This window comes from Flavobacterium sp. H122 (assembly GCF_004959765.1).
Taxonomy (GTDB): Bacteria; Bacteroidota; Bacteroidia; order Flavobacteriales; family Flavobacteriaceae; genus Flavobacterium.
The window spans coordinates 1-115,343 of sequence record NZ_SJZD01000006.1 but is presented as its reverse complement, the minus strand read 5'-3'; the positions used below and the strand labels follow the sequence as shown (position 1 = coordinate 115,343).

98 protein-coding genes and 4 tRNA genes (1 of these 102 running past the window's edge) are annotated in these 115,343 nt (G+C 35.3%); 58 read left to right on the top strand and 44 right to left on the bottom strand.

Annotation, left to right across the window (positions count from 1 at the left end; translation table 11 throughout):
• On the bottom strand, positions 1 to 466 hold the 5' portion of the coding sequence (locus tag EZM65_RS10580; protein WP_136668531.1) for an alpha/beta fold hydrolase. Its footprint begins 302 nt before the window's first position; only the first 466 of its 768 coding nucleotides appear in the window; the start codon lies at positions 464 to 466; its stop codon lies off the left edge, out of view.
• A gap of 249 nt (positions 467 to 715) precedes the next feature.
• Here EZM65_RS10580 and mraZ point away from each other — a divergent pair, with 249 nt between their 5' ends.
• The 19 genes from mraZ to EZM65_RS10485 all read left to right on the top strand — a co-directional run bounded on the left by mraZ (position 716) and on the right by EZM65_RS10485 (position 23,914).
• Positions 716 to 1,189 (top strand): division/cell wall cluster transcriptional repressor MraZ, encoded by a 474-nt coding sequence (gene mraZ / locus EZM65_RS10575; RefSeq protein WP_136668530.1) that lies wholly within the window; start codon positions 716 to 718, stop codon positions 1,187 to 1,189.
• The gene (gene rsmH, locus EZM65_RS10570; RefSeq protein WP_211196213.1) at positions 1,164 to 2,072 is read left to right on the top strand and encodes a 16S rRNA (cytosine(1402)-N(4))-methyltransferase RsmH; all 909 of its coding nucleotides are present in this window, start codon (positions 1,164 to 1,166) and stop codon (positions 2,070 to 2,072) included. Before mraZ ends, rsmH begins: the two co-directional genes overlap by 26 nt.
• Positions 2,073 to 2,118: 46 nt before the next feature.
• Complete coding sequence (locus tag EZM65_RS10565; protein ID WP_136668528.1) at positions 2,119 to 2,460, top strand: FtsL-like putative cell division protein; 342 nt, start codon at positions 2,119 to 2,121, stop codon at positions 2,458 to 2,460.
• Positions 2,451 to 4,451 (top strand): penicillin-binding protein, encoded by a 2,001-nt coding sequence (locus tag EZM65_RS10560; protein WP_136668527.1) that lies wholly within the window; start codon positions 2,451 to 2,453, stop codon positions 4,449 to 4,451. The genes EZM65_RS10565 and EZM65_RS10560 overlap by 10 nt, the downstream gene beginning before the upstream one ends.
• Positions 4,452 to 5,912 carry a UDP-N-acetylmuramoyl-L-alanyl-D-glutamate--2,6-diaminopimelate ligase gene (locus EZM65_RS10555; protein WP_136668526.1) on the top strand — a complete coding sequence of 487 codons (1,461 nt, stop codon included), beginning with the start codon at positions 4,452 to 4,454 and terminating at the stop codon, positions 5,910 to 5,912.
• Between the two features lie 11 nt (positions 5,913 to 5,923).
• Entirely contained in the window at positions 5,924 to 7,153 is a 1,230-nt protein-coding gene (mraY, locus tag EZM65_RS10550; protein ID WP_136668525.1) for a phospho-N-acetylmuramoyl-pentapeptide-transferase, read from the top strand.
• Positions 7,154 to 7,156: 3 nt separating this feature from the next.
• Positions 7,157 to 8,488 carry a UDP-N-acetylmuramoyl-L-alanine--D-glutamate ligase gene (murD, locus tag EZM65_RS10545; protein ID WP_136668524.1) on the top strand — a complete coding sequence of 444 codons (1,332 nt, stop codon included), beginning with the start codon at positions 7,157 to 7,159 and terminating at the stop codon, positions 8,486 to 8,488.
• Between the two features lie 83 nt (positions 8,489 to 8,571).
• Positions 8,572 to 9,867, top strand: coding sequence for an FtsW/RodA/SpoVE family cell cycle protein (locus tag EZM65_RS10540; RefSeq protein ID WP_136668523.1), 1,296 nt, complete (start codon positions 8,572 to 8,574; stop codon positions 9,865 to 9,867).
• Between the two features lie 2 nt (positions 9,868 to 9,869).
• The gene (murG, locus tag EZM65_RS10535; RefSeq protein WP_136668522.1) at positions 9,870 to 10,967 is read left to right on the top strand and encodes an undecaprenyldiphospho-muramoylpentapeptide beta-N-acetylglucosaminyltransferase; all 1,098 of its coding nucleotides are present in this window, start codon (positions 9,870 to 9,872) and stop codon (positions 10,965 to 10,967) included.
• 106 nt (positions 10,968 to 11,073) lie between these two features.
• A complete protein-coding gene (gene murC / locus EZM65_RS10530; RefSeq protein ID WP_136668521.1) occupies positions 11,074 to 12,414 on the top strand; it encodes a UDP-N-acetylmuramate--L-alanine ligase in 1,341 nt (446 codons plus the stop codon).
• On the top strand, positions 12,407 to 13,129 hold the full coding sequence (locus EZM65_RS10525) for a cell division protein FtsQ/DivIB (RefSeq protein ID WP_136668520.1): 723 nt from the start codon (positions 12,407 to 12,409) through the stop codon (positions 13,127 to 13,129). Before murC ends, EZM65_RS10525 begins: the two co-directional genes overlap by 8 nt.
• A gap of 6 nt (positions 13,130 to 13,135) precedes the next feature.
• A complete protein-coding gene (gene ftsA / locus EZM65_RS10520; RefSeq protein ID WP_169051697.1) occupies positions 13,136 to 14,512 on the top strand; it encodes a cell division protein FtsA in 1,377 nt (458 codons plus the stop codon).
• A gap of 48 nt (positions 14,513 to 14,560) precedes the next feature.
• Complete coding sequence (ftsZ, locus tag EZM65_RS10515) at positions 14,561 to 16,558, top strand: cell division protein FtsZ (protein WP_136668518.1); 1,998 nt, start codon at positions 14,561 to 14,563, stop codon at positions 16,556 to 16,558.
• 153 nt (positions 16,559 to 16,711) lie between these two features.
• The gene (locus EZM65_RS10510) at positions 16,712 to 17,161 is read left to right on the top strand and encodes a GatB/YqeY domain-containing protein (protein WP_136668517.1); all 450 of its coding nucleotides are present in this window, start codon (positions 16,712 to 16,714) and stop codon (positions 17,159 to 17,161) included.
• Between the two features lie 70 nt (positions 17,162 to 17,231).
• Positions 17,232 to 17,304: transfer RNA gene (locus tag EZM65_RS10505), tRNA-Arg, on the top strand.
• Positions 17,305 to 17,514: 210 nt separating this feature from the next.
• On the top strand, positions 17,515 to 18,333 hold the full coding sequence (locus tag EZM65_RS10500; RefSeq protein WP_136668516.1) for a zinc-dependent peptidase: 819 nt from the start codon (positions 17,515 to 17,517) through the stop codon (positions 18,331 to 18,333).
• 110 nt (positions 18,334 to 18,443) lie between these two features.
• Positions 18,444 to 19,511, top strand: coding sequence for an efflux RND transporter periplasmic adaptor subunit (locus tag EZM65_RS10495; protein ID WP_136668515.1), 1,068 nt, complete (start codon positions 18,444 to 18,446; stop codon positions 19,509 to 19,511).
• 7 nt (positions 19,512 to 19,518) lie between these two features.
• Positions 19,519 to 22,608, top strand: coding sequence for an efflux RND transporter permease subunit (locus tag EZM65_RS10490; protein WP_136668514.1), 3,090 nt, complete (start codon positions 19,519 to 19,521; stop codon positions 22,606 to 22,608).
• 4 nt (positions 22,609 to 22,612) lie between these two features.
• Positions 22,613 to 23,914: a TolC family protein gene (locus EZM65_RS10485; RefSeq protein WP_136668513.1), complete on the top strand. Its 1,302-nt coding sequence runs from the start codon at positions 22,613 to 22,615 to the stop codon at positions 23,912 to 23,914.
• A gap of 36 nt (positions 23,915 to 23,950) precedes the next feature.
• On the opposite strand, the gene rpe is transcribed toward EZM65_RS10485, so the two are convergent.
• From rpe to EZM65_RS10425, 12 genes are all read right to left on the bottom strand, one after another.
• Positions 23,951 to 24,613: a ribulose-phosphate 3-epimerase gene (rpe, locus tag EZM65_RS10480; protein WP_136668512.1), complete on the bottom strand. Its 663-nt coding sequence runs from the start codon at positions 24,611 to 24,613 to the stop codon at positions 23,951 to 23,953.
• 415 nt (positions 24,614 to 25,028) lie between these two features.
• On the bottom strand, positions 25,029 to 25,892 hold the full coding sequence (locus tag EZM65_RS10475; protein WP_136668511.1) for an RNA polymerase sigma factor RpoD/SigA: 864 nt from the start codon (positions 25,890 to 25,892) through the stop codon (positions 25,029 to 25,031).
• A gap of 73 nt (positions 25,893 to 25,965) precedes the next feature.
• Entirely contained in the window at positions 25,966 to 27,708 is a 1,743-nt protein-coding gene (locus EZM65_RS10470; RefSeq protein WP_136668510.1) for a hypothetical protein, read from the bottom strand.
• Positions 27,696 to 28,796 carry a DUF4249 domain-containing protein gene (locus tag EZM65_RS10465; protein WP_248574854.1) on the bottom strand — a complete coding sequence of 367 codons (1,101 nt, stop codon included), beginning with the start codon at positions 28,794 to 28,796 and terminating at the stop codon, positions 27,696 to 27,698. The genes EZM65_RS10470 and EZM65_RS10465 overlap by 13 nt, the downstream gene beginning before the upstream one ends.
• Positions 28,797 to 28,871: 75 nt before the next feature.
• The gene (locus tag EZM65_RS10460) at positions 28,872 to 31,637 is read right to left on the bottom strand and encodes a carboxypeptidase-like regulatory domain-containing protein (protein WP_136668508.1); all 2,766 of its coding nucleotides are present in this window, start codon (positions 31,635 to 31,637) and stop codon (positions 28,872 to 28,874) included.
• A 4-nt stretch (positions 31,638 to 31,641) separates the two neighbouring features.
• The gene (locus tag EZM65_RS10455) at positions 31,642 to 32,379 is read right to left on the bottom strand and encodes a hypothetical protein (RefSeq protein ID WP_136668507.1); all 738 of its coding nucleotides are present in this window, start codon (positions 32,377 to 32,379) and stop codon (positions 31,642 to 31,644) included.
• 150 nt (positions 32,380 to 32,529) lie between these two features.
• Positions 32,530 to 34,242 carry a PorT family protein gene (locus tag EZM65_RS10450; protein ID WP_136668506.1) on the bottom strand — a complete coding sequence of 571 codons (1,713 nt, stop codon included), beginning with the start codon at positions 34,240 to 34,242 and terminating at the stop codon, positions 32,530 to 32,532.
• Positions 34,232 to 34,786 carry an RNA polymerase sigma factor gene (locus EZM65_RS10445; protein WP_136668505.1) on the bottom strand — a complete coding sequence of 185 codons (555 nt, stop codon included), beginning with the start codon at positions 34,784 to 34,786 and terminating at the stop codon, positions 34,232 to 34,234. The genes EZM65_RS10450 and EZM65_RS10445 overlap by 11 nt, the downstream gene beginning before the upstream one ends.
• A gap of 17 nt (positions 34,787 to 34,803) precedes the next feature.
• Positions 34,804 to 36,099 carry a DUF1566 domain-containing protein gene (locus EZM65_RS10440; RefSeq protein WP_136668504.1) on the bottom strand — a complete coding sequence of 432 codons (1,296 nt, stop codon included), beginning with the start codon at positions 36,097 to 36,099 and terminating at the stop codon, positions 34,804 to 34,806.
• 116 nt (positions 36,100 to 36,215) lie between these two features.
• Positions 36,216 to 38,384 carry a polyribonucleotide nucleotidyltransferase gene (locus EZM65_RS10435; protein ID WP_136668503.1) on the bottom strand — a complete coding sequence of 723 codons (2,169 nt, stop codon included), beginning with the start codon at positions 38,382 to 38,384 and terminating at the stop codon, positions 36,216 to 36,218.
• Positions 38,385 to 38,542: 158 nt separating this feature from the next.
• A complete protein-coding gene (rpsO, locus tag EZM65_RS10430; protein ID WP_136668502.1) occupies positions 38,543 to 38,812 on the bottom strand; it encodes a 30S ribosomal protein S15 in 270 nt (89 codons plus the stop codon).
• Positions 38,813 to 38,911: 99 nt separating this feature from the next.
• Positions 38,912 to 39,367 carry a GAF domain-containing protein gene (locus tag EZM65_RS10425; RefSeq protein ID WP_136668501.1) on the bottom strand — a complete coding sequence of 152 codons (456 nt, stop codon included), beginning with the start codon at positions 39,365 to 39,367 and terminating at the stop codon, positions 38,912 to 38,914.
• A gap of 73 nt (positions 39,368 to 39,440) precedes the next feature.
• Here EZM65_RS10425 and xrtF point away from each other — a divergent pair, with 73 nt between their 5' ends.
• The 13 genes from xrtF to EZM65_RS10360 all read left to right on the top strand — a co-directional run bounded on the left by xrtF (position 39,441) and on the right by EZM65_RS10360 (position 50,520).
• Positions 39,441 to 39,971 (top strand): exosortase family protein XrtF, encoded by a 531-nt coding sequence (xrtF, locus tag EZM65_RS10420; protein WP_136668500.1) that lies wholly within the window; start codon positions 39,441 to 39,443, stop codon positions 39,969 to 39,971.
• Positions 39,910 to 40,404, top strand: coding sequence for an exosortase F system-associated protein (locus EZM65_RS10415; RefSeq protein WP_371683001.1), 495 nt, complete (start codon positions 39,910 to 39,912; stop codon positions 40,402 to 40,404). Before xrtF ends, EZM65_RS10415 begins: the two co-directional genes overlap by 62 nt.
• A 38-nt stretch (positions 40,405 to 40,442) precedes the next feature.
• Positions 40,443 to 41,267, top strand: a complete 825-nt coding sequence (locus EZM65_RS10410; RefSeq protein ID WP_136668498.1) for a restriction endonuclease — start codon at positions 40,443 to 40,445, stop codon at positions 41,265 to 41,267.
• An 11-nt stretch (positions 41,268 to 41,278) separates the two neighbouring features.
• Positions 41,279 to 42,637 (top strand): MBL fold metallo-hydrolase RNA specificity domain-containing protein, encoded by a 1,359-nt coding sequence (locus EZM65_RS10405; protein WP_136668497.1) that lies wholly within the window; start codon positions 41,279 to 41,281, stop codon positions 42,635 to 42,637.
• A 46-nt stretch (positions 42,638 to 42,683) separates the two neighbouring features.
• Positions 42,684 to 43,130 carry a hypothetical protein gene (locus EZM65_RS10400; protein WP_136668496.1) on the top strand — a complete coding sequence of 149 codons (447 nt, stop codon included), beginning with the start codon at positions 42,684 to 42,686 and terminating at the stop codon, positions 43,128 to 43,130.
• Between the two features lie 122 nt (positions 43,131 to 43,252).
• A complete protein-coding gene (locus EZM65_RS10395) occupies positions 43,253 to 45,205 on the top strand; it encodes a TonB-dependent siderophore receptor (RefSeq protein WP_248574856.1) in 1,953 nt (650 codons plus the stop codon).
• Between the two features lie 34 nt (positions 45,206 to 45,239).
• A complete protein-coding gene (locus EZM65_RS10390) occupies positions 45,240 to 45,581 on the top strand; it encodes a heavy-metal-associated domain-containing protein (RefSeq protein WP_136668495.1) in 342 nt (113 codons plus the stop codon).
• A gap of 90 nt (positions 45,582 to 45,671) precedes the next feature.
• A complete protein-coding gene (locus EZM65_RS10385) occupies positions 45,672 to 45,962 on the top strand; it encodes a hypothetical protein (RefSeq protein ID WP_136668494.1) in 291 nt (96 codons plus the stop codon).
• A gap of 61 nt (positions 45,963 to 46,023) precedes the next feature.
• Positions 46,024 to 47,625, top strand: a complete 1,602-nt coding sequence (locus tag EZM65_RS10380) for a SulP family inorganic anion transporter (protein WP_136668493.1) — start codon at positions 46,024 to 46,026, stop codon at positions 47,623 to 47,625.
• 7 nt (positions 47,626 to 47,632) lie between these two features.
• Entirely contained in the window at positions 47,633 to 48,316 is a 684-nt protein-coding gene (locus EZM65_RS10375; RefSeq protein WP_136668492.1) for a carbonic anhydrase family protein, read from the top strand.
• 26 nt (positions 48,317 to 48,342) lie between these two features.
• On the top strand, positions 48,343 to 48,978 hold the full coding sequence (gene can, locus EZM65_RS10370) for a carbonate dehydratase (protein ID WP_136668491.1): 636 nt from the start codon (positions 48,343 to 48,345) through the stop codon (positions 48,976 to 48,978).
• Between the two features lie 85 nt (positions 48,979 to 49,063).
• Positions 49,064 to 49,741, top strand: a complete 678-nt coding sequence (locus tag EZM65_RS10365) for a DedA family protein (RefSeq protein ID WP_136668490.1) — start codon at positions 49,064 to 49,066, stop codon at positions 49,739 to 49,741.
• A 17-nt stretch (positions 49,742 to 49,758) separates the two neighbouring features.
• Complete coding sequence (locus tag EZM65_RS10360; protein ID WP_136668489.1) at positions 49,759 to 50,520, top strand: DUF2490 domain-containing protein; 762 nt, start codon at positions 49,759 to 49,761, stop codon at positions 50,518 to 50,520.
• Positions 50,521 to 50,613: 93 nt separating this feature from the next.
• Here EZM65_RS10360 and EZM65_RS10355 read toward each other — a convergent pair whose 3' ends face one another.
• The 13 genes from EZM65_RS10355 to EZM65_RS10295 form a co-directional block, all read right to left on the bottom strand.
• On the bottom strand, positions 50,614 to 52,986 hold the full coding sequence (locus EZM65_RS10355; RefSeq protein WP_136668488.1) for a nuclear transport factor 2 family protein: 2,373 nt from the start codon (positions 52,984 to 52,986) through the stop codon (positions 50,614 to 50,616).
• An 84-nt stretch (positions 52,987 to 53,070) separates the two neighbouring features.
• Positions 53,071 to 53,838 (bottom strand): AraC family transcriptional regulator, encoded by a 768-nt coding sequence (locus EZM65_RS10350; RefSeq protein ID WP_169051695.1) that lies wholly within the window; start codon positions 53,836 to 53,838, stop codon positions 53,071 to 53,073.
• A 498-nt stretch (positions 53,839 to 54,336) separates the two neighbouring features.
• Positions 54,337 to 55,131 carry a peptidase MA family metallohydrolase gene (locus tag EZM65_RS10345; protein ID WP_136668486.1) on the bottom strand — a complete coding sequence of 265 codons (795 nt, stop codon included), beginning with the start codon at positions 55,129 to 55,131 and terminating at the stop codon, positions 54,337 to 54,339.
• A 68-nt stretch (positions 55,132 to 55,199) separates the two neighbouring features.
• Complete coding sequence (locus EZM65_RS10340) at positions 55,200 to 55,649, bottom strand: nuclear transport factor 2 family protein (RefSeq protein ID WP_136668485.1); 450 nt, start codon at positions 55,647 to 55,649, stop codon at positions 55,200 to 55,202.
• Between the two features lie 151 nt (positions 55,650 to 55,800).
• Positions 55,801 to 57,426: a chaperonin GroEL gene (gene groL, locus EZM65_RS10335; RefSeq protein WP_136668484.1), complete on the bottom strand. Its 1,626-nt coding sequence runs from the start codon at positions 57,424 to 57,426 to the stop codon at positions 55,801 to 55,803.
• Between the two features lie 40 nt (positions 57,427 to 57,466).
• Positions 57,467 to 57,742 (bottom strand): co-chaperone GroES, encoded by a 276-nt coding sequence (groES, locus tag EZM65_RS10330; RefSeq protein WP_073310092.1) that lies wholly within the window; start codon positions 57,740 to 57,742, stop codon positions 57,467 to 57,469.
• Positions 57,743 to 57,885: 143 nt separating this feature from the next.
• A complete protein-coding gene (gene secG / locus EZM65_RS10325; RefSeq protein WP_136668483.1) occupies positions 57,886 to 58,278 on the bottom strand; it encodes a preprotein translocase subunit SecG in 393 nt (130 codons plus the stop codon).
• Positions 58,279 to 58,281: 3 nt separating this feature from the next.
• A complete protein-coding gene (locus tag EZM65_RS10320; RefSeq protein WP_136668482.1) occupies positions 58,282 to 59,304 on the bottom strand; it encodes a tetratricopeptide repeat protein in 1,023 nt (340 codons plus the stop codon).
• 1 nt (position 59,305) lies between these two features.
• The gene (gene lptE / locus EZM65_RS10315) at positions 59,306 to 59,809 is read right to left on the bottom strand and encodes an LPS assembly lipoprotein LptE (RefSeq protein ID WP_136668481.1); all 504 of its coding nucleotides are present in this window, start codon (positions 59,807 to 59,809) and stop codon (positions 59,306 to 59,308) included.
• Between the two features lie 67 nt (positions 59,810 to 59,876).
• Positions 59,877 to 61,142, bottom strand: a complete 1,266-nt coding sequence (locus EZM65_RS10310; RefSeq protein ID WP_136668480.1) for a sigma-54-dependent Fis family transcriptional regulator — start codon at positions 61,140 to 61,142, stop codon at positions 59,877 to 59,879.
• 40 nt (positions 61,143 to 61,182) lie between these two features.
• Positions 61,183 to 61,554, bottom strand: a complete 372-nt coding sequence (locus EZM65_RS10305) for a GxxExxY protein (protein WP_136668479.1) — start codon at positions 61,552 to 61,554, stop codon at positions 61,183 to 61,185.
• 36 nt (positions 61,555 to 61,590) lie between these two features.
• A complete protein-coding gene (gene miaB / locus EZM65_RS10300) occupies positions 61,591 to 63,039 on the bottom strand; it encodes a tRNA (N6-isopentenyl adenosine(37)-C2)-methylthiotransferase MiaB (protein WP_136668478.1) in 1,449 nt (482 codons plus the stop codon).
• A gap of 121 nt (positions 63,040 to 63,160) precedes the next feature.
• Complete coding sequence (locus tag EZM65_RS10295; protein ID WP_136668477.1) at positions 63,161 to 68,050, bottom strand: S8 family serine peptidase; 4,890 nt, start codon at positions 68,048 to 68,050, stop codon at positions 63,161 to 63,163.
• A 134-nt stretch (positions 68,051 to 68,184) separates the two neighbouring features.
• On the opposite strand from EZM65_RS10295, the gene topA reads away from it, so the two are divergent.
• The 7 genes from topA to EZM65_RS10260 all read left to right on the top strand — a co-directional run bounded on the left by topA (position 68,185) and on the right by EZM65_RS10260 (position 77,801).
• Positions 68,185 to 70,686 (top strand): type I DNA topoisomerase, encoded by a 2,502-nt coding sequence (topA, locus tag EZM65_RS10290; protein WP_136668476.1) that lies wholly within the window; start codon positions 68,185 to 68,187, stop codon positions 70,684 to 70,686.
• Positions 70,687 to 70,688: 2 nt separating this feature from the next.
• Entirely contained in the window at positions 70,689 to 71,834 is a 1,146-nt protein-coding gene (locus tag EZM65_RS10285) for a formimidoylglutamase (RefSeq protein WP_136668475.1), read from the top strand.
• Positions 71,835 to 71,937: 103 nt separating this feature from the next.
• A complete protein-coding gene (gldK, locus tag EZM65_RS10280; protein ID WP_136668474.1) occupies positions 71,938 to 73,335 on the top strand; it encodes a gliding motility lipoprotein GldK in 1,398 nt (465 codons plus the stop codon).
• Between the two features lie 72 nt (positions 73,336 to 73,407).
• Positions 73,408 to 74,055 carry a gliding motility protein GldL gene (gene gldL / locus EZM65_RS10275; protein WP_136668473.1) on the top strand — a complete coding sequence of 216 codons (648 nt, stop codon included), beginning with the start codon at positions 73,408 to 73,410 and terminating at the stop codon, positions 74,053 to 74,055.
• Between the two features lie 48 nt (positions 74,056 to 74,103).
• Positions 74,104 to 75,633, top strand: a complete 1,530-nt coding sequence (gldM, locus tag EZM65_RS10270) for a gliding motility protein GldM (RefSeq protein ID WP_136668472.1) — start codon at positions 74,104 to 74,106, stop codon at positions 75,631 to 75,633.
• Between the two features lie 48 nt (positions 75,634 to 75,681).
• A complete protein-coding gene (gene gldN / locus EZM65_RS10265) occupies positions 75,682 to 76,677 on the top strand; it encodes a gliding motility protein GldN (RefSeq protein WP_136668471.1) in 996 nt (331 codons plus the stop codon).
• A 65-nt stretch (positions 76,678 to 76,742) separates the two neighbouring features.
• Positions 76,743 to 77,801: an FAD-binding oxidoreductase gene (locus EZM65_RS10260; protein WP_136668470.1), complete on the top strand. Its 1,059-nt coding sequence runs from the start codon at positions 76,743 to 76,745 to the stop codon at positions 77,799 to 77,801.
• Between the two features lie 14 nt (positions 77,802 to 77,815).
• Here EZM65_RS10260 and EZM65_RS10255 read toward each other — a convergent pair whose 3' ends face one another.
• Positions 77,816 to 78,208: a DUF983 domain-containing protein gene (locus EZM65_RS10255; protein WP_136668469.1), complete on the bottom strand. Its 393-nt coding sequence runs from the start codon at positions 78,206 to 78,208 to the stop codon at positions 77,816 to 77,818.
• 64 nt (positions 78,209 to 78,272) lie between these two features.
• Here EZM65_RS10255 and EZM65_RS10250 point away from each other — a divergent pair, with 64 nt between their 5' ends.
• Entirely contained in the window at positions 78,273 to 80,186 is a 1,914-nt protein-coding gene (locus EZM65_RS10250; protein ID WP_136668468.1) for an ABC-F family ATP-binding cassette domain-containing protein, read from the top strand.
• 77 nt (positions 80,187 to 80,263) lie between these two features.
• On the opposite strand, the gene EZM65_RS10245 is transcribed toward EZM65_RS10250, so the two are convergent.
• From EZM65_RS10245 to EZM65_RS10235, 3 genes are all read right to left on the bottom strand, one after another.
• The gene (locus tag EZM65_RS10245) at positions 80,264 to 81,409 is read right to left on the bottom strand and encodes an 8-amino-7-oxononanoate synthase (protein ID WP_136668467.1); all 1,146 of its coding nucleotides are present in this window, start codon (positions 81,407 to 81,409) and stop codon (positions 80,264 to 80,266) included.
• A 58-nt stretch (positions 81,410 to 81,467) separates the two neighbouring features.
• On the bottom strand, positions 81,468 to 81,950 hold the full coding sequence (locus EZM65_RS10240) for a DUF1761 domain-containing protein (protein ID WP_136668466.1): 483 nt from the start codon (positions 81,948 to 81,950) through the stop codon (positions 81,468 to 81,470).
• 73 nt (positions 81,951 to 82,023) lie between these two features.
• Complete coding sequence (locus tag EZM65_RS10235; RefSeq protein ID WP_136668465.1) at positions 82,024 to 82,497, bottom strand: Lrp/AsnC family transcriptional regulator; 474 nt, start codon at positions 82,495 to 82,497, stop codon at positions 82,024 to 82,026.
• Between the two features lie 219 nt (positions 82,498 to 82,716).
• On the opposite strand from EZM65_RS10235, the gene EZM65_RS10230 reads away from it, so the two are divergent.
• The 11 genes from EZM65_RS10230 to EZM65_RS10180 all read left to right on the top strand — a co-directional run bounded on the left by EZM65_RS10230 (position 82,717) and on the right by EZM65_RS10180 (position 94,144).
• The gene (locus EZM65_RS10230; protein WP_136668464.1) at positions 82,717 to 83,535 is read left to right on the top strand and encodes a DUF1338 domain-containing protein; all 819 of its coding nucleotides are present in this window, start codon (positions 82,717 to 82,719) and stop codon (positions 83,533 to 83,535) included.
• Between the two features lie 105 nt (positions 83,536 to 83,640).
• Positions 83,641 to 85,539, top strand: coding sequence for a phosphoglycerate dehydrogenase (gene serA, locus EZM65_RS10225; RefSeq protein ID WP_136668463.1), 1,899 nt, complete (start codon positions 83,641 to 83,643; stop codon positions 85,537 to 85,539).
• A gap of 26 nt (positions 85,540 to 85,565) precedes the next feature.
• A complete protein-coding gene (locus EZM65_RS10220) occupies positions 85,566 to 88,484 on the top strand; it encodes an FAD-binding and (Fe-S)-binding domain-containing protein (protein ID WP_136668620.1) in 2,919 nt (972 codons plus the stop codon).
• Between the two features lie 176 nt (positions 88,485 to 88,660).
• A complete protein-coding gene (locus EZM65_RS10215; RefSeq protein WP_136668462.1) occupies positions 88,661 to 89,776 on the top strand; it encodes a histidine decarboxylase in 1,116 nt (371 codons plus the stop codon).
• A gap of 88 nt (positions 89,777 to 89,864) precedes the next feature.
• Positions 89,865 to 89,937: transfer RNA gene (locus EZM65_RS10210), tRNA-Met, on the top strand.
• Positions 89,938 to 90,136: 199 nt separating this feature from the next.
• Positions 90,137 to 90,209 (top strand) — tRNA-Met (locus EZM65_RS10205).
• Positions 90,210 to 90,243: 34 nt separating this feature from the next.
• Positions 90,244 to 90,316 (top strand) — tRNA-Met (locus EZM65_RS10200).
• Between the two features lie 133 nt (positions 90,317 to 90,449).
• Positions 90,450 to 90,896: a KTSC domain-containing protein gene (locus tag EZM65_RS10195; RefSeq protein WP_136668461.1), complete on the top strand. Its 447-nt coding sequence runs from the start codon at positions 90,450 to 90,452 to the stop codon at positions 90,894 to 90,896.
• Between the two features lie 79 nt (positions 90,897 to 90,975).
• Positions 90,976 to 91,860: a GTPase Era gene (era, locus tag EZM65_RS10190; RefSeq protein ID WP_136668460.1), complete on the top strand. Its 885-nt coding sequence runs from the start codon at positions 90,976 to 90,978 to the stop codon at positions 91,858 to 91,860.
• Between the two features lie 105 nt (positions 91,861 to 91,965).
• Complete coding sequence (gene der / locus EZM65_RS10185) at positions 91,966 to 93,276, top strand: ribosome biogenesis GTPase Der (RefSeq protein ID WP_136668459.1); 1,311 nt, start codon at positions 91,966 to 91,968, stop codon at positions 93,274 to 93,276.
• Between the two features lie 82 nt (positions 93,277 to 93,358).
• Positions 93,359 to 94,144, top strand: a complete 786-nt coding sequence (locus tag EZM65_RS10180; protein WP_136668458.1) for an SDR family oxidoreductase — start codon at positions 93,359 to 93,361, stop codon at positions 94,142 to 94,144.
• A 37-nt stretch (positions 94,145 to 94,181) separates the two neighbouring features.
• On the opposite strand, the gene EZM65_RS10175 is transcribed toward EZM65_RS10180, so the two are convergent.
• The 6 genes from EZM65_RS10175 to EZM65_RS10150 all read right to left on the bottom strand — a co-directional run bounded on the left by EZM65_RS10175 (position 94,182) and on the right by EZM65_RS10150 (position 97,878).
• Entirely contained in the window at positions 94,182 to 94,394 is a 213-nt protein-coding gene (locus EZM65_RS10175; RefSeq protein WP_136668457.1) for a hypothetical protein, read from the bottom strand.
• A gap of 131 nt (positions 94,395 to 94,525) precedes the next feature.
• On the bottom strand, positions 94,526 to 95,341 hold the full coding sequence (locus EZM65_RS10170) for a YgcG family protein (protein WP_136668456.1): 816 nt from the start codon (positions 95,339 to 95,341) through the stop codon (positions 94,526 to 94,528).
• Positions 95,342 to 95,345: 4 nt separating this feature from the next.
• On the bottom strand, positions 95,346 to 95,783 hold the full coding sequence (locus tag EZM65_RS10165; RefSeq protein WP_136668455.1) for a TPM domain-containing protein: 438 nt from the start codon (positions 95,781 to 95,783) through the stop codon (positions 95,346 to 95,348).
• A complete protein-coding gene (locus EZM65_RS10160; RefSeq protein ID WP_136668454.1) occupies positions 95,783 to 96,400 on the bottom strand; it encodes a LemA family protein in 618 nt (205 codons plus the stop codon). The genes EZM65_RS10165 and EZM65_RS10160 overlap by 1 nt, the downstream gene beginning before the upstream one ends.
• Before the next feature lie 89 nt (positions 96,401 to 96,489).
• Entirely contained in the window at positions 96,490 to 96,822 is a 333-nt protein-coding gene (locus EZM65_RS10155) for a MerR family transcriptional regulator (protein WP_136668453.1), read from the bottom strand.
• Positions 96,823 to 96,897: 75 nt separating this feature from the next.
• Positions 96,898 to 97,878: a M23 family metallopeptidase gene (locus tag EZM65_RS10150; protein ID WP_136668452.1), complete on the bottom strand. Its 981-nt coding sequence runs from the start codon at positions 97,876 to 97,878 to the stop codon at positions 96,898 to 96,900.
• Between the two features lie 323 nt (positions 97,879 to 98,201).
• Here EZM65_RS10150 and alaS point away from each other — a divergent pair, with 323 nt between their 5' ends.
• Positions 98,202 to 100,838: an alanine--tRNA ligase gene (alaS, locus tag EZM65_RS10145; protein WP_136668451.1), complete on the top strand. Its 2,637-nt coding sequence runs from the start codon at positions 98,202 to 98,204 to the stop codon at positions 100,836 to 100,838.
• A gap of 46 nt (positions 100,839 to 100,884) precedes the next feature.
• Complete coding sequence (locus tag EZM65_RS10140) at positions 100,885 to 101,460, top strand: hypothetical protein (protein ID WP_136668450.1); 576 nt, start codon at positions 100,885 to 100,887, stop codon at positions 101,458 to 101,460.
• 61 nt (positions 101,461 to 101,521) lie between these two features.
• On the opposite strand, the gene EZM65_RS10135 is transcribed toward EZM65_RS10140, so the two are convergent.
• Positions 101,522 to 103,282: an ABC transporter ATP-binding protein gene (locus EZM65_RS10135; RefSeq protein WP_136668449.1), complete on the bottom strand. Its 1,761-nt coding sequence runs from the start codon at positions 103,280 to 103,282 to the stop codon at positions 101,522 to 101,524.
• A gap of 204 nt (positions 103,283 to 103,486) precedes the next feature.
• Between EZM65_RS10135 and EZM65_RS10130 the strand changes: the two genes are divergently transcribed.
• The 3 genes from EZM65_RS10130 to EZM65_RS10120 are packed head-to-tail and all read left to right on the top strand — an operon-like array spanning position 103,487 to position 108,199.
• On the top strand, positions 103,487 to 105,964 hold the full coding sequence (locus EZM65_RS10130) for an XrtN system VIT domain-containing protein (RefSeq protein ID WP_136668448.1): 2,478 nt from the start codon (positions 103,487 to 103,489) through the stop codon (positions 105,962 to 105,964).
• A complete protein-coding gene (gene xrtN / locus EZM65_RS10125; protein ID WP_136668447.1) occupies positions 105,965 to 107,194 on the top strand; it encodes an exosortase N in 1,230 nt (409 codons plus the stop codon).
• 42 nt (positions 107,195 to 107,236) lie between these two features.
• On the top strand, positions 107,237 to 108,199 hold the full coding sequence (locus EZM65_RS10120; RefSeq protein WP_136668446.1) for a GSCFA domain-containing protein: 963 nt from the start codon (positions 107,237 to 107,239) through the stop codon (positions 108,197 to 108,199).
• On the opposite strand, the gene EZM65_RS10115 is transcribed toward EZM65_RS10120, so the two are convergent.
• Entirely contained in the window at positions 108,188 to 108,586 is a 399-nt protein-coding gene (locus EZM65_RS10115; RefSeq protein ID WP_136668445.1) for a hypothetical protein, read from the bottom strand. The two genes, EZM65_RS10120 and EZM65_RS10115, sit on opposite strands and share 12 nt — an antisense overlap.
• A 61-nt stretch (positions 108,587 to 108,647) precedes the next feature.
• On the opposite strand from EZM65_RS10115, the gene EZM65_RS10110 reads away from it, so the two are divergent.
• Positions 108,648 to 109,259 carry a DUF4230 domain-containing protein gene (locus tag EZM65_RS10110; protein WP_136668444.1) on the top strand — a complete coding sequence of 204 codons (612 nt, stop codon included), beginning with the start codon at positions 108,648 to 108,650 and terminating at the stop codon, positions 109,257 to 109,259.
• A gap of 46 nt (positions 109,260 to 109,305) precedes the next feature.
• Here EZM65_RS10110 and EZM65_RS10105 read toward each other — a convergent pair whose 3' ends face one another.
• The 6 genes from EZM65_RS10105 to EZM65_RS10080 all read right to left on the bottom strand — a co-directional run bounded on the left by EZM65_RS10105 (position 109,306) and on the right by EZM65_RS10080 (position 114,892).
• On the bottom strand, positions 109,306 to 109,614 hold the full coding sequence (locus EZM65_RS10105) for a rhodanese-like domain-containing protein (RefSeq protein ID WP_136668443.1): 309 nt from the start codon (positions 109,612 to 109,614) through the stop codon (positions 109,306 to 109,308).
• Between the two features lie 60 nt (positions 109,615 to 109,674).
• Positions 109,675 to 111,432 carry an aromatic amino acid hydroxylase gene (locus EZM65_RS10100; RefSeq protein ID WP_136668442.1) on the bottom strand — a complete coding sequence of 586 codons (1,758 nt, stop codon included), beginning with the start codon at positions 111,430 to 111,432 and terminating at the stop codon, positions 109,675 to 109,677.
• A 64-nt stretch (positions 111,433 to 111,496) separates the two neighbouring features.
• Positions 111,497 to 111,883 carry a group III truncated hemoglobin gene (locus EZM65_RS10095; protein WP_136668441.1) on the bottom strand — a complete coding sequence of 129 codons (387 nt, stop codon included), beginning with the start codon at positions 111,881 to 111,883 and terminating at the stop codon, positions 111,497 to 111,499.
• 93 nt (positions 111,884 to 111,976) lie between these two features.
• The gene (locus EZM65_RS10090; protein ID WP_136668440.1) at positions 111,977 to 112,498 is read right to left on the bottom strand and encodes a DUF4136 domain-containing protein; all 522 of its coding nucleotides are present in this window, start codon (positions 112,496 to 112,498) and stop codon (positions 111,977 to 111,979) included.
• A gap of 80 nt (positions 112,499 to 112,578) precedes the next feature.
• Positions 112,579 to 114,564 carry a urocanate hydratase gene (locus EZM65_RS10085; protein ID WP_136668439.1) on the bottom strand — a complete coding sequence of 662 codons (1,986 nt, stop codon included), beginning with the start codon at positions 114,562 to 114,564 and terminating at the stop codon, positions 112,579 to 112,581.
• Between the two features lie 148 nt (positions 114,565 to 114,712).
• Positions 114,713 to 114,892, bottom strand: coding sequence for a DUF5522 domain-containing protein (locus tag EZM65_RS10080; protein WP_136668438.1), 180 nt, complete (start codon positions 114,890 to 114,892; stop codon positions 114,713 to 114,715).
• Positions 114,893 to 114,920: 28 nt separating this feature from the next.
• Between EZM65_RS10080 and EZM65_RS10075 the strand changes: the two genes are divergently transcribed.
• Complete coding sequence (locus EZM65_RS10075) at positions 114,921 to 115,247, top strand: hypothetical protein (RefSeq protein ID WP_136668437.1); 327 nt, start codon at positions 114,921 to 114,923, stop codon at positions 115,245 to 115,247.
• Positions 115,248 to 115,343: the final 96 nt, after the last annotated feature.

The following is a 115,343-nucleotide window of genomic DNA, read 5'->3' as shown; positions in this document are numbered from 1 at the left end:
CAACAATTTCTTTGGTCGCTATGGCAGGATTGTAAAATACGTCTTCGGCTTTTTTCTTGATATATTCATAATCACCACGTTTTGGGTAGCTTTCTCCCATTGCGCTTTCGTACAATCCTGAACTTCCTGTAATTACTAATCCGCAAACTTTTTCAGGGTATAATTTTGTGAAATATAAAGCAATATGGCCGCCCAATGAATTTCCAACTAAAACAACTCTGTCGTAGCCTTTGTAATTAATGAAATTCTTTAAATATACAGCAAACGACTTTACATTGGTTTTTAAAATGTTTTGTGTGTATAAAGGCAATTCAGGAATTACCACCTTGTATCCTTTTTTTGGGAAATAATCAGCAACTCCGTCAAAATTGCTTAATCCGCCCATTAATCCGTGTAAAATTACAATTGGAGTTCCTTCTCCTGCTTCAAAATATTTGTATTTACCGTCTTGTATTAAATTCTCCACGCTTTAATGTTAGTGTTTGTTTTATTTCACAAATATAATAGATAAATACGAAAAATGAATTTTTTGCTCTTTATAAGGGTGTTTTTTGTTGTTGAAAACCCGTCATCTTTTGGAATCACCTTAAAACGCACTTGTTTTCAAAGATTAGGGTTTTAAAAAGTTAAAACTTATCAACAAAGTGGTAGTTTGTGGTAAAATGTGGTAAAATTATTTCTATATTTGTCTTTAATCAGTGTAAAGTGTAACTCATTGAATACCATAGTAGGAACATACGAATGTAAGGCAGATTCTAAAGGCAGGTTGATGTTACCGGTGGCTTTAAAGAATCAATTGGCTGCATCGCTGCAGGATGGGTTTGTGTTAAAGCGATCTGTTTTTCAGCAATGTTTGGAATTGTATCCTATGTCTGAATGGAATTTAATGATGCAGAAAATCAATAAACTGAATCGTTTTGTTAAAAAGAACAATGATTTTATCCGTCGATTCACTGCAGGTGTTCGGGTAATTGAGATTGATGCGACTGGAAGATTGTTGATTCCGAAAGATCTGGCTGTTTTTGCTTCAGTGACAAGTAATGTGGTGTTGTCTTCGGCAGTAAATATTATAGAAATCTGGGATAAGGATTTGTATGAAAAGGCAATTGATGATTCGGTTGGTGATTTTGCTGATTTAGCTGAAGAAGTAATGGGTGATTTTAATTTTGATGACAATGGAATATCATAATCCGGTTTTATTAAAAGAAACGGTTGATGGTTTGAATATCAAGCCGGATGGAGTGTATGTGGATGTGACGTTTGGTGGTGGAGGACATTCCAGAGAGATTTTGTCCCGCTTGGGGCCAAATGGAAAGTTATTTGCTTTTGATCAGGATGAGGATGCCTGGGCAAATGCCATAGATGATCCTAGATTTACTTTAATCAAAGAAAATTTCAGGTATATAAGAAATTTTCTCCGCTTCAACGGAATTCGGAAAGTAGATGGAATTCTGGCGGATTTAGGGGTTTCCTCTCACCAGTTTGATGTGCCGGAAAGAGGATTTTCGACGCGGTTCGAAGGCGAGTTGGATATGCGGATGAGTAAAAGAAACGAATTAAGTGCATATACAATAGTTAACGAGTACGACGATAAGGAATTACGTCGTATTTTTTTAGAATATGGTGAGCTTAAAAATGCTTCGGCTTTAGCAAGAACAATTGTTGAGGCCAGAGAAAAAGAACGAATTGTAAATACAGAGGATTTAAAACAGGTTCTGTCAAGATATTTACCGGCTCATAAAGCAAATAAGATTTTGGCGCAAATCTATCAGGCTATCCGTATTGAGGTTAATCAGGAGATGGAGGTTTTAAAAGAATTTTTAGAGCAATCTCTTGAGGTTTTAAATGCAGGGGGTAGATTGAGTGTGATATCGTATCATTCTTTAGAAGATAGATTGGTGAAACGCTATATGCGAAACGGTATGTTTGAAGGAGAGCCTGAACGCGACATGTTTGGTCGATTTGAGGTGCCTTTTAAAATTATTGAAAAGCTAATCGTTCCTACAGAAGAAGAAATTAAAGTAAATAACAGAGCGCGCAGTGCAAAGCTGCGTGTAGCTGAAAAAATATAGTGATCAATTTGCTTAAGGCTTCTTGATCAATGCGGATAATTATAATATGAAAAACAAAATATTCAACATATTAAAAGCGAGATTTCTTCTGAATGAAGATGCATCAAAGAATTGGGTATTTATTCTTTTTTTATTGGTATTGGCAATTATAATGATTGCAAATACGCATAGTTATGAAAAGAAAGTTTTCCGCATAGCCGAATTGAATAATGAAGTGAAAGAATTGCGTTCTGAATTTGTAGACAGACGTTCGGAATTGATGAAAATAAAAATGGAATCGACTGTTGCCGAAAAAATGGCTGAAAAGGAAATTGTTCCTTCATCGGTTCCACCAAAAAAAATTAAGGTAGCAAAAGAAAAATCAGCTTGGGAAAAGCTATGGCAGTAGAAAATCGTAACATATTAAAACGTGTTTATGTAATTGCATTATTAATTTTAATAATGTCAACTGCTGTGGCTGTTAAGTTAAGTAATATTCAATGGGTTGAGGGTGATTACTATCGTAAATTGGCAAAGGAACGTACTATTAAAAACTTTGTAATTCCGGCTAATAGAGGAAATGTATACTCATCTGATGGTAGTTTGCTGGCAACTTCAATTCCGGAATATACGATCCGTTTTGATGCATTGGCACCATCACAGGAAAACTTTGATAAATATGCTGAATCATTGGCTGATTCACTTTCATTGATGTTAAAAAAGTCAAGTGGATCAATCTTGAATGAATTAAGAAAAGCGAGAGCCAATAAGAACAGATACATGTTGGTTGCCCGTAAATTGAGTTATACACAGCATGCTGCAATAAAAGGTTTTCCCTTGTTCAACTTGGGAGCTTATAAAGGAGGGATTATCATTGAACAAGAAACAGTGCGTGAGCATCCAATAGGTAAAATAGCGGCACGTACTATTGGCTATGAAAGATTTGATGAAAATGGCAAACTATTGCCTGTAGGTATAGAAGGTGCTTTTGGTAAATATTTAAACGGTAAAAATGGAAAAATATTAAAACAAAAAATTGCTAAGGGACAATGGAAACCTATCCGTGATAACAATGAGGTTGAGCCAATTGATGGTTTTGATGTTGTTTCTACAATTGATGTATATATCCAGGATATTGCACATCATGCTTTGTTAAAGCAATTGGAAGAATATGAAGCGGATCATGGTTGTGTTGTGGTAATGGAAACTAAAACCGGAAATGTAAAAGCTATTTCAAATCTGGGGAGAAGTAAAGAAGGTACTTATTATGAAACCATAAACTATGCGGTTGGTGAATCTCATGAACCTGGTTCTACTTTTAAATTAGTCGATTTAATAGCACTTCTTGATGATAAAAAAGTTGATACTAGTGAAGTTTACAATACCTACGGCGGAGTAGTAGTATATAAAGGAAAAAAAGTCCGTGATTCACATGAAGGAGGTTATGGAAAAATTTCACTAGGACGTGGATTTGAGGTTTCTTCAAATACAGTGTTGGTACAGGCGGTTTATGAAAATTATAAAGACAACCCAAAACAGTTTGTAAACCATATCAATAGTATGGGATTAAACAAGCCATTAGGTTTGCCGTTTAAAGGAGAGGGTATTCCTAGAATACCACAACCCGGTCAGAATGGCTGGAGCGGAATCTCTCTTCCTTGGATGGCATTTGGTTATGGAGTTTCTGTGACGCCATTACAAACGCTGACATTATACAATGCTATTGCTAATAATGGAGTAATGGTGAAACCAAAATTCGTTCAGGAAGTAAAAGAATGGAATAAGACCATCAAAAAGTTTGATACCGAAATTATAAATCCTAAAATCTGTTCTGAAGAGACTTTGAATAAAGTAAAAGCGGTTTTGAAGAATGTGGTAAAAAAAGGAACGGCTTCAAAATTATATTCGAAAGATTTTTCAATGGCAGGTAAAACAGGTACAGCTCAGGTTGACTATCACAAAGGAGATGTGGAGATGTATTATGCTTCCTCTTTTACAGGATATTTTCCAGCTGAAAATCCTAAATATTCTTGTATTGTAGTGGTACATAAACCGAATACATCAAAGAATAACTATTATGGCGCAGATGTGGCTGGTCCTGTTTTTAAAAGAATTGCCCAAAAGGTTTTTACAGATGTTCCTTCAACGGATCAAGTGAAGAATTTGAAAAAGAAAATTTCAAATCAGGAAAAAAGTTATGTGACCTACAACGAAAAGTTAAATAAAAAACCTTCGGTTATTCCTAATTTAAAAGGAATGCCGGGTATGGATGCTGTTGCTTTACTTGAGAATCTTGGGATGAAGGTAAAAGCTGTAGGTTTTGGAAAAGTAAAGAAGCAATCTATTCAGGCCGGACAGCCTATCATTAAAAATAATGTAATTGTTTTAGAATTATCATAAATGGATTTAAAAGAAATACTATATAAAGTTGCTATTGATGCAGTTCATGGTTCTACAGATGTGGAAGTGAACAACATTCATTTTGATTCTCGAAAAATTGAGAACAATGATGTGTTTGTTGCGATCAAGGGAACCGTTTCAGATGGTCATGCATTTATTGATAAAGCAATAAGTTTAGGTGCTTCGGTAATTGTTTGTGAGCATTTGCCGGAAATTATTTTGTCTCAGGTTACTTATGTAAAAGTGAATGATGCTAATGAAGCCCTGGCACATTTGGCTACCAACTTTTATGATAATCCTTCGCAAAAGCTAAAATTGGTTGGCGTGACAGGAACAAATGGGAAAACAACCATTGCTTCTCTTTTGTACCAAATGTTCAAAAAAGCAGGTTTCAAAGTTGGTTTGTTGTCTACAGTTAAAATTATGGTGGATAATGTTGAGCATAAAGCTACGCATACGACGCCGGATTCTTTGACGATAAATAATTATATGAGCCAAATGGTTGAGGCTGGTTGTGAGTATTGTTTTATGGAGGTCAGTTCTCACGGAATCCATCAAAAACGTACCGAAGGGTTACAGTTTGCAGGTGGTGTTTTCACGAATCTGTCGCACGATCATTTGGATTATCATGCTTCGTTTGCTGAATACCGTGATGTCAAAAAATCATTTTTCGATCATTTGCCAAAATCAGCTTTTGCACTAACAAATATAGACGATAAAAATGGAGCAGTAATGCTTCAAAATACGCAGGCAAAAAAATTAACCTATGCGTTAAAAACGTATGCCGATTATAAAGCAGTAATCCTGGAAAATCAATTAGCAGGCTTGCAGTTGAAAATTAATGATCAGGAAGTTTGGACACGATTGATAGGTACTTTCAATGCTTATAATTTATTGGCTATTTACGGTGTGGCAGTTGAGTTAGGAATTGAAAAAATTGAAGCGCTTCGATTGCTTTCTGAATTGGAAAGTGTTTCGGGTCGATTCCAATTTATTGTTTCAAAAGAAAAAATTACGGCTATTGTAGATTATGCACATACACCTGACGCTTTAGAAAATGTTCTGAATACTATTAATGATATCCGTACTAAAAATGAACAATTAATTACTATTGTAGGTTGCGGTGGTGACAGGGATAAAACGAAACGCCCTATTATGGCACAAATTGCAACTGAAATGAGTTCAAAAGTAATTCTGACCTCTGATAATCCAAGAACAGAAGATCCTGTGGTTATTATCGAAGAAATGGAAGCGGGAATTTCTGCAGAGAATTTTAAAAAATATACTTCTATTCTGGACAGAAAACAGGCTATCAAAATGGCTTGTCAAATGGCTGAAAAAGGGGATATCATTTTAATTGCAGGTAAAGGTCATGAAACTTATCAGGAAGTAAACGGAGTACGTCATGATTTTGACGATATGAAAATTGTAAAAGAAATTTTAGAAAAATTAAACAAATAACCAAATAAACTATGTTGTATTATTTATTTGAATACTTAGACAAAGTACTTGATGTTCCCGGAACAGGAGTATTTCAATACATTACGTTCCGTTCGGCAATAGCGATTATTATGTCGTTGCTCTTATCAACCATTTATGGTAAAAGGGTGATAGGTTATTTGCGTCGCCAGCAAATTGGAGAAACCGTTCGTGAATTAGGTCTTGAAGGACAGACTCAAAAAGCGGGAACGCCAACAATGGGGGGTGTTATCATTATATTTTCAACATTAATTCCTGTATTGTTGTTGGCAAGATTGGATAATATTTATGTGATTTTGCTTATTATATCAATGATTTGGATGGGGTTAATCGGGTTTTTGGACGATTATATTAAAGTATTCAAAAAAGATAAAGAAGGGTTAAAGGGGATTTTTAAGGTAATAGGCCAGATTGGACTTGGAGTTTTTGTTGGAGCTACATTATACTTTCATCCTCAGGTAACTATTCGCAATAGTGCGCCACAAACTAAAATTGAGATTAACGATACTCAAAATACAATCAGACCGATAATGATTGAAGAAAAATCTACAGCGACTACCATTCCATTCTTCAAAAACAACGAATTTGATTATGCGGAATTATTGTCGTGGACGGGGGATGATTATCGTGATTATGCATGGTTGATTTTTATTCCGGTGGTTATCTTTATTATTACTGCTGTTTCTAACGGAGCTAATCTTACAGATGGAATTGACGGACTTGCTGCAGGAACTTCAGCAATTTCAGTTGTCGCCCTTGGTGTATTCACATTTGTTTCGGGGAATATTATATTCTCCAATTATTTGAACATTATGTTTATTCCTCATTCAGGGGAAATGACCGTTTTTATAGCTGCATTTGTAGGGTCTTTGGTTGGTTTTTTATGGTACAACAGTTATCCGGCAGCTGTATTTATGGGAGATACGGGAAGTTTGACAATTGGCGGGGTGATTGCTGTATTGGCTATTGCGGTGCGTAAGGAAATGCTGATACCGGTAATCTGCGGCATCTTCCTGGCAGAGAATTTATCGGTTGTATTACAAGTAGCTTATTTTAAATATACTAAAAAGAAATACGGTGAAGGACGCCGCATCTTTTTAATGTCTCCTTTGCATCATCATTATCAGAAAAAAGGATACCACGAGAGTAAAATTGTAACGCGTTTCTGGATTGTGGGAATTTTACTGGCTATTGTTTCAATTGTAACCCTGAAATTAAGATAATCTATGCGACTAGTAGTTTTAGGAGGTGGAGAAAGCGGTGTAGGTACTGCTATCCTAGGGAAGAAAAAAGGATACGAAGTTTTTGTGTCTGATTTTGGAAAAATAAAAGATACATATAAGGAAGTTTTACTGCTTCATAAAATCAAATTCGAAGATGAAAAGCATACCGAAGATTTGATTTTAAATGCAGATGTGGTGATGAAGAGCCCGGGGATTCCTGAGAAGGCTCCCATAGTGAAAAAGCTGCTGGAAAAAAACGTTCCTATACTTTCTGAAATCGAATTTACAAATCAGTTTACTGATGCTGTAACTGTAGGGATTACCGGGAGTAATGGTAAAACGACCACTACAATGCTGACTTACCATTTGCTGAAACAAGCAGGATTGAATGTGGGTCTGGCCGGTAATATAGGTAAGAGCTATGCATGGCAGGTTTCTGAAGGGAAATATGATACTTATGTTTTGGAATTGAGCAGCTTTCAGCTGGATGGAGTGGAAACTTACAAGCCGCACATAGCTGTAATTACGAATATAAGTCCGGATCATTTAGACCGATACGAATATAAATACGAAAATTATATCGCTTCAAAGTTCAGAATAACAATGAATCAAACAGAAGAAGACTATTTGATTTATGATGCCGATGATGAAGCGATTAACAACTGGTTGAAAAATAATACAACCAAAGCAAAACTGGTTCCGTTTTCAATTTCACAAAAATTAGAATACGGAGCATATTTAGAAAACGATACAATAAAATTCAAAATAACAAACGAATCATTTGATATGCCAACAAATCAATTATCATTAGAAGGAAAACACAATGTTAAAAACGCCATGGCAGCAGCAACTGTTGCGCAATTATTAAAAATCAGAAAAGATACTATTCGAGAAAGTTTATCTGATTTTCAAGGGGTGGAACACCGTTTGGAAAAGGTGTTGAAAATTAACAATGTGCAGTATATCAATGATTCAAAAGCGACTAATGTCAATGCAACTTTCTTTGCTTTAGACAGTATGATTACACCAACTGTTTGGATTGTGGGAGGTGTTGATAAAGGAAATGATTATGCTGAATTGCTGCCGTTGGTTAATGAAAAAGTAAAAGCGATTATCTGTCTGGGAATTGATAATAAAAAAATCATTGACACATTTGGCGGGATAGTGGATGAGGTGGTTGAAGCAACTTCAATGAATGATGCTGTAAAATTTGCTTACCGCATGGCTGAAAAAGGAGATACTGTTTTGTTGTCACCGGCTTGCGCAAGTTTTGATTTGTTTGAAAGCTACGAAGACAGAGGCCGTCAATTTAAAGTTGCGGTTCAAAATTTGTAAAAGTTATATGCAGTAGGCAATAAGCCTTAAGCAGTGTTTAAATCGGTCTAAAGCTTATTGCTTAAGGCTTAAAGCGGAGAAAAATGAAACAATTACTACATAACTTAAAAGGAGATAAAGTCATTTGGACCTTCGTGTCCCTTTTGGCGTTGTTTTCGTTTATGCCGGTGTACAGTGCAAGTAGTAATTTGGCATATTTGGGAAGAGGGACAGGGAATACCTTAGTGTATCTGCTAAAGCATTTTCTGCATTTATTACTGGGTTTCTCAATAATGTATGGAGCGCATAAAATTCCGTATCATTATTTCAGAAGTTTATCCAGAATCTTGTTGCCGTTAACATGGGTGCTGTTGTTGTATACCCTGTTTAAGGGTACAGTTATAGAAGGAGCCAATGCGAGCCGCTGGATTCAGTTGCCGTTAGGGATTTCATTCCAGCCATCTGCATTTGCAGCCATGACATTGTATATCTATGTTGCCCGTTATTTATCAAAAACAGAAATCGAAGAAATGACTTTTCAAAAATCGTTTGTGTCATTATGGATTCCTGTTTTTGTTACTGTAGGATTAATATTTCCAGCCAACTTTTCCACAGCCGCACTAATATTCTCCATGGTGATGATACTGACGTTTATTGGCCGGTATCCTATAATAAACAGCGCGATAATTTTGGGAATGGGACTTGGAGCGGCTTTGTTTTTTATTGTATTGGTAAAAGCTTTTCCTGACGCCTTTCCTAACCGTGTAGATACCTGGATGAGCCGTATCGATAATTTCATGTCGGATAAGTCGGATCCTGACGAGGATTACCAAATTGAAAAGGCAAAAACAGCTATAGCAACCGGTGGTATATATGGTCTGGGGCCGGGAAAGAGCGTACAGCGTAACTTTCTTCCCCAGTCGTCATCCGATTTTATTTTTGCCATTATTATTGAAGAGTTTGGTCTGGCAGGAGGTTTTGCTATTATTTTCCTGTATCTGATGCTGTTTATACGGTTTATAATTGCGTCCTACAAAGCGCCAACACTCTTTGGGAAATTAGTGGTCGCCGGTTTGGGTTTTCCAATCATTTTTCAGGCATTTATAAACATGGGTGTAGCAGTCGAATTGCTGCCTACAACAGGGCAGACATTACCATTAATAAGTAGTGGAGGTACTTCCATTTGGATGACTTGTGCAGCCATTGGAATTATTTTGAATGTAACTAAAAAAGAAGAGGAAATTGCGCAGGAAAATGAAGAAAAGCTAAAAAGAGAAGAGGCTCTGCAACGATTGATAGATAAAGAATTGGCTGAAGAAAATAAAACCGAAGCCGAAATCAATGAAGATTATTCCATTGAAGAATTGAATAATCCTATGAATGCAGTTTTAAATAAATAAGCATGAAAGAAAATCCAAAATTCATAATCAGCGGAGGAGGAACCGGCGGACATATTTATCCGGCGATTGCGATTGCTAACGAAATTAAATCCCGTTACTCTCAGTCTGAAATACTTTTTGTAGGTGCGAATGATAAAATGGAAATGCAGAAAGTACCTCAGGCAGGCTATCCTATTAAGGGTCTGTGGATTGCGGGTATTCAAAGAAAATTAACATTGCAGAATGCTATGTTTCCATTGAAACTGGCATCGAGTTTGATGAAATCATTTGGAATTATCAAGGGTTTTAAACCGGATGTGGTAATTGGAACCGGAGGTTTTGCAAGTGGTGCGGTTTTAAAAGTTGCTTCAATGTTGGGAATTCCAACGGTTATTCAGGAGCAGAATTCGTATCCGGGAATTACAAATAAGTTGCTGAGTAAAAAAGCCAATAAGATTTGTGTGGCGTATGAAAATCTGGAACGTTTTTTTCCGAAAGAGAATTTGATATTGACAGGAAACCCTGTTCGTCAGGATTTACTTTCTGTAAATGATAAAAGAGATGAAGCCTTAACTTATTTCAAGTTGGACGTTTCTAAAAAAACACTTTTGGTGTTAGGAGGAAGCTTAGGTGCAAGACGTGTCAACCAATTAATAGCTAAAGAATTAGATTGGTTGTTATCGCAGGGTATTCAGATTATATGGCAATGCGGGAAACTGTATTTTGAGGAATACAAACATTTTAATGATAAAGAAAATGTTCAGGTGCTTGCATTTATTGATAGAATGGATTTGGTGTATGCAGCAGCAGATGTTGTGATATCCCGTTCAGGGGCTTCATCAGTATCCGAATTGTGTCTGGTAGGAAAACCGGTGGTTTTTATTCCGTCACCTAATGTGGCCGAAGATCACCAAACTAAAAATGCCCAGGCTATAGTAGATAAACACGGCGCCATTTTATTAAAAGAAAATGAATTGGATGAACAGTTTGAAGTTGTATTTGAAACTTTATTGAATGATAAAGGTAAGCAGGAAAGCTTAAGCGAAAATATAAAAGCTTTAGCCTTGCCAAATGCGACTAAGCAAATTGTAGATGAAATAATGAAATTAGTTAACAAATAAATAGCAATGACAATAAACAATTGCAATAACAATTTGTAAAGACAATAATATTTGAAATTGACATTGAAATTTGATATTGCCATTGAAATTGAAATTTGAAATTAAAATGAATCTAAACCAAATACAGAACGTTTATTTTATCGGTATCGGAGGTATCGGAATGAGTGCATTGGCTCGTTATTTTAAATTTATTGGTAAAGAAGTAATGGGTTATGATAAAACACCTACTATGCTTACTGATGATTTGATTGCGGGTGGTATTGCTATTCATTTTGAAGATGATGTTAAATATATTCCGGAAGATTGTAAGGTGGAAAATACATTGGTAGTATACACGCCGGCGATAAAACAGCTTTCAGAATGGGATTATTTTAAAGAAAATGGATTCACGATAAAAAAACGTGCTGAAGTTTTAGGGATTATTACTAAAGATACGTTCTGTTTTGCAGTGGCTGGAACACATGGTAAAACTACGACTTCCAGTATTTTAGGTCATGTTTTGTATGAAAGTGGTTTGGATGTTACTGCTTTTCTGGGAGGTATTGTTGAAAATTACAATTCAAATTTAATTGGTACCGGTAAAACAATTACTGTCGTAGAAGCCGATGAATTTGATAGATCTTTTTTACATTTGCACCCCAATATTGCCTGCGTGACTTCAATGGATGCTGATCATCTCGATATCTACGGTGATGATGCTTCTATAAAAGCTTCTTTCAAAGAATTCGCTGCTAAAGTTGAGGATAAGAATAATTTATTTGTAATCAATGGTTTACCTCTTGATGGGATTGCTGTGGGGGTAAATGATGATTCAAAATTTGTTGCGCATAATATTAGGATTATTGACGGATGGTATGTTTTTGATGTAACAACACCTTCGGAAGAAATAAAAGATATAAAATTTGGATTACCGGGAAAACATAACCTGACAAACGCGTTGCTTGCTTTGGCTATGGCTCGAACATACGGAACCCCAACCGATTCCATAGTCAAGGCGTTAGCAACCTTTAAAGGTGTAAAACGTCGTTTCTCATTCCAGATAAGAAAACCGGATTTTGTGTATATCGATGATTATGCACATCATCCAACAGAGATAAACGCGGTGCATCAAGCGGTTCGTGAGCTGTATCCCGGAAAAAAAGTGTTGGCTGTTTTTCAGCCGCATTTGTTTAGCAGAACAAAAGATTTTGCCGATGATTTTGCAAAAAGTCTGTCGCAGTTTGATGAAGTTTTGCTGATGGAGATTTATCCTGCACGCGAGTTGCCTATGCCGGGAGTTACCTCGCAGTGGTTGCTGGATAAAATGGATAATCCAAATAAAAAATTGGTTCAGAAAGAAGAATTGATATCATTGTTAAAAGCATCAGATGCTCCGGTTATTGTAACAGTTGGAGCGGGAGATGTGGGTGAAATGGTACCGGAAATAAAAAAAGCATTGGATGCGTAAAAATTGGTTGATAAATATTCAGTTGATTGCCATTTTCGGAGTGGTGGTTTTCTTGTATTCGTTTACTTCAAAAAGAAACGGAGACAGGAAAATTGCAAAACCTACTGTGGAAATTTTGGATGCAGACAACCCTTTTATCACACCGGAAATGGTTAATAACTTGTTGATAGAAAATTTTGGTGGCTCTTCCACGATTGCTAAAGTTGGGCTAGATTTGAATAAGGTTGAGGAAACTATCAACAAACACAGTCTGATAGACCGCTCTGAGGTATATCTGAGTGTTGATGGTAGGTTAAAAACCGTAGTCACCCAAAAGACCCCTATCGCTCGAGTTTTTAACAATGCAGCTTCTTTTTATATTGATTATAAGGGAAGTAAGATGCCTTTGTCGGACAATTTTAGTGCGCGAGTTCCGCTTGTTTATGGAGATATCAATAACTCATATAACAAGGATTTTGTGGCACTTTTGAAGCTTATACATGAGGATGATTTTTTGAAAAAAAACATCATCGGAATGGAAATTAAGACGGATGGAAGCATTATTATGAAGAATAGAAATTATAGTTATGATATAATTTTCGGAAGAACCATTAACATGGAGAGAAAGTTTGACAACTATAAGGCGTTTTTTCAAAAAGCAGTGCAGGACACTTTGTTGGGTTCGTATAAATCGATTAATCTGAAATATACAACACAAGTGGTCTGTGCCAAATAACTGAGTATGGAAAGAGAGAAAATTGCAGTAGGTCTTGACATAGGAACGACAAAAATCGTTGCTATGATCGGGAAGAAAAATGAGTACGGAAAACTCGAAATTTTAGGTGTCGGCAAAGCTAAGAGTCTTGGTGTGGCCCGTGGTGTGGTAAATAATATAACCCAAACCATACAGTCAATCCAAGAGGCGGTAGAGCTTGCAGAGGAAGATTCTGGTTATAAAATTAAAGACGTAGTGGTGGGTATTGCCGGACAGCACATCCGTAGTATTCAGCACAGCGATTATATTTCCCGTCCTAATGCTGAGGAGGTAATCAGCGAGAAGGATATTGATATTTTAATAGGTCAGGTACAAAAATTGCCTATGCTTCCCGGTGAGGAAATTATTCATGTTTTGCCGCAGGAATTTAAAATTGACGGTCAGGGCGGAATAAAAGAACCTATTGGAATGTATGGCGGACGTTTAGAAGCAAGTTTTCACATAGTTGTGGGACAGGCTTCTTCTATTCGTAATGTAGGAAGATGTATAAAAAGCGCTGGTTTGGATTTGTCCGGGCTTACATTAGAACCATTGGCTTCAGCTGATGCGGTTTTAAGCCAGGAGGAAAAAGAAGCTGGTGTTGCTTTGATAGATATAGGTGGTGGAACAACAGATTTAGCGATTTTCAAAGATGGGATTATTCGTCATACGGCGGTGGTTCCTTTTGGGGGAAATGTAATTTCTGAAGATATTAAAGAAGGTTGTTCAATCATCGAAAAACAGGCAGAATTACTGAAAGTAAAATTTGGTTCTGCCTGGCCGGGTGAAAACAGAGATAATGAAATTGTTTCTATTCCTGGTTTACGTGGTCGTGAACCAAAAGAAATTTCGCTTAAAAACTTGTCAAAAATTATCCATGCCCGTGTAGTGGAAATTATTGAGCAGGTTTATGCCGAAATTAAGACTTATGGACATGAAGATCCGCGTAAAAAATTAATCGCAGGTATTGTTTTGACAGGAGGAGGTTCTCAGTTAAAACATATCAAACAGTTGGTAGAATACATTACAGGTATGGATACGCGTATAGGGTATCCTAACGAGCATTTGGCGGGTAATTCAAATGAAGAAATTTCGAGTCCGTTATATGCTACTGCTGTGGGATTGTTAATGAACAGTGTCCGTAACAATACCATAAGTGCTGTTCCTAGAGAAGATTTTATTCCTGAACCGGTTTTAGTTCAAAAACCATCGGTTGAAGAACAAAAAGTTATTCAGGAGCAGGCTGAAAAAGTTTTGGAAGAAGCAAAAATAGAAGACTCCAGAACTACAGAAAAAACGATCCGCAGATCGTTTATAGATAAATATATTGATAAGATTAAAGATTTTTTAGACAACGCCGAGTAATCGATTGTTGTTAATAGTAATACAAGCAAAACTAAAAAACCAAATAGTATGGAAAGCAACTCAGAATTTGGAAGTATTTCATTCGATTTACCAAAAAATCAATCGAATGTGATCAAAGTTATTGGCGTAGGTGGCGGTGGTAGTAATGCCATCAACCACATGTTTAAGCAGGGGATTAAAGGGGTTGATTTTATTGTTTGTAACACTGATTCTCAGGCGTTGCAAAACAGTTCAGTGCCTAATAAAATCCAATTGGGGGTTAACTTGACAGAAGGATTAGGAGCAGGGGCAAACCCTGACGTAGGACATCAGGCGGCATTGGAAAGTATCGAGGATATTGAAAAAATGCTTGATGTAAATACTAAAATGGTATTTATTACTGCCGGTATGGGTGGTGGTACAGGTACTGGAGCAGCACCTGTTATTGCACAACTGGCTAAAGAAAGAGATATTTTAACGGTAGGTATTGTTACTATCCCATTTCAGTTCGAAGGAAAAATCCGTTCTGAGCAAGCTTTATTGGGGGTAGAAAAACTTCGCCGTCAGGTTGATTCGTTAATCGTTATAAACAATAATAAGTTAAGAGAAGTTTACGGAAACTTAGGTTTTAAAGCCGGTTTCTCAAAAGCCGATGAAGTGTTGGCAACAGCTTCCCGCGGTATTGCAGAGGTTATTACACACCACTACACTCAAAATATCGACTTAAAAGATGCTAAAACAGTACTTTCTAATAGCGGTACGGCTATTATGGGGTCTGCAATGGCTGATGGAGAGTACAGAGCAAAAGATGCTATCGTGGCCGCTTTGGATTCTCCGTTGTTAAACGATAATAAAATCACTGGTGCTAAAAACGTTTTGTTGCTTATCGTTTCCGGTACTAATGAAATTACTATTGACGAGATTGGAGAAATCAACGATCATATTCAAACAGAAGCAGGTTACAACGCAAATATCATTATGGGGGTTGGTGAAGACGAAACCCTTGGTGATAGAATTGCGGTAACGATTATTGCAACTGGATTTTGTGTGGAGCAACAGGCAGAAATTGTTAATACAGAACCTAGAAAAATCATTCACGCTTTAGAGGATGAACAAAAACTGGTTCACAATTTAACGCAGAAATTCGAGGCTAAAGGATTTGATTTTTCATCAAAAGTGGCTCCGGCACAGCCTGTGGCTGAAATTCCTTCAACCCTGGCAGTAGAAGAGAAAATCGTATTTTCTTTAGAAGAAGAGACACCGGCTAAACCAGTTGTTCCAACTATGGATTTAGTGCCTACATCAGAGTTTATCAAAAATATTGATGTGACTTTTGAGATTGTTTCGGCTAACCAAATAAAAAATAATGATTTCTATTTTACAGCACCTGAAGTAAAAGAAATTGAAGTGGTAGATCCGCAGTTTGTTGTTGGTACACCGGATCAAATGGCATTTACATTTGATTTACCGCTTGCTAAGAAAGAGGAAACGGTAAATGCTGACAGAATGTTTTTTGATTTAACTAATGAAATCAAAGATATCAAGGTTAATGAAGCGGTTCAGTTTGTTCCTGTGACAGAAGTTTCTCAAAATGGTGTGATTAAGCATTCATTAGAGGAGTACATGGAGGTTGAAAATCAGTTTGTTCAATCAAGAAAACCTGAACCTGTTGTAGAAAAGATTCCAGAGGAATTGAATATTACTATAAAACAGGCAGAGCAGGTACAATCTTTTGTCGCTGAGCCTGTAAAAGAGCCGGTGGTAAGAGAACCACAATTCCAGCAAACGGTTAATGAGGTATCTCCGGTTGAAATGTCAATTGAAGAGTCATTACGTTTAAGAGCAGAAGAGCGTCGCCGTAAAATGAAGGATTTCAATTATAAGTTTCACAACAATGCAGCTCGTGTTGATGAGTATGAAAAAGTTCCGGCTTATAAAAGAATGGGGATTGATGTAACGAATAATCCTATTCAAAACAATCAATCTAGAATGTCATTAGGATTTGATAGTAATGATGATATCCAATTGCGTTCTAACAATTCTTTCCTGCATGATAATGTAGATTAATTAAAACAAACATAACCCAATGTTATAACCCGGAATTTATACCACAATTTCGGGTTATTTTTTTAATTTCGCATTTCGATTCTAAAAGTCGGACTGTTTAGGATGTCAAAAAATTAAAGAACTGAATTTAAAATTCTAAAATCTAATATCATTATGAGTTTATCAGCAAAAATAATGGACGAAATGAAAAATGCGATGAGAGCTAAAGATACAGTAGCTTTGGAAGCATTAAGAGCAATAAAATCGGCAATTTTATTAGCGCAGACAGAAAGCGGTGCTAAGGAAGGATTGTCTGCTGATGAAGAAATTAAATTATTACAGCGTTTGGTAAAACAGCGTAAAGATTCAGCTGCTATCTATACAGAACAAAACCGTGCTGATTTGGCTGAACCTGAAATTGCACAGGTAGCAGTAATTGAAAAATTTCTTCCTGCGCAGCTGTCAGAAGCGGAAGTAGAAGCGACTGTCGCGAAAATTATTGCCGAAGGCGGTTTCTCAGGCATGGCAGCTATGGGGCAGGTGATGGGAGCAGCGTCAAAAGAATTAGCTGGTCAGGCTGACGGAAAAACCATCTCTAATGTTGTGAAAAAGCTTTTAGCATAATTTAGAATTTTAGATTGTTTGATGTCTAGTTGTCTAAAGATCTAATAATCTAAAAATCCAAAATATAAAAGGCTCCATAGTTCAATTGGATAGAATATCAGATTCCGGTTCTGACGATTCGGGTTCGAATCCCGATGGGGTCACATTTAAATTTGTAAGATAAAATAGATATTTAAAGATTTCTATTTATTGGAAAACATCAGGCTCGCTTGATGTTTTTTTGTTTTTAGGATTAAATAGATTTTTCGGAAAAAAGTTTTTTTAAATTTTGTCAGGCTCTGATTCTTTTATTCAGTATGAAACTTTGAATAAGAAATTTACTTAAGTATCTTCGTAAGAACAATAAATGCCTCATGACACCTGAACAAGATTTAAGAACTGCCCTAATCTTAGGATCTGTTTTTCTGCTTTTTGCTTTAGTGCATCTTCTGATAACCTCAGAATTCATCTATGGAAAATTTTTTCATAAACCTTTCTTTGTGCATTTTTATGTTTTTCCTAAAACCCTGACCGATGCCCAACAGTTAATCATCCACAATAATTTTCAGTTTTACAGAAGTCTTTCTCAAAAAAGAAAAAAATATTTTGAGTACAGAGTCGCACATTTCATAAGAACATATAATTTCTACGGAAGGGAAAATCTTGAAATTACTGATGAAATGAAAGTTCTGATAGCCGGTACATCAACTATGCTGACTTTTGGTATGCGAAATCCCAGATATAAAGTTTTTGATAAAATCATTTTATATCCTGATATCTATTTTTCTGAACAAAATGAAACGTATCATAAAGGAGAATTCAATCCTAAATTAAAAGCGCTTGTTTTTTCCTGGAAGCATTTTAAAGATGGCTTGGAAGTTTCAAACGATAATTTAAATCTGGGGCTGCATGAGTTTTCCCATACGCTTCATTTTCAAAGTGTAAAAACCAAAACTATTTCGGCCAATATTTATGTGGAAAATTTCCAAAAGCTCAAAAGACAGCTGGCTGACGATAATTTGAAAGAAAAAATAATACATTCCCACTATTTCAGAAGATATGCCTTTACAAACGAAGTTGAATTCATTGCAGTGATTCTGGAGAATTTTTTTGAAACTCCGGAGGTATTCAAAAGAGAATTTCCAGAGCTGTATCTGCATGTAAAAAGAATGATAAATTACAGAGAGTCTTGAGTTTCATACTAAAATTAATGTTAAATAAAATTTAATCGTTAAGGGAGATAGCTAAATAACGAGTAGTTTTGTTGATAAACCCAAAATTGACATAAAATTACACTCGTATTATGAAATTCAAGCATATAATTTACCTGCTTTTGGCCGTTATTTTAGGTGGCATGATTTTTTACAGAATAACTGCAAACAGTGCCAAAGATGAGGAAAACGGAAAAGGCAAAAATGGAGGAGGAGACAAAAAACCTTCTAAAGTTTCGGGAATTGTATTGAAACCTCAGGTTTTTTCAGACAATTTATCGCTTTCCGGATCGATTGAAGCTAACGAACAAATTGAAATCCGCAGCGAAGTTTCCGGTGTGGTTGAAAGTATTAATTTTCAGGAAGGAAGCTTCGTTTCAAAAGGACAGCAGTTGTTCAAAATAAATGATTTGGAACTTCGTGCCCAGCTTTCACAGGCCAGAACAAAACAGACTTTAGCCTCTGAGAATGAGAGAAGAGCCAGATTGCTGCTGCAAAAAGAAGCCATCAGTCAGGAAGAATACGATATAGCAAGTGCCGAATTCCGTTCTGCGCAGGCACAAACCCAATTAATTCAGGCTCAAATCGCAAAAACATCTGTAAAAGCACCGTTTTCAGGGAAGATCGGTTTGCGCTATATCTCAAAAGGAACGTATGTCACGCCAACAACCGTTGTGGTGAATCTTGTAAATACCAGTCAGGTAAAAATTACATTTTCAATACCTGAAAAGTATGCAGGACAAATAAAAGTGAATACATCTCTTTCATTCACAATATCCGGTTCCAAAGAAAAATTTATGGCCAAAGTATATGCTATAGAACCTGAAATTGAAGAAACAACCAGAACATTAAAAATGCGTGCGTTGTCTCCAAATCCAAATGGGAAATTGATCCCGGGAACTTTTGCCAATGTTTCTTTACCGCTCGACAATATTAATGATGCTTTATTGGTGCCTACAGAGGCCTTGATTCCTGTTCAAAACGGGAAAAAAGTATTCGTTTCTGTTAATGGCAAAGCCAAAGAGATTATGGTGGAAACAGGAACCAGAACAGATAAAGATGTTTTAGTGCTTTCCGGATTGAAAGCGGGTGACACTGTTTTAACAAGCGGGGTAATGACATTAAAAGACGATTCACCGGTTAAGGTTAACATAAAATAAGATTGCTATGAGTTTATCTACCTTAAGCATCAAAAGACCGGTTTTAACGATAGTACTCAACTTAATGTTGATTTTATTCGGGATTATCGGTTATACCTTTTTGGGAGTGCGGGAATTCCCATCGATTGACCCTGCACAGATTTCGGTGCAGACCAATTATTCCGGAGCGAATGCCGATATCATTGAGTCGCAGATTACGGAGCCTTTGGAGAAAGCGGTGAATTCAATAGATGGAATCCGCAATATTTCATCTTCCAGCAGTCAGGGAAGAAGCAGTATTACAATTGAATTTGATTTGGATAAAAATCTTGAGGAAGCGGCTAATGATGTACGCGACAAGGTTTCACAGGCTGTCCGCAGTTTACCGCAGGATATTGATGCACCTCCGGTTGTTTCTAAAGCAGATGCTGACTCGGAGCCTATCATCACGATGACCGTTCAGAGTGATAACAAAAACGTACTGGAACTGACAGATTATGCAGATAATGTGCTTTCACAGCGATTGCAGACTATTCCGGGTGTGAGCAGCGTGCAAATCTGGGGAATGCGTAAATACGCCATGCGTTTATGGATCGATCCGAATAAACTGGCTTCGTATGGATGTACCGTAGCCGATGTGCGTTCGGCTCTGAATAAACAAAATGTAGAACTGCCTTCCGGGAAACTGACCGGCGCCAATACGGAACTTACCGTAAAAACCATTGGTAATATTTCAACCGAGGAAGGATTCAATAACATCATCATTAAAGCTGAAGGCGACAAGATAGTGCGTTTCAGCGATATTGGTAAAGCGGCTTTGGAAGCTGAAAATCTGGAAACAAAATTGTCAGATTCCGGTCAGCCAATGATTGGTATGGCCATTATTCCGCAGCCGGGAACCAATTATCTGGATATTGCCGAGAAGTTTTACGAGCAATATGATATACTGCAGAAAGACTTGCCGAAAGATTTCAAACTCAATATAGCCATTGATAACACCGTTTTTGTAAAAAAAGCCGTATTGGAAGTAGCAGAGACTTTACTGCTTTCGGTAATTCTGGTGGTGTTGATTATTTATTTATTTTTCAGAGATTGGGCTATAGCTTTCCGTCCATTGATTGATATTCCGGTTTCCCTGATTGCTACATTTTTTATTATGTATTTATGTGGCTTTTCTGTGAATGTACTAACGCTTCTGGCCATCGTTCTGGCTACAGGATTAGTGGTAGATGATGGAATTGTAGTAACCGAAAATATTTTCAAAAAAGTAGAAGAGGGAATGTCGCCTATTGAAGCGGCAATTAAAGGATCGAATGAGATTTTCTTTGCGGTAATTTCGATTTCTATTACGCTGGCTGCAGTTTTCCTACCGGTGATTTTCCTGGAAGGATTCGTGGGAAGACTTTTCCGTGAATTTGGAGTGGTAATTGGTGCGGCAGTATTGATATCTGCTTTTGTATCGTTAACGCTTACGCCAATGCTGAATGCATATTTAATGAAAGGAGGCGAACAGAAAAAATCGAAGTTTTATAATCTGACTGAACCCATTTTTGAGAAAATGAATTCGGGGTATGCCGAGGCACTGACTGGTTTCATGAAAAAGAAATGGTTGAGTTTTCCGATTTTGATAGTATGTTTCGGATTGATTTATTTGTTCTTTAATGTACTCCAAAAAGAAACAGCTCCTTATGACGACCGTAGTTTCCTTAGTGCAAGGGTAACTGCTCCTGAAGGTGCTTCATATGATTATATGGACCGTTTCATGAATGATTTGACCGAGCTGATTAATGATTCGATTCCCGAGAAAAAAGTAAGTTTGATTGTTACTTCACCGGGATTTGGGGCGTCTTCTGTCAATAGTGGTTTTGCAAGAATTGCTTTGGTCCAGCCTGATGAAAGAGAAAAATCACAAAAAGAAATAGCTGAAAAACTGACAAAATGGACAAAACAATATGCTGAAGCCAAAGTTTCGGTTTCAGAATCACCAACCATTGCAGTAAACAGGAGAGGAGGATTGCCGGTTCAGTTTGTAATACAGGCACCGAATTTCAAAAAGCTGGAAGAAAAAATTCCGCAGTTTATGGAGGAAGTGTCAAATGATCCAACATTTTCCAATTCTGATGTGAATCTAAAATTCAATAAACCCGAGGTGTATATAACCATAGATAGGGAAAAAGCGCAAAGCTTAGGGGTGTCAGTTATTGATGTGGCTCAAACGCTGCAGCTTTCCTTGAGTGGCCAGCGTTTTGGTTATTTTATGATGAACGGAAAGCAATACCAGGTGATGGGGCAGTTTGATAAAAAAGACCGGAATGCTCCCATGGATCTGACTTCAATTTTTGTAAAAAGTGACAAAGGGCAATTGATTCAGCTGGACAATTTGGTGCATGTGGAAGAGCAAAGCAGTCCGCCGCAATTGTACCATAATAACAGATATATGTCGGCTACAGTTTCTGCCGGTCTGGCTCCTGGAAAAAGTATCGGTGACGGTATTGAAGCTATGGAACGTATCAAAGAAAAAGTACTCGACGATAGTTTTACCACTGATTTAAGCGGTGAGTCCCGTGACTTTGTGGAAAGCAGCTCGAATACTTCGTTTGCTTTTGGATTGGCGTTGTTATTGATTTTCTTAATACTTGCTGCACAGTTTGAAAGTTTTATAGACCCGTTTATTATTATTTTAACGGTTCCGATGGCGGTTGCCGGAGCATTATTTTCGCTATGGTTATTCGGACAAACGTGGAATATTTTCAGTCAGATTGGAACAGTTATGTTAATTGGTCTGGTAACCAAAAACGGTATCCTGATAGTGGAATTTGCGAATCAATTGCGTGAACAGGGTAAGTCGAAATATGAAGCCATTATTGAAGCTTCCGAATCGCGTTTGCGCCCTATTTTAATGACAAGTTTGGCAATTGCTTTAGGTGCATTGCCGATTGCCTTGTCTTTAGGTGCGGCTTCTACCAGCAGAATCGGGATGGGAGTGGTGATTGTGGGCGGTACGTTGTTTTCATTGGCTCTGACTTTGTTTGTGATTCCGGCGATTTATTTGATGTGGTCAAGAGAACGCAAACACCGACCTGAATTTGATAATGTTGAACAGTATGAAAAGGTATAAGAGGATGAGTAAATTTTTGTTTCAGATAATCGTATTTCTTTTTGTTCCGAAATTAATGGCGCAGGATATTTTAACTGTTGATCAGGCGGTTCAGATTGCATTGAAAAATAATTATGATATCAGAATTGCAGCGAATGAACTGAATGTTGATAAAGAAAATAACAGTATCGGTAATGTCGGTATGCTGCCGGAGGTAAATGCTTCTTTGACTAAAAACAACAGTATCCAAAATTCCAAACAGACACAATCAAATGGCGATGTCAGGGAATTGGACAATGCTAAAAACAACCGTTTGGAGTACGGGGTGAATCTGGGATGGACGGTATTTGACGGATTGAGGATGTTTGCCCGTTACGATCAGCTGAAAGAACTGGAGAAACAAGGTGATGTCCAATTAAAACTGATGGTTTTGACAAAAGTAAGCGATGTGATGACTACCTATTATGATTTGGTGCAGCAGCAGCAATTGATTAAAGCATTGGATACAACCATTGTGATTTCAAAGCAACGGCTGAAAACAGCTGAAAACCGTTTCCTGATTGGAAAAGCTGCCAAACTGGAAGTACTAAATGCTCAGGTGGATTTGAACACAGATTCTTCTACATTGTTAAGACAGAAAGAGCTTTATGAAACAACCAAAATCCGTTTGAATGAAATTTTGGCCAGAGATTTAATGACTAATTTCCAAGTAGCGGAAGATGTGATTGTGGATGATAAGCTGCAATTGGCCGAATTAAAATCATTGGCGGAAAAGCAAAATCTGCAACTCCAGTTGGCTTTGATCAATAAGCGAGTTGCCGAACTGGATTTAAAACAAACGAAAGCCGGCAGATATCCAACAGTAAGGTTGAATACCGGTTATACTTTTGTCGAGACAGAAAGCAGTTTAGGTTTTACATCGGCAACATCAAGCCGTGGATTGAATTATGGCGTTACAGCAACGATGCCTATATTTAATGGATTTTCCCAAAACCGAAATGAAAAAATAGCAAAGCTTCAGTTGGAAAACTTCAGTTTAATGGCAGAACAGCAAAAACAGACTGTGAATGCGCAACTGGCTTCTGCGTATCAAACTTATATTACGAATGTTGAATTGGCAAAACTGGAAGAAAGTAACGAAGCCATTGCCAGAAAGAATATGGAAATTACTTTTGATAAATTCAAAATCGGAACTGTTCCTACGATTGAATTCAGGAATGCGCAGGAAAATTATATCAATGCAATTGCCAGAAACAGCAGTGCTAAATTTCAGGCTAAAATTTCAGAAATTGTACTGCAGCAGATAGCAGGAAATATAAAGTTTTAAATAAAAAAGCGCTGATTTCAGCGCTTTTTTATTGTCTTATATTGAAGTGATCTTTTTGAGATCGGCAATAGTCTGAATTGGGTTTTCTGCATTAAAAACAAAACTTCCCGCAACTAATACATCGGCTCCGGCTTCTGCCAGTTGTTGTGCATTTTTGCTGGTTACCCCGCCGTCAATTTCAATCAGGGTAGAGGCACCGTTTCTGGTGATGATTTCTTTTAATTGTTTTACTTTTTTATAGGTGTTTTCGATGAATGACTGTCCTCCAAATCCAGGATTTACACTCATGATGCATACTAAGTCAATGTCTTTGATCACGTCTTCCAATAAGGAAACATTCGTATGCGGATTTAAAGCTACACCCGCTTTCATTCCTTCAGCTTTGATGGCCTGAAGTGTTCTGTGTAAATGTGTTGAAGCTTCGTAGTGTACTGTTAATACATCAGCTCCCAGTTTTTTGAAAGTGGAAATATAACGGTCAGGATCTACAATCATTAAATGAACATCTATTGTTTTTTTTGCATGTTTGTTGATAGCATCCAAAACCGGCATTCCAAAAGAAATATTTGGAACAAAAACACCGTCCATGATGTCAATGTGAAACCAATCGGCTTCGCTGGAGTTGATCATTTCGATATCGCGTTGTAAATTGGCAAAATCAGCAGCTAGTACTGAAGGGGCAATAAGTGTGTTTTTCATTTTTGAAGGGTATTGTTGTGTTGTTGCTGCAAAAATAGTGTATTTGTGTATTTGGTTATTTGTTTATTTGAAAAAATAATTTCTGAATAAGAACTTTATTCAAATTAGTTTGTGGATAGGTAGAGAAAAATTTAAGTATTCCTCTTTTTGGTAATATGAGATGATATAAAAACAAAACTCCTGTATCAGCCCGAGTTTCAATCATCTCACGAACAAAGTGAACTGGCGGAGCTTTTGCGGAGCAATCAAAAAACGTTTTTTGGTTGATGATATAAAAAACAAAACTCCGGTAATCAGCCGGAGTTTCAATCATCAATCAAAAAACGAACAGTCTTAGACTGTTGTTGCGGTGTATAACTTTCTAATTATAATCTCAATAATGATGCAAAATTAAGAATTTTTAGAAAACTTTAACTTATCCTAAATAAGTTTTTAAAATTTTACTTCTTGAAGTGTGTTTTAATCTGCGGATAGCTTTTTCTTTAATCTGACGAACACGCTCGCGGGTCAAATCAAAAGTTTCGCCTATTTCCTCAAGAGTCATCGGGTGTTGGTCACCTAGACCAAAGTACAAACGAACTACATCTGCCTCACGTGGTGTAAGAGTTTCCAAAGAACGCTCAATTTCTGTACGTAATGATTCGTGGATTAATTCTCTGTCAGGATTTGGTGATTCCCCTGAACGCAATACGTCGTATAAGTTGGAATCCTCACCTTCAACTAACGGAGCATCCATCGATAAATGACGTCCCGAGTTTTTCATAGACTCTTTTACGTCATTAACTGTCATGTCAAGCTCAACAGCAATTTCTTCTGCTGAAGGAGCACGCTCATTAGATTGCTCTAATAAAGCATACATTTTGTTGATTTTGTTTATCGAACCAATTTTGTTTAACGGTAAACGTACAATACGTGACTGTTCTGCCAAAGCCTGAAGAATTGACTGACGAATCCACCAAACAGCATACGAAATAAATTTAAAACCACGGGTTTCGTCAAAACGTTGAGCCGCTTTGATTAGTCCTAAATTTCCTTCGTTAATTAAGTCAGGAAGTGTTAATCCTTGATTTTGATATTGTTTAGCTACTGATACTACGAAACGTAAATTTGCTTTTGTCAATTTTTCAAGAGCCCTTTGATCACCTGCTTTAATGCGTTGTGCTAATTCTACCTCTTCATCAGCAGTAATAAGGTCAACCTTACCAATTTCCTGTAAATACTTGTCTAATGACGCGGTTTCACGATTGGTAACCTGTTTTGTAATTTTAAGCTGTCTCATTAATTTTCTCCTTCCAGTTTAAGTTCTGATGGTTATACGTAATGAGTTGCAAAAAAGTTACAAAATAACTAAATTAATTTACTTCAAATGTTTTTTTCAAAGAAACAGGTTCGCCGTCTGATGAAAAACCTTGTAAAACAATTTCGAAAATTCCTGATATATCAGAGGTATAAAATGACACTTCAGCATCAGTGTTGTTTACTTCAGTTAACCATAGTAATTGATTTCTAAAATCAGGAATGTGTTTTAATAAAACTGAATCTTTATAGATTGGAGAATAATATTTTTTGTTGAGTACTGGTCTTAGTATTTCAGGTTTTATTAAAAAATCATATTTTGATTTGCTTTCATAGTCATTATTCTTTGTAGTAAAAAATACTACTCCATTGAAGAATTTAGTACCATATTCATATCCTCCATAAATAACATTTATTTTCTCAATGTTTTTTGGATTGTATTCAAATAATTCATCAATATCCTCAATGTATAATCCGTCAACTAAAACAAGAGTGGGAACAGGAAGTTCATCGCCTTGATTGTAATCATCCAAGTATATTCCGTATTTATTGTTGGATTGCTTTACAAACATTTTAGGAACTATTTCTAAAATGGTTTCTTTTAAAGTCCGGAATCTTGTAAAATTATCAAGAAGATATTCTTTTGAAAAAAAGCCATAAAAAGGACCGGGTTGAGAAGATGGAATTATTGAATCTTGTTTTACTGAAAAATAAGCATTTTCAATCTGGCTGGCAATAGATCTTTTTTCGATTGCTTCTTTTAAAGATTCGTTTAATTGTATACTGCTTTGAAAATGGATTTGTGAATAATCAAATTTTTTCTGAGGCAGTATTTCCAATCTATAGTCATTGGCATCCTCATCAATTAATTGAACAGATATATTAGGGTTTTGATATACATTGTCCAGTATAAAGCTGAATTGCCCTTTGTTGTTTGTCTTTGTGATTTTGAATGCAAAAGATTTGCCGGGTATAGAAAGAGATACGTTTTTATTTTCCAGAGTTGCGTTGGAATTTTTTGGAATTATTCTGCCTTGAATTATTTCGCCTCTTATTTCCGGCAGACTTAACTCTTCTATAGATTTTTGATTTATGGCTTTTTCCTCTGAAATTATTTTATCCTTCTGGAAGAAAGGTGCATTATTTGAATCTAAATTGTCTTTTTTATATACTGATATATTGTAATTGCCTTTTTTAAGATTGTTGTTCTTAAAGTTGATCTTTAATTTTACTTCTTCTCTATTTGTGAAATTTTGTTTGTTAATTTCAATATTACTTTCATCCGCATTATTAATAAAATTGTTTTTTGAAAATATTGAATCTTTTTTGTTTTCAACGGTATTATTGATGTACTTGGAATTAGTCTGGTAAGGATTAATTATTGTTATGTCAGATTGTGAATAATCATTTTTAAAATTGAGCATCCAGTTTGTATAGGCTATGAGTTTATATGCGCCTGTCTTTAGATTTCCCGGAATGAAAAAATCTCCAAAACCAATTCCGTCTTTCATGAATATTTTTTGTTTAACTAAAGACTCTTTATCTGAGTTTACTAACTCGATATAAACTATTTTGCTTAATCCGGAGTTTGAAAAATTAGTTTTGTTTAAACAGTATACTTTGAAAAGTATTGTTTCACCGCTAATAAACGTTGTTTTATTTGTGCTGATAAATGTGGTTTCGTTTATTTGACGGTCCAGCTCATTTATTTTGTTTAATGAAACAATGTTCTGAGCAATGCAGAATTGCTGCACAACTAATGAAACAAGTAGTATTGTTGTATGTTTTAATCTATCCAAAATGAAGGTTTTATATTTGATGAAAATGACGTACAATCACCACACGGAGTATCTACAAAATACAGTCTGGGTTTGGTACCTCTAAAATAGGCTATCTGATTGCTGTTTAAATAATAAATTATGTCAAAACCAACACATTCAGGCGAAGTGCCGAAACAAAAAAGCATGAAAAATTCTTCACATTTATAAAAATACGGAGGTATGTCCTCAGTTGGGAAATAATCTCTGAAATTAAAGAAAATTCTTTTTTCAGAGACAGATGATACATCAAACAGACCTATGATTTTTGTGTTGGGATCACTTTCACATTTTAAGTTCCCATATAAAAACCCAGGTTGGTTTTGAGATAAGGTTCCTTCTGATCCTGAAATTTCTTTCAATGTTTTATAATAGGTGTGAGTGGCTGAATTTTGTACATATTGTTTAACCAGGATGCTGTATCTGTGGGTAATGATAGGGTTTTTGTCACTGATGAATCTAATAGGGGAATTGATCCTGTCTTCACTTTGATTGTTGGTATTGATTAAAATAATGTCAGTTGAATTGTCAGTTTTATAACAAACTCTTGCTTCTGAATCTCTATAATTAATATCAATAGATTGCGGTCCTGTTACAATTGCTTTCTGGCTTGACCAATAAGGTGCTTCCACTCTGTATGTTTCTTCATATTCATATCTGTAATATTTTGAAGTATTGGTGGGGTCATAGCTTTTTACATATATATCAAGACCTTTTACTCCTTCTTTCGTTGTCAGAGTAGGTGTAACTTCTCCAATTGGAGTCTGTGTAGGCAGTTTTTCCAATGTTGAGGAATATGTCTTGTTTTCTGCTGTTATATATAATTGATACTTTCTGCCGCTAAGTGCTTGAAATGGCTGCTGTGAAATGTATTTTCCATCATCGTAATAAAAGGGGTAGATGTTTCCCGAATCATCTTTTATGTAAACGAGTGCGTTTAAAACAGCTTTTGGTCCTGACTCTTCAAATTTGTATGTTTTCGTTATTTTAATTTCATGTTGTTTCAGTTCGTCTGTTAAGATTGACTCTACAACCAGTATCTCTTCAAAAGTATTGGTTTGAAGCGCCATTGGTTCTGTACAACTTGTGAAAAAAAAGTTGAAAGCAAGAAAGCAAAATAGAAATAGTGTTATTTTTTTCATTCTTTAAAACTTGAAATTGTAAGTTATAGATGGAATCGGTATTCCAAAAATTGATGTTTTATATGCTTTTATTTCACCTTTCGATGAGATAAAATAAACTGAATAAGGGTTGTTTCTACCCAGGACATTATATATTGAAATACTCCAAAAACTATGGGCTAATTTGTTTGTTTTATGGTTTCCTTCTATATTGAATCCAATGTCTAACCTATAATAATCAGGTATTCTGTATTTGTTTCTATCACTGTACAAAGTATATTCAGAATTTCCATAGGTATATTTGCCGATTGGATAGGTTATAGGTCTTCCTGTTTGGTATACAAAATTACTTGAAAGGCTGTAGCGTCTTGTGAATTTGTAATTTAAAACAGCACTGAAATCATGCGGCTTGTCAAAATTAGCAGAGAAATAGTTTCCATTGTTAACTTTTTCTTCAGCAAACTGACTGTCTAATTTTATAAATGTTCTTGAGTACGTGTATCCTAACCAGCCGTTTAATTTGCCTTCCTGTTTTTTTACAAGAAATTCAACGCCGTAAGATTTCCCTTTCCCCTGAAGCAATTCGGTTTCTATATTTTCGTTTAACAATAATTGTGCTCCGGTTTTATAATCTAAAATATTGTTTGATTTTTTATAATAACCTTCAAGGCTTAATTCCAAATCTTTAAAATTCAGATTTTTAAAAAGACCTAATGAAATTTGCTGCCCTTTTTGAGGTTTTACATTTAAGTCTGAAAGTTTCCATGTGTCTAAAGGAGACTGGGTTGTGTTGCTGGATAAAAGATGGACATATTGAGTGGTTTTGTCAAATCCGGCTTTAACAGAAAAATCTTCGTTAATCATATATCTTAAAGAGATTCTAGGTTCAAATCCACTATAGGTTTTAAATATTTCGTTATTGGAGAACTCTTTTTCGCCAATTACAGTTTCGTCGTTTTTAGGCTGGTTTTTTTCATAAACTCTTTGCGTAGATGCCCCTAATGCCATATAAACAGAATACCTGAATCCTATATCAATCAAAAGATCTTTGTTTAATTTATAATTATTGTTTATAAAGAAAGCCGACTCAAGTCCTTTCTCCTTTGCGATGTTAATTGTGTTTAAATCGGAGTCAGGGTCTTTAGGTTTAAAATTACCGGGATTAATAGAATAAAGTTTACTGTTAATACCGTAAGTTAATCTGTTTTTGTCATTTAAAGAGTGAATGATTTTTGTCGTTATCTGGCTGTCAGTTACTTTGTAGCCGTAATCAAAGGCATTTAAATTATGAGAGTCATAATCAATGTTGAATTTATACTGACTATTGGTTAATGTTGTTTCACTGCTTTTTTTAGCATCGAAATTATGTTTCCACTTTAATGACATCAAACGGTTACTGTATCTGTATATTGAGTCAGATGTTATGCTGAAAGCATCTTTGCTGTAATATCCAGTAGTTTCTATGTTGTCTTTTTTACCTATTTTGTGGTTGTATTTTATGATTCCGTCGTAAAAAGAAGCCTCACTGTTTTTAAGGTCTTTTTCTTCAAGTTTTTTTAGAATCCACCCGGAATAAGTTGCTCTGAATCCACCCAGGACACTGGCTTTGTTTTTTATAATTGGAGTCGAGATTGTTATGTTACTTGTTACCGGACCGATACCTCCCTCGCCGGAGATTTTTTCTAAATTTCCATTTTTAGTTACAATATCAAATACAGAGGAGAGACGACCTCCAAACTCAGCAGGGATGCCTCCTTTGTAGATGTCAACTTTATTGGTTGCATATGGGTTTATTGCTGAAAAAAAGCCAAAAAAGTGCGCCGGGTTATATAAAGTAGCATTGTCTAAAATGATAAGATTTTGATCTTCCTTACCGCCTCTGACATTAAAACCTGCCGAACCTTCTCCTGCTGTTTTTATTCCTGGTATAGTCAAAGCAATTTTTAACACATCTCTTTCTCCTAAAACAAGAGGAGTGTTTTTTATACCTTCAGCTTCTATAGTTGTTACACCGGTTATTGAAGTTCTTGTGTTGAGTTTTCTTTTTCCTTTTACTAAAACTTCATCTAAAGTATTCGTGTTGTCACTCAAACTTAAATCAAGATTTCCATCGCTGTAAACCATTATATTTCTCGATATTTTCTTATAATCCTGAGATTCAGTTTCAATAGTGTTCAATCCGGATGAAATCTTAATGCTGTAGAATCCGTTTGAATCTGTTGTGGTTTTTGTAGTTGTATTTTTTATTTTAACAACAGTATTTGAAATAGGATTGTTTGTTTTAACATCTTTTATATATCCTGAGAGAGTATAAGTAATTGGTTCTGAAGCAATCGATTCTTTGCCTACCAGCGTTATGTTGTCAGTGTTTTTTGTCTCAGATCTTTTTATTGAATCAAATTGTTTGAAGAATACAGGGCTTTTTGAAGATGCTGTATTTTGGTTTGAATCACTGAAATAGTCTTTAGGGAGCTTATCGTGAATTATACTGTTTTTTGTTAATATAATCTTATTGTCCTGAATGTAAAAATTCAGCTCGGTATTAGTAAATATAATTGAAAGAATTTCATTTAAAGCTATATTTGTGTAGTTTCCCGAAAGAAGTGTCTGATCTGCTTCCAGCCAAGTTTTTATATAATAGAAATGAAGGTCGTTTTCCTTTTCTATTTTTTCAAGAATCATCTCTCTTTTTAAGTTATTGAACTCAATTGAAATTGTTTTATCGGTGTTTTTCTGGGCCACTAAAAAATTAAATGTGAATAGAAAAATAAAGATTGTAATGTTTTTCATCAGTTTAATTCGTTGGCGTTTGAGATGAATTTACTAAATATAAAACCAGATTTTTCATGAACTTAATTTTGTCTGATTTTTCGAAGTTAGAATTTGAAGAGTAGAAAGAATTGATGTCATCTTTTCTTTCTGGTAATATCTTGATTAAATCTTTATATGATTTTATGGTTGAATATTGCTCCTCGATATTAACTAAAAAAGTTACACCACTGTCGTATTCAATCAAGAGTTGATTGTTGTTTATAACAGTCCTTTTTTTCTTGAAATGTTTTGTATAAAGTGAAATGCCCTTTCCTGTGTAATTTTCTTCATAAAAACCTTTTATGGGCTCATTGTTTTTGGAAAAACCTTTGATATTTACAAACTTTCTGTTGTCAATCGTAAAATGAGAGATGTTTTCTTTTTGTGATTTAATTTCAAGTCTGCTGTTAATTTCGTTTTGAGCAATAATCAATTCGTCTTCAAATATGTCGTATTTTAAAAGCACGTTGGTGTATAACTGACCGTTAAAAATTACTGTTCCTGAACTGAAGGTGTTTTTATACCAATAACGGTGATGGTTTTTTTCTGTTTTTTCATAATTATGGTAAACCGGTCCATTGTATAGTTCAGAATTTTCGGTTCCTGTTATTTTATCATGCCATGCATACAGGGAATCTTTATGGGACTGAGCTTTTACAATATTGGTGCCGGCAACAAAAAGAATAAAGATTATAAAAAAGGGAGAGCTACTATATCTCATTAGTATATTTTAAGTGCTGTTTGCAATATTAGGTTTTAATTTAAACAAATGTGAGAAAATTAACATAAATTTTTAATTTGTCTTTTAATATAACAAGAGTTGTGATTTTGAATATCTTTATTGTTAAAAACAGATTTATAAGTTTAGTAGTTAAAATTTATAGGCTATACCTGTCTGCAGTGATAAACTATACGGTTTTACTCCTTTGTTTTCTTTTAAAGTTGAAAGATAATATTTGAATACTGGATTACACTCAAAGTAGAATTGTTTGTGTATTTTATAGCTTAGACCTATGCCTATATTGTATGATATGTTTGAGTGGGATAAGTTTTTTAAAGTACCAATCTTTTTTTCATTTTTTTCTCTGGATTTTAAACTTAATGAATTATCGTCATTAATCATTAGGCTGAATCCTGTAAAGATGTTTGAGTTGAATTTGTCTTTGTTTTTAAAAATTGAATAGGTTACCTCAAAAGGGATTTCATAATATGAAATTTTCTGTATCAATTCTATCTCTGTATCATTTTCGTAATCTTCCTGTATAGTCGTGGATGTTACATTTTGATTTAATTCAATATTATTGTAATTCGGAATTATTTCAGGATTGTTTAAATGGCTTGATATTTTTAAGTTAATTTTTGAGACACCTACCTTATAACCAATTTTTTTATATTCAGTTCTTAAAGAAAAGCCATAATAGGATGATACAGGATGTCCTTTGCCCAGAGAATCAAAATCACTGTTGGGCATTGTTTTTTTTGATGTATAGCCATAGATGGCAGGTCCGTAAAAAACAGCTGCATAATAGTCAGGTTTGTTATCTTTTTCTAATTTATGATATTGTTTTTTGGGTAGTGGTTTTTTAATCTTTTTGACTAATTTTTCCTGAATAGAGTCAATGTCTGCTGAATCAGGTTTAATTTCCTGACTTTCGTTTTTAGCCACAGTTGTTTTTTCAAAAGCGATTGGCTTATTTTTCAAAAACGCAGATAATGTATCTGTGGTTTTTTTGTCGGTATTTTCTTTTTCTATTTTTTTGTTTTCCGCCTTACTGTTTTTGCTTCTAATGTTTTTTTGTTTTTTTTCAGGTTTGATTGATTCAATATTGTTGGTTTTTTTGTTTTTAATTTTATTTCCCGATTTTACTTTGTTTTTGATACTACTGTTTTTATCAGTCGTTTTTTTGCTCTTGGATGGTATTGTCACCTTTTTTTTCTTTATGACATAGGTGTATTTTTTTACTATTTCATATTCATCATATTCAGGAGTTGATTTTACCAGTCTTTTAGTGTTGATGATTAGTTTTGTAGGCTCTTTAGTATAATATGTTTTTGTGTTTTTTGGATTTTGTTGTTTTTGAGAACTGTTTGATGTTGGTTCACTTGAAGAAATATTCTTCTTGTAAAGCATGTTTTTTTCAGAACCTGTCTCAGGTTGTTGTTTTGTTTTTTGGCTTGAAACTGAAAATTCCGTTTTTATCTCTTTTTCTTTATTGTTTTCTCCAGTCAATTCACTTGAGGATATTTTATCGGAATTTAAATACTGTGAATCTGATTTCGTCAAGCTATTATTCTGTTTTAGAGAGTGTATTTTATTGTTTGAATTTGCTTCGGTTGAAACATTTTTCTCTCTGTTATTGTTGAAAAAGTTGTTCTTTGCTGAGGAGTATGAAATAGAAAAAAATGTCACTAAGCCAATTGTAGTGATTGACAGAGGAATTAACCAAAATAAAAGAGGTATTCTTTTTTTGGGTTTGATATTCAGGTCCTTTTCAATAGTGTTCCATAAACTGTCATTAGGGACCTTGTCCAGTTGTTCCAGTTTTTGTCTGAAAAATTTTCCTATTTCTTTTTTATTTTCCATTCTGAGAAATTATATCGTTGAAGGATTTTTTTTGTTTTATTTTTTCCTTTAAAATCACTTTTGCTCTGTGTAAATTTGATTTCGATGTACTTTCTGAAATAGAAAGTAAAATTGAAATTTCCTTATGGGAATAATTGTCTAATTCGTATAGACAGAATACGAGCCGGTACTGGTTTGGCAATTCCTGAATAAGTGTTAAAAGTGAGTCCAGAGAAAGGTCAATTTCAGTACTTTCTTCCAGATATACTCCTTCAGACAAATCATCTTTTATAGGAACCAGCTGGTATTTGTTTTTATAACTGTCAATGGCTTTGTTTATGGTTATTCTCTTTATCCAGCCTTCAAAAGATCCCTTTCCGTCAAATTTTTTTATGTTGGTGAATATCTCAACGAAAGCATTATGCAGATTGTCTTCCGCTTCTGTTTCATTCCGGCAATACTTCAGACACAGCACAAAAAGAATTTTTTTATACTTATGATAAAGTTCTTCCTGTGCATGCCTGTTTTGCTTAACGCAGCCTTTTATTATTTGTGGTAAATCCAAAAAAGAGTGTTTTTTGATTAAAAAGATCTTATTGCTCTTGTTTTTATGTCGCTTGCTGCCGGGATTTTTGAAATGCTTGTTTCTACACCATTTGTGAAATCTACAGCTATCGCATTGAACGCATCCTCTTGCGTTGAACTCCAGTACTTTGAATTGGTAAAATTGCCTAAAGATTGTAAATGTAAGTTATTATGTATTAAAAGTAATTCTTCTTTTGAAGGTAAATACCAGTCTGTAAAATCATTTGTTGATATATATTGGGTTGCTTTTTGTGATGCTACCGTTCCATTGTTTGATGAATTGCAGATAGAAGGGTTAGTGTAATAGTTGTTTAAATTGTCATGAAATGAAACAATGCGGGATGTGTTTATGTATCCCTGTCCAATATTTATGTTTGAAGCATCAGGTATTTCTGTTCCGTAACAACCCCATTCAAAATCACCTAATTCTTCACGTGAAACTTCTAAATACCTCCATCCTTCACTATAATGTCCTTTGTCATAAAAAACTATTCCATTTCCAATACCAGTATCTCCTATTTCAAGCACATGATCGGTAATGTCCCAGTTTCTGTATAAAAAAACATCTTTTTCGTCAATATCATGAATTATCAGTGTTAACCCGTTTAAGGTGCATTTTTTGTCAACTCTCCAGTCTTGTGCCATTTGAGTGTTACCTTCAAATGAAATATTTAGATGAGTTTCATTATTCCAGCGGTAAAAATACCATGTTCCGTTTAAAGTTTCACCGTTGTAATAAAATGACAAGGTTTTGTTTTTTTTAGCTTCAAATACGCCACTCACATATTTATTGTTCGCATTTGTCTGGTAGTTTATTCTCCATACAGGTTTTTTATCAGGTTCATTAGGAGCAAAAATACCTTCGTAGTATCCTATTATCTGTACATCTTCACATGCTTCAATTGCTTCTTTTAAATCTTCATTTGAGTTGATAACCTGTATTGAACCATCTCCAAGGGTTGTTTTCAAAGGATATGTAATGCTTATTGTCTGAGAAGCCGGAAGTGAACCTAAAAATGCACTGAACGAAATTTCGTTATCTACATCTACACTTCCTGTAATTATTCTGTCTGAATTATACAGGTTGATTTTTATTGGATATTCAAAAACAATACAGTCAATGTCTTTTAAGGGGTCACCTGTATTGGTTGTAGTTCGGTTTATTAAATCAAATAATTCAGAATCTTTCTCAATGATTTGATTGTTTTTTGTTATTACATCAAGTGGTTCTGTCTGACACCCCGAAAATAATAAAGGAATAAGACTTAATAATAAACAGATTCTAGTTTTCATAGTTTTATCAGATTGTTTTATTAATAGTCTTTAAAAAGATATAAAGGTTGCGTCAAGAAACAAAAAACCCCGAAAAATATTTTTCCGGGGTTTACCTATTGAATTAATTGAATTAATTAACCTTGAGGATTTTCTTTTTTATCGTCTTTCTTCTCTTCACGCGGCGGGCGTGGAAGAAGCTGTTTTCTTGAAACTTTTTCTTTGCGGGTTTTAGGATCAATACCTAGGTATTTAACCATGAATACATCTCCCATATTAACCACGTCAGAAGGTTTTTCAGTACGTTCCCATGCTAATTCAGACACGTGTAACAATACTTCGTTTCCAGGAGCTTTAGTATATTCAACTACAGCACCAAAGTCTAACATCTTAACTACTTTAACTTCGTAAGATTCTCCTATTTGTGGTTTGAAAATAATAGAGTCAATTTTAGCTAAAACAGTATCGATACCTTCAGGGCTTGTTCCTAAAATTTCAACAACACCTTGTTCGTCAACTTCGTTGATAACAATAGTTGTTCCTGTTGCTTTTTGTAATTCCTGAATTACTTTTCCGCCAGGACCAATTAAAGCACCAATAAAGTTTCCAGGGATGGTAACTGTAATGATTTTTGGAGCTTTTGGTTTTACAGTAGCATTTGGAGCAGCAATTGTTTCAACAATTTTGCCTAAAATATGTAGACGTCCATCGCGAGCTTGCTCAAGAGCCTGCTCCATAATGTCGTAACGTAAACCGTCAATTTTGATGTCCATCTGACAAGCAGTGATACCATCAGCTGTTCCAGTTACTTTGAAGTCCATATCACCCAAGTGATCTTCATCTCCTAAAATATCTGATAATACTGCGAATTTTTCACCGTCAGTGATTAATCCCATAGCAATACCTGAAACTGGTTTTACCATTTGTACACCGGCATCCATCAATGCTAAAGTTCCTGAACAAACAGTAGCCATTGAAGAAGAACCATTTGATTCCAATACTTCAGATACTATACGAATTGTATAGGGACAATCAGCAGGAATCATGTTTTTTAACGCTCTTTGTGCTAAGTTACCGTGTCCAACTTCTCTTCTTGAAGTACCTCTTAAAGGTTTTGCTTCACCGGTTGAGAAAGGAGGGAAGTTATAGTGTAAGTAGAAACGCTCTTCTCCTTGTTCAGATGGTAGGTCGATTATGTTTGCTTCTCTGGAAGTTCCTAAAGTTACTGTAGCTAAAGCTTGTGTTTCACCACGGGTAAAGATAGCTGAACCATGAGCAGACGGTAAATAATCAACTTCTGACCAAATTGGACGGATTTCAGTTGTTTTACGGCCATCTAAACGGATTCCTTTTTCAAGGACAACGTTTCTTACTGCTTCTTTTTGTGTTTTGTAAATGTATTTAGAGACTAATTCTGCTAAATCCGGGTTTTCAGCATATTCTTCTTCAGAAAATAATGCTTTAACTTCTTCTTTGATTTGAGCAAATTTTTCGCCTCTTTCACTTTTTGCAGATGCTTCCTGTGCAACTGCATAATATTTATCATAAGATGCTGCTTTTACTTTAGTGTAAACTGCTTCATCTGATTTGTCACCTTCGTATTCTCTGTAAGCCGGAGAGCCTACAGATGCTCTTAAGCGTTCCTGAGCTTTGATTTGGATTTTGATGGCTTCATGTGCAAATTTAATTGCTTCAATCATTTCGGCTTCTGAAATTTCTTTCATTTCACCTTCCACCATACAAACTGAATCGTCAGAAGCACCAATCATCATATCAAGGTCAGATACTTCTAATTGTTCTTTGCTTGGATTGATGATTAATTTTCCGTCAACACGACCTACGCGTACTTCGGATATTAAGTTGTAAAAAGGGATGTCTGATACAGCAAGACAAGCAGAAGCAGCTAAACCTGCTAATGCATCTGGCATTACATTTTCGTCATGAGACATTAACTGAATCATAACCTGTGTTTCAGCGTGATAGTCATCCGGGAATAGTGGGCGTAATACACGGTCAACTAAACGCATAGTTAAAACCTCACTATCACTTGGACGTGCTTCTCTTTTGAAGAAACCGCCTGGAAAACGACCGGCAGCGGCGAATTTTTCGCGGTAATCTACTGTTAACGGTAAAAAATCTACTCCTGGATTTGCAGTTCTTGCAGATACAGCGGTTGCTAATAACATGGCATCGCCCATTTTAACAACCACTGACCCATCAGCTTGTTTGGCTAATTTCCCAGTCTCGATAGAGATGCTTCTTCCGTCATCTAAATCGATAACTTCTTGAAATACTTTTGGAATCATAAAAATAAATAATTCTTAATTAAACAATGGGTTTTAGTTGTGTTGTTGTGTTGTGTGTTGTTGTGTGTAGTTGTTTGAAACCCAATGAAAAACCAAACTTTTTCTTGCAATATAATAAAAAACAAAAAGAGGCGCGCGGGCACCTCTTTTCATCTTGATTATTTTCTGATGTTTAATTCTTTGATAATCGCACGGTATCTGTTGATTTCCGTATTCTTTAAGTAGTCAAGAAGACTTCTTCTTTTACCTACTAATTTCACTAACGAACGCTCAGTGTTGTAATCGTGACGATTTTTCTTTAAGTGCTCAGTTAAGTGGTTGATTCTGAAAGTGAATAAAGCGATTTGCCCTTCAGCAGAACCAGTGTTTTCAGCTTTTCCTCCGTGTTGAGCGAAGATTTCAGCCTTTTTTTCTTTAGATAAATACATTCTAATATTATTTAAATGATTATTATGCAGATTGAGGTTCTCTCAATACGAGTGCAAAGGTAAACTTATTTTTTGAAGTAGCAAACTTTTATTCTTGTGTTAGAATAATTTGGCAACCTCCTGATTTACAAACTCTAAAAATCGTTCGTCAGCTTCTGTAAAAGGATCAATAACATGGCTGTCAATATCAATCTGACCAATGTTTACTCCGTTTACAAATAAAGGAACCACAATTTCTGATTTTACTGTAAAGCTGCAGGCAATATAATTGTCCTGTGCAGAAACGTCAGGAACTACAAAATTTGCATTAGATTCAGCCACCTGTCCGCAAATCCCTTTGCCAAACGGAATTACTGTATGATCGGTTTCTGCCCCTACATAAGGACCTAAGTGTAATGTTTTAGCTTCGTGGTTGGCAAAATAAAAGCCAACCCAATTGTAATAGCTTACGTTGTCCTGTAATAATTGGCAGATATTTAAAAGTTTTTCATCTCTGGATAGTGATGGGTCAGATATGATTTCTGTAACTTGAGGTTTAAGGTTTTCGAATGACATTATTATTATGTTTTATGCAAAAGTAATTATAGCGGATTTTAAAAATTATATAAATTTGTTAAAAATTGATTTTTTGAAAACACTTTTTCAACAGTACAGACCTTTTTTACTTTTCTTAGGTAAGTTTTTTTTAAGCTACCTGCTCTTGTCTGTTTTGTATAGGTTTTATCTTTCCCAAGTGTCAGATGATGCTATAGATGGAATAACTGCAAATGTTTCAAAAACAGTGAGGCAAGCTGCGCAATGGTTGGGTATTTCAATTGAAACCAGACCAGGCTTTATGGCGTATGAAATTATTTATCAGGGGAAAAGTATTGCCAGAATTATTGAAGGCTGTAATGGAACTAGTGTAATTATTCTTTTCACAGCTTTTATTATTGCCTTTTCAGGTAAGTTAAAAGCTACTTTGATATACGTATTATTAGGGAGTGTGGTCATTTACGTTTTGAATATTGTACGGATTATTTGTTTGACTGCTTTGCTTTATAAATTTCCCCAATTTGAGCATTTTCTTCATGGAGTGCTTTTCCCAGCAGTAATTTATGGAATTGTGTTTTTATTGTGGTTGTTTTGGATTAAAAATTATTCAAAATATGCTTCTTAGTTTTTTTAAATATAAAAGCAGAATAATATTGCTCGTTTTATTGACAGGTATATTGCTGCTGATTAGAAATTTTGAAACGTGTTTGTTTTATGATCCTTTTACGGATTACTTTAAGTATGAATTTATAAAGCAGCCATATCCTAAATATGATTTTATAAAATTGGTTTTCGGGTTGTTGTTTCGCTATGGTTTAAACTCTTTGATAAGTCTTGCAGTTATTTATGTTGTTTTTGAAGATAAATCGATGGTGAAAATAGCTTCAGTTTTATTCTTCTTTTTTTTAATGGTATTACTTCCGGTATTTGTTTTACTATTGACTTATTTTGACCAAAGTTATGCAATGGTACTTTTTTATGTCCGGCGTTTTTTAATTCAACCATTGTTTTTAATTCTTTTTATTCCAGCTTTTTATTACCAAAAGAAGAATTCATAAATATTTTCTTAACTTTATAGTAATTAGTCTTTTGTGAGATGAAAATTGTAAAGCATTCAGGGGATATAGTAGATTTTGACGTTAATAAACTTCATAGGTCGTTATTGAAATCGGGTACTGATGAAACTACTGCCCAGGATGTAATCGAACAAATCAAGAGTCAGCTTTACGAAGGAATTTCTACAAAAAAAATTTATAAGTTGGCTTTTGAGTTGTTGAAAAAAGATTCAAAACCTTATGCTGCCCGTTACAATTTGAGAGCTTCATTGGAGATGCTTGGGCCAGCCGGATTTTATTTTGAAAAATACGTGTCCATGCTTTTTAGGAAACTGGGCTATCAAACCAGAATCAATTTAGAATTGCAGGGCAGATGTGTTACCCATGAAGTGGATGTGGCGCTTCAGAAAGACAATCAGATTACCATGGTGGAATGTAAATTTCACAGCAACCGCGAATCTGTTTCTGATGTAAAAGTACCCATGTATATTCTATCCAGATTTAATGACTTAAGATCGCAGCCGCATGTTTTGTTTGAAGAAAAGGATTTTATAAATAAATGTTTGATTGTAACCAATAATCGTTTTACCGAAGACGCGGCAAAATTTGCTGTCTGCTCCGGTTTGGAGTTGTTAAGCTGGGATTTACCCAAAGGGAATAATCTAAGAAATCTTATTGATACTATGCAGTTGTATCCTATTACCTGTCTGACTACTTTGTCGGTGGGGGAAAAAGAACAATTGCTCATGCAGCAGGTGATATTGGTAAATCAGCTTAGGGAGAGTGCTGACAGTTTGGAGTTTATAGGTTTGAGTCCTGTCAGGATAAAGAATATTTTGAAAGAAGTCAAAGCATTGTGTAACTAAAGAAAAGTAAAATGAAGATCCAATTTTTTGGTGCTGCAGGAACGGTAACCGGTTCGAAAACATTGATAGAATCCAACGGGGTAAGAATTCTCATTGATTGCGGTTTGTTTCAGGGAAACAAGGAAACCCGTCAGCTTAACTGGGAGTCATTGGAGGTTTTGCCTTCTACTATTGATTATGTGTTGCTCACACATGGTCACTTGGATCATTGCGGATGGCTGCCACGATTGGTAATGCAGGGGTTTGAAGGGAAGATTTATTGTACAAGTCCAACAAAATCCATTTCACGTTTGATTTTAATGGATTCGGCGAAAATTCAGGAGGAAGAAGCTGAAAAAGCCAATCAGGAGCATTATTCAAAACATATTCCTGCTAAACCCTTGTATACTGTAGAAGATGCAGAAAAAGTACTGCCGTATTTCAGAGTTATCCAGCCCGATACAGATGTTGATCTGGATGCTGAAATTACAGCCCGCTTTTTCTCTGCCGGACATATATTAGGAGCGTGTTCTATAACGTTGAATCTGGAAGGGAAAACATTGGTTTTTTCCGGAGATATTGGCCGTGATGATGATGATTTAATGTTTCCACCTATAAAACCAAAAAAAGGGGACTTTGTATTTCTTGAAAGTACATACGGTGACCGTCTGCATCCTGATACTATTCCTATGGAAGATATGGAATTCTGCATTAATGAAACTATATCTAGAGGGGGAAATGTAATTATTCCAAGTTTTGCTGTCGAGCGTGCTCAGGCAATAATGTACTTAATTTGGAAGTTAAAGCAGGAAGGAAGAATTCCGGAAGTACCTTATATTATAGATACTCCTATGGGAATAAAAGTAATCGATTTGTTTACAGAAAATAAAAAATGGCATAAATTGAAATTGGACGAATGTGATGCCATGTGCAGTATGTTTGACTTGGTAACCGATTTTGAGGAAACTATGAATACTGTTTATGATGAACACCCTAAGGTTGTTATTGCGGCTAGTGGTATGGTTACCGGCGGTAGGGTTCTGACTTATATGGAGCGTAATATTGCCGATGAAAAAAATACAATAATGATAGTTGGTTTTCAGGCCGAAGGTACACGGGGAAGAAAATTGATTGAGGGCGAAAAAGAAATTAAAATTTACGGCCGTTATTATCCGGTTAGAGCACAGATTGTGGAGCTGGAGGGACTTTCCGCACATGGGGATCAGGAAGATTTACTACAGTGGCTTTCGGAAATAGAACCAAAACCGGAAAGGATTTTTTTGGTTCACGGTGAAACGGAAGCATTGGTGGCTTTAAAAAAGAAAGTGGAAGAACAATATGATGTCTTTTGTGAAATACCTTATATAGGACAAAGTTTTGAAATCAATTAACAAATTATTGTTATTTCTTTTTAGATTTAATTTTACATTTGCAGTGATGAAATTTAAAAAGTGCATAAATCTGCTGTTAGCTTTACTGATATTGGTTTCCAATACAGGTCTGGCCTTTAATGTACATTACTGTGAAGGTGAAATTTCAGGAATTACTTTCTCATATCAGCAGGAAGAACCGTGTCTGGAAGAAAAACCTGTTGAAACAAAAGTAGAGAAATCATGTTGTGCTCAAACAACAACGCATGACAGCTGTTGTGAAAACAGTAAGGTTGAAATTAAAAAATCAACCTCTGAAAATGTTTTAATCAAAACGTTTCAACTCGACATTGCTCCATTTATTCAAGTTAATGAATGGAAGTCTTCTTTTGCAGGTGTAGTAAGTGATGAGGTGCAAAAAAATGATGCACCTGAGTATTATTGCGAAACCAATGCACCGCCGCTTTACAAATTGTATTCCCGGTATATTTATTACGATTCAATAATTAGTTAAAACTTTTACGGAGTTATAGCAACTCTCAAAAAAATTATTGTTTTACTAATTATTAAAAAAAAATGAACTCTTCATATATAAAATCCATTTTTATATGGATTGCAATCTTCACTGCTGTTGACATGTTTGCACAGAAGCAAGACACCCTGCAAACTATAAAAGTTGAAGCAAAAAGAGGAAAGATCCAAAAATCACTTATCAAAGCGACCAATACTACGGTTTTGACAAGCAAGGAACTGCTTAAAGCGGCTTGTTGTAATCTGGCGGAAAGCTTTGAGACTAATCCTTCAATCGACGTTAACTTTTCTGATGCGTTAACTGGTACAAAGCAGATTAAAATGCTGGGGCTTACATCTCCTTATTTGTTAATTGCCGAAGAAAATATGCCTTCGGTAAGAGGAGCTTCGCAAACCTACGGAATGTCATTTACACCTGGAACTTGGGTGGAAAGTATTCAAATAACAAAAGGAGCAGGAAGTGTAATTAACGGGTACGAAAGCATTTCAGGTCAGATTAATACTGAATTATTAAAACCTGTGAAAGAAATTCCGTTTTACCTGAATTTTTATGGATCGACCGATTCCCGTTTTGAGCTGAATACACATGTTACCCAAAAAGTTGGGGATAAGTGGGCGACTACTTTGCTGGCTCACGGCAATATGCGTGTGTCTAAAAAAGACATGAATGATGATGGTTTTTTAGACAATCCGTTGGGACGTCAGGTTAATATCATGAACCGCTGGCAATATACTGATGGCGAAAAAGGACTGGTTAGTTTTTTGAATTTCAGATACATGAAAGATGAAAAACAAACCGGACAAATGAATTTTGATCCCAATACTGATAAGTTTACCACAAATGCCTGGGGTTCTGAAATTAATACAGACCGATTTGATTTTTCTTCAAAAATAGGATATGTGTGGAAAGATATGCCGTATCAAAGTATCGGTTTTCAAAATGCATTTACCATGCACAATCAAAACTCGTATTTTGGTTTAAGAACTTATGATATAAAGCAGAACAGTTTCTATTCCAACTTAATTTTCAACTCCATCATTGATAATACAATGAATAAGTTTTCGGCTGGAGCCAACTTTACTTCTGACGATTACAATGAGTTTGTTTTTGGGCAGGATATGAGCCGAAGAGATAATTCGGCAGGTGCTTTTTTTGAATATACCTACGATAATACAGATGATTTTAGTATTATACTTGGCGGACGTGCTGATTATCACAATCGTTTAGGCTTTTTTGTAACACCACGTTTACATGGAAGGTATAATCCTTGGGAAGGAGCAGTATTGCGTTTTTCTGCGGGAAGAGGAAAACGTTCGGCTAATATTTTTGCTGAAAACCAGCCTCTTTTTGGAAGTTCAAGACAATTTAACGTGTTGGATAATTCAGGGAAAATCTATGGTTTGAATCCTGAAATTGCATGGAATTACGGTGTTGGGTTTTTGCAAAAATTCAAATTGTTTGGAATGCAGTCGGACGTTGCTTTGGATTTTTACCGTACCGATTTTCAAAATCAGGTTGTGGTGGATTTATTCCAGTCGGCTCAGGAAGTGAATTTCTATAATCTAAAAGGAAATTCATATGCGAACAGTTTGCAGTTGGAATTCAATACAGAAATTATTAAACATTTGAATTTCCGTTCAGCTTATAAATATTATGATATTGAAACCGATTACAATTCAGGCAGCTATCAAAGACCATTGCAGGCAAAACATCGTTTTTTTACCAATCTGGAATATGAAACGCATATAAAAGATAAAGGACAGCAATGGAAATTTGATTTTACGCTTAATTGGACAGGAAAACAGCAACTGCAGAATACCAATGCTGAATTGCCAAACTTTTCACCTGATTTTATAGTGATGAATTCGCAGATAACCCGTACTTTTTCATCGACTTTTGAAATGTATGCAGGAGTGGAGAATCTGGGTAATTACAAACAGCAAAAAGCCATTGTGGGTGTAAATGATCCTTTTGGAACAAATTTTGATAGTTCAGTAGTATATGCACCTGTATTTGGTCAGATGTTTTATGCAGGGCTGCGGTTTAAAGTGAAGTAATTTTTTATAACAACAAGTAATAATAATCTAAATCATGAAAAATATTGTTTTACTGTTAATGCTGATGATAGGTTTCACAACATTGGCTCAGGAGAAGAAAAGTAAAAATGCCAAATACGAAGTAGAGGTAAACGGTAACTGTGAAATGTGTAAAAAACGTATTGAAAAAGCCGCTTTTTCAGTAGCAGGCGTTAAAATGGCGTCATGGAGTACCGATTCACATCAGTTGAGTATAGTTTTAAATGAAGAAAAATCTTCAATTAAAGAAGTGGAAAAAGCAATTGCAAAAGCTGGTCACGATACTAAAAATGTAAAAGCAACTGATACCGATTATGATAAACTTCATGGTTGCTGCCAGTATGAAAGAATCAAATAAAAAAGAAGCCTCAGCGTTTGCTGAGGTTTTTTATTTTAATTAAATGTTAATCTGTGCTCCTGAAAAAGTAATATTTTCTATATTCGCGGCATGAAATTTTTCGCCAAAATAGTATTAGCATTTTTCATGCTGTTTCAGTTTTCTTCAGTTATCATTTGCGTGATAAACGAAAAAAACAATTCAGCAATTGCTTTTAATATTACTGAAGAAGAAGAACATCAGAAAGTCACGAAACAGCTCAAATCTGAAGTAGTGTTTGGAAAAAACATTTATGACGAGTTTATTGTTGAAAATTCTCAAAAAAACAATTTTGACTTTTACCTTTTAAAAGATTATTCGTCAGCCCTTAATCCATTCTTTTCGCCTCCTGAACAGGTTTAAAACATTCGTAACAGCCACAAGAGCGTCTTGTTGGCAGGTATTGTTTTAAATTTTTAAGGATATGACAAAAAAAGTAAATATTTTTGGTAGCCTTGGTTCTGATTTGCCGGCAGGACTAGTGGTTTTTCTCGTGGCTTTACCTTTGTGTTTAGGTATTGCATTGGCATCCGGTGCTCCCTTATTTGCCGGAATTATCTCAGGAGTAGTAGGAGGTATTGTGGTAGGTTTCCTGAGTAAATCCCATCTTTCAGTATCAGGGCCGGCAGCTGGTTTGACAGCAATCGTATTAACTGCAATTACTGATTTGGGCGGATTCGATGTGTTTTTATTGGCGGTATTAATCGCAGGGATTCTTCAAATTGCTTTGGGTTTTTTACGCGCAGGTTCAATTTCCAACTACTTTCCTAATAATGTAATCGAAGGAATGCTGGCAGGTATCGGGGTTATAATTTTCCTGAAACAAATTCCGCATGCTTTTGGTTATGATAAAGATTATGAAGGGGATTTGGCTTTTTTACAGCCTGACGGAAAAAACACTTTCTCTGAAATTTTTTCTGTTGTTGGTAACATTCATTTAGGAGCAACAATTATTACTGTAGTTTCATTGGCGATTTTAATAGGATGGAATAAAGTACCTTTCTTGAAAAACCTGAAATTAGTTCCTGCAGCACTTGTGGCTGTTATTGTGGGGATTATTATCAACCAGTCTTTTATCGCTTCAGGTTCTTCACTGGCTGTTTTGGATGATCATTTGGTAAAACTACCGGTGCCGACCTCTTTTGACGAATTCAAACAGAGTTTTGCAATGCCTGATTTTACAGCTTTCACAAATCAAAAAGTTTGGATCGTAGGTATTACCATTGCGGTAGTCGCTTCTATCGAGACTTTGCTTTGTATTGAAGCGGCTGACAGAATGGACAAACACAAACGTTATACTGATACTAACGTCGAATTAAAAGCACAAGGTATAGGGAATATGGTGAGTGCTTTATTGGGTGGTTTGCCAATGACTTCTGTTGTGGTGCGTACAACTGCAAATTCAAATGCAGGTGCGGAAACAAAGATGTCAGCTGTGTTTCACGGTGTTTTACTGATAGTTTGTGCTATTGCAATTCCTTCGGTTTTAAACATGATTCCTCTGGCAACTTTAGCGGCTGTATTATTGTTGGTTGGATACAAATTGGCTAATCCTAAAGTGATTAAGCATTTCTATGAAAGAGGGAAGTATCAATTTATTCCTTTCATTGCTACTATGCTGGCTGTTGTATTTACTGATTTGTTAAAAGGTGTTGCGCTTGGTTTAATAATTAGTGTTATTTTTATTCTGAGAGGAAACATGAAACGTGCCTATGATTTCAGAAAAGAACAATATCAAGACGGAGATGTAATACATATAGATTTGGCTCAGGAAGTTTCATTTTTGAATAAAGCGGCGATAAAAGCAACTCTATCTTCGATTCCTGAAAATTCAAAAGTTGTTATTAATGCTGCTGATACAGTTTATATTGCACATGATGTTTTGGATTTGATAAAGGAATTTAAAAAGATTCGTGCCAAAGAAGAAAATATTAAGGTTAAATTAGTAGGCTTTAAAAAAGCTTATGAATTAGAGAATACCGGAGAAGAAGAAAAACATATTTACGTAGAACACACAACAAAATAATACTATAATGAGAACTTTAAATAAAGAATTACAATCAGAGATAACACCAAGAAAAGCGTTAGAACTTTTAGAAGAAGGAAACAATCGTTTCGTAAATAATTTAAAATTGCACCGTGATTTGCTGGAACAGGTAAATGCGACCAGTGATGGACAATGGCCGTTTGCAACTATCTTAAGCTGTATTGACAGCCGTACTTCTGCAGAGCTTATCTTTGACCAGGGGTTAGGAGATGTTTTTTCAATCCGTATTGCCGGAAATGTTGTAAATACAGATATTCTTGGAAGTATGGAATTTGCGTGTAAAGTAGCAGGTTCAAAACTGATTGTGGTTTTAGGACATACTAAATGCGGCGCTGTAAAAGGAGCTTGTGACCATGTTGAAATGGGTAATTTAACAGAATTATTGTCTAAATTGCAGCCAGCGGTTTATCAGGAGCAGGAAACACAAGAAAACAGAACGTCTAAAAATGCTGAGTTTGTTGAAAATGTAGCTGAAATTAACGTAAAAAGAACGGTGAAATCAATCCTGCAGCGCAGTTATATTTTGGAACAGATGGTTGAGAACGGAGAGATAGGTATTGTAGGTGCAATGTATAATATTGAAACCGGTGCTGTAGAATTTTATCCGGATACTAATTTCATTAAAGATGAGCAGAATGCTGATTTGTCTTTAAAAGAATTAGGTAAATAATTCTGTAACAAAATAGTCAAATTTGGATGAGTGATTTTTATAAGAAAATATTAGATAACAATAAAAAGTGGGTGAATGATAAATTAAATCAGGATCCAAACTTTTTTGAAGATTTGGCTAAAGGTCAAACGCCGCCATTACTGTGGATTGGTTGTTCCGACAGCCGTGTGCCTGCTAACGAAATTACAGGTACAAAGGCCGGGGAGGTATTTGTGCACCGCAATATTGCCAATATGGTGGTGCATAGTGATATGAATATGCTAAGCGTGCTGGATTATGCTGTCAACGTTTTAAAAATACGTCATATTATAGTTTGCGGCCATTACGGCTGCGGCGGGGTTAAAGCAGCTATGGGTAACGGTTCGTACGGCGTGATTGACAACTGGATCAGACATATTAAAGACAGTTACCGTTTTAATAAAGAAAAACTGGTTGCCATCGAAAATGAGGACGAGCGTTTTAATAGGTTTGTCGAATTGAACGTAAAGGAACAAGTGCTCAATTTGGCTAAGACCTCAATTGTACAGACAGCCTGGAAAAATGGACAAGAATTGTCTTTGCACGGTTGGGTGTACGGATTAAATTCCGGGTATGTGACGGATTTGGAGGTTAATTTTTCCAAAAATGATGATCTCCACGAAATGTATCAGTTGGATATTTAATTTTAAGATTAATTTAATGAAATAAAAAAAGGGCGATTGTGCTAAAAGTAGTACCTTCGCCCTTCAAAATGCCTAAATTTAAAATATGAAGGATTTTAACTGGTTACAGCTTCTCAATCCCGAATTCTATATATTGTTAGAAGTAGGAGGGGTTAAAATAGGACTCCTTGTTGTTTTATTTATTGTTTTTGCCGAGACCGGGTTGCTGGCCGGTTTTTTTTTACCGGGTGACAGTTTGCTTTTTCTGGCGGGAATTTACAGCGAGTCTTTGATGCAGCAGATTTCACTGGGGAATGATTTTCTTAATGTTACTGCGTTTGCTGCTTTAGTATCTGTTATGGGGATTTTAGGGAATATGACCGGATATTGGTTTGGTTCCAAAAGCGGAAGTTACTTGTACAACCAGAAAGATACTTTTTTATTCAAGAAAAAATATTTGTATCAGGCTAAGGAGTTCTTTGATAAATACGGTAACAGAGCGATTGTTTTTGCCCGTTTTTTGCCTATAGTACGGACTTTTGCGCCGGTTATTGCAGGAATCGTTTCTATGGATAAAAAGAAATTCATGTTTTATAATATTCTAGGTTCTTTTTTATGGTCATTTTCAATGATATTTTCAGGACACTACCTGCACCAATTGTTTTTGGATCAGTTTAATATTGATTTAAAACACTATATCGAATTTATCGTTATAGGAATTGTGGCATTTACTACTGTGCCGGTGCTTTGGAAAATATTTAAAAAGAAAGTACATATCGAATAACAGTTAATAAAAATAAAATGAAAAATATTGTTAGAGTAAGAACTCTTGTTCTTCTTTTAATGGTATTCTGCCAAAGTTATTCTCAGGAAATTTCAAATAATACTAATGTCTGGCTGCATTATTCAGGAAAAAATAAGTTTTCTGAAAAGTTGTCTTTTACATTAGAAGCCACAATGCGTTATGCTGATGGTTTTTCAGAAAAGCAGCAATGGTTTGTAAGGCCGTCTGTTGATTATCAATTTTCGAAATCCTTTACCGGAAGTGTTGGTTATACCTATTATGATACTTATGTGTACGGTGAAATTCCAATGAATAAAATAACCACACCGGAACATCATGGGTGGCTGCAGGGGACTTTTACGCACAATGCAAACGATTTGAAGTTTACGCACCGTCTGCGCGATGAAAACCGGTTTGTAGGTATTGCAGAGGCAAACAGTCAGGGAGAATTCGAAATCTCTCATTATGAATACCGTAACCGCCTGCGCTATATGTTTCTGCTCAACCAGCCTTTAGTTAAGAAAGACGGTAAAGCTAAAATATTTGCTGTTTTGGGCGATGAAATTTTTGTGAATGTGGGTGTAATGGATGCTGAAACTTTAGTGCAGCAAAACCGGATTATAGGTGGGTTAGGCTATAATTTTGATGCTAATCATCAAATACAGCTGAATTACATCCATCAAAACATTTGGAATCTAAAAAATACCATTGTAGAGCATAACCCCACGGTTAGAATATCATACATCACCAATTTTGATTGGTTTAAGAAGAAGGAATAAAAGAAACCCCGATTGCGAAATCGGGGTTTTGTTTTTTATTCAATATCAGGAATCTTAGGCTTGACATTTTTTAATTTTAATTGATTCTTGCTATCATAAATTAGACATTCTGATTGTCTTTAACCAGGCTTTTATCTGAGAAAAATAATCCTTATTGTATTTTGTCAAGGTTGAATAATCTCCACTGCAACCGGAACTTGTTTCAAAACCACCATGCTGGGAATTTTTGATTAAGGTTGTATGTATGTTTTTCTTTTTAAGATCATCAATTCTCGATTTTATTAAGGATGAAGGTAAATCTTCCCATTCATTAAATGACATATACACAGGTTTGTTAAAGTTTTTCCATACTGGTATGGCGTCATAATTTACTTCCTGTACGGTAAACCAATCCTTTTTATTTACCAAATCGACTTTGTCGCTTGTAGGACGTAACCACTCTTTTAAGGATGCATCTTTGTCAATACTTTTTGTGTAATCATCTAACTTTTTCGCTAATGCTGGATTTTCTAAAAACTCATAAAAATATTTGAGTTGTGTTACAACATTAGAAATTTGAGTTTCTGAATAGGTTCCTTTGCATCTCATCTCAATTTCTGTTCCATAGGGATCCATTTCTTTAATCTTCATACTTGTTCCCGGAGCAGTTATCGTCATTGCAAAATCAATCTTATTACTACTGTGCTCTATTGCTTTTGGAATAATCCAGCCTGCTTGCCATACACCCACAAGTCCAATTTTTGCAATAGATAAATCTTTTCGGGATTTTAAAAAATCAATACCCGCTAATGCATCCTGAGCTAAATCTGCAAAGTTAAGTTTCTCATAGCTGACTCCTTGTGATTCTCCAACGCCTTGTTTGTCATAAGTAAGAACGGTAACACCTTCTCTTGCAATATTATCTGCTAATAACCTTAAGTTGGATAAGTAGCCGTTTCTGTCCTCCGGCCCTGCACCGTGAACCAGCACAACAGCAATTCCAGTAGGTTTTTCGGGGATAAATAAAGTTCCTCCTAATCTTACTCCTTTTGAGTTGTGATATTTTACTTTTTTATTAGTATAAAATGATTTTTTAACTGCTGTTTTTATGAGTTTTTCGTTTTCGTAGATTTCAATTTTATTTGATTTAAATTTATAGGTTTGTTTGACCTCATTCGATTTAATTGAGCTTCCTGCTGTCCATGTATTGTCACTTACTTTATTTAATCCACGAAAATCGTTTGTTTGTTCGTTAAAAGCATATAACTTAATTTTTGAACGACCTATTACGATAAGTTCATTTTCAGGTGTTACATAATCTCCCATGAACTGGTCAAAAAATTCCGGATTTAATTCGCTCTGATTTGTTTTAGGCAATTCTCGCCAGGTATAACTTTTATGCACAATTTTCCATGAGTCCTGATACTTTAACAGTAAAAAATAATCGGTAAACAGTCTAGTGTCCGAAGCTATGATTTCTACTTTGGCAGTGGCTGCATCTTTCTCAAAATCGATAGAAATGATGCGTCCCATTCTATTTGTTTTTTCACCTTCATGGAAATTATTTATGTATTGTTCACCCGAGCGTGTCCATAAAGTATCTTTTGTAACCGTGTATAAATTAAACTTTGGATGAAAAGCTTTTCGTAATCTTTCGGGTTGTCCATTTGCAGTTCCTTCTATGTAGTGCAGCAAAGTTTCCCTTATTTGATCTAAATTGCTTTTTTCGATAAGTGTGTTTGAGTTAACCGTTTGACTATTTAGTAGTTTTATGACTTCATTGGCAACAGATACTGATGAAGTAGGGTCCTGGCCAGTTACAAATCTCCCATCAACAACATAAAAATTATTTTCTTTTGAGTAGACAAAATTTCCTGCGTTGTCTTTAATGGCCTTGTCCATTGCAAAAGGGAATGTTTTATAATATTCCTTGGTCTTATCTTCTAATATATCAGGGAAGCCTGTTATTCTTTTTCCGGCATACAAAGATTTTCCGTTGTCATCTTTTAAAAAAGCAATTCCTGCTGTCCCATGGCATATAGTGGAAATAACTCCATTACGTTTATAGATCTGTCTTGCAATTTTTTGGATCAAAGTGTCTTCCGCTACTCCATACATTGCCGCTCCGCCGCCAGTATAAAGGATAGCCGAATAGTTATCAGCATTGACTTCAGAAGGTTTTATTGTATGGGCTAACTTATTCATGAAAAATCCATCATACAGGTATTTTTTTTGAATATCGTTTGAGGTATTAATGTATCCGATTGGTATAGCTCCTCCTTTTGGACTCACAAAGTCTATTTCGAAACCAGCATTTGTAAAAACATCGTGCGGTATGACAATTTCGCCAAAATGGTTGGATGCATTAATGGTTGTATTGCCATAAAAGTGTTGGTTGGATGTTACGAAAAGTATTCGCTTTTGAGCATTTACTTTCGTTAAAATAATGAGGGAAATAATTAATGTAAATAAAATCTGTTTCTTCATTTTAAGCCTATTTTTAGTTTAGGCTTCAAAAATGGCAAATCAATTAATTATGAGAGTACAAGGTCAATTAAAATCGGTTCAAATCTATAAATCTGAACTATAAACCCCAAATTTTTGAAATTCGGAAGGTGTTTGGTTTGTTATTTTTTTGAAGTGTGTAAAAAAAGAAGATTTGGAATTAAAGCCACTTTCGTACCCAATGCCTTCTATAGTAAGATTTTTGTTGGTTATAAGTAAAGTTTTGGCTTTTTTGATTCTTAACTCATTTATATATGAGGTAAACGACTTATTAAATTTCTCATTAAGAACCTGAGACAGGATGTGTGAAGAAATGTTCAATTCTTTTGCGGTATCCAAAAGTGTAAGTTGTGGGTTTAAATACAACTCATTTTCAGCTATCAACAAAATTTTCTGCTCAATTTCAAGTACTGTTTCACTATCGAGTTTTTTACTTTCATATCTTGTTTTTTCTTCAAAAAATGAATTGTTTTTGCCTTTTTTAAAAATCAGCAGAAGGATGATTAAATACAATACAAACGAAAATGATAATGCACCTACAATGTATGAAGTATAGGAAGAGGTATAATAGGCCAAAAATATTGTTACAACTCCAAAATACACACTTAATATCCAGAGATCGATCTTTTTTACTTTTCTATTTTGAGAAAAAGGAACTTTTACAATGTCTTTGATGTAAAGAAATGAAAAGACAATATATAGAAACCATTGGAGATAAATACCTCTTATAATCCAATTTCTCCATAAATCCAAATTGCTTGTATATGGGTAAACTGTCCCTAGAATTGTTATGCCAATTATGTATGGAAATACATGAATTGCCCAGTTTGTCAATTCATTTGTAAAATGTTTTTTAAAATATAAATAAAGGAAAGGACCAATCAATATACAGCCTGAAAGTCCTATTTGTATAAAAATAGTATTTAGGTCATCATTGAAATAGAAAAAAACCGATTTAACTATCCTGGTACTTATTACAAAGAGTAAGCATCCAAGAAAGTAATTTGAGAATTTCTTTGTATAAGCTGTATAAAAAAAATAAAATGCAAGTATAAAACCGTTGAATGCTCCAATTGCACTAAAGAAGAATAATAATTGACTTTCAGTATTCACTATCCGTGTGATTTACAATATTTGGTTGAAATAAGCCTTTTTTATGGCGCTAAAATAATACTAATAATATACCTCCAAAAGAAATTAATGCTATATAAATGTTTAGGTATATTTTTAACGTCCCGACGGCTCATGAAGTTTGGGAAATTTGGACCCAAACCTTCCCATTAAGACTTAAAACCCAAATTTTATGAAACCGCTGCTAGCGGTTCGCTGCTTTTAACATCCTTTATTAAATTCCTCCCAATCAAAATTTATATCTTTTGGATAATTTTTATTGATATAATTTTTTAAAGTATTCTCTAGAGTCTTTGAGTCAAATCCATAGATTTCGTTTAGTTTTTCATACCCGCTTTTCCAAAGTTCTTTAAATTTCGATATTCCATAGTTGTCAATTAGAAATTTACAAATAAAAGCACTTTGAGTGTAAGCAACCATATCAGGGTTTGCATAAAAGTCTTCAGATAATTTATCGATAGAAATCAATTTATTACTCTGAATAAAATACTTATAGATTTCTTCTAACGAGTATTTGGAACAAGTTCCGCCAGAATAAGTTGCTAAACCTTCATTCATCCAAGTTAATGAACTATCTGGCATTCCCCATTTATACATAGTTATCATATGCATCATTTCGTGTTTTATAGGCGAGCCTTTGTCTTTAAGTAAAGTAAAGAATACATCTCTGTCGGGATAAGCCAAACCTTGAGCAGCCATTCCACCATATTTTAGCATTTCTTTTTTTGATTTTAAAAAATCAATATCCATTTTATTGTTGAACTCTGTTTCTCTAATAAGTTTCAAATTTTCATCAATTGATTTTTGACATTCTTTTATTGCTAGAATTCTACGTGGAATTTCAACTTCAGAAGGGAAGTAATATGTTATATTACCTATAGTTTTAGATTCTGTGACAATTTTGGACCAACTTTCGTCATCTATTGCTTTTTTTTGTGCAGTGCAAATGTAGAATGATAAAATCAAAAGTAAATAAGTAAGTTTTCTAGTATTCATTTTTTTAATAGGTTTTGTATTTACACGGTTTCGATATGCAATGACCGCTAACTCATTATTTTCTCAACTCAATGCTCATTAACATCGTTATACTGCCATAAAACATTGATGATTTTCCAATTACCGTTGAGTTTTACAATGTGCATATAGTCAATCCATTCGTCAGCAATTAATTTTACTGAAGCTGTTCTTTCGGAAACATCCAGAAAAACCACTTTTTTTTGAGGAGAGGCAGGAAATTTGTTGCTTTTTTTATTATAACTTTCCGCAAGCAGAATCATAGATTCAGTAGAGGTTTCCCTTACATAGTCTTTGCCTGTGGCTTTGTCTTTCCAAAACGTACGTTTGACCATTCTCGGGTGCAAGGCTCTTTCCATTTGCTGCGGATTGGGTTTGTGCTGTGATTCGATGTAATCCAGAGCGGCCTGTTTAATGGCTAAACTGTCCTGTTTGGTTTGTCCTGACAGACTTACTGCTGTTAACAGAAAAAAGCTGTAAATGATGTTTTTTAATAGCATTTTAGTTTGTATTTGTTGACCAAATCAAACTTAGCCAATTAGAGACAAGTATCAAAAAGGTTTAGCTTTTTGTTAAGAAGTAAGAATAGTTTTAATAAAAAAGGCTGTTCAAACGAACAACCTTTTATAATATTGATTCATAATCTCTCGATTACATCATTCCTGGCATTCCACCACCCATTGGCATGGCAGGAGTATCTTCTTTAATGTCAATTAATGCACACTCTGTAGTTAAAATCATTCCAGAAACTGAAGCAGCATTTTCTAAAGCTACACGGGTTACTTTTTTAGGATCAATAATTCCTGCTTCAAGCATGTCTACATATTCATCGGTTTTTGCGTTGTAACCAAAGTTGTCTTTGCCTTCCGCAACTTTTGCCACTACTACAGAGCCTTCCAAGCCTGCGTTTTCAACAATAGTTCTCAAAGGAGATTCGATAGCGCGGGAAACGATTTGAACCCCTGTTGCTTCGTCAGCATTCTCCGCTTTGATGTTTGCTAAAGCAGCTTTAGCGCGTAATAAAGCTACGCCACCACCGGCAACAATACCTTCTTCAACAGCTGCACGGGTAGCATGTAAAGCATCGTCTACACGGTCTTTTTTCTCTTTCATTTCAACTTCTGAAGCAGCACCAACGTAAAGAACAGCAACACCACCAGCTAATTTAGCTAAACGCTCCTGTAACTTTTCACGGTCGTAATCTGAAGTAGTTGACTCCATTTGTGCTTTGATTTGGTTTACGCGATTTTTAATCATTTCGTTTTCACCAGCACCATTTACTAGAGTAGTATTGTCTTTATCAATAGAAACTTTTTCAGCAGTTCCTAACATTTCTAATGTAGCGTTTTCAAGAGTGTAACCGCTTTCTTCAGAAATTACTGTACCACCAGTTAAGATAGCGATGTCTTCCAACATAGCTTTTCTTCTGTCGCCAAAACCCGGTGCTTTTACAGCAGCAATTTTCAAGGCACCACGTAATTTGTTTACTACCAATGTAGATAATGCTTCACCATCTACATCTTCGGCAATAATTAACAATGGTTTGCTTGATTGTGCAACCGGTTCAAGAATTGGTAATAATTCTTTTAACGAAGAAACTTTTTTGTCGTATAATAAAATGTAAGGTCTTTCTAATTCAACCTCCATTTTTTCAGTATTAGTTACGAAGTAAGGAGACAAATATCCTCTGTCAAATTGCATACCTTCTACTACATCAACATAAGTATCAGTTCCTTTTGCTTCTTCAACAGTAATTACGCCTTCTTTTCCAACTTTACCAAAAGCTGTAGCGATTAAATCACCAATTACTTCGTCGTTATTAGCAGAAATTGAAGCTACTTGTTTGATTTTATCTGTAGAAGAACCTACTTCTTTAGCTTGCTTTCCTAGATCGGCAACGATAGCCTCAACTGCTTTGTCAATACCGCGTTTTAAGTCCATAGGGTTGGCACCAGCCGCTACGTTTTTCAAACCTTCTTTTACGATAGCTTGGGCTAAAACAGTAGCCGTCGTAGTTCCGTCACCCGCTAAGTCATTAGTTTTTGAGGCAACTTCTTTTACCATCTGCGCACCCATGTTTTCAAGAGTGTCTTTCAATTCTACTTCTTTTGCTACAGAAACACCGTCTTTAGTTACGTGAGGTGCACCAAAAGATTTAGAAATTATTACGTTACGACCTTTTGGTCCTAAGGTTACTTTTACTGCATTAGCTAATGCATCTACACCGCGTTTTAATCCGTCGCGAGCTTCAATATCGAATTTTATATCTTTTGCCATATTATTGTTTATTTGTCAATTTGTTAATTTGGTTATTTGATTAGATAATCGCAAGAATGTCTTCTTCACGCATGATTAAGTAATCTTTACCTTCAAATTTTAAATCAGTTCCAGCATATTTTCCGTATAAAACAGTATCGCCAACCTGAACAGTCATAGGCTGGTCTTTTTTTCCGTTTCCTACAGCTACCACAGTTCCTTTTTGAGGTTTTTCTTTAGCTGTATCAGGAATGATAATTCCGGAAGCTGTCTGTGTTTCCGCAGCTGCCGGTTCCACGATTACGCGGTCTGAAAGTGGTTTAATGTTTAATGCCATAATTATATTATTTATGTTATTATTATTTTGATGCTAGCGTTGTTTCAGAAATTATGCCAAGGCAAGAAATCTGTCAAATTTACCAAATAAAAATGCCAGCACTGACAGGCTGGCATTTTTTTATCGTTAAATCTAAAAAAAAATTATTTTTTCTCTTCAGTAGCTGAACCGGCCGGAGCATCAGTTGCAGGTTTTGAAGCATCAGCAGGAGTTGCAGTTTTGTTGTCTGCTCCTGGAACTGCTCCTGGCGCAGCAGGAATTGAAGCAGGTGCCGACTCGTCGATTAATTTTGAACCGGTATCGCCTCCTGAATTAAAGCTTAAGCTTGATAGTAAAATTAATACTAATAAAGCACTCGCTAAATACCAAGTTGATTTATCTAAGAAGTCTGTTGTTTTTTGAACGCCACCCATCATCTGAGAACTTCCAAAAGTTGAAGACAATCCTCCGCCTTTAGGGTTTTGTACCATGATTACCACCACTAATAAAAAACAAACGATAGTGATTAATACTAAGAAAATTGTAAATGTACTCATTGTTTACTTGTTGTTATTTTGTTGTAAATCTTTAATGTCCAAAATTCGGTCTGCAAATAAACTACTTTTTTCTGGATATTTCAAAATTAAAATTTCATAAGCTTGAATTGCTTTGCTGTATTTCTTTTGTTCGAGGTAAATCTTTGCTAATGTTTCAGTCATCAAATAAGATGTTTCCTCTTTTTTTATAATATACTCCGGCACGGGGATATTTTCTTTCGGCGGTGCTATTTTAGGGTTGTTTTCAATGAATTTATCAATCAATTTCATTTTTTCAACAATCTCCTTTTTGGGCTCGGAAGAGTTATTCTCTGCTGAATTTTCTTCTGAATTTTCTCTTTCTATTGGTTTTAATTTTGATAGTTGCAGCCATTCCTGAAACGAGTGGGTTTCGCTTTTATTGAATGAAATAGGTTTTTCATCTTCATCCTCTATTTTGTCCTCTAACCAGGAAATCATTTCAGTTACTGTTTTTTCAAGTTGTTGTTGTTCTTCTTTTTTTATACTTTCCTTGTCTGCAAGCTGTTTTTCTTCTTCGGTTACAGTATTCGCGGCGCCGATTGAAGAAATTATTGATTGTTCGAGTGGACTTCTAAAGTCAGTTGAACTGCTTTCTATTGGTTTTTTTTCTTCTGAATCAGCAATTTCGATAGAATTCAGCAGCGATTGTTCCAGTTTGTTTTCAATAACAGGTTCCTGAGCTGTTTCTGTCGGTATGATTTCTGAAACTTTTATTTCTTCTGTCTTAACTGTTTCTGCTTTGGCAAGAGCTTTATTGTTTACTGTTTCAAAATGTTCTGACGTAATCAAATCGAACAGAACTGTTCTGTCTGTGGTATAAGCAGCTGTTTTCCGCAACGATGTATTGTATTTTATACTGTCGTGTTTTTGAAGGCCTTTTAAATACAAACTTCTGGCGCTTTGAAAATAAGGATATACCTTTAAAATACTGTTCAGCTCCGTAATTTGCGTTGGCAAAACAGTATTGGGATTGTTAAGAAGCTGTGAAAATTCAGATAAGTTCATATTACCATTTAGCTAAAGTCTCATTGAACATATCTTGTGTGATTCTCTCAAAAATTTCATCCAGCGCAGTTCGTAACTGGGAGCCGGTCAGCTGTTGGTCACCGGGATAGTCGTAAAAAAATGAAAACCGTTTTTCAAAATTTTCTTCCGGTTTGTTTTTATTCGAAAAACGTAAGTTGATAGAAACAGTCAAACGGTTTTGAGCTGCCTTTAAATCGGCAGTCGCGGTCATCGGGCTTATGCGGTAATCAACAATTTCGCCTTCATAAACTAAATCACCATTACTTGCAGTTAAGTTCAAATTAGTTTGATTTTGAATTAAATCCTGAAGTCTTAGCGTAAACTGTCTGTCTATACCTGGTTCGATTAATTCGGAATTATTTTGAAAAGTATTAACCTGAAAGGTTTTAGCGTTAATTGGTCCAGCTCCTGTGAAGTTGTAAACACCGCAGCTGGTTAATGCCAATGAGATCAGGGATAAAAATATGTATTGTATGTTTTTCATGTTGTTTGAGTCCAACCAAAAATAACTTATTTTTTGGAATTTAGGTTTTAAGATTCAGATTTTACTTTTATAAATCAAATTGTTTTATTTTTCTGTATAAAGTCCTTTCTGAAATTCCCAGTTCGTCAGCAGCGGCTTTGCGTTTGCCTTTGTTGCGTTCCAGCGCTTTTTTGATGAGTTCGATTTCTTTTTGATCCAGACGTAAAGAATCTTCTTCTTCCACAGTATCGGCAAAAATATAATTGCCATCATCTTCATCCTCATCTATGAATTCATCCTCAATCTGCGATTCTTCGTTTGGAAGGACTGAAAGTCTGGTTTCTTCTTCAAAATAAGGTTTCTCTTCTTCTTTCTGACCGTAAATACGCTGAATAAGTCCTTTGTTTGCTTCCTGCACTTTAGAACTGCCGTTTTGCATCAGTTCCAAAGTCAATTTTTTCAAATCGTTCAAATCACTTTTCATGTCAAAAAGAATTTTGTATAGAATTTCTCTTTCTGATGAAAAATCACTTTCCGATTTTTTATTGATTACCGAAGGTAAATTAGTGCCTTCATTAGGTAAATAAGATTGTAGGGTAGCGGCCGAAATGTCTCTGTTGGTCTCTAAAACAGAGATTTGTTCGGCAGCATTCCGTAATTGACGGATGTTACCGCTCCAACGGTATTTTGTCAAATACTGGACAGCCGGTTCGTCCAATTTAATAGGAGGCATTTTGTATTTGTGGGCAAAATCGGATGCAAATTTTCTAAACAATAAATGAATGTCGTCTCTACGGTCGCGAAGTGCCGGCAAGCTGATTTCAACGGTGCTTAAACGATAGTATAAATCTTCACGGAATTTGCCTTTTTCAATGGCTTCCTGCATATTGACATTGGTTGCCGCTACAATACGTACATTGGTTTTTTGTACCTGTGATGAACCGACCTTAATGAATTCACCGTTTTCCAGTACACGTAACAAACGCACTTGTGTTGTGAGTGGTAACTCGCCGACTTCATCAAGGAAGATTGTGCCACCGTCAGCAACTTCAAAGTATCCTTCACGGGTATTTGTCGCGCCTGTAAAAGCTCCTTTTTCGTGTCCGAATAATTCTGAATCTATTGTTCCTTCAGGAATCGCACCGCAGTTTACAGCAATGTATTTGCCGTGTTTGCGGTGGGAGAGCGAATGTATGATTTTAGGAATATTTTCTTTACCAACACCGCTTTCACCGGTTACCAATACCGAAATATCAGTTGGCGCTACCTGAATGGCTTTTTCAATAGCACGGTTTAACTTCGGGTCGTTACCGATGATTTCAAATCGTTGTTTTATGGCTTGAACGTTTTCCATATATTTTTTAACCACAAATTACACAAATTGGCACAAATTATTAGAAAACTAATCTTTTATGGATCAGTGATTTATTTTGAAAATTTGCAATAATTCCCAATTGAGTTTCTGCAAGTTTCATATAATTCAAAGTCTGTGCAATATGTTCGTTGTTTAATTCTTTAACTGATTTAGTTTCTAATATGATTTCATCATAAACAATGAAATCTGCATAAAATTTAAGAGGTAAAATATTTCCTTTGTAATCAATTGTAAATTCTTTCTCTCTTTCAAAAGGAATATTATTGTTCTTAAATTCAATTTCTAAAGCATCTTTGTGAACAATTTCTAAAAGACCAGGTCCTAAAATTCTGTGAACTTCCATACAGATTTCAACTATTTTATAATTTTCGTCTTGTTTATAGAACTCCATTTTTTGTGTGAATTTGTGTAATTTGTGGCTTTTATGTTATTGCATAATTTCTGAATAGCCTACTGCTTCACCTATTAAAGTTGCAGCAGTACAGTCAGTTACTTTTACTAGAACGAAATCACCAGGTTTGTAATTCTCTTTAGGAAAAACTACTACTGTGTTTTGTGAATTTCTTCCGCTCCAGTGCTGGTCTGATCGTTTTGAATCTTTTTCGACTAAAACTTCTACAATTTGCCCTACAAAACGTTGTGTGCGCTCCAAGGCTAATTTTTGCTGTAAGTCAATGATTTCGTTTAAACGGCGTTTTTTAACTTCTTCAGGAACATCATCCTCCATTTTACGGGCAGCAAGAGTTCCTGGTCTTTCTGAATAGGCAAACATAAATCCAAAGTCATATTTACAATGTTCCATTAAGCTTAAAGTATCTTGGTGATCTTCTTCGGTTTCAGTTGGGAAACCTGAAATCATATCCTGTGATAAAGAAATGTCTGGAATGATTTCGTAAATTTTATCCACAAGAGTCATATACTCTTCACGAGTGTGCTGACGGTTCATTTCCTGTAAAATACGGGTGCTTCCTGATTGAACAGGTAGGTGAATGTATTTACAGATATTGTGATGTTTTGCCATAACTTCAATAACTTCCACATGCATATCCTGCGGATTTGAAGTTGAAAAACGGAAACGCATTTTAGGGAATTTTGCGGCACACATATCTAATAATTGTGTAAAGTCAACCGCAGTAGCTTTTTGCATCTCGCTGGCTTTAACAAAATCTTTCTTCAAACCACCGCCATACCATAAATAACTGTCAACGTTTTGGCCTAATAAAGTTACTTCTTTAAAGTCTTTATTCCATAAGTCCTGAATTTCTTCTATGATACTTTGTGGTTCACGGCTGCGCTCACGACCACGTGTAAAAGGCACTACACAAAACGTACACATATTATCACAACCACGGGTAATCGATACAAAAGCATTGACTCCGTTACTGTTTAAACGAACAGGTTGGATGTCGCCATAGGTTTCTTCCTTGGAAAGAATAACATTTATAGCGTCACGGCCTTCTTCAACTTCGCTGAGTAAGTTGGGAATATCTTTATAGGCATCAGGACCAACAACTAAATCGACGATTTTTTCTTCCTCAAGGAATTTTTCCTTTAAACGCTCAGCCATACAGCCTAAAACACCCACTTTCATGTTTGGGTTGATTTTTTTGACAGCATTGTATTGCTCTAAACGTTTACGGACTGTTTGTTCAGCTTTATCTCTGATAGAACATGTGTTTACTAAAACTAAATCGGCTTCCTCTAGGTTTTGAGTGGTGTTATAACCTTGGTCAGCAAGAATCGAAGCCACAATTTCACTATCAGAAAAATTCATCTGACATCCGTAGCTTTCAATAAACATCTTTTTAGTATTTGCGTTCTTTTGGTCTAAAACCAAACTGCTTCCTTGTTTGTTTTCGTCGATTACCTTTTCCATAAAGTGCCTTTTCCTGTTTTGAGCCAGCAAAGATAATACTAAATTTTGTTTTCTGACAAGATGTCAGTGATGTTTAACATTATAAAAACAAAGGGCAGCGTTTAAATGCTGCCCTTGTGGATTATTTTTTTATGATTTTTTTAATTGAAGAACTTCCTTCTTTGGTTGTTAATTTGATTAAATACAGACCTTGAGGTAGTTTGCTCAAATTCAATTCAAATGAACTGCTGTTGATTTTGTTAAAATCTATTTCTCTAAAATTTATGTCATAGAGTACATAATTACTAATGGCATTTTTAGAATTGATATTGACTTTATCTGTAAAAGGGTTAGGAAATACAGAAATATCTTCTATCATTGTATTGCTTACAGATTTATTAGTAACATTATCATTGGCAGGGGTTACTGTTTCACAAGTAATTGTTGCGTCCCATCCTGAGCTAATCACACTGCCATCCGAATGAAATTCAAAAGTTAAAGCACCTGTAATGTCAGTTGATATCAGTTTGGCTGAAGGATAATTTGCTCCGTAAGCATTATATAATAGCGGATGAGACGTCGTAGGGCCATTGTAAATTCTTAAATAATCACAACAAGCTTCAGTGCTAAAAGAATTAAATACAACTGCAACTTTTTGGCTTCCATTATTTGGATAGATAGTTTTAACACTGTGTTCAATGTTTTTGTAGTTACCGTTAGGTCCTCCCGAATCATAGAAACGGCCTTCTATACAATAATCTATAGCAGTGCAGAAATTAATTACAGTAAAAGGGCTGTTGATATTGTCATTACATTTAGCACGTATATGAAAGTCATAACAAGTATTTTGAGCTAAATTGTCAAGCAAGACAGTATTGTTTGAAGTTAAAGTACCGGTTGTTCCAATTGGTACTCCTCTTTCCATCAAGAAATATTCCCATTGACTCGTATTTGAGTTGTTGATCCAATTAATCGTAATTGAGTTACTAGTTGGAGTAGATGTTGAAACAATAGGTGCAAAAGTGCAGGGAGGAAATGGCTCACAAATGATAGTTGCATCCCACCCTGAATTTTCTGTAGCATAATTAGAAATAAAGCGGAATGTAAGTGCTCCCTGAGGATTCGTTGCTGTAGCTGTCCATGGCGCTATAGCGGCTGAACCATTAAAAATAATAGGAGCATTTGTGTCAGTACCGTCAAAAATTGTTAATATGTCACAACAACCATCTAATTGAAATGTGTTAAAGGTAGCTCTTATTCTTTCGCCGGCTGCATTAGGATGTATAGTGGTTGTGTAATTTTCATAGCCTTTATAGTTGCCATTTGCTCCACCAGTATCATAGAAATGATCTCCTCCGCAATAATCAGCCAAGGTTTTAAAGCTTAATACATTTGAAAAAGCAGAGTTCCCATTAGAACATATAGATTTAATGTAAAAGTCATAATTTGTATTTGAAGTTAAGTCAGTTAAGGTTAAAGGTTTTTGTGTTGTTACAGTGCCTTGCCCAGTAGGAGAGGTGCCACTTGGAACAAGAAAGTACTCCCAAGATGTGGAATCTCCATTTTCATTCCAATTAATAGTTGCCGAATTTATTGTGATATTTGAACTTGTTAAATTAGAAGGGCTATTCGGACAAGGAGGCATTGGTTCACAAATAACTGTTGCATTCCACCCAGTTCCAACTACACTTCCATCTGATGTAAAAGTAAATGTTAAAGCTCCGGATGTATGCGTTGAGGCAAGAGTGCCAGGTGATATTGAACTTCCGTTATATAATATAGGATTTGAAGTGTTAGGTCCATTGTAAATAGTTAATCTGTCACAACACGTTTCAAGATTGAAAGATTCAAAAATAACTTTGATTCTATCTCCTGAAGTATTAGGATAAATTGTTTTAGTATAATATTCTGCATTTTGATAGTTTCCATTTGGTCCGCCAGTATCGTAGAATTTACCGCTTTCACAGTAATTAACAGGGGTGCAAAAATTATAAGGCCCAACCAATTCTGAATAACCTCCGTTGCAAACTGATTTTACATAAAAGCTATAACAAGTATTCTGAGTTAAGTTTTCTAAACGTAACGTGTTGGAATTTGTTACTGTAGCCGCAGGTAAACTGGTGATTGGTGTGTTTTGAGGAACTAAGTAATACTCCCAGCTCGTGGATGAGTTGTTTTCAGTCCAGTTTATTGTAGTGTCAGTGCTTCTTAATTCCAGTGAAGTAATATTGCTTGGAGGGTTAGGACACGCGGGTATAGGTTCACAAATTATACTGGCATCCCATCCAGATCCGGTACCACTTCCGTCTGAAGTAAAAAGAAAGGTCAGAGCACCGCTAGGGTGAGTTGATTTGATGTTTGTTGGTAAGGTACCGTTACTTCTAAATAATATAGATGAATTTGTGTCTGGACCATTATAAATTGTTAAATAGTCACAACAGTTTTCTAATTGAAGTTGATGAAAAATAGCTTTTATTCTATCACCACTTCTTTCCGGGGTTATGGTTTTGGTATATCTCTCGCCGTCTTTATAATACCCATTTATACCTCCGGTATCGTAAAAGTGATCACCATTGCAATAATCTGCAAGAGTACAAAAAGAAAAAGGGCCGGCCATTTGTGATTTTGTTGTACCGCAATTTGTTTTTAAATAAAAATCATAACATGTATTGGAAACCAAGTTGGTCAATGTAAGACTGTTTGAGTTTGTAATTGTTCCTGTAATTGGTGTTGCTCCTTTTGCAACTAGAAAATACTCCCATGAATTTACTGTGTTATTCCCCCAGTTAATGTGTGCAGAATTTCTCGTAATTTCTCCTACCGTTACATTTGTAGGAACGGGGCAAATAGTCTTAAAGGTGAAAGTAGTGTTATTTACCGATTCAGTACAATTATTCTTGGCTGTTACTTTCCAGAAATATTGAGTATTTGGACTCAGGCCGGTTATGGTTGTACTGTTTGTGTCTGTCGTAGATCTGGTAACATTTGTTTTAAAAGTATTATCAGTTGAAAGTTCAAAAATATAACTATTGGCGCCACCTACTTTTTCCCAATTGAATACTTGATTAATCGGCGTGTCGTTCTGGTTGTTTATTGGTGATGTAAGGATGGGTTTAGATAGATTGTTTGATGTTACAGTAATGTTGTAATAAAAATCATAATATTCATCTTTGCTTTTTGCTCTTATTATTATAAAGTGTTCGCCTGCAGTTAATTTGTTTAATCCGTTGATTTTGAGTTTAAAATTGCCCGGACTAAGTCTGATTTTAGTTTTTAATTCGCAGTCAAGTGCTTTAGGAGCATCTAAAACAGATAATAAATAAAGACCTGCTTTATCTTTAAAAGTTTTTAGGCTGAAATTTTTTTCGATAGAATTGATGGAGTTTTCACAAATATTCATTTTAGAATCCGGTGCGGTAATCCAGAAATCACTTTGTCTGACCCCACTTATTATTAATGAAAAATCTTGTGAATTATTAACTAATGTTCCTTTGTGTGTGATAACCAGACTATAGCTTCCGGTAGGATTTAAAATTTCAATCTTTTCAACATTGTCAACTATGTTGTCGCCTTTTTTAGCTGGTGAATTAGGGTTTTTTGGATCTAAAAGCCACGGTTCAAAAGTTGTGGAATTGTTTTTTACTAATTTAATATCCAAATCATTGACCAGACTTGGAGTCGAATCATCAATAGTTGTGCTGGAAACCAGTCCTTTAGGGTCCGTCCAGCAAACAGTTACTTTTAAAGGCTCATTTTCAATTGCTTTTATCTGTTTTGTAAAAGTTTGGCCTTGTGATAATTTTAACTCCTGTATTTCTGAACTGATTTTATTGTTTTTAATTAATAATGCAGCTTTTTTTGCATTTAGTAATCCCCATCCAAACATATAATCAGGTCCGGGTGCAGGACCTGCTTCGTCAGCAGTATGAATAGTTAAACCTCTTAAGGTTGAGGCTTTCATAAATTTACCATTGACTTGATTATGATATTGCTGAAGCAGAGTTAATGTTCCTGCTACACTTGGTGATGCCATTGAAGTTCCAGATAAATAATTGTAGCTTGCCTGAGTATTCATTGCGGAAAATGTATTTACTCCTTTTGCTGAAATATCCGGTTTTATTCTTCCGTCATCTGTAGGTCCCCAACTGCTGAAGTCTGACATTAAAACGGAGTTTGAACCAGTATAGTTTAAAACTTCTTCTGTAGCCGCAACAACAATCGCATTTTTACTTACAGCATGATCTGTTAGTAAGTCAAAACCATTTTTTGCAGTATTTATTCCATTATTTCTTGTGTTGCCGGCAGAGCAAACATATTGAAAATATGGAGCGTTATATAGGATATCGTCAATATACATTGATTTTTCAATATATTTTCCAAAATAGCTTAATGGAAGGAGGGAAGGATTCAATCCATAAGAATGGTTTGAAATTAATAATCCTTCTGAAGCTGCTTGTGCAATCTCATAAACATCTGAATTCCAGTCGTAAGAATTGGCGTTGGCTTTAAATGCCATACCTCTTGCATGTCCTGATTGAAATTTGTCAGAACCAATAAGTGTTCCTGCAACATGAGCAGAATGATAATGTGTTTTTGAACTATTGTCTTTAACTGTCAGTCTGCCTTCGAATAATTCGTGTTGAGGGTATGCTGAACCAGCATCCCAAACGCCTACAATCATATTCTGTCCTTCAATGTTAAGTCCTAAACTTCCTCCGGTATAAAGTTCGTTCGCTCTGGTTGTTATTCCAGCGCCATGGTTGAAAGTGGAATAATAAAGCGGGACATTGTTTTTGTCTATTTCAACTAACTCTGAAAAAATAGAGTCGTTTGAGATTACAAGAGGCAGATTGTTTTTAGCTGCAAATTTTTTGATGTTGTCCTTTTGAAGAATATCTTCAGCTTTCTTTTTTGCTGAAAAAACTGATAAATAATTGGTGTTTGTTTGTTTAATTAACTCTTTTCTGTCTTTGTTTGATTGTGAGAAAATGTAACAGTTGAAAAGAAGTAATAAAAGGGTAATTTTTTTCAATTTGTTCGGTTTTTTTAATTCGGTGCAAATATAAAATCTTAATTCCTTAAAATGATTGGTATCAGAAGTTTTTGTAAGTAAAAATAGGAATTAAAAAAAAACTTCTACTTTTGCCCAATAATTAAACGATACAAATGGCAAAAAACTTAGTAATCGTAGAGTCGCCTGCCAAGGCAAAAACCATCGAAAAATTTTTAGGAAAAGAGTTTCAGGTAGAATCAAGTTATGGACATATTGCTGATTTACCTTCAAAAGAAATTGGGGTAGATGTTACTAATAAGTTCAAACCAAAATATGAAGTCTCTTCAGATAAAAAGGCTTTGGTAAAAAAACTTAAAGATTTATCTAAAACAGCAGAAACTGTTTGGTTGGCATCCGATGAAGACCGCGAGGGAGAGGCTATTGCATGGCACTTGGCGGAAGAATTGAAATTGGATAAAAACAAAACGAAACGTATCGTTTTTCACGAAATTACAAAAACAGCAATTCAAAAAGCGATTGAAAACCCAAGAGGTATTAACTATGATTTAGTTAATGCACAACAGGCACGTCGTGTGTTGGATCGTTTGGTAGGTTATGAATTATCTCCGGTACTTTGGAAAAAAGTTAAAAGCGGTCTTTCGGCCGGACGTGTACAATCGGTTTCAGTACGTTTGATTGTGGAACGTGAAAGAGAAATCCAGAACTTTAAGTCAGAAGCTTCTTACAGTGTTTCGGCAGAATTTGCTAACGAAGCAGGGAAAACTTTCAAAGCAAAACTTTCTAAGAATTTCGGAACTAAAGAAGAAGCGGAAAAATTCTTACAGCAAAATATTGGTTCTTTATATAAGGTTTCGGATTTAGAAACAAAACCGACAAAAAAATCACCTGCGGCACCTTTTACAACATCAACACTGCAGCAGGAAGCTGCCCGTAAATTGTATATGCCTGTGGGTATTACCATGCAGGTGGCACAACGTTTGTACGAGGCCGGATTAATTACCTACATGAGAACGGACAGTGTGAACCTTTCTCAGGAAGCAATGGGGGCGGCGCAGGCCGAAATTTCCAATTACTACGGAGCGGCATTTAGTAATCCGCGTAATTACGCAACTAAATCAAAAGGAGCTCAGGAAGCACACGAAGCGATCCGTCCTACTGATATGACCCGTCATACTGTTGATTTGGATAGAGATCAGGCGCGTTTGTATGATTTGATTTGGAAACGTACCATTGCTTCGCAAATGAGTGATGCGCAATTAGAGCGTACGAATGTAAAAATCGAAGCAAATAATCATAAAGAAATTTTTGGAGCAACAGGGGAAGTTATCAAATTTGAAGGTTTCCTAAAAGTGTATCTTGAAGGAAATGACGATGATGATGAGCAGGAAGAAGGAATGTTGCCGGCTTTAAAAATAAATGAGACTTTAAAAAATAATTATATTACCGCTACAGAGCGTTTTTCAAGACCTGCAGCCCGTTATACTGAAGCTGCTTTAGTTAAGAAATTGGAAGAATTGGGTATTGGCCGTCCATCTACTTATGCACCTACTATTTCTACTATAATCAATAGAAATTATGTTGAGAAAGGAAATTTTGAAGGAGCAGAAAGAAAATACAACCAGTTGATTTTGAAAAACAATGAGGTTAAGGCTGAAGTATTGTCTGAGAATGTAGGTTCGGATAAAGGGAAATTAGTACCAACAGATATCGGAACCATTGTGAATGATTTCCTGGTTAAAAATTTCGAAACTATTCTGGATTATAATTTTACTGCAAAAGTTGAGCAGGATTTTGATGAAATTGCCACAGGACATAAAGAATGGGAAAAAATGATGAGTGATTTTTACAATCATTTCCATCCAAATGTCCAGGATGTTGAAAAGAATGCTGAAAGAGAAAGCGGCGAAAGAATTTTAGGAGTTGATCCAAAATCAGGTAAGCAAGTTTCTGTTCGTTTAGGGAAATTCGGGCCAATGGTTCAAATTGGTGAAGCGGATGATGAAAACAAGCAATTCGCAAGTTTATTGGCAGAACAGAATATAGGTACTGTTACTTTGGAAGAAGCTTTGAATCTTTTCCTGCTGCCTAAAGTTTTAGGGAATTATCAGGGTGAAGAGGTTGAAGTAAATAACGGGCGTTTTGGTCCTTATGTACGTTTTGGCAAAACTTTTATTTCATTGCCAAAAGGAGAAGATCCTTTGGATGTGACTTTTGAAAGAGCGCAGGAATTAATAGAAGCTAAAAATCAGGCTGATGCACCAATTGGGCAATATCAGGGAATGGATGTGCAAAAAGGAGTAGGGCGATTTGGTCCGTTTATCAAATGGAACGGAATTTTTATCAATGTAAGTAAAAAATACAACTTCGATAATTTGTCGCAATCTGATATCGTTGCCTTGATTGAGGATAAAATGCAAAAGGAAAGCGAAAAACTGGTTCACCATTGGGAAGAAGAGGGAATCAAAGTGGAAAAAGCACGTTGGGGACGTTCGGTTATTCTTAAAGGTAAGATTAAAATAGAATTAGGAAAAGATGTTGATGCCTCAAAACTGACTTTGGAACAGGTAAAAGAACTTATTGAAGCAAAAGCACCTGCTAAAAAAACAGCTGCAAAGAAAACTACGGCTAAAAAAACGGCAACTAAAAAGAAATAATAATGGTTTTTGATTTTTTTAGACCTATTGATACTGATTTGCTAATCGATATCCAAAGTTTTTCTGCACAGACTTTGGGGAAAAGAACGGTATTTAATACTGAGCATGAATTTCCTAAATTGGAAGGTGCTAAAATAGCCGTTATAGGTGTTTTGGAAAATCGGGGTGCAGGGAAATCTAATGACAGTAACGATTTAACGTCGGTTAGAAAAGAGTTTTATTCTCTTTTTCCGGGTAACTGGAATGCGCAGATAATAGATTTAGGTGATATTGTTGCCGGAGAAAATATTGAAGATACTTATTATGTTTTAAAGAATGCGGTGGCGCATTTAATCAAGAACAATATCATTCCAATTGTAATCGGAGGTTCGCAGGACTTAACATATGCCATGTATCGTGCTTATGATCAATTGGAGCAGATGGTGAATTTGGTTTCAGTAGACAGCAGATTTGATTTTGCACGTGAAAATGGAACTTTGGCGGAATCTTATCTGACAAAAATTATTGTTGATGAGCCTAATAATCTTTTTAATTTCAGTAATATAGGGTATCAAACGTATTACAATCCGCAGGAAGAGATTGATTTAATTGAAAAATTATATTTTGATGCTTACCGTTTGGGGGAAGTCACCAGCAATCAAACTGTATCCGAGCCTGTTTTTCGTGATGCCGATCTGGTTTCGATTGATATGCTTTCAGTATGTGCTTCCAGTTCAGGTAATTTTTCTGATTTCGTACCTAATGGTTTTTCCGGTAAGGAAATATGCAGTTTTGCCCGTTATGCGGGAATAAGCGATAAAGTGACTTCATTCGGAATTTTTAATCATAATTATTCTGATGCTGAGGCAAGCCTGATAGCTCAGGTAATGTGGTATTTTATTGAAGGTTTTCATTACAGGTCAAATGAATATCCTTTTGGCACAAAAGAAAATTATATTAAATATATAGTGACTCTTGAAGACGAATTAATTTTCTACAAGAGTGATAAAACTGAAAGATGGTGGATAGAAATACCATTTTTATCGAATTCACACAATAAACTAAAAAAAGCCGCGTTACTGCCTTGTACTAACCAAGATTATTTGGAGGCTTGTGCGGGAAGTGTACCTGAAAGATGGTGGAAAGCACAACGGAGAAATTTGTTGTGAGTTTTTTTTAACCTTTTTTTAATAAAAATATTGTTTTTTAAAAAATAAATAAATAGGTTTACAACCTTAAAAAGTCGATGAATACATAACAACCCAAATTTATATGAAGAAGTTCATTTTATTAGCAGTACTGGTTTCGTTTTTATACAGCTGCGGTTCAAAAGACAATGGTCAATTGGTAGGGGTGCAGGGTAAAGCATGGCATCCTGAAAGACCTTATGGAATGACGTTGATTCCTGGCGGTGCTTTCATCATGGGTAAATCTGATGATGATTTAGCTAACGTGCAAGATGCCACTACTAAAACTGTGACAGTTCGTTCGTTTTACATGGATGAAACTGAAATCTCAAATAGTGAATACCGTCAGTTTGTTCACTGGGTGAGAGACTCAATCGTACGAACAAAATTAGCTATTGCTGCTGATGAGCTAGGTCAGAAAAGCGATTCAGATTCAAAATCTTCTAAAAAAGGAGGTAGTATAGGGGATTATGCATTCCTTGATGCTGATACAACGAATATGACAGTGTATGATAAATACATGTATGACAACTACTATAGTATCGGTACAGGAGATGATCCTTATGCAGGCAGAAAATTAAACAATAAAGTTCCTGTTAAATGGAAAACCAGTGAATATCCTGATGCTTACTATGCAGAAGTTATGGATTCAATGTATGTTCCGGCAGAGGAAGCTTATAACGGACTAAGAACGCTACGTTCTGATAAAATGAAATTCAAGTACACTTGGATGGATATTCAGGCAGCGGCTAAGGCTAAAGTTGGTAGAAGAAAAGACTTCATGAAACAAGAAGAGTTAACTATTTATCCTGATACTACTGTGTGGATTAAAGACTTCGCTTATTCTTATAATGAACCAATGCATAATGATTATTTCTGGCATCAGGCATATGGTGACTATCCGGTTGTAGGTGTGAGCTGGAAGCAGGCAAAAGCATTTTGTGCATGGAGAACATTGTACCATAACGGTGCTAGAAAAAGATCTCATAAAGATAATGTAAGTGCTTACCGTTTACCTACTGAAGCAGAATGGGAATATGCCGCACGTGGTGGTCTTGAGTCAGGAACTTATCCTTGGGGTGGTCCTTATGCTAAAAATGACAGAGCTTGTTATTTGGCTAACTTCAAACCTGTACGTGGTGATTATGCAGCAGATCAGGCTTTATATACTGTAGAGGTTGATGCTTATGAAGCAAATGACTATGGTTTGTACAACATGGCAGGTAACGTTGCGGAATGGACTGATTCTTCATATGATCCTACAGCATATGAGTTCGTGTCAACAATGAATCCAAATGTTTCTGATCAAAAGAATATGAGAAAAGTAACACGTGGTGGTTCTTGGAAAGATGTTGCTTATTTCTTACAGGTAAGTACACGTGATTTTGAATATGCAGATTCTGCAAGAAGTTATATCGGTTTTCGTACAATTCAGGATTATATGGGGACAGATGTGACAGGTAATGCCACAGCAAAAAGATAAACAAATAATAAACCAAACTATATTTTAAAAGTAACCAATCAAAATTATTAACTTAACTTAAAATTTATTATTATGGCACTATTAAGTAAAAAAACAATGAATTTCGCTTATGGAATGGGAGCGGCAGTGGTAATCATTGGAGCTTTATTCAAAATTACACACTTTGAAATCGGACCGTTGACAGGAACTTTGATGTTGACTATCGGTCTTGTTACTGAGGCAGTAATTTTCGCTCTTTCTGCTTTTGAACCTGTTGAAGAGGATTTAGACTGGACTTTAGTATATCCTGAATTAGCAGGAGGTCATCCTAGTGCCAAAAAAGCTAAAGCTGAAACACCTGCTGAAGCTCAAGGGTTATTATCTCAAAAATTGGATGCAATGTTAAAAGAAGCTAAAATCGACGGTGATTTAATGGCTAGCTTAGGGAACAGTATCAAAAATTTTGAGGGAGCTGCTAAAAGTATTTCTCCAACAGTAGATGCTATGGCAGGTCAAAAGAAATATGCTGATGAAATGTTGGCTGCAGCTAATAACATGGAGTCTTTAAATGGCTTATATAAAGCACAATTAGATAGCGCTGCTCGTAATGCAGAAGCTAATAAAGAAATTGCAGATAATGCTGCTAAATTAAAAGAACAAATGCAATCAATGACTGCTAATATCGCTACTTTAAACAGCGTTTACGGTGGTATGTTATCTGCAATGAGTAATAGAGGTTAATCTTGTCGTTATTCTCAATTTAATTTTTAACATTTAAAAAAGAAGGAAATGGCAGGAGGAAAATTAACCCCTAGACAGAAGATGATTAACCTGATGTATTTGGTTTTCATCGCGATGTTGGCAATGAATATGTCTAAAGAAGTATTATCTGCTTTCGGTTTGATGAATGAAAAATTCGAAGGCGCTAATGAATCTTCTAAAATGACTAACGAGCAAATGTTATTGGCATTGGATACTAAAGCTTTAGAGGCTAAAGGTGAATTCGAAGGTGCCGCTGTAACTGCTCATAAAGTAGAAGCTGCTACAAAAAAATTCTATGATTTTGTTGCAACTTTAAAAACTGATGTGTTAAAAGGTGTTAAGCCTGAAAATGGTAAATTACCTTATGAATCTATGGATAAAGCTGATAATTTAGATAACAGCTGGTTTCGTGGTGAAGGTTATACTAATGAAGGAAACGCTGTAATCAGTGCAATTGAAACGTTCAAAGCTGCTATGAAAGACGCTTTAGGAAATGAGAAAAAATACGCTCCGATCCTTAATGAAGTAAACAAGAAATTTGATCTTTCTGATGTTGAGAACAAAGATGGTATCAAAGTAAAATACTTGGATTATCATTTCAAAGGTTTCCCTGCTATTGCTTCATTAGCTAAGTTGTCAGCTTGGCAGAATGATGCTAAGAAAGCGGAAGCTGATGTAATCAGTGCGGCTTTAGGAAAAGCAGCGGTTCAAACTGCTTCTTACAGCAACTATCAGGCAATTGTTGTGTTGGAGAAAAATGCTTACTTCCAGGGAGAAGCTGTAAAAGGTAAAGTAGTATTGGGTCGTTATGATGAAAATACTAAGCCAACATCTTTCCAAGGTCCTGGACGTTTGGAAAATGGTCAGGCTATCATTTCTACAACTGCAGGTGGAGTAGGTGAGCAAAACATTAATGGTCAGTTTACTTTCTTGGAAGATGGTAAAACAATTCCTTTGAAATTTGCCGGAAAATACGTTGTAGTACCTCGTCCTAATTCAGCTACTATTTCTGCTGATAAGATGAATGTGGTTTACCGTGGTGTTCCTAACCCTATGTCAATTTCATTTGCTGGTGTTGGAGATAACAATGTAAATGCATCTGCACCAGGTATGTCAAAAACTGGTAACGGTAAATATACATTAAGACCTGGTCCTGGTAGTACTGTAATGATCAACGTTAGCGCTAAATTACCTGATGGTAAAGTAGTATCTGACAGAAGAGAATTCAGAATTAAAGGTTTACCTGCACCAACTGGAAAAATCCGTGGTGAGGTTGCAGCAAAAGGTCCTAAATCTAACTTGGAAGTGTGTACTATTTCTGCTGTTATGGAAGATTTCGATTTCCCTGTAACGGTTAATGTAACACAATTCAATGTTAAAGTTCCTGGTCAGCCTACAATTGTAGTATCTGGAAGCAGAATGGATGGAAGAGCTAAAGCGGCTATCCAAAAAGCACAAAGAGGTGACGTAGTAGTAATTTCTGAAATCAAAGCTAATTTCTCTGGTATTGATCAGGTTGCTAAACGTGTATCTACATGTACTTATGAAGTACAATAATTAAATATAAATTTCGTTTAAGTTTTTAAACGCCTCAAATAGTAAAATATGAATTGGAGAAATTTATTATTAGCAGTTTTAATTGCTGGAAGTGGATCAACTTTCGCGCAGTCAAATGTGTTGAATGCAAAAAAACCTCAGGATATTGGTTTGAAATCTGCAGCTCAACAGCTTAAAGATAATGATAAACCACTTGACTATGGTTATGTGGATGATCGTGACATTTTGATGTCAAAAAAAGTATGGGAAATCATCGACTTGGATGAGCGTATTAATTTCTCATTGTATTATCCAATCGATACAGTTAGTATTGGTAGTGACCGTCGTTCTTTATATGACGTACTTATCAAAGGTATTAAATCAGGTAGAATTACCGAAGTTTACGGAGACAGCTACTTTAGAGAAAAGAAAACTTTGAAGGATATCAACGCTTCTTTGACAAAAATTGATACTACTGATGCCGGTCGTGAGGAGATGAATACTGATATTAATGCATATCGCTCAAGAACAGTTGAAGTGCCTATTTACGAAGGTAAAGGTAAAAAGAAAAAGAAGATTGGTGTGGAAACTAAAGTTATTCCAGCTTCTAAATTTATCTCTACCGAGTATATCAGCAAGCAGGATTTAGCTTCAATAGATGTATCTGACTATAAACTTGTTGGAATATGGTATTTCGATAAAAGACAGGCAGACTTGCGTTATAGAATTTTAGGTATCTGTCCGGTTATTCCAGACGTTTACACAATGGGTAAAACAGAAGAAGAAAAAGATTATATTGAATTGTTTTGGGTTTTCTACCCGGATGCACGCGAAGTTTTGCATGAATCAAAAGCATTCAATGAAAGAAATTCTTCAATGCCTATTTCATTCGATCATTTATTAAATTCAAGAAGATTCAATTCTGTTATTTATAAAGAAGAAAATATCTATAATGACCGTGATATCGCGAAGTACATGAAAGATAATTCTTTAATGCAGTTGATAGAGTCTGAAAGAGTTAAGAATAAGATTCGCGATTTCGAACAGGATATGTGGACTTATTAATACTAAATTTCTCCAATTATATAGAAAACTCCAGTTGTTAGACTGGAGTTTTTTATTTTTGCAGTATGATAGATTATTTAATTGTTGGTGCAGGTATTGCCGGGGTTAGTTTTGCCGAGATTGCGTTGCAGAATGGCAAGTCGGTTAAAGTAGTTGATGATTTTTCTACGAATTCATCCAGAATAGCCGGTGGATTGTATAATCCTGTGATTTTAAAACGTTTTAGTGAAGTTTGGAAGGCTAGAGAGCAACTGGGCTTCAGTCTGACTTTTTTAAATGCATTAGAAGATAAGTTGAAGATAAAGTTTGATTATAAAATTCCCATTTACAGAAAATTTGCTTCTATTGAGGAACAGAATAATTGGTTTCAGGCAGCAGATAAGCCTAATCTGGCACCATTTCTTTCTACAGAAATTATTCAAAAGCAATATAAATCTATTTCTTCGGAATTTGGTTTCGGGGAAGTTTTAAATACGGGTTATGTCGAGATATCTTCGCTGGTTGATGCTTATATTGATTTTCTCAGGATAAATGATTCTTTTAGTAACGAGTCGTTTGATTATAGTGAACTTGCCGATTTTGACAGCTATGTGGAGTATAAAAAGCAAAAATTTAAAAATGTTGTTTTTGCAGAAGGTTTTGGGCTTCAGAAAAATCCGTACTTCAATTATCTGCCGTTGGATGGTACAAAGGGCGAATTGCTAATCATTAAAGCTCCGGATTTGAATCTGGATGTTGTTTTAAAATCCAGTATTTTTATTTTGCCAATTGGAGAATCAATGTTTAAGGTTGGTGCTACTTACAATTGGGAGGATAAAACTGATTTGCCGACTGAAGAAGGTAAACGCGAACTTATTGATAATCTAAAGGAACTCATTGATTGTGATTTTGAGATTATTAAGCATTTTGCAGGAGTTCGGCCTACGGTCAAAGACAGAAGACCGTTGATAGGCAGTCATCACGTGCATAAAAAGCTGCATGTCCTTAACGGACTTGGAACACGTGGGGTGATGCTTGGGCCATGGCTTGCTAAAGAACTTTATTATAGTATTGAGAATAATATACCTCCGGATCCAAATATCTCAATTGAACGGTTTTATAAAAAATTAGGAATAAAAAAATAAGTGCTGTTAAGCACTTATTTTTTTATATCATTTTTCCAGTCTTTGTCATAAGAAATAAAGAAGTTAATCCAAATATTTCTTGATAGTCGCATGATTAACGGCATTAAACCTAAAAGTGTCCCGCAAATACCTATGAATGCAGTTTTTAAATCTGTTTTAAGAAAAAAATAAAAGATAACAAACGCAGCAACACCAAAGGCTACACCTACGGCATAACTGACATACATGGCGCCATAAAAGAACGAAGGTTCTATTTTGTAGCGTGTGCCGCAATGACTGCAGCTGTCGTTCATTTTAATCGTATAGTTGGGATTGTACATGTTATTACTCACATACATACTTTCTTCCTGGCATTTTGGACAACTTCCTGTTAAAATGCTATTGATTTTCAATCCTTTTTTTAACATTTGCAAAAAATTTAATCAAAGGTAGTTTTTTTCTGCTTTTGAGAATGTAATTTAAGTCACAGATATGCTGAATATTCATAATTTATCGATTTCTTTTGGAGGTACCTATTTGTTTGAAGAAGTAACTTTTCGTCTGGGTGCAGGTGACAGAGTTGGACTGGTAGGTAAAAACGGTGCTGGAAAATCTACTATGCTGAAAATTTTGGCAGGAGATTTTAAACCTGATTCAGGTAGTATAGCTACTGAAAAGGAAGTTCGTATAGGTTTCCTGCGTCAGGATATTGATTTCGTAAAAGGCAGAACGGTGCTTGAGGAAGCTTATCAGGCTTTTGAGGAAATCAAAACAGCTGAATTTAAAATTGATGAAATCAATCATCAATTGGCTTCACGCACCGATTATGAAAGTGATGAATATTCTGAGTTGATTGAAAAACTTAGTGATGTACAGCATCATTATGAAATTCTTGGAGGCTATAGTTATGTTGGTGATACCGAAAAGATTTTGTTAGGTTTGGGTTTTAAACGTGAAGATTTTAACAATCAAACGGATACTTTTTCAGGCGGATGGCGTATGCGTATCGAATTGGCTAAATTATTACTACAGTCTAACGATATTTTGCTTCTGGATGAGCCTACGAATCACTTGGATATCGAAAGTATCATTTGGCTGGAAAGCTTCTTAAAATCGTTCCCTGGAGTTGTGGTGATTGTTTCGCACGATAAAATGTTTTTGGATAATGTGACTAACAGAACTATCGAAATTTCTTTAGGCAAAGCTTATGATTTTAATAAACCGTATTCTCAATATTTGGTTTTAAGAGAAGAAATTCGTGAAAAGCAATTGGCTACTCAAAAAAACCAACAGAAAAAGATTGAAGAAACCGAAAAGTTAATCGAGAAATTCCGTGCTAAAGCTTCAAAAGCTTCTATGGCACAGTCTTTAATTAAAAAGCTGGATAAAGTCGAACGGATTGAAGTCGATGAAGATGATAATTCGGTAATGAGTATTACGTTTCCGGTTTCTGTTGTGCCGGGCCGCGTGGTGATTGAAGCAGAACATGTGACTAAAGCGTATGATGAAAAAGTAATTCTTAAAGATATTTCTTTGTTGATTGAGCGTGGAAGCAAGATTGCTTTTGTGGGGCAAAACGGACAGGGTAAATCGACTTTCATAAAAGCTATTGTGAATGAGTTCCCTTATGAAGGTATTATTAAGCTAGGTCATAATGTGCAGTTAGGGTATTTTGCCCAAAATCAGGCAGAATATCTGGATGGTGAAAAAACATTGCTGGATACCATGCTTGAAGCGGCTACGGACACTAATCGTTCCAAAGTCCGTGACATGTTAGGTGCTTTCCTGTTTAGAGGTGATGATGTGGAAAAGAAAGTGAAAGTCCTTTCAGGAGGTGAAAGAAACCGACTGGCTTTGTGTAAGTTGTTATTGATGCCGTTTAATGTGCTTGTCATGGACGAGCCTACGAATCACCTTGATATTAAATCTAAAAATGTTTTGAAAGCGGCGTTGCAGAAATTTGAAGGAACGCTCTTGTTGGTATCTCACGACCGTGATTTCTTGCAGGGTATGGCAAATACGGTTTATGAATTTAAAGACAAAAAGATAAAAGAATATTTAGGTGATATTAATTTCTTTTTGGAGCAACGCAATGTGGATAATTTCCGCGAGGTGGAAAAGAAAGATGTAGTGGAAAAAATAGCTGTTCCAAGTGTAGTTGAGAAGAAAAACTTGTCATACGAAGAACAAAAAGCACAAAAGTCACTGCAAAATAAATTGTCCAAAATTGAAAGTCAGATTCAGCAATTAGAAAAAGATATTCAAAAAGACGATAAGGAGTTGGCAACCAATTATGACAAATTAATTGAAAATGCGAGCTTTTTTACAGCTTATGAGAATAAGAAAAAAGAATTGGACAAACTTATGGAAGAATGGGAAACTGTTCAGATGGAGCTTGAAATGTAGTATGAATAATTGGTTATATACTTAACGATATAATTTCTAAGCACTGAAACTGAGTACTGAGACTGAATACTGATCACTCATTTAAAAGGATGCCTTTGCTGCCATTCTATTTTAGGTTCTAACCTGATGAAAATTTTATCAATGTATTTGTTGATGAGTTTGTTTTGATGTTTGATAAATCCTGACATCATTACCGGTTTGGCTCCAATGGAACTTTTTATTTCCAATGCTGTCCGGCCAAAAATGATTTTTTCAAATTGGTGTTCGATTCCAAATTCAGTCATGTTGTAAAGCATGTTCAAATAGAGCATGTTTTCTTTTTGTACATGATCGTCATATCCTAAAAAATAGGTTTCAAGTATGTCGCCGTTTAATAACAAAGTGTGAAAACCAACCAGTTTTTCATCTAAGAAGTATCCGAAAAATTTAAATTTACACCCACATTGTTTTTTAAAGGTGGAGAAGTGGTTTTTGGCTAAAAAGAATGTGTTAAAAGGAGCATTTACAGCTACGTGATGGTACAGCTGATAAATACGTTCCTCGTTTGAAATGATTTCTTCGAGCTCTAATTCTTTAACAGTAATCCCGTCAAATTTTTTATGCGAACGTTTGTATTGATCACGGTATTTTTTTGAAAATGAATCGAAATAGTCTTCTTTGCTTTCCCAGTTTTGATTTAATTCAAAAATCATGTTGGGTTGTACGTTAAAATCGTACATTTTGGCAAAATCATATTTTTTTAATTCATCAGAACAATGCTGGTAAAAATCTTTAAAAGAAATAATATGCATCCTGATGTTTTTCTTTTTGAAATACTCAATAATGGCTTCTGAACAATCGATAAGTATTTTGCTTATATGTTTAAAATCAATTGGTTTGCTAAAAGTATAGCCGTTTTGTCCGGTTATCATATTATTGCCCAGAAATAAAACGTTTGAAGCAAAATTTCTGAAAATAAAATTTCTGACAGAGGTTTTTATGCATTTGTCTCGGTCACCAAAAGATTCCAGTTCGGCTACTCTTAAATACTGTGCCAAAGCAACGCCAATATGTTCCCCGTTTTCATAAATAGAAATATAAAAACACTGCATATTTACAGGTGCTGATTTTTCTAAAACCGACAGATAAGGGGTTTGTAGAAAAGCGTTTTCCCGTGCTGCATTGTCCCAGGTTTGAGGCAGTTCATCCATTTTATTATGGATAGTAAATGTAATGTTCTTCAAAATCAAATAAATATCGCCCTAAATATAGGGCGATTGTATTGTAATAAAATGTTAATTTTTATCTCATGACGCAGATAATTCCGCCCATAATCATGAAACATACAATCCAGAAGCCTCCGGTCACCAAAGTGTATTTGAAACTTCTTCTTTCGTATAATGCATTTGTTCCTATTAAAGGCAATCCTAAAAAAAGGCCTGCTAAAAAACCGTGTAAGGCCCCATGTTTAAATGTGTGGAAAGTATTCCCGTAATCATTTATAAAAGCAGTATATGACGGCTTGGCGCCGGCTATATCCCCGCCAATCATACCAAAGGCTCCAAACTGATGTATTGTTAAAAACTGAAGTACAAAAGAAATAAAAAAGGCATAAACAAATGAAAGTCCGAAAATCAATGCCATGTTGGCTCCCTGTATTTTTTCTTCTGTCATTCCTGATTCACGCATCCATATACCTCCAAAAACTTTTGGATTGTACCATATAAATCCTACAACTAATGTTGATGCTGCCGCTAATAAAAGCGATACTAGATTAAATTCCATAATTTTTGCTTTTTGGTTAGTATACCAAATATAACAAATATAATCTTACGTTGTGGTGTTAAAGTGCTGATAATTAAATTACTGGAATGTTTTTTTCAAATGCTGAGCCAAAGGAAATAAAAGAATCGGTACTTCCTACACCTTCAATAACATGTATCTTTTCGTAAAGTATTTTTCTGAATTCTTCGTTGTTTGAAGCTACTATTTTTAAGAATAAAGCGTATTTTCCTGATACGAAATGACATTCAACCACTTCGGGGATTTCTTGAAGTTGTTCGGCAATAGAATAGGAGTAACGGGCTTCTTTTGTGGTGATACCGGTAAAAGTAATGGTTTCATAACCCAATTCCTTTGCATTGAGTTTTATGTTAAAACCGTTTATGATGTTGGCCTCCATCAGTTTTTTGATGCGCTGATGGACTAATGAATTTGAAATTTTTAATTCTTTGGAAATATCAGAAAAAGCCATGCGGCCATCTTTACTCAATAAATCGATAATTTTTTGGTTAAGGTAATCCATTACCTCATTCTTGAATTTTTTAATCATAATATGTTGTTTTTTCTGATCAATTAATGATGATTTTTAAACTGTAAAATTGTCTATTCTGTTATTTTGACAACAGATCAATTTAAAAATAAATCAAAAAAATCAAATTTGCATTTATAGTTCAAAAATAGTGTAAAAATTCAAAAATAAATTATTAAGTATGTTAAATTGACTTTTTTAGAAGTAATTTTGCGTCAAATTTTAAAATACAACTACACTATGAATAAGGATCAGTTATTATCAAAATTATGGGAGCAATACATTGCAATTACTCCATCTGCAGAAAAAATTCACGCTTTATTAGCTGAAAAAGGGGAAGTGATAGAAAATGACCACATTGCTATCCGTACTTATGATGATAAGCGTGTTGATATTTCAGTTTTGGAAAAACCTTTTTTAAAAGCAGGATATGAACCAAAAGGGGATTATGTTTTTGAATCAAAAAAATTATATGCAAAGCATTATGAGCATGCTACTGATAAAAATGCTCCTAGAATTTTTATCTCTCAATTGGAATTGGCTAAATGCTCTGAGAAAATTCAAAATTCAGTAAAAACACTTTTGGATTCTTGCGATCAGTCTGTTTTTGAAAATGAAGATTTGATTTTAAGCGGTGCGGTTTGGAACAATACTTCTTATGCAACTTACAATGAATTGCTGGAAGAATCTGAATATGCGGCATGGATGTATATCTACGGTTTCCGTGCAAACCACTTTACAATTAATACGAATGCTTTAGAGCAATTCCCAACATTGCAGTCATTAAACCAATTCTTAAAAGACAGTGGTTGGAAATTAAATGCTTCTGGTGGAGAAATAAAAGGTACGCCTGAGCAATTGTTAGAACAGTCAAGTACTTTAGCTGATTTATATACAGTAAATTTTGACGAGGGAACAAAAGAAGTGCCTTCTTGTTATTATGAATTTGCACTTCGTTACCCAATGGCAAATGGTGAGTTATATTCTGGTTTTATTGCTTCTTCTGCTGATAAGATTTTTGAAAGTACAGATGTGAAATTGCAAAATTCAGCAAATTAATAATTTGAATAAATTATAAAGTTCTCCTGCTTATGCAGGAGGACTTTTTCGTTTAATTGTTTTATCTTGCGAGCTTTATTACTAGCTATATTTCTACTAAACATCATGACTACAACAACAACTAAGAAGTTAATTTTTGACTTTGACAGTACTTTTATTCAAGTAGAAGCACTGGATGTGCTTTGTGAAATTGCCCACAAAAACAGCAATGATTTGTCTTCCGCTTTGAGCGAAATCCAAAGAATTACCAATCTTGGAATGGAAGGCAAATTATCCCTTAAAGAATCGCTTTACCAAAGATTACATTTGCTTAATGCGCATCGCGATGATCTGGAAGAGCTGATCAAACAGCTTAAATCTAAAATATCCGGCTCGGTGGTTCGAAATGCTAATTTCTTTAAACAACATGCTGATGATACTTATATTATTTCAAATGGTTTTAAAGAAATAATTGTTCCTATCGTTCAGGAATTTGGAATCAAACCTGAAAATGTTTTGGCAAATTCTTTTGTTTTTGACCATGAAGGTAAGATAATTGGTTTTGATGAGTCGGAAGAACTGTGTGAAAACCACGGAAAAGCATTAAAGATAAAATCATTAAACCTTGACGGTGAAGTCATCATGATTGGTGATGGTTATACGGATTATGAAACGCTGCAGCATGGTGTGGTTTCAAAGTTTTATGCGTTTACTGAAAATGTAAAACGTCAGGTCGTTTTGGATTTGGCTGATAGAGTAGCGCCGTCTTTGGATGAGATTTTATATGACCTGTCTTTTAAAGCATCGGTTTCATACCCAAAAAACAGAATAAATGTTTTGTTGCTTGAAAATATCCATCCTGATGCAGTGGCCAATTTTGAACGCGAAGGATACAATGTAACTACTTTGAAAGGTTCGTTGTCAGAAGATGAATTGTGTGAAAAAATTAAAGACGTTTCTATTTTGGGAATTCGTTCTAAAACAACCGTTACCGCTAAAGTTTTAGAAAATGCGGCAAAACTTCATGCTATAGGAACTTTTTGTATAGGAACTAATCAAGTAGATTTAAACACTTGTAGTCAAAAAGGAATAGCCGTTTTCAATGCGCCTTACAGTAATACGCGTTCTGTAGTAGAATTGGCATTGGGAGAAATGATTATGCTGATGCGTTCTACTTTTGAAAAAAGCAATAAAATGCACAAAGGAATTTGGGACAAATCTGCAAATGGAAGTGTGGAGCTAAGAGGTAAAAAGCTGGGATTGGTTGGATATGGAAGTATAGGTTCTCAATTGTCGGTTATTGCGGAAGCATTGGGGATGCAGGTGTATTTCTATGATGTGGTGGATAAATTAGCTTTAGGTAATGCAAAAAAATGTGCATCCTTAAAAGAACTTTTATCGGTGGCTGATGTGGTTTCACTTCATGTGGACGGTAGGGAATCTAATGGTAATATTATCGATGCTGAGGCTTTTAAAAGTATGAAAGATGGTGTGATCTTTTTGAATTTATCAAGAGGACATATTGTTGATTTAAATGCTTTGATTGAAAATTTAGATAATGGAAAAATCAAAGGTGCCGCAGTAGATGTGTTTCCTTATGAACCAAAAAATAATGACGAACCTTTTGTGTCTGAATTATGTGGAAGGGATAATGTTATCCTGACACCTCATATTGGAGGTAGTACCGAAGAAGCGCAACATGACATAGGAAATTATGTTTCCAATAAAATAATCCAGTATATCAATACGGGAACTACCTATGGAAGTGTGAACTTGCCGGAAATTCAATTGCCAGAATTCAAAAATGCTCACCGAGTGATGCATATTCACGAAAATGTGAAAGGTATCTTGGCACAAATCAATACGATTTTGTCAAATGCCAACTGTAATATTTTAGGGCAGTACTTAAAAACTAATGAGCAGATAGGGTATGTAATTACTGATATCGATAGTTTTTACGATCCTTCATTAGAAAAACAATTAAAAGAAATTCCAAATACAATCCGTTACAGGATTTTATATTAATCCTATTGGCAAAAGACAAGAATATCATGAATCTGGAAAGATTAGCAAAGCAGCTTCAAGGCGAATTATATTTCGATCATACTATGCGTACGCTTTATGCAACGGATGCCAGTGCGTATCGCGAAATGCCTATGGCAGTAGCTGTGCCTAGAAGTAAAGAGGATATAAAAAAAATAATTGACTTTGCACGCGAAAATAAGTTGAGCGTAATACCCCGTGCGGCCGGAACTTCTTTGGCAGGACAAGTGGTTGGGCAAGGAATTGTTGTAGATATTTCACAGCAGTTTACCCAAATCATTAGCGTTGATAAAGAAGAAAAATCGGCTTGGGTACAACCGGGAGTAATTCGTGATGAATTGAACTTGCATTTAAAAAGTTACGGATTGTTTTTTGGTCCGGAAACTTCTACCAGTAACCGCTGTATGATTGGAGGTATGGTGGGTAATAATGCATGTGGGGCACGTTCAGTGGTGTATGGTTCTACGCGTGAGCATTTGTTTGAAATAAAAGGTTTTTTAGCTGATGGAAACGAAGTGACTTTTGGCGAATTAACTAACGAGGAGTTTGAAGCTAAATGTCAGGGGAAAAATGTAGTAAGTGAGCTGGAACAAAAAATATATCTGCAGGCTAAAGAAATTTTATCAAATCCAGCCAATCACGAATTGTTTAATGCAAATTATCCTAAAAAGTCTATTCCAAGACGTAATACGGGTTATGCATTGGATTTGTTGGCAGATACAGCTCCTTTTGGAAATTTTCATAAAAAATTTAATTTCTGTAAGTTAATTGCCGGCTCTGAAGGTACATTGTTTTTTGCTACGGAAATCAAACTGAATTTGGTAGATGCTTTAAAGCCTAAATCAGGGTTGGTTTGTATTCACTTTAATAGTATTAATGAATCTTTAAAAGCAAATTTAATTGCGTTAGAATACAATCCAGATAGCGTTGAACTTATTGATCACTATATTTTAGATTGTACTAAAGAAAATATCGAGCAAAGCAAAAATAGATTTTTTGTTCAAGGAGATCCAAAAGCTATTTTGGTTGTGGAATTTCTTCGCGATACTATAGAAGAAATAGAAGCAGCAGCTCAAAAAATGGAAGCGCAGATGCGTGCTGTTGGGTTAGGTTATCATTTTCCAATTGTGTATGGAGAAGAGACTAACAAAGTCTGGAATTTGCGTAAAGCTGGTCTGGGTTTGTTGTCTAATATTCCTGGTGATGCAAAAGCAGTTGCTGTAATTGAAGATACAGCTGTGGCGGTTGAAGATTTGCCTGATTTTATTGAAGATTTTAATAAAATTCTTGAAAGTCGTAAATTGTATTGTGTGCATTATGCACATGCCGCAACCGGTGAATTGCATTTACGTCCCATAATTGATTTAAAAACAAAAGAAGGAACTGAAATGTTCCGCACCATTGCGACAGATATAGCGCATTTGGTAAAAAAATATAAAGGCTCATTAAGTGGTGAGCATGGTGATGGACGTTTGCGCGGTGAATTCATACCGTTAATGTTGGGTGACGCTATTTACCAAATGTTTATTCAGGTAAAGCAAACATGGGATCCTTGGAATGTTTTCAATCCAGGTAAGATTGTGAATACGCCTCCTATGGATACCTCATTGCGTTATGCTGCAGGGCAAACGACGCCTATGCCTGAAACGTATTTTGATTTTTCAGAATTGAATGGTTTTGTGAGAGCAGCTGAAATGTGTAATGGTTCTGGTGATTGCCGTAAAACTGAAAAAAGCGGTGGTACCATGTGTCCGAGTTATATGGCTACCCGTAACGAGAAGCATACAACCAGAGCACGCGCTAATATTTTAAGGGAAACAATTACGCATTCAGAAAAGTTAAATCCTTTTGACCACGAAGAAATTTTAGAAGTTCTGGATTTATGTTTGAGCTGTAAAGGCTGTAAATCGGAATGTCCTTCAAATGTCGATATGGCGAAGCTTAAAGCAGAAGCATTACAGCAATATCATGATAAAAACGGAGTGAAATTCCGCTCAAAATTGATAGGATATACTCCTAAAATAAATAAGCTGTTTGAAAAAGTACCTTTCCTGTATAATATCTCTACTAAAGGATTTGTGGGAACATTGGTTAAAAAAGCGACTGGTTTTGCTACCGAACGTAGTTTGCCTGTTATGTATAAAGTTACTTTTGAGAAATGGTTTGCAAAATACAGTCAGCAAGGTTCTTTTACAAACGGAGAAGTGTACTTGTACAGTGATGAATTTTTAAACTATTTTGATGTTACTATTGGGCAAACGGCTGTCAAGCTTTTAAATCAGTTGGGTTATAAAGTAAACGTTCCTGAAATTGGTATAAGCGGAAGAACTTTTCTTTCTAAAGGAATGGTGAAAATTGCCCGTGACATTGCGGAAAAAAATGTTCAAAAAGCTACCGATGTAATTCCTCAAAACGGAATCCTAATTGGTATAGAACCTTCGGCAATATTGACTTTTAGAGACGAATATCCTGATTTATGCCGTGGGGGATTAAAACAAAAAGCAAAAGATTTAGCGAAGAAAGTATTCTTAATTGAAGAGTTTTTGGCTAATGAATTAGATAATGGAAGAATTTCTTCCGATCTGTTTACGGATAAAGAAGAACGTGTTCGTATGCATGGACATTGTTTTCAAAAGGCATTATCGTCATTAGTGCCATTGAAAAAAATATTGTCAATGCCTAAAAATTATACTGTTTTGAATATCCCAAGTGGCTGTTGTGGTATGGCAGGTTCTTTTGGTTATGAAAAAGAGCATTATGATATTTCTATGAACATTGGAGAATTGGTTTTATTTCCTACAATTCGTGAGGAAGAACAATCTACTATTATTTCGGCTTCAGGAACCAGTTGTCGCCATCAGATTGCCGATGGTACTGGAAGGGAAGCGTTGCATCCTGTGGAAATTCTCTTTAAAGCACTTAAATAAAGAAGTAAAGTCGTCCTTGTGGCGGCTTTTTTTTATTCTAAACCAATTGTGTTTTTGTTTTTTGTTTTGTAATAATTTCATTTAAAATCAATTAATGCAGATTTTTATTCTAAATTTAATAAATAATGTAAATTATAATTCTTTAATTGTTAGTTTTGATAAAAAAATACAACGAAATGACTTTAGAGAACACAGCTGTTTCAAATCAATTAAACGAATTACTAGCACAAGTAAAGGAAACAACCGAATATTTTTTGGGATATCCGGTTTCGAAAGATTTTGATTATTCTGAATTGATGCCTTTCCTGCAGTATCCTATGAATAATTTAGGAGATCCGTTTGTGAAATCAACTTATAAGGTAGATTCAAGACAAATGGAGCGTGAAGTGGTTCACTTTTTTGCTGAATTGTTCAGAGCTGATCAGGATAATGTTTGGGGGTATGTAACAAATGGTGGTTCTGAAGGAAATTTGTATGGTTTGTATGTAGCTCGTGAATTGTATCCTAATGCTATGGTGTATTTTTCGGAAGCTACGCATTATAGCATTCAAAAAAATGTGACGCTCTTAAATATGGAATATGTAATTGTTCGTTCTCAGGAAAACGGAGAAATAGATTATTCTGATTTAAAAGAAGCAGTTCGTTATAATCGTCATCGTCCAGTTGTGGTAGTGGCTAACGTGGGAACGACTATGACAGAAGCTAAAGATAATATTGCAACAATAAAAGAATTGGTGGGTGAAATGGCTATTGAAAAGCATTATATTCATGCTGATGCGGCTTTGGCTGGTGGTTTCGCGCCATTTGTGACGCCAAGACCTTCTTTTGATTTTGTGGATGGCTGTGACAGTATATCGGTTAGCGGACATAAATTCATTGGTTCGCCTATGCCTTCAGGTGTTGTGGTTGTGAAAAAAGATAACCGTGACCGAATCGCGAAAAAGATTGCTTATATAGGATCTTCGGATGCTACGATAACTGGTTCTAGAAATGGTCATAGTCCGTTGTTTTTGTGGTATGCTATCAAAAAATTAGGAGTAGATGGTTTTGCAAAGCGTACAGCGCACAGTTTGCAGGTGGCAGCATATACTGAGAAAAGATTAAATGAAATAGGAGTAAAAGCATGGCGTAATCCTAATGCAATTACGGTAGTTTTTCCATCTCCAAGTGATGATGTACGTAGTAAATGGCAGTTGGCAACGGAAAAAGGGAACTCTCATATCATCTGTATGCCTAACGTGACTACAACTCAAATTGATGAGTTTGTGGCAGATGTGTTGGTTTCTAGTTGATTATGGAATGATTTTTGAGGTATTTTGAATTAAAGGGAAAAAAATATTGCAGATGTCAATAATCATCGTATATTTGCACTCGAAATAACGCGGGATAGAGCAGTAGGCAGCTCGTCGGGCTCATAACCCGAAGGTCACAGGTTCGAGTCCTGTTCCCGCTACTAAGTTAACAGACTGAAAATACAAATCGCACAGNTCATATCATCTGTATGCCTAACGTGACTACAACTCAAATTGATGAGTTTGTGGCAGATGTGTTGGTTTCTAGTTGATTATGGAATGATTTTTGAGGTATTTTGAATTAAAGGGAAAAAAATATTGCAGATGTCAATAATCATCGTATATTTGCACTCGAAATAACGCGGGATAGAGCAGTAGGCAGCTCGTCGGGCTCATAACCCGAAGGTCACAGGTTCGAGTCCTGTTCCCGCTACTAAGTTAACAGACTGAAAATACAAATCGCACAGCGCGGGATAGAGCAGTAGGCAGCTCGTCGGGCTCATAACCCGAAGGTCACAGGTTCGAGTCCTGTTCCCGCTACTAGAAGAGAAGTAAGTAATTGCTTCTCTTTTTTTGTTTAATAAAATAGAAGTTTAGGCTTTTTTGGAGTTTTTAGGTGATAGTCTTTCCTGAATGATGCGTTCCAAAAGAATCTTTTTTGTAATTGAAGAATATGAAAAGAGTAGTTGAATACAGAAAATTATTGGAAGTTGATAAAAACGTAACTTTAAAAGAGTTAAAAACAATTTATCGTAACACAATGAAGGAGTCTCATCCTGATAAATTTGTGAACGATGAAGAAGGGAAATTATTAGCTGAAGAAAAAAGTAAAGAGGTTATCAGTGCCTATCATTTTTTGGTAAGTATAGCACAGGAAACAATTGAAAAGAATCTGCCGGAATATGAGATAATGATTGCAAATTCGCCTATTGCCGATTTCTATTTGGAAAAGCAGGTGCTTTATGTGACCTATTTAAACGGAGTTTCTTATGAATATATAGGTGTGCCTAAAAATGTATATATCAAAATGATAAATGCAGAGTCTCCTAACCGTTTCGCTAAGCGCCATATTTATGGTAATTACATCTACCGCAAATCAGGTGAAATGGAAATGGCTTAATGATAAGCTTCTTTTAATTCAAAAAATAGTAAAATATCAGTTTCTTTTATTTTAACTACCTTTGCAAAAATCAGTAACTATGTCGCACAAAGCAGGATATGTAAATATAATCGGTAATCCTAACGTAGGTAAGTCAACGTTAATGAATGCCTTTGTAGGGGAACGTTTGTCAATTATTACCAGTAAAGCGCAAACGACACGCCACCGTATTTTAGGAATCGTAAACGGAGAGGATTTCCAGATTTTATTTTCGGATACACCAGGAATTATCAAACCGGCTTATGAGTTGCAATCTTCTATGATGGATTTTGTGAAATCGGCTTTTGAAGATGCTGATGTGTTGGTGTACATGGTTGAAATTGGTGAAAAAGACTTAAAAGATGAAGCTTTTTTCAAAAAAATAATTCATTCTAAAATTCCTGTTCTGTTATTGCTAAATAAAATTGATAAATCGAATCAAGAGCAATTAGAGGAGCAAGTTTCAATGTGGAAAGAAAAAGTGCCTAATGCGGAAATTTTTCCAATATCGGCACTGGAAAACTTTAATGTGCAGACCGTTTTTGACCGAATTGTTGAATTACTTCCTGAATCGGAAGCATATTATCCAAAGGATGCATTGACAGACAAACCGGAACGTTTCTTTGTGAATGAAGCTATCCGCGAAAAGATCTTATTGAATTATGATAAAGAAATTCCGTATGCGGTAGAAATTGAAACAGAGGAATTTAAAGAAGATGACAAAATCATCAGAATCAGAGCTCTGATAATGGTGGAACGCGATACTCAAAAAGGAATTATCATCGGTCATAAAGGAGCTGCAATCAAAAAAGTAGGTATGCAGGCCCGTGAAGATTTAGAGAAATTTTTTGGAAAACAAATCCATATTGAACTCTATGTAAAAGTGAATAAAGACTGGAGGAGTAACGAACGTCAGCTGAGACGTTTCGGATATAACCAAAAATAAAAAAGATTGTATTTTTTATATTTTTTATTCTAAATTATGCAGTCATAAAACGTTAAGTGTCAATCTTAAATAAAGTTGTACCTTTGCAACCTCAAAAATTGAAAAATGAACAATATTGTAGCCATTGTAGGAAGGCCTAATGTAGGAAAATCAACATTTTTTAACCGTTTAATTCAACGTCGTGAAGCAATCGTAGATTCAGTTTCGGGAGTTACACGTGACCGTAATTATGGTAAAAGTGAATGGAATGGAAAAGAATTCTCTGTAATTGATACTGGAGGTTATATCAAAGGTTCTGATGATATTTTTGAAGGAGAAATCCGTAAACAAGTTGAATTGGCTATTGATGAGGCTGATGCCATTATTTTTGTGGTAGATGTGGAAGAGGGTATCACGCCAATGGATGAAGAAGTAGCTAAGTTACTTCGTAAAGTAACAAAACCTGTTTTATTAGCTGTAAACAAAGTAGATAACGGGAAGCGTGAGCAGGATGCCATCGAGTTTTACAACCTTGGTTTAGGCGAGTATTTTACTATTGCCGGGATGAATGGTAGTGGAACGGGTGAATTATTGGATAAATTAGTTGAGGTTTTACCTGAATTGCCGGATGCTGTTGAAGAGGAAAATCCATTACCGCGTTTTTGTGTGGTGGGACGTCCTAATGCTGGTAAATCATCATTTATCAATGCGTTAATTGGTGAAGACCGTTTTGTGGTAACGGATATCGCAGGAACAACTCGTGATGCTATTGATACAAGATACAACCGTTTTGGATTTGAATTTAATTTGGTTGATACAGCTGGTATCAGACGTAAAGCTAAAGTAAAAGAGGATTTGGAATTCTACTCGGTAATGCGTTCTGTAAGAGCAATTGAGCATAGTGATGTGTGTATTTTGATGATAGATGCAACCAGAGGTTTTGAAGGACAGGATCAGAATATTTTTTGGTTGGCTGAAAAAAACCGTAAAGGAGTTGTGATTTTAGTCAACAAATGGGACTTGGTTGAAAAAGATACGATGTCAACCAAACAGTACGAGGCTAAAATTCGTGAAGAAATTGCTCCGTTTACTGATGTGCCTATTCTTTTTGTGTCAGCACTAACCAAACAACGTTTGTTAAAAGCCCTTGAAACGGCAGTAAAAGTTTTTGAAAACCGTAGCCAACGTATTTCTACCTCTAAATTCAATGAGCATATGTTGAATATCATTGAACACATGCCACCACCGGCATTGAAAGGTAAATATGTTAAAATCAAGTACTGTATGCAATTGCCTACACCAGTACCACAATTTGTGTTTTTTGCCAACTTGCCTCAGTATGTAAAAGATCCATATAAGCGTTTCTTAGAGAATAAAATTCGTGAAAACTGGGATTTTTCAGGGGTACCCATGGATATCTATATCAGAGAGAAATAATAGATTAAATTTCCTTAACTGTTTGAGGAATGGTAATATTCAAAAAAGTTCATTAAGTTTATATTCTTAATGAACTTTTTTTATGCAGTTTAACGGAAAAGTAGTTTGGATTACCGGGGCTTCTTCTGGAATAGGAGAAGGTTTGGCTTATGCTCTGGCAAAGAAGAATTGTAACCTGATATTGTCAGCCAGAAATATTACCGAACTGGAAAGAGTTCGGCAGAATTGTAATGCTGAAACTAAAATTTTACCGTTTGATTTAGCCGACTTTGATAACGCCAATGAAAATGTTTCAAAAGCTATTGGATTATTTGGTAAAATTGATGTGCTGATTTTAAACGGAGGGGTAAGTCAGCGTTCTTTAATCATTGAAACCGATTTCAGTGTAGATAAAAAGTTGATAGAAATAGATTATCTGGCTAATGTGGCTTTGGCAAAAGCGATTCTTCCGCACTTTATTCAACATAAATACGGACATTTTGCTGTAGTAACCAGTCTGATGGGGAAATTTGGTTCGCCATATCGTTCAGGATATTGCGGTGCGAAACACGCTTTGCATGGTTTTTTTGATGTCATGCGTATGGAGCATCAAAAAGATGGTGTGAATGTAACCATGGTTTGTCCCGGATTTATCCAGACCAATGTTGCTAAAAATGCCTTAACGGCTGATGGTTCCAAACAAGTTGTTGATGACGAAGCAACGCAGAATGGATTGCCGGTAACGGTTTTTGCCCAAAGAATGATAAAAGCGATAGAGAATAATAAGTTTGAAACTTATATAGGAAGGAAAGAAGTTTTAGGAGTGTACCTAAAACGTTTCTTTCCTAAGTTATTGCATAATTTTGTTTTGAAGACTAAGGTGAGGTAGTTTTTTTGTTATTTGAAAAATAATCTTTTAATCAAATTTAATAGTTATAATCTTCGTACCAGTCCTGAAAAGTTTTTGAAGATTTGTATTTGTCAGATAGAACGATGTATACCATAAAAGGAATCAACAGATAGCCGAAAAAGAGTAATGCAATTAACAATTTATATGAAACTTGTGTCTGACATAAAACTGCAAATGCAAAAACATACAATGTAGTAGCCCAAACTAATTTAATTGCGAAATTTTTCATGATGCTGTTTTCTCTTAAAGTTACGATTTTAATGGCTAATTGTGTGTTAATGTAATGGTAAAGGAATTTACAATAAAAAAGAGATTGCTAAAGCAATCTCTTTTTTATTGTAATATTTTAATTTTTAGGTGTTACCAATCCCCACCAGCACCACCGCCAGAGAATCCGCCACCACCGAATCCACCACCGAATCCGCCGGAACTTCCTCCTCCCCAGCTACTGCCGCCGGAAGACCCTCCTCGTCCTAAGCTACTTAAAATGATGATGTCGCCCAAATCAAGCCCTCTGCCAAAACCACCACGGTTATTGCGGTTGCCTTTGTTTTTGGATATGATTATTAAAATGAGGATTACAATAAACACAAAAAATAAAATCCCGCCCATGTCGGTTTCTTTTTCTTTCTCTTTGCGCTCTCCTTTGTATTTGCCTTTCAGGACATCAAATATTGCATCTGCACCTTTGTTAAGTCCGTTGTAATAACTTCCGGCCTTGAATTCAGGAATAATATAATCACGAATGATTTCTCCGGTAATACCTGCGGTTAACCGGTCTTCGACACCATAACCGGGAGAAATCCATATTTTGCGTTCGTTTTTAGCTAAAAGAATAATGACACCGTTGTCTTCCTTCGCCTGGCCAATTCCCCATGTGTGGGCCCATTTTGGAGCCAATAAACCTATGTTTTCGCCTTTTAAAGTTTCTATGGAAATAAAAACGATTTGTGTAGTGGTAGAATCTGAATATTTTATGAGTTTGTTCTCAAAATCTTTTTTTTCTGAGTCTGATAAAACATTGGCATAGTCGTACACGCTGGTTTGAAAATCCGGTTTTTTAGGAATGTCAAACTGAGCCCGTGAAATACCTGTGAAATGGAGTAACACCAATAGGAATAAACCTAATTTGTATTTTGACCCGAAATGCAGGGATTGTATTTTGGTATTTTTCATGGTTTTAACCTCTTGAGATCGTATTGGGTAATTCATTGGCATCATTTTCATCCCAGGGGAAATGTTGCTGCAGTTGATCACCGGCTTTTAAGACTCCGTCAATCAGTCCTTGTTTGAAATTTCCCTGTTTAAATTGGTTTCTGATGGCGTCCCGTGTTGTTTCCCAAAAATCTTTAGGAACGACCTGGTCAATACCTTGACCGCCATAAATGGCAAACGTGTGTGACTCCACAGCGACATAGATTAATACCCCGTTTTCTTGCTTTGTCAAATCCATTTTAAGCAAATGAAACACTTCCTTAGCGCGGTCTAAGGCAGGTAAGGAAGTGCTTTTTTCAATGTGTATGCGGATTTCTCCCGATGTTTTAATTTCGGCAATACGAATCGCTTCAACAATTTCCTGTTCTTCAGCTTTAGATAAAAAATCTTCTACTTTAGACATTATTTTTTTTCTGGTTTATCGTCAAAATTAAACTCAACTTTAGGAGCATTCTGTGCCTGAGGTTCTGCATCGAAATATGGTTTTTCTTTAAACCCAAACCATCCGGCTAAAACCGAGTTAGGGAATGTCTTTACATGGCTGTTGAATGGTTTAATAGCTTCATTAAAGCGGGTTCTGGCAGTTTGGATTGTATTTTCGGTACTTGCCAGTTCATCCTGTAATTTCAGGAAATTTTCATTCGCTTTCAAAGTCGGATATTGCTCCACTGTAACTAATAATCGTGATAAAGCTGAAGATACTCCGCTTTGTGCCTGATTAAATTGTGTTAATTGTTCCGGTGTAATATTTGCAGGGTCAATTGTAACTTGTGTTGCTTTTGCACGTGCCTCTATTACTGCTGTTAAAGTTCCTTTTTCAAAATCAGCCGCTCCTTTTACAGTGTTTACCAAATTCCCAATCAAATCATTACGGCGCTGGTAAGACGTTTGAACGTTACCCCACGCTTCTTTTACATCTTGATCCATTGTTACTGCTTTGTTGTTAAAGCCAACAGCCCAACTGTAGGTTACAAACACAATTACTGCAATTATCCCTACAGGAATTAACCATTTTCTCATAGTCTTTGTTTTTTATAGTTATTGAATTAGTCGTTTTAATTTATAATTGTTACAAATGAAATATAGTGATTGTTGTAGTCTAAACTTTTTTATAATTCGTTTTTGATGTGTAATAATTGTGCTTTGATGCCTTCTAATCTTCTAATGATTTCAAACTTGTCCAAAGTCTTCTTTTGTCCTTCTTTTAAATGTGTCTTAGCGCCTTCAAGAGTAAAACCGCGTTCTTTTACCAAATGGTAAATCAGCTGAAGGTTTTTTACATCCTCAGGAGTGAACATACGGTTTCCTTTGGCGTTTTTCTTTGGTTTTAAAATATCAAATTCTTTATCCCAAAAACGTATTAAAGACTGGTTGACACCAAAAGCGGTTGCCACTTCGCCCATACTGTAATAACGTTTATTTTCCGGAAGGTTTATGTGCATTTATTTTTATTGGTTTAATTTACATTAGTTATATAGGCATTCTGTTTCGTCATCAGTTTAACTGAATGCTAAACACTAGTCAAACGACTGATTTTCCTGTGTTGCCATTTTAGCAATAGCTGTATATTCTACTGCTGATATGTCTCCGTAATAGAAGTTGATTGGGTTGACTACATTACCGTTTTTATGCACTTCATAGTGTAAATGAGGTGCCTGGCTGCGTCCCGTACTTCCTACAAATCCTATCACATCACCACGTTTTACACGCTTTCCGGGACGGCAGTTGTAACGGCTCAAGTGAGCATATAAAGTTTCGTATCCGTATCCGTGTCTGATTACGACATGGTTTCCAAAACCGGATGCTCCTGCATCTGCTCTTCGGACTACACCGTCACCTGTGGCATAAACCGGAGTTCCTGTGGGTGACGTAAAGTCCATTCCTTTATGCATTTTTCGGGCTTTGGTAAAAGGGTCACTTCGGTAACCAAAACCTGACGCCATGTGTTTTAACTGTTCGTTTTTTACCGGTTGGATAGCAGGTATGGAACCAAGGAATTTGTCTTTGGATTTAGCCAGCGATAAAATTTTGTCTAGTGACTTTGATTGTTTTACAAGCTCATTTGATAATTCAGTAACACGGTTTTCTGTTGAGGCAATCAGCTGTTCGTTATTCATTGCCAAAAGGTTTTTGAAACGTGTTTTAGTAATGATTTTCTTTTCAGCTTCTGTTTCTCCTGAACTGGCGGCGTTGAAATATACTTTATAGATGTTATTGTCGCGTTCCTCAACACTGGATAGTACTTCGTTCAGCTGGTCTATTTTTTTATTTAAAATGGTGTAATTCAGCTTTAGGTTTTCCAGTTCCCGTGCCTGCATCTTGTCTTTTGGAGTGCTGAAATAACCTAAGTCCGAAATCAGGAAGAAAAATAAAAAACCAAATAAAACCGATGCTAACAGAAATAAGGCAATATAGCCTAAATTTCTTCCTTTTTTGGGCTTTATCTTACGGTACGCCAGATTTTCGGTATCGTAGTAATACTTAACTTTTTTCGACATAATTTTAATTAAAATATTCTATTTTTGCACTCGTTATCACAAAGTAACAATTATTATACGAATAAACTGAAAAAATGTTTCAAAAATCAGCCAACTCGTTTGGTTTTTTTAGGAGCAGTATTATTTCGGTATTTCACATGATTTGTCCCGCTGTCGTTAGCCACTTTTTAAATAGCCTTCGAGAATCTCAGGCTAGATAAAAGAGCTCCAGCAATAACTCCATCGGGGCTAGTATTGAAGATTAAAATTTTAAAGATATTGTTTAGTGTTTCGGGGTCTTTTTTAACTCTCAAACTTCTAAACCCTTAAACTTAAATGTATAAATGAAATCACAAGACATCCGCAAAGCGTATTTAGATTTTTTCAAAAGTAAAGATCACTTAATTGTTCCATCGGCACCTATCGTATTAAAAGACGATCCAACATTGATGTTCAACAATTCAGGTATGGCCCAGTTCAAAGAATTTTTCTTAGGAAACGGAACGCCTAAAAGTCCGCGTATAGCCGACACGCAAAAATGTCTTCGTGTTTCAGGAAAACATAACGATTTAGAAGATGTAGGTTTTGATACCTATCATCATACTATGTTCGAAATGCTAGGGAACTGGTCTTTTGGAGATTATTTCAAAAAAGAAGCTTTAGCTTGGGCATGGGAATTCTTAACAGAGGTTTTAAAGTTGGAAAAAGACCGTTTGTATGTTTCAGTTTTTGAAGGAAACCCAGCTGAAAATGTACCTTTTGACCAAGAGGCATTCGATATTTGGAAGCAATATGTGTCTGAAGACAGGATCATCTTAGGAAACAAAAAAGATAACTTCTGGGAAATGGGAGATCAAGGGCCTTGCGGACCTTGTTCTGAAATTCATATCGACTTACGTACCGATGCAGAAAGAGCAGCCGTTTCTGGAAGAGATTTAGTAAATGCTGACCATCCACAAGTTGTGGAAATTTGGAATAATGTATTTATGGAATTCAACCGTAAAGCGGATGGTTCTTTGGAGAAATTACCGGCACAACACGTAGATACCGGAATGGGATTTGAGCGTTTGTGTATGGCGATGCAAAACGTAACTTCAAATTACGATACAGATGTTTTTACGCCGCTTATCGCGAAAGTTGAAGAAATTACAGGATTAAAATACACTTCAAACGAAGTAAAAAATATATCTGAAGAGCAAAACAAAACGAATATTGCTATTCGTGTAATTGTAGATCACGTTCGTGCGGTAGCTTTTGCCATTGCAGACGGACAATTGCCTTCAAATACAGGTGCTGGTTACGTAATTCGTAGAATTTTACGTCGTGCGATTCGTTACGGATTTACATTCTTAGGTACAAAAGAACCTTTTATCAATAAACTAGTTGAAGTGTTAGCGAATCAAATGGGAGAATTTTTCCCAGAAATTAAAGCGCAACAACAATTGGTGACGAACGTAATTCGTGAAGAAGAAACTTCTTTCTTAAGAACATTAGAACAAGGAATTCAATTGTTAGAAAACGTAATGCAAAATACTCCTGGAAAAGAAGTTTCTGGTGAAAAAGCATTCGAATTATATGATACTTTCGGATTCCCAAAAGATTTAACAGCGTTAATTTTAAAAGAAAAAGGTTATTCGTTTAACGAAGCAGATTTCGAAACAGAATTACAAAAACAAAAAGCACGTTCTCGTGCCGCTTCAGAGGTTTCAACTGAAGATTGGAAGGTTTTAATCGATGGGAATGTTGAAACTTTCGTGGGTTACGATCAAACTGAAAACGAGGTAAAAATTACGCGTATCCGAAAAGTAGATTCTAAAAAAGACGGTGTTTTATACCAAATCGTTTTAGATAATACGCCGTTTTACCCAGAAGGTGGTGGACAAGTAGGAGATAAGGGAATTTTGGTTTCAGCAAATGAAACAATTGAAATCATCGATACTAAAAAAGAAAACAACTTAATCCTGCATTTTGCCAAACAACTTCCGGAAAATGTGGAAGCTAATTTCGTTGCGAAAGTAAATACCGATTTAAGAACGTCGACTTCTAAAAATCACTCGGCAACACATTTGATGCATTTGGCTTTGAGAAACATTTTAGGAACTCACGTAGAGCAAAAAGGTTCATTGGTTAACCCGAATTATTTACGTTTCGACTTCTCTCATTTTTCGAAAGTTACCGATGAAGAATTACGCAAAGTTGAAGCTAATGTAAATGCACAAATTGAAGCACAATTACAATTAGTGGAACACAGAAATATTCCAATTCAAGAAGCATTAGATAAAGGTGCTATGGCTTTATTTGGTGAGAAATACGGCGATACTGTCCGTATGATTGAATTTGGTGACAGCAAAGAATTATGTGGAGGGATTCACGTAAAAAATACTGCAGATATCTGGCATTTTAAAATTGTTTCTGAAGGAGCTGTCGCGGCTGGAATTCGTCGTGTAGAAGCTATTACCGGTGAAGCAGTTAAGGATTTCTTTGCGAATCAGGAAAATTTAATTGCTGAGGTGAAGGAAGCATTGAAAAACCCACAGGATGTAATTAAATCGGTGGTTTCTTTACAGGACGAAAATGCAAAGCTGAAAAAACAGGTTGAGCAATTATTAAAAGAAAAGGCGAAAAATCTTAAAGGTGAATTAGCTTCTCAGATACAAAATGTAAACGGAGTAGATTTCCTGGCTTTACAGGTAGATTTGGATGCCAACGGAGCAAAAGATTTAGCATACGAATTAGGACAAAATAGAGAAAATTTATTTATGGTTCTTGCTACTGTTGCTGAAGACAAACCAATGCTGACTTGTTATGTTTCTAAAGAATTAGTGGATGCTAAAGGCTTAAACGCGGGACAGGTAGTTCGTGAACTAGGAAAGTATATTCAAGGCGGCGGAGGCGGACAGCCTTTCTTTGCAACTGCAGGAGGTAAAAACCCGGCTGGTGTGAAAGAAGCATTGGAAAAAGCAGTAGAATTTTTAAAATAGATAAAAATAACTCTGTCAGGGTTGTTAAATATAAAGTATAGTTTTTATGAAGTTTAAGTTTTTATTTTTAATTCTTTTTGTAATCAGTTCAGGCTATTCCCAAAGATTTAAAATTCTTGAAGGAGAGCTGGAAAATTTGAAGAATATCAATTCTTTCAATGCTGAATTCAATTATGAAAATATTGAGGTTCACGGTTTCAAGTCTGAAGAAGAGTTTTTAAAGGAAAAGATGGAAAAGCGTAATGCTGATCCTGGTAAAGCGGAAGAGTTTAGAGCCAATTGGTTTTCAAACAGAGAGAAATATTACAATCCGGCATTTATCGATTATTTTAATAAGTATTTTAAAAATCAGGAATGTAAAATTGCATCTGAAGCAGCTCATCTTATGAAAGTTAATCTGACATGGATTTATACGGGTTATGCAGTGGAACCTGCCAAGCTTTCTACTGTAATTGATTTTTATGATGTGAACAATCCGTCAAAAAAACTTTTGTCAATACAATTTGATAAAGTTATCGGTCTGGAAAAGAAGATGATTGCTGTTAATGAGCATGATAGAATAATAGGAGCTTTTGAAAAATTGGCTAAAAATTTAGCAATTCAGTTAAAGAGGTTCCATTAATATCAAATTAGTTTCCGAACCAATAAAAAATAAAAGCCTTTCACACGAAAGGCTTTTTACTTTACACAACAGCAGTACTTTTTCTCTCTCCAATCTGCTGTCTCCACATGGCGTAGTACAAGCCTTTGCGGTCCACCAGATCCTGATGTTTTCCCTGTTCTATGATTTTTCCTTTTTCCAACACAAAGATTTTGTCGGCATGCATAATGGTCGATAATCTGTGGGCAATTAAGACTGTAATCCTTTCCTGATTTGAAATCGATTTTATTGTTTCATTGATGGCTTCTTCGGTTATTGAATCCAATGCAGAAGTAGCTTCGTCAAAGATCAGCAGATTCGGATTTCTTAAAATAGCTCTGGCAATGGATAAACGTTGTTTTTCACCGCCTGAAACTTTTATGCCGCCTTCACCAATTGTGGTTTCCAAGCCGTTTTCAGCTCTGTTTATCAAATTTTGACAACTGGCCTGTTGTAAGGCGTTTATAAGCTCTTCGTCTGTCGCATCAGGTTTGACAAATAATAAATTTTCTTTAATAGTTCCGGAAAACAATTGTGCATCCTGTGTTACAAAACCCAGCTGCTTTCTCAGTTCCAGTAAATCGACTTCTTTTTCGTCAATATCGTTTAATGTGATAATTCCAGAAAGTGGTTTGTACAATCCTACTAGTAATTTTACCAAAGTTGTTTTACCAGAGCCAGAGGGGCCTACAAAGGCTACTGTTTCTCCTTTTTTAATTTCGAATGTGATATTCTCCACTGCTTTAAAAACTGCAGTTTGATGCTGAAAACTTACATTGTTGAAGCTTAATTTTTCAATTGTTCCTATTTTAGCCGGATTGGCCGGTTTGTATTCCGATTCTTTTTCCAGCAATTGTTTGAAATTATCCAAAGAAACTCTAGTTTCATTTTTGACGATAATGAACTGACTCATTTCCTGCAACGGATTGAAAATAAAGAAAGTGAAAAAAGTCATTGTCATTAGGTCACCTACTACAATTTCACCTTGAAATACAAAATAGTATAAAGTAAAAACGACTAAAGTCCGCATAAAATGCACTGTTGTTCCCTGAATAAAACTCAGACTTCGGATGTATCTTATTTTTTGTAATTCTAATTTTAATATTTTTAAAGTATTCAGATTTAATCGGGCTTCTTCCTGATGGGTTAAACCTAAACTTTTTACTAATTCAATGTTTCGTAAGCTTTCAGTAGTTGCTCCTGCCAGTGCGTTGGTCTGTTTTACAATTGATTTTGATACTTCTTTTATTTTCTTACCTAAATAGGAGCTTACATAGCCTATTATCGGAGCGGTTATGATGAAAATCAAAGCAATTTTAATGTCAATCCGGGCAATGTAAATAAAGACAAATACAAATCCGACTATGGTCTGGAATACTAAGGAAATAGATAGGTTGATCAGTTTTTCCGAATCAATTCTGACTTTTTGCAGTTTGTTTAAGGTTTCACCGCTTCGCTGGTCTTCAAACTGGGCAAAAGGTAAATCCAAGGATTTTTTAATTCCGTCAGTGTACATTGAGGCTCCGGTACGCTGAATGACAATGTTGGTAAAGTAGTCCTGAAAATTCTTGGTGATTCTCGAAATCATTGCAGTCAAAATGGAAAGACCAAGCCAAAACCCGACAGCCTTTACAAAGCCTAATTCGTTTCCTTTGTATTTGGCAATTTCCACACCGCAATCCTGCATCAGCCTACCGGTGATAACCGAGTCGCTTAAGCTGAAACATATGTTCAAGGCAGCCATTATCAGTGCAATGAATAATAATTTTTTATGCTCTTTAAGGTAATTGTATAGTATTTTCATTTTGCTTTTAGAATCTTGCCGTTGTTTGATAACCGAACAAAATTAAGGAATAAAAGAGTGAAGAAATCGTTAAAATTGTTCGAATCAAATACAATTTTGTAAATGATTTGTTAAGAATTTTTTTTATATTTTTTGAAAAAATCATTTGTAAAGTTGAAATAAATAATAACTTTGTTTTTCAAAGTACTTTTAAAAATATAAAATATGAGATTTTTAGAGAAAAAAGGAGTTTTTACAAGTTTGGCTGTCACTTTAATGAGCATGATTATTTTGATAATATCTTTAGTTGGTGTACGGCTGGAAATAAAGGGACTGGAAGGATTTGGTTTTTTGGCGGCAATTATAGAGATGATTTATGGAATCGTATTTTGCTTCAAAGTAATAAAGGATAAATCGGGATTTAATCATATTATTCCTTTTTTGTTCTTAAACTGGTTTATCGGCTGTTTTTCGATAAATGTTCTGATTTCAATTTTTGAGAACTTACCAATCTGGGTTTATGTTGTTACTTTTATTTTTTGTTTTTCTAATTTTCTTATTTATAATGACAGCAGGTATAAAATAATTACACCTCTTGTTTATTTTCTAAATGGAATTTCTTTTTTGATAATCATTTATTTTATGGTTTACCTTATTCCTTTTATGCCGGTTTCTTTGGTAGGTATTTTGGCAGTTGGTCTTGGGTTTTACGGTTTGGTACCGGCAATTGTAAGTTTTTGGCATAGTATAAATCTTTTTTATGCTATTACTATTGAAAAGAAAAATCTGCTGCAATTCGCTTCAGGTATTTTAGTGGGTATGGCGGGTATTGTTGTGTTTATTTTGGTTTTGCATTCAGAAAACCAAAAAATAAACAGTCATTTGATTACAAAGTCTTTCGATACAGATAATGATTTACCCGGTTATATTAAAGTGTCCCAAAATCTGAAACCTAATTTTTGCAATGAGATACTTCTTAAAAAAGATATCGTTTACATTCACAGTGATAATTTTTTTGAATTCAGAGGTTTGGACGATTTTGGTCATAAACAATATAATGAAAGAAAAACCCACAATCCAATCGTGAATGTTGCATTTTTATTTATGGATGATTATTCTTTAAGTGCTGACGAAAGGATAAATATACTAAAGTCAAATTTTGATAAACGATTGGAAACGGAAGAACAGTTGTGGAGCGGAAACGATTTGGTAACTAAAAATATAAAGGAAGACGTAAAAATATATGCCAACGAACGATTGGCTTATACCGAAATTACAATGGATATTGCTTGTGATGAAGATTCCTGGGGAAATAAAGAGGCAATCTATTCTTTTCAGCTCCCGGAAGGTTCTGTGGCTACCTCACTTTCATTATGGGTAAACGGAATTGAGCGTAAAGGTGTTTTAACAACAAAAGAGAAAGCTAAAGCGGCCTATAATCAAATTGTAGGGGTCGAAGCAAGAGACCCTTCATTAATGCAATGGAAAGAAGGGAATAGGGTTGTGGTACGTGTTTTTCCTGTCAGTAAAGATTTGCCAAGAACTTTTAAATGCGGTTTTACCACTCCATTGAAGATAGACGGCACTCAAATGGTTTACTCCAGCCTGAATATTAAAGGACCGAATATTTCCAACGCCGAAACATTGTCCAGAATGCAGATTGCAGGAAATGCAAAGTTTGAATCCAGTAAGCATTTTGAGTTGAAAAACAATTTTTATATCAACGAATCTACAGGACTGGATAGATGGGAAGCTGTATTGCCTTTAAACAACGAAGTTTTTGCCGGTTCTTTTGTCTGGAAAAATAAAATCTATGAAATCAAAAAAATGGAAAAAGAAACTATTTCATTTGAGCCAAGTGAAATTGTTTTGGATCTCAATGCTCATTGGGAAAAGAAAGAGCTGGAAACTATTTTAGGTAATTCCAATTTCAAATATTATGTTTTTATAAATAATGGGAAAATGGAAATAAACAAGAGGAATTACGCTTCTCTTTTTGATCAGTTTGAATCGCTGCAATATTCGTTAATCCCTTTTTATCTGTTAAATGAAAATAGTCTGGTGGTAACTAAAAATGGTAATCTTTCAGCAAATTTTGAGGAACTGGAAGAGTCTCCATACCTGAAAAAAGTCAGAGCTGAAACAAAACAGAAAAACATAAAAGTTATAGCGATTTCTTCTGATATAAATCCGTTCTGGCAAACAGTTAAAGAGCAAAAATATGTTGACTTTCTGCAAGCGAATCTTAATGATTGCGTTAAATTGATTGCTGAAAAACAATTTGTAATTATTAAAAGGAACGAAGGGAGGGTCAATCTTGAAGGTGCTGATGTTGCTATCGAGGAAAGAGTTGCTGAAATTAATGCTAAGAGTAATGGTGCAAGCCATATTTTCAGAATGTATGCTTTTGGCAGAATTTTAGATGAACAGATAAGAATTCAAAAGGATTCTTCAGCAAATAATAAATATGTTGATTTGGCTAAAGAAGCTAATATTGTATCTCCAATTTCATCATTGATAGTACTTGAAACAGATGAAGATTATCAAAATAACGGAATTGAAAAAAATGTAGATACTTTAGGTAACGCATCGATTAACAATGACGGGGCTGTCCCGGAGCCGTATGAATGGGTTATGATTATAGTGCTGGTGCTGACTCTTTTATTTTATTATAATAAGCAAAGAAATAAAATAACGCTTTAAATGAAATTCATTCTAGAAAATAAAAAAGCACTTGTAATTCTGATTTTGGCAATACTGATGATTGTGAATTATGAAGTGTTTTTTTTCGCTCTTGAAAACGATTTTTTAGGAGTGCTGCTTTCTATGGTTTTGTTTTTTGCCGGAGGAAGGGTTACCCGGCTAAAAGTTCATTATCCTCTTCTTCTGTTGCTGGTATTGTTTGAGTTTGTAAGTTACAGGCTGCATACAAAATCCCTTCATTTTATCTCTTTGTGTGTTGTTATATGTTTGGTGTATTACTTTTTTACTAAGAGATTTTCATTCATAGCTTTCATTTGTCTGTTGTTGTTTTCTTCTTTGTTCAATAAGTTTTTTGAGCATTTATCTGCAGAAATCAAACAGTCTTTATGCAAAGGAGTATATCTTACGCTTAGGAATATTATAAATATTGATAAGGCCGAAGGGGTTAATTTTTTTATCAATGGAGCTAAAGTGACGATTGACACGGCATGTATGGGTTTGTCTATGTTTAAAACAGGATTATTGGCTGCTGCCGTACTTCTTACGATGGAAGAAAAAAAGAATGGCAGTTATTATAGAATCAGCCAAATCCTGTTGTTTTGTTTTTTAGTCATATTGTTAAATGTAATTTCCAATTTTTTCAGAATTATTACTTTGGTTTTACTTGATTGCACACAGGAAAATTTCCTGCATCATACAGTTGGGTTAATCTGTTTTGTTCTGTATCAGATAATACCGATGCTTTTTTTAATCCGTTTTATTAAACCAAAGCAGGAGCAAAGCAAGGAATCTGGTCATTCCACTGGTTTTTATCCTGTTTTGGCAGCGTTTATTGTGGTTTTTATTACAAGTATGGAAATGAAAAATGAGCAAAATTTTAATTTACTGTATCGCATCAATCCGAAGTATGATATTAAAAATGGGAAATGGGTTAATGCCGAGGTTTTTAAAATTGCAGCACCCCAAAAGCTGACCTATATAAAAGCACCATCGCATAAACCATTGATTTGCTGGACGGGTGACGGCTATAAAATTTCAGAATCTGAAATTGTTGAAGTAAATGACTCTAAAGTCTGGTTTAATAAAATGGAAAAGAATAATCAGTATTACAAATCATATTGGTGGTATGAGTGCGGTGATAAAAAATACACTTCATTTATCTCAGTTATGCTGCAGAAATTGATTTATAACAGACCAGTGCGGTTGATTAATGAAGTTGAAATTGAATAAGAAAATCAAATTTTTGTAATTTTGATAAAAATATAGATTAAGATGCAGTTTAGAACCGAAGTTCCCGTTACTAAAAGTAATTTTCCAATGGATTATACATCCGGCATTATGCTTTTGGGTTCCTGTTTTGCTGAAAATATGGGAGATAAGTTTGAATACTTTAAGTTTCAGAATTCGGTAAATCCATTCGGTATAATTTTTAATCCGGTTTCCATTGAAAAGCTTATAAAAAGATGTGTTGATAAAACTTATTTCACTGAAAAGGATATTTTTTATCATAACGAAGCCTGGCATTGTTTTGAAGTACATTCAGAACTTTCGAATCTTGATAAAGATGAATTTTTACTGCACTTAAATGCTTTAATCGAATCAACAAATCAACAAATTAACAAATCAACTCATTTTATTATTACACTTGGTACAGTCTGGATATACAGAAATCTTGAGTCACATCAGATTGTAGCCAATTGCCATAAAGTAATGCAGAAGCATTTTATAAAAGAACTGCTTTCGGTTGAGGTTGTTGAAAAGAGTCTGCAAAATATTATTCAGTTGGTAACTTCTGTAAATGCTGATGCAAAATTTATTTTTACGGTGTCACCCGTACGTCATATAAAGGATGGTTTTGCCGAAAATCAGGTGAGTAAAGCAAATCTTTTAGTGGCGGTGTATAAAATTGTCAATTGTCAACAGTCAAACACAAACTACTTTCCAAGCTATGAAATCATGATGGATGAGCTTCGTGATTATCGTTTTTATGCCGAAGATATGCTGCATCCTAATCAGACTGCCATTGACTATATCTGGATTAAATTTTTTGAAAACTATGTCAAAGAAGAGGAATTTAAAACCATGCAGGAAGTGTGTGATATACAAAAAGCACTGCATCACAGACCGTTTAATCCCAACTCTGAAAGTCATCATAAATTTTTAAAATCAATTGACCGGAAAATTTCAGCAGTAAGGGAAAAGTTGCCTTTTGCAGTGTTTGATTCAGTTGTTTAGTCTTCTCTTGGGGTAAATGATTAAATAAAAGACAGCTAGAATAATTATTCCCAATCCAAAAGGGATTACGGCTAATTCTCTGCCTGTCAGGCTGTAAAATATTTTCTTTTCGTCAAAATGGAAAAATTCTGAACACATCCACCAGGAGTTGGCTATAATCCATAAAATTATAGCGAGATTATGATAAATTTCTGAAATATCCTCTTTGTCTTTTATTAAAATATAAATGCCGACAGCAAGTGTTGGGAAAGTCATAATCAAGGCTAAGGATTTAAATTCCAAACACCAGCTCAAATCTTTTAACAGCCAGAAAACAATGTGCAGGTTTTCGGTAAATCTGAGTTTCCTGTTTAATGGAAATGTATTTAAAACTTTATCTTTATTCATAAAACTATTCTGGTAGATGTTTTACAAGTTAAGAAAGTTACTTAAATTAGCATAAAAAAGCATGACGACTTTATATAAAAAGCTCTTTTACGGTTTACTTTTTTTGATACTTTTTTTCTTTGCGTTTAAATATTTTACCAATGACAAAGAAAGTACAACTGAATATAATTCCAATCTAATTCAGGAACAGATTAAAAGTGTAGGGAAACTGATCGTAACCGAAGGGCACTATTCACAGGTACTGACATTTAAAGATCAGGACAAATATTTTGGAGGATGGATTTCTTTTGATAAAAAAGCACTTGTAGTCGTTAATTCTGATGTTACGGTGGCTTATGATCTGCGTCAGATGAAATATGAAGTAGATGAGAAGAATGAAATTATCCGTATCGTTTCTATTCCAAAAGAAGAAATAAAAATAAGCCCGGATATTCAGTATTATGATATTGAACAGAGTAAGTTTAACGAATTTACCGGAGCTGATTTTAATGCAATTACTAAAAAGGTGAAGGCTGATCTGGCTAAAAAAATCGAAAAATCGTCATTAAAAACCAATGCACAAAACAGGCTGATCAGTGAATTGTCTAAAATTTTACTGGTAACCCATTCTGTAGGGTGGAAAGTTGAGTTTAAAGGACAGGAAATAACTTCAGAAAAGGATTTTAAATTATAGAATAAAGGCTGTTTTGACAGCCTTTATTCTTTGGGGTCTTTGGGAATTATAATTTGTTTGCTAAGCTATTCCAACCGCCTCCATTAATACATTCAATGCCGTTTTGTTTTAAAATTGAAGCAGCCTGACCACTTCTCATGCCACTAAGGCAGCAAGTGATTACGGGCTTGTTCAATTTTTTAATTTCATTTATTTTTCCTGAAATTGTATTCAAAGGAATGTTTTTGGAACCTTTAATGTTACCTGATGTAAATTCGCCTGCAGATCTTACATCAATAATTATTGCACCGCGTTCTATGAAATCTTTTATTTCGTTTGTTTTGTTGCCGAAGCCTAATAAATCTAAAATGCCCATACGTTTAATTTTAAATCAAAAGTACGGGCATTCAAAGTTTTTATCAGTGACTTATGTTACTTAAGCTGAAATTTTATCAAAAATTAAATCCAGACCATTTTTAATAAGATGTGATACATCCGGACGGCGGTGTTTGACAGCTTCTAAATGATTTAAAATTTTATCGGTTAAATCATTGTTGTGTCCGTTGTGTGCTATTTCTGCAATTTCAACTGAAAGCAGCCAGTCATTCGGGTGATTTGCTGATACAGCTGCAAAAGCTTCTTTAAGGGTTATGGTGGCATTTTTTCCTTCTCTTATCAAACGCACATTGTTATAAAGATTTTCCAATTCTTCACGCTCAGCAGATTTTTTCTGTTTTATCGTTTTTGAAGACGGAACGTGACTTATCATGTCAAAGCTGTTTATATCAGCCGGTCCTGAAAAAGCCGAAATAATTTCTTTTCCTACTGCCATGTCATAAATGCCCCATTCCGGTTGGAATAAAACGTTGTCACCATGGGTGACAGTACAATTTTTAAACTTGATCAAAAGAATCTTTCCTTGAATATTTCTTGTTCCCGTAATGATTTCGCCGGTTACTTTTATATCGCCTTCAAATTCCAAAGTTACAGTTTCACCTTCATAGATGCCGTAAGCTTTTAAATCACGCGGACTCATGTCTTCAATAGACAGATTTATTCCTTTTAATTTTCCTATCGGGGAGCCAAAGCCTTCTGCATGATATTGAGTGCCATGACCCACTAATTCTTTTTCTCTGCTTGATAAAGCTGTTTTTCCTGTCGTTTGAATATAAACAGGTTTTCCTTCATGTTCAATAACATTTGTGAAAACACCTGAAATTTGTAAGCCGGTACTTAATTCAACAGTTCCTAATGCTTTTGAATTAATTAGTTTTTTTGCGCCTGAAATCCCTCCTGTGCGCAATGCCATGGTATTGGCAAATTGTTCCAAAACCAGACTTAAATGAGAAAAATCGGGAGTTACATAAAGCTGCGGTTGTGGTTTTGTAATGTCAAAACTTTGGTCGGCAGCTGAAATGTCATAAGGTATTTTCTTTACATTATCAGTCATGCACCATTCGCTTTCACCAATAGATGAAAGCAATCCGGCACCGTAAATTTTAGGATTGTACGGTGTCCCTATTAATCCATATTCTACTGTCCACCAGTGCAGGTTTCTGATTTTTGACATTTCAGAAAATTCGCCCATGTTGTTTTGAAGAAAATCTACCTGAGCTTCCGCTTTTTTGATTTCCTCTTCCGGAGTGTCTTCTGCTTCTTTTAAAATTGAAAGCAGGCGGATAGCTTCATACATTTCGTAATCTCTGGCCGAAGAAATGGCTTTACAGCCTATTTCGCCAAAACGACGTAAATACTCAGCATATTCCGGGTTTGCAATAATAGGAGCGTGGCCGGCACCTTCGTGTATGATGTCGGGAGCCGGCGTATATTCTATATGTTCTAACTGACGAATGTCAGAAGCTATTACAAGTACATTATAAGCCTGGAACTCCATGAAAGCACTTGGCGGAATAAATCCGTCAACCGCAACTGCAGCCCAGCCGATTTCTTTTAGAATACGGTTCATGCCATACATGTTAGGTATGGAATCAACTTCCAATCCTGTTTTTTTAAGACCGTCCAAATAAGAATCGTGTGCTACTTTTGAAAGATAATCCACATTTTTACGCATAACATAACGCCACACCGCTTGGTTAATAGGAGTGTAGTCCTCATAATTCTGCGGAATGATAAATTGTTTTAAATGTTTTGGTAATCTGTCAATTAAAGGATTACTTTCAAAATGAGTTTCCATAAGTTTGTTTGTTGTGTAGGCAAATTTAAAAAATCTAAACCGCAATTAAAAAATAACTGGAGTTTTATATTAAAGGCTTTTGACCGCTGGCTCTGAAATATTCAATCTTGTAGTTGAACATTTCGGCCATTTTACCGGCACGCCATTTCGCTTCGGTTGCAATATTGCCTTCAAATAATGAATCAACGGTTTCTTCAAATAGTTTCATCCACCGCTCAAAATGTATTTTTTCTAAGGGCATTTTTGCATGAGGTGGAAACGGGCTTCCGGAATAGGAATGAACATCCAGTAAAACAGTTTGCCAGAAACCATACATTTTTTCTAAATGAACAGGCCATTTGTCTTGAATGACTCCATTGAAAATTGGTCCTATTAATGTGTCGACTCTTACTTTGTCATAAAAAGTGTTGACCATTAATTTTATATCTTCTAGATTTTGAATGTCTTTCATTTGGTGAATTTTAAGCAAAATTACGACATCGGGTTTTTAAAAAAATGATAAATGTTAGTTAAATGAAAAATGCTCCTTTTTAGGAGCATTTTTTTATTTTTTAGATTGTGGAGGATATTTTTCGAGAATTTTTGTAACAAATTCTTTTACACGTTCCTCTTTTTTATCAACATCATCTGTAAGATATCCTGAACCTTTTCCCTGCCAAACCAGTTCTTTTGTTTTAGCATCAATAATATCAATGATCAGTGTTCCTTCGGTAGTAGTTACGGGTCTGGAATAATTAAATCCCCACCAAGGATTCCATCCCCAGCTCATGCCAAAATTATTATAGTAATCCACACGTTCTCTTTCTTTGGTGAAAAAACTAATTAATATGTCGGCATTTTCTGATTTTGAAAAACCTTTAGTTGCCATAACGTCGTCCAGTGCATATAAGATTCTTTTTTTGTCTAAATCAGAAATTTCAGCTTTGTCAATACCGCTTTTTAAATAGGCAAAAGATTTGTAATTACTGAAATTAGCTCTTTTGTCATAATCAGCATTGACAGATACAGAACTGCACGCTGTTAAAAACAGTATGCTGAAAAGAGAAAGTAATTTTAGAGTTTTCATAATCTTCCGGTTAGAGTTTTATAAAATTACATCAAAAAACATACCAAAACAACTTTATTTTACTGAAAAACAACGTGTTATTAAAACAGCTTTTCGTCTACTAAATTAGGCAGCGTTACTTTTAATAAAGGTTCTTGTTCCATAGCACGTTTAATTGCAAAAACAGCTCCCTCGTTTCTTGCCCAGCTACGACGCGAAATACCATTGTTTACATCCCAGAAAAGCATCGATTTTAATCTTCTTGCTGCATCGTCAGAACCATCAAGCAACATTCCAAAACCTCCATTGATAACTTCTCCCCAGCCTACGCCACCGCCATTGTGTATGGAAACCCAGGTAGCACCACGGAAACTGTCACCAATTACGTTATGGATGGCCATATCGGCTGTGAAACGGGAACCATCGTAGATGTTTGAAGTTTCACGATAAGGTGAATCGGTGCCGGAAACATCATGGTGATCACGACCCAGAACCACCGGGCCTATTTTACCGTCAGCAATTGCCTGATTGAAAGCTTGTGCTATTTTAATGCGGCCTTCAGCGTCAGCATATAGAATTCGGGCTTGTGAGCCTACAACCAATTTATTTTGCTGTGCTCCTTTAATCCATTGGATATTGTCAGCCATTTGTTGTTGGATTTCTTCTGGTGAATTTTTCATCATTTCTTCCAAAACAGCGCAAGCAATATTGTCAGTTTTTTGTAAATCTTCAGGATTTCCTGACGCACATACCCAGCGGAACGGACCAAAACCGTAATCAAAGCACATTGGTCCCATAATATCCTGAACATAAGAAGGGTACTTGAATTCTCTTCCTAATGTAGGATTTTCAGCCATGACATCAGCTCCAGCTCTCGATGCTTCTAATAAAAATGCATTTCCGTAATCGAAGAAATAGGTTCCTTTCGCTGTATGTTTGTTGATTGCATCCGCATGACGACGCAACGTTTTTTGAACTTCAATCTTAAATTGTTCAGGATTGGTAGCCATCATTTCGTTAGCTTCTTCAAACGAAATGCCAACAGGGTAATAACCACCTGCCCAAGGGTTATGAAGCGAAGTTTGATCAGAACCTAAATCTATATGAAGATTTTCTTCGGCAAACTTTTCCCAAACATCAACTACGTTTCCTAAATAGGCTAATGAAACTATTTCTTTTGCTTCTAAAGCTTTACGGACACGGGCAATTAATCCGTTCATGTCTTCATGGATTTCATGAATCCAGCCTTGCTCGTGACGTATTTTGGTGATTTTTGGATTTACTTCGGCACATACCGTAACACATCCGGCAATTGTTCCTGCTTTTGGCTGTGCTCCACTCATTCCGCCTAAACCGGAAGTCACAAATAATCCTCCTGAAGGATTCTTTTTAATTTTTCTAAAGCCGTTTAAAACAGTAATTGTAGTACCATGAACAATCCCTTGGGGACCTATGTACATATAACTTCCGGCGGTCATTTGACCATACTGGGTAACACCTAAGGCATTGAATTTTTCCCAATCATCCGGTTTGGAATAATTAGGGATCATCATACCGTTGGTTACAACAACTCTTGGAGCGTCTTTATGTGATGGGAATAAGCCCATTGGATGACCTGAATACATAACCAAAGTCTGTTCGTCAGTCATTTCGGCTAAGTATTTCAGGGTTAAGCGGTACTGTGCCCAGTTGCTGAAAACCCCTCCGTTACCACCGTAGGTGATTAATTCATGTGGATGTTGTGCTACTGCATAATCCAAATTGTTTTGAATCATTAACATGATGGCTTTAGCTTGTATGCTCTTTCCGGGATAATCTGAAATCGGACGCGCTTTCATTTCGTAATCAGGGCGAAGACGATACATGTAAATACGTCCGTATTTTTCTAATTCTTCCTTGAATTCAGGAAGCAATTCCGCATGAAGATGAGGTTCAAAATAGCGTAATGCATTTTGCAAAGCCAGTTTTTTCTCTTCGTCTGTTAATATTTCTTTACGCTTAGGAGCGTGATTTATCTGAACCTCGTAAGGTTTTGCCTGTGGTAAAATTGAAGGAATGCCTTCTAATATTTGTTCTTGAAATGTCATTTTTGTGTATTTGGTTATTCATTTGTATAATCATTAAAAAAGAAATGACTACTAAGGATAACGAATATCCGACCTGTGGTAGGATTTGTGAATTTTGACTTTATAGTTTAGTAAATGGATGTCCATTTTAGATGTGTTGTAAGATTGTTTATTTTTTATCTATTTGTCCTGTTTTTTTGTTAAAGCCATAAGGGCAGTGTCGGCAGCCGCTTTTGCAGCAATAACCTCTTTTGAGATGATACTTTTCGGTGAAACATTTATAACCTTCAGGAGTGTAATAAAAATCTTCGCCTTCTTTTAAATTATTTGGATTTAAAATGTCATTCATGTTCGCAAATTTATCAAATTTGTAGCATATGATTTTTGTAGTATTCAAATATTTAACACCAAAAGGGTTTAGGGGGATTACTTTTTATCCATTTGTCTTTTTGGTTAATAAAATGGATAAAGAAAATCCTTCTTTTGTAAACCATGAAAAAATTCATATCCGCCAGCAATTAGAGATGTTTATACTGCCTTTTTTTGTTTGGTATGGCGTTGAGTTTGTGTTGCGTTGGGTTCAATTTAAAAATAGGAAAAAAGCATATTATAATATTTCTTTTGAACGTGAGGCTTATCAAAATGAAAAAGACCTTTACTATTTAAAGCAAAGGTCTTTTTGGAATTTTCTTAAATATATTTAAAAAATCACTTTTTTAGTGACTACAGCATCATTTTCCAATGTCACTTTTACAAGTATTGCTGTATTTGTATTTCTAAGATTTACAGCATTGTATTCT

What these genes read in the sequence shown, in the direction of transcription:
- EZM65_RS10565 (WP_136668528.1), top strand. Translation starts at nt 2,119, where the DNA reads ATGAAAAACAAAATATTCAACATATTAAAAGCGAGATTTCTTCTGAAT.
- EZM65_RS10560 (WP_136668527.1), top strand. Translation starts at nt 2,451, where the DNA reads ATGGCAGTAGAAAATCGTAACATATTAAAACGTGTTTATGTAATTGCA.
- EZM65_RS10555 (WP_136668526.1), top strand. Translation starts at nt 4,452, where the DNA reads ATGGATTTAAAAGAAATACTATATAAAGTTGCTATTGATGCAGTTCAT.
- mraY (WP_136668525.1), top strand. Translation starts at nt 5,924, where the DNA reads ATGTTGTATTATTTATTTGAATACTTAGACAAAGTACTTGATGTTCCC.
- murD (WP_136668524.1), top strand. Translation starts at nt 7,157, where the DNA reads ATGCGACTAGTAGTTTTAGGAGGTGGAGAAAGCGGTGTAGGTACTGCT.
- EZM65_RS10540 (WP_136668523.1), top strand. Translation starts at nt 8,572, where the DNA reads ATGAAACAATTACTACATAACTTAAAAGGAGATAAAGTCATTTGGACC.
- murG (WP_136668522.1), top strand. Translation starts at nt 9,870, where the DNA reads ATGAAAGAAAATCCAAAATTCATAATCAGCGGAGGAGGAACCGGCGGA.
- murC (WP_136668521.1), top strand. Translation starts at nt 11,074, where the DNA reads ATGAATCTAAACCAAATACAGAACGTTTATTTTATCGGTATCGGAGGT.
- EZM65_RS10525 (WP_136668520.1), top strand. Translation starts at nt 12,407, where the DNA reads ATGCGTAAAAATTGGTTGATAAATATTCAGTTGATTGCCATTTTCGGA.
- ftsA (WP_169051697.1), top strand. Translation starts at nt 13,136, where the DNA reads ATGGAAAGAGAGAAAATTGCAGTAGGTCTTGACATAGGAACGACAAAA.
- ftsZ (WP_136668518.1), top strand. Translation starts at nt 14,561, where the DNA reads ATGGAAAGCAACTCAGAATTTGGAAGTATTTCATTCGATTTACCAAAA.
- EZM65_RS10510 (WP_136668517.1), top strand. Translation starts at nt 16,712, where the DNA reads ATGAGTTTATCAGCAAAAATAATGGACGAAATGAAAAATGCGATGAGA.
- EZM65_RS10500 (WP_136668516.1), top strand. Translation starts at nt 17,515, where the DNA reads ATGACACCTGAACAAGATTTAAGAACTGCCCTAATCTTAGGATCTGTT.
- EZM65_RS10495 (WP_136668515.1), top strand. Translation starts at nt 18,444, where the DNA reads ATGAAATTCAAGCATATAATTTACCTGCTTTTGGCCGTTATTTTAGGT.
- EZM65_RS10490 (WP_136668514.1), top strand. Translation starts at nt 19,519, where the DNA reads ATGAGTTTATCTACCTTAAGCATCAAAAGACCGGTTTTAACGATAGTA.
- EZM65_RS10485 (WP_136668513.1), top strand. Translation starts at nt 22,613, where the DNA reads ATGAGTAAATTTTTGTTTCAGATAATCGTATTTCTTTTTGTTCCGAAA.
- rpe (WP_136668512.1), bottom strand. Translation starts at nt 24,613, where the DNA reads ATGAAAAACACACTTATTGCCCCTTCAGTACTAGCTGCTGATTTTGCC.
- EZM65_RS10475 (WP_136668511.1), bottom strand. Translation starts at nt 25,892, where the DNA reads ATGAGACAGCTTAAAATTACAAAACAGGTTACCAATCGTGAAACCGCG.
- EZM65_RS10465 (WP_248574854.1), bottom strand. Translation starts at nt 28,796, where the DNA reads ATGGCGCTTCAAACCAATACTTTTGAAGAGATACTGGTTGTAGAGTCA.
- EZM65_RS10460 (WP_136668508.1), bottom strand. Translation starts at nt 31,637, where the DNA reads ATGAAAAACATTACAATCTTTATTTTTCTATTCACATTTAATTTTTTA.
- EZM65_RS10455 (WP_136668507.1), bottom strand. Translation starts at nt 32,379, where the DNA reads ATGAGATATAGTAGCTCTCCCTTTTTTATAATCTTTATTCTTTTTGTT.
- EZM65_RS10450 (WP_136668506.1), bottom strand. Translation starts at nt 34,242, where the DNA reads ATGGAAAATAAAAAAGAAATAGGAAAATTTTTCAGACAAAAACTGGAA.
- EZM65_RS10440 (WP_136668504.1), bottom strand. Translation starts at nt 36,099, where the DNA reads ATGAAAACTAGAATCTGTTTATTATTAAGTCTTATTCCTTTATTATTT.
- EZM65_RS10435 (WP_136668503.1), bottom strand. Translation starts at nt 38,384, where the DNA reads ATGATTCCAAAAGTATTTCAAGAAGTTATCGATTTAGATGACGGAAGA.
- rpsO (WP_136668502.1), bottom strand. Translation starts at nt 38,812, where the DNA reads ATGTATTTATCTAAAGAAAAAAAGGCTGAAATCTTCGCTCAACACGGA.
- EZM65_RS10425 (WP_136668501.1), bottom strand. Translation starts at nt 39,367, where the DNA reads ATGTCATTCGAAAACCTTAAACCTCAAGTTACAGAAATCATATCTGAC.
- EZM65_RS10415 (WP_371683001.1), top strand. Translation starts at nt 39,910, where the DNA reads ATGGAATTGTGTTTTTATTGTGGTTGTTTTGGATTAAAAATTATTCAA.
- EZM65_RS10410 (WP_136668498.1), top strand. Translation starts at nt 40,443, where the DNA reads ATGAAAATTGTAAAGCATTCAGGGGATATAGTAGATTTTGACGTTAAT.
- EZM65_RS10405 (WP_136668497.1), top strand. Translation starts at nt 41,279, where the DNA reads ATGAAGATCCAATTTTTTGGTGCTGCAGGAACGGTAACCGGTTCGAAA.
- EZM65_RS10400 (WP_136668496.1), top strand. Translation starts at nt 42,684, where the DNA reads ATGAAATTTAAAAAGTGCATAAATCTGCTGTTAGCTTTACTGATATTG.
- EZM65_RS10395 (WP_248574856.1), top strand. Translation starts at nt 43,253, where the DNA reads ATGTTTGCACAGAAGCAAGACACCCTGCAAACTATAAAAGTTGAAGCA.
- EZM65_RS10390 (WP_136668495.1), top strand. Translation starts at nt 45,240, where the DNA reads ATGAAAAATATTGTTTTACTGTTAATGCTGATGATAGGTTTCACAACA.
- EZM65_RS10385 (WP_136668494.1), top strand. Translation starts at nt 45,672, where the DNA reads ATGAAATTTTTCGCCAAAATAGTATTAGCATTTTTCATGCTGTTTCAG.
- EZM65_RS10380 (WP_136668493.1), top strand. Translation starts at nt 46,024, where the DNA reads ATGACAAAAAAAGTAAATATTTTTGGTAGCCTTGGTTCTGATTTGCCG.
- EZM65_RS10375 (WP_136668492.1), top strand. Translation starts at nt 47,633, where the DNA reads ATGAGAACTTTAAATAAAGAATTACAATCAGAGATAACACCAAGAAAA.
- can (WP_136668491.1), top strand. Translation starts at nt 48,343, where the DNA reads ATGAGTGATTTTTATAAGAAAATATTAGATAACAATAAAAAGTGGGTG.
- EZM65_RS10365 (WP_136668490.1), top strand. Translation starts at nt 49,064, where the DNA reads ATGAAGGATTTTAACTGGTTACAGCTTCTCAATCCCGAATTCTATATA.
- EZM65_RS10360 (WP_136668489.1), top strand. Translation starts at nt 49,759, where the DNA reads ATGAAAAATATTGTTAGAGTAAGAACTCTTGTTCTTCTTTTAATGGTA.
- EZM65_RS10355 (WP_136668488.1), bottom strand. Translation starts at nt 52,986, where the DNA reads ATGAAGAAACAGATTTTATTTACATTAATTATTTCCCTCATTATTTTA.
- EZM65_RS10345 (WP_136668486.1), bottom strand. Translation starts at nt 55,131, where the DNA reads ATGAATACTAGAAAACTTACTTATTTACTTTTGATTTTATCATTCTAC.
- EZM65_RS10340 (WP_136668485.1), bottom strand. Translation starts at nt 55,649, where the DNA reads ATGCTATTAAAAAACATCATTTACAGCTTTTTTCTGTTAACAGCAGTA.
- groL (WP_136668484.1), bottom strand. Translation starts at nt 57,426, where the DNA reads ATGGCAAAAGATATAAAATTCGATATTGAAGCTCGCGACGGATTAAAA.
- groES (WP_073310092.1), bottom strand. Translation starts at nt 57,742, where the DNA reads ATGGCATTAAACATTAAACCACTTTCAGACCGCGTAATCGTGGAACCG.
- secG (WP_136668483.1), bottom strand. Translation starts at nt 58,278, where the DNA reads ATGAGTACATTTACAATTTTCTTAGTATTAATCACTATCGTTTGTTTT.
- EZM65_RS10320 (WP_136668482.1), bottom strand. Translation starts at nt 59,304, where the DNA reads ATGAACTTATCTGAATTTTCACAGCTTCTTAACAATCCCAATACTGTT.
- lptE (WP_136668481.1), bottom strand. Translation starts at nt 59,809, where the DNA reads ATGAAAAACATACAATACATATTTTTATCCCTGATCTCATTGGCATTA.
- EZM65_RS10310 (WP_136668480.1), bottom strand. Translation starts at nt 61,142, where the DNA reads ATGGAAAACGTTCAAGCCATAAAACAACGATTTGAAATCATCGGTAAC.
- EZM65_RS10305 (WP_136668479.1), bottom strand. Translation starts at nt 61,554, where the DNA reads ATGGAGTTCTATAAACAAGACGAAAATTATAAAATAGTTGAAATCTGT.
- miaB (WP_136668478.1), bottom strand. Translation starts at nt 63,039, where the DNA reads ATGGAAAAGGTAATCGACGAAAACAAACAAGGAAGCAGTTTGGTTTTA.
- topA (WP_136668476.1), top strand. Translation starts at nt 68,185, where the DNA reads ATGGCAAAAAACTTAGTAATCGTAGAGTCGCCTGCCAAGGCAAAAACC.
- EZM65_RS10285 (WP_136668475.1), top strand. Translation starts at nt 70,689, where the DNA reads ATGGTTTTTGATTTTTTTAGACCTATTGATACTGATTTGCTAATCGAT.
- gldK (WP_136668474.1), top strand. Translation starts at nt 71,938, where the DNA reads ATGAAGAAGTTCATTTTATTAGCAGTACTGGTTTCGTTTTTATACAGC.
- gldL (WP_136668473.1), top strand. Translation starts at nt 73,408, where the DNA reads ATGGCACTATTAAGTAAAAAAACAATGAATTTCGCTTATGGAATGGGA.
- gldM (WP_136668472.1), top strand. Translation starts at nt 74,104, where the DNA reads ATGGCAGGAGGAAAATTAACCCCTAGACAGAAGATGATTAACCTGATG.
- gldN (WP_136668471.1), top strand. Translation starts at nt 75,682, where the DNA reads ATGAATTGGAGAAATTTATTATTAGCAGTTTTAATTGCTGGAAGTGGA.
- EZM65_RS10260 (WP_136668470.1), top strand. Translation starts at nt 76,743, where the DNA reads ATGATAGATTATTTAATTGTTGGTGCAGGTATTGCCGGGGTTAGTTTT.
- EZM65_RS10255 (WP_136668469.1), bottom strand. Translation starts at nt 78,208, where the DNA reads ATGTTAAAAAAAGGATTGAAAATCAATAGCATTTTAACAGGAAGTTGT.
- EZM65_RS10250 (WP_136668468.1), top strand. Translation starts at nt 78,273, where the DNA reads ATGCTGAATATTCATAATTTATCGATTTCTTTTGGAGGTACCTATTTG.
- EZM65_RS10240 (WP_136668466.1), bottom strand. Translation starts at nt 81,950, where the DNA reads ATGGAATTTAATCTAGTATCGCTTTTATTAGCGGCAGCATCAACATTA.
- EZM65_RS10235 (WP_136668465.1), bottom strand. Translation starts at nt 82,497, where the DNA reads ATGATTAAAAAATTCAAGAATGAGGTAATGGATTACCTTAACCAAAAA.
- EZM65_RS10230 (WP_136668464.1), top strand. Translation starts at nt 82,717, where the DNA reads ATGAATAAGGATCAGTTATTATCAAAATTATGGGAGCAATACATTGCA.
- serA (WP_136668463.1), top strand. Translation starts at nt 83,641, where the DNA reads ATGACTACAACAACAACTAAGAAGTTAATTTTTGACTTTGACAGTACT.
- EZM65_RS10220 (WP_136668620.1), top strand. Translation starts at nt 85,566, where the DNA reads ATGAATCTGGAAAGATTAGCAAAGCAGCTTCAAGGCGAATTATATTTC.
- EZM65_RS10215 (WP_136668462.1), top strand. Translation starts at nt 88,661, where the DNA reads ATGACTTTAGAGAACACAGCTGTTTCAAATCAATTAAACGAATTACTA.
- EZM65_RS10195 (WP_136668461.1), top strand. Translation starts at nt 90,450, where the DNA reads ATGAAAAGAGTAGTTGAATACAGAAAATTATTGGAAGTTGATAAAAAC.
- era (WP_136668460.1), top strand. Translation starts at nt 90,976, where the DNA reads ATGTCGCACAAAGCAGGATATGTAAATATAATCGGTAATCCTAACGTA.
- der (WP_136668459.1), top strand. Translation starts at nt 91,966, where the DNA reads ATGAACAATATTGTAGCCATTGTAGGAAGGCCTAATGTAGGAAAATCA.
- EZM65_RS10180 (WP_136668458.1), top strand. Translation starts at nt 93,359, where the DNA reads ATGCAGTTTAACGGAAAAGTAGTTTGGATTACCGGGGCTTCTTCTGGA.
- EZM65_RS10175 (WP_136668457.1), bottom strand. Translation starts at nt 94,394, where the DNA reads ATGAAAAATTTCGCAATTAAATTAGTTTGGGCTACTACATTGTATGTT.
- EZM65_RS10170 (WP_136668456.1), bottom strand. Translation starts at nt 95,341, where the DNA reads ATGAAAAATACCAAAATACAATCCCTGCATTTCGGGTCAAAATACAAA.
- EZM65_RS10165 (WP_136668455.1), bottom strand. Translation starts at nt 95,783, where the DNA reads ATGTCTAAAGTAGAAGATTTTTTATCTAAAGCTGAAGAACAGGAAATT.
- EZM65_RS10160 (WP_136668454.1), bottom strand. Translation starts at nt 96,400, where the DNA reads ATGAGAAAATGGTTAATTCCTGTAGGGATAATTGCAGTAATTGTGTTT.
- EZM65_RS10155 (WP_136668453.1), bottom strand. Translation starts at nt 96,822, where the DNA reads ATGCACATAAACCTTCCGGAAAATAAACGTTATTACAGTATGGGCGAA.
- EZM65_RS10150 (WP_136668452.1), bottom strand. Translation starts at nt 97,878, where the DNA reads ATGTCGAAAAAAGTTAAGTATTACTACGATACCGAAAATCTGGCGTAC.
- alaS (WP_136668451.1), top strand. Translation starts at nt 98,202, where the DNA reads ATGAAATCACAAGACATCCGCAAAGCGTATTTAGATTTTTTCAAAAGT.
- EZM65_RS10140 (WP_136668450.1), top strand. Translation starts at nt 100,885, where the DNA reads ATGAAGTTTAAGTTTTTATTTTTAATTCTTTTTGTAATCAGTTCAGGC.
- EZM65_RS10135 (WP_136668449.1), bottom strand. Translation starts at nt 103,282, where the DNA reads ATGAAAATACTATACAATTACCTTAAAGAGCATAAAAAATTATTATTC.
- EZM65_RS10130 (WP_136668448.1), top strand. Translation starts at nt 103,487, where the DNA reads ATGAGATTTTTAGAGAAAAAAGGAGTTTTTACAAGTTTGGCTGTCACT.
- xrtN (WP_136668447.1), top strand. Translation starts at nt 105,965, where the DNA reads ATGAAATTCATTCTAGAAAATAAAAAAGCACTTGTAATTCTGATTTTG.
- EZM65_RS10120 (WP_136668446.1), top strand. Translation starts at nt 107,237, where the DNA reads ATGCAGTTTAGAACCGAAGTTCCCGTTACTAAAAGTAATTTTCCAATG.
- EZM65_RS10115 (WP_136668445.1), bottom strand. Translation starts at nt 108,586, where the DNA reads ATGAATAAAGATAAAGTTTTAAATACATTTCCATTAAACAGGAAACTC.
- EZM65_RS10110 (WP_136668444.1), top strand. Translation starts at nt 108,648, where the DNA reads ATGACGACTTTATATAAAAAGCTCTTTTACGGTTTACTTTTTTTGATA.
- EZM65_RS10105 (WP_136668443.1), bottom strand. Translation starts at nt 109,614, where the DNA reads ATGGGCATTTTAGATTTATTAGGCTTCGGCAACAAAACAAACGAAATA.
- EZM65_RS10100 (WP_136668442.1), bottom strand. Translation starts at nt 111,432, where the DNA reads ATGGAAACTCATTTTGAAAGTAATCCTTTAATTGACAGATTACCAAAA.
- EZM65_RS10095 (WP_136668441.1), bottom strand. Translation starts at nt 111,883, where the DNA reads ATGAAAGACATTCAAAATCTAGAAGATATAAAATTAATGGTCAACACT.
- EZM65_RS10090 (WP_136668440.1), bottom strand. Translation starts at nt 112,498, where the DNA reads ATGAAAACTCTAAAATTACTTTCTCTTTTCAGCATACTGTTTTTAACA.
- EZM65_RS10085 (WP_136668439.1), bottom strand. Translation starts at nt 114,564, where the DNA reads ATGACATTTCAAGAACAAATATTAGAAGGCATTCCTTCAATTTTACCA.
- EZM65_RS10080 (WP_136668438.1), bottom strand. Translation starts at nt 114,892, where the DNA reads ATGAATGACATTTTAAATCCAAATAATTTAAAAGAAGGCGAAGATTTT.
- EZM65_RS10075 (WP_136668437.1), top strand. Translation starts at nt 114,921, where the DNA reads ATGATTTTTGTAGTATTCAAATATTTAACACCAAAAGGGTTTAGGGGG.